Here is a 113471-nt window from a genome sequence, read left to right as displayed (position 1 = left end):
CCTCATGCTAACCAGGCACCGGCCGCGAGGAACGGAGCTCCCGGGAGAGGATTCGAACCCCTACAATCAGGACCAAAACCTGACGTCCTGCCATTAGACGACCCGGGACCGACCAAAAGGGACAATTTTCCACTTGGTACGAGAGCATCTACACCCTACCGCCCCGGCTCCCGATCCTCATCGCTTATCCCCCGCATGATCCTTACGCCCGGCCGGCAGGCGGCGCGACGTCCGGATCCTTCCGCCCGGCACCCGGCGACCGGATCCTCCCGCCCAGGAAGAGCGACCGACGTCCGGATCCTTACGCCTGGTAGGCGGCGACCGGCGTCCGGCCGTTTCGCCCTCCGGACGCGGGGTACCACCCGGACGGCTCCGGTGCCCGCCCCGGGCCGGACCGGCGCCTGGCCGAGGCGCCGGAACCCGGTCGAGCGGGTCCACCCGCACGCCGCGCGTCGCCCTTCCGGCAGCGCCCACAGATCGACCATGAGCAGCGGATCAGTACCGGCGTACGACAGAGTCGGTCGATGACTGACAGCGGAATTTCAGGTTCGCATCCATGGCAGACTACGAGGGCGTAGGTTACGGTGACGTAGGCGTAAGTTACCGATCACCCCCCTACGCTCCAGCGAGGTGCCATGTCGTCCGTCCTGCTCGAACCGCCGGCCTCCGCCGCGAAAAAGGGCCCCAAGCCACTCACCGAAGGCGCCCAGTCCAAGGGCATCCTCTTCGCCCTCTGGTGTTTCGTGACCATCCCCTTCATCGCCCTGCTCGCGGCCGTACCGGTGGCCTGGGGCGGGTGGCTGACCTGGACCGACATCGCGATCACGGCCGTGTGGTACGTGGTGGCCGGACTCGGCATCACCGTCGGTTTCCACCGCTACTTCACGCACGGATCCTTCAAGGCCAAGCGGTGGCTACGCGTCACCCTCGCGGTCGCCGGCTCGCTGGCGATCCAGGGCAGCATCATCCAGTGGGTCGCCGACCACCGCCGGCACCACGCCTTCTCCGACCTCGAGGGCGACCCCCACTCGCCGTGGCGGTTCGGCTCCAGCGTCTGGGGCCTGACCAAGGGGCTGTTCCACGCGCACGTCGGCTGGCTGTTCAACCGGGAGCTCTCCAACCGCGACCGGTTCGCCCCCGACCTGATCGCCGACAAGGACATCAACCGGGTGGACCGGCTCTTCCCGCTGATGGTGACGATCTCGCTGCTCGCCCCGGCGGTTGTCGGTGGCCTGGTCACCTGGTCCTGGCAGGGTGCGCTCACCGCGTTCTTCTGGGCCGGCCTGGTCCGGGTCTCCCTGCTGCACCACATCACCTGGGCGATCAACTCGGTCTGCCACGTCTACGGCGAGCGGCCGTTCGAGATGCGTCAGGGCGACCGGGCGGCGAACTTCTGGCCGCTGGCCATCCTCTCCTTCGGGGAGAGCTGGCACAACCTGCACCACGCGGACCCGACCTGCGCCCGACACGGCGTACTGCGTGGTCAGATCGACATCACCGCCCGGGCGATCTGGCTCTTCGAGAAGGCCGGTGCGGCGTACGACGTACGGTGGCCGAAGCCCGAGCGGATCGCCGCGAAACTAGTCAAAGCGGCCCCGCCGCAGTGACCGCCGCCGCGCCAGGCCATCCTGCCCCGGGCATCTGCCTGGCAGGATGGCCAGGTGACCGAGCGCAGCGAGGGCACCACCCGGGACGACACAGGTCGACGCGGCGGCACCACGGGACGGCAACGGGATGACGCGGTGACAGAGCGCCCCAGCACCGGTCGTGGCGTCACCCGTCGACAACTCCCGGCTCCGACGCCCCCATCCCCCAAAACCGGTTCCCGGGTACGGATGTCCGCGGCACAGCGCCGCGAGCAGCTGATCGCCATCGGGCGGCAGGCCTTCGCCGAACGCGGCTTCGACGCGACCTCGATCGAGGAGGTGGCGGCCCGGGCGAAGGTCTCCAAGCCGGTCGTCTACGAGCACTTCGGCGGCAAAGAGGGCCTCTACGCGGTGGTGGTCGACCGGGAGGTGCGCGCCCTGCTCGACCGGGTCGCCGCCGCGCTCACCGCCGGTCACCCCCGCGAACTGCTGGAACAGGCGGCGTTGGCCCTGCTCGACTACATCGAGGAGGAGACCGACGGGTTCCGGGTGCTGGTCCGGGAGTCCCCGGTCCTCTCCGCCACCGGCACCTTCAGCAGTGTCATGAACGACGTGGCACACCAGGTGGAGCACATCCTGGGCGCCGAGTTCAAGACCCGTGGGTACGACCCGAAGCTCGCCGAGCTCTACTCGCAGTCCCTGGTCGGCATGGTGGCGCTGAGTGGCCGGTGGTGGCTGGAGGTACGCAAGCCCCGCAAGGAGACGGTGGCGGCGCACCTGGTCAACCTGGCCTGGAACGGCCTGTCCCACCTCGAGGCCAAGCCGACCCTGCTGACCCGCCCGACCCGCTGAGTCGACCTCCGCCAACCGGAGAGTTCGCGCGGCTGTGCACGATCGGGAGCCCGGCCGGGTGGGGCCGGGTGCCCCGCGACGGGATCAAGCCTGACCGCCCAGAGCGGGTCGCCCGGCCCACCCCTACCGAGGCAAGGACTCAGCGTCCGGGGCGGGCCGACGTACTGTCCCGGATCTCCTCCTCGACCTCGGCGTGTGCCGGTGGACCGACCTTGTCGTACAGGCCGGTGGCGAGGAACAGCAGGCCGAAGATCAGCGACACGATCACCGTGGACATCGAGAAGTTGAGGATGTTCGACCCGGTCTGCAGCACGCTCATCATCACCAGGCCGGTGAGCAGGAAGACCACACCGGCCGCGAGGTTCATCAGGTGACCGAGGTTGCCCCGGTGGATCGTGCCGAAGAGCACCACCAGCCCGAAGACCACCGACACCAGCGAGAAGGCCAGGTTGGTCCGGAGTCCGAGCACCCAGTGGCTGCCCCGGCTGAAGAGGTCGTCGCCGGCCGTCTCGACCAGCCCGAAGACGCCGAAGGCCAGGATGTAGAGCGCGACGAGCCCGGCGATCGCCCGGTAGACCGGCCGGGCCGGGTGGTTGACCGGAATGTGCGCCACGGCCCCTCCTCAGTGTGAAATGGGCGGCTTCCTCATGGATTGTCGCCCAGGCAGAGGGGGATCACGCGGCGAATGGACATTCACCGCCGACCGGAGCCGGCCGGCGGATCAGCGTCCTCCCGGGTCAGAGCACCAGGCGAGCCTGCTGCCAGGCCTTCTGCTCGTCCTCGGAGCCGACCTTGCCGTACATCGCGGCCAGCAGCAGCACGATGCCGATGACCATGCTGACGATCGACGTCGCCAGGCTGTGGTTGAGGTAGTTCGCGTCGGTGCGCAGGGTGGCCAGGGTGGCGAGACCGAGCGCCATGAAGAGGTAGCCGAACCACTTGTTGGCGAACGCGTCGACGTTGCGGCCGATCACGGTGGCGAGCAGGATCAGCACCCCGAACACCACGGAGAGCAGCGAGTTGCCGAGATTGGTGCCCTGGCCCAGCACCAGGGTGTCATCCTGGGCGAGGAACTCGCCGCCGCTGGTCTCGAGGATGCCGAGGGCGCCGAAAGCCACCAGGTAGAGAGCGGTCAGCCCGGCGATCACCCGGTACACCGGCCGCGCGGGGTGGTTGACGGGGAAGTGCGCCATGGTGTCAGAGCCTCCAACGCCGTACGAGTCAGGGTCGGGGCAGATTCTCCCGTATGCCGTCCGCGCGACGCAGCACACCCCCGACGCCGTGTCGCCGGCAACAGTCGGGGCACCGTTGACCGCCCTGGTCAGCTCTCCGGCACCTGCTCGGCGAGCGCGAGCCACGCCTCCTCGGTCTGCTCCCGCTCGGCCCGAACCGCCCGGAGCTGGCCGTCGAGTTCGGCGACCTTGTTGTAGTCGGTCGCGTACGTGGCGAGCTGGTCGTGCAGCGTCGCCTCGCGCTGCTCCAACTTCCCGATCTGCCGCTCCAGCCGGGTCAGCTCCTTGCGGGCGGCCCGCAGTTCACCACCGGACAACCCGGTGCCGGCCCCGTCCGGCGTCGTCGCCACCGCAGGCGCGCCGCCGACCCGGTCCCGTCCCGCCGCGGCGGCGGCGTGGCCGGGGGCCCGGGCCAGGTACTCCTCGATGCCGCCGGGCAGATGCACCAGCTGCCCGTCGCCGAACATGCCGTACACCACGTCGGTGACCCGTTCGACCAGGTAGCGGTCGTGGCTGGCGACGATCAACGTACCGGGCCAGGAATCGAGCAGGTCCTCCAGCGCGGCCAGGGTGTCGGTGTCCAGGTCGTTCGTCGGTTCGTCGAAGAGCAGCACGTTCGGTTCGGCGGCGAGCAGCCGGAGCAGCTGCAACCGGCGCCGCTCCCCACCGGACAGGTCGGAGACCGGGGTCCAGAGCCGGCGGTCGTCGAAGCCGAACATCTCGGCGAGTTGGGACGCGGCGATCTCCCGGTCGCCGAAGACGACCCGCCGGGCCACCTCCTCGACCGCCTCCAGCACCCGCAGCTCACCGGGGAGTTCGGCAAGTTCCTGGGACAGGTACGCGGTCCGGACCGTGGAACCGACCTTCACCTGCCCCTGGTCCGGTTCCCGGGTACCGGCGAGCAGCCGGAGCAGGGTGGTCTTGCCGGCCCCGTTCGCGCCGACGATCGCGATCCGGTCACCCGGGCCGACCTGCCAGGTCAGATCCGCCAGGATCAGCTTCTCCCCCGCCTTCAGGGTCACGTCGGTCAGGTCGTACACCTGCCGGCCGAGCCGGGCGGTGGCCAGACGCTGCAGCGACACCGAGTCCCGGGGCGGTGGCACGTCCGCGATCAGCGCGTTCGCCGCGTCGATCCGGAACCTCGGCTTCGAGGTCCGGGCCGGCGGGCCCCGGCGCAGCCAGGCGATCTCCTTGCGCAGCAGGTTCTGCCGGCGTGCCTCGGTGGCCGCGGCGACCCGTTCCCGTTCGACGCGGGCCAGCGTCCATGCGGCGAAACCGCCCTCGTAGCTGCGTACCGTCTGGTCGCCGACCTCCCAGGTGGTGGTGCAGACCGCGTCCAGGAACCACCGGTCGTGGGTGACCACCACCAGCGCGCCCCGCTTGCCGACCAGGTGCCGGGCCAGCCAGTCGACCCCGGCCACGTCCAGGTGGTTGGTCGGCTCGTCCAGCACCACCAGGTCGGCGGTCCGGACCAGCAACGCGGCCAGCGCCACCCGGCGCCGCTCGCCGCCGGACATCGGCCCGACCGGCTGGTCCAGACCGAGGTACGGCATGCCGAGCCCGTCGAGGATCGCCCGTACCCCGGCGTCGCCGGCCCACTCGTGCTCGGCGCCGAAGCCCTCGTCCAGCCAGGCGGTGCCGAGCACCACGTCCCGTACGGTGGCGCCGGGATCGAGGGAGAGGGTCTGCGGCAGCCAGGCGACCCGCAGGTCACGCCGGTGCGTCACCCGACCGCTGTCCGGCTCCTCCGTCTTGGTCAACAACCGCAGCAGGGTCGACTTGCCGGCGCCGTTGAGCCCGACGACCCCGATCCGATCCAGGTCCTCGAGGCCGAGGGAGACGTCGGTGAGCAGCTGCCCCGCCGCGCCGTAGCCCTTGGAGACCCGGTCCAGGTTGACGATGTTGGCCATGGGTCAGACCGTAGTCACGGGCGCCGGGCGGCCGTCATCCGGCTCCCGTACCGGTCCGGGCCCCGGGCACCGGCCCGTACGCCGTCCGGGCCGTCCGGCAGGTGCCGGAGGCGCGCAGTTCGTCCGCGATCCGCTCCGCCTCGGCCGCGTCCGGAGCGAGGAAGACGCAGGTCGGGCCGGATCCGGAGACGATGCCGGCGAGCGCGCCGGCCGCCTCGCCGGCCTTCAGCGTCTCGGCCAGGGCGGGGCGCAACGCCAGGGCGGCGGCCTGCAGGTCGTTGCCGAGCGCCCGGCCGAGCCGTGCCGGGTCCCGGCCACGCAGCGCGGCGAGCAGCGCGTCCGCGTTGCGCAGCGGCGGCGGTGCGGCATGCTCGGCCCGGAGCCGGTCCAGTTCGCGGTAGGCGGCCGGGGTGGAGAGGACGCCGTCGGCGATCGCCACCACCCAGTGCCAGGTGACCGGACGGGCCAGGATCGGGCTGATCGTCTCGCCGTGGCCGGTGCCGAGGGCTGTGCCGCCGTACACCAGGAACGGGATGTCGGAGCCGAGCCCGGCGGCGATCCGGGCGAGTTCGTCGCGGGAGAGTTCGGTGCCCCAGAGCGCGTCGCAGGCGACCAGGGTGGCGGCGGCGTCGGCGCTGCCGCCGGCGAGTCCGGCGGTGAGCGGGATCTGCTTGCGCAGGTGCAGCCGGGCGTACGCCGGCACCCCGGCGTACGCGGCCAGCGCCCGGGCCGCCCGGATCACCAGGTTCGTCTCGTCCAGCGCCAGCTCACCGGCACCCTCGCCCTCCATGGTCAGGGTGAGGGTGTCGCCGCGTCGGGCGGTCAGCTCGTCGTAGAGCGAGATCGCCTGGTAGACGGTGTTCAGCTCGTGGAAGCCGTCCGGCCGGAGCGGGCCGACGCCGAGATGCAGATTGATCTTCGCCGGGACGCGTACCCGGACCGGACCGGGCGGCCGCCGCCGTGGCCGCTCGTCCTCGTCGTCGGGGCCCCACGCCTCGGTCACCGGCCGACGCCCCGGACGCTCGGCCGGCCGTCGGACGGCTTCGCCGGCACCAACTCGGCGGCGGACGCGTACCGGTCACCGACGGTGCGGGTCACCGGCCGCCGGCGGAGCGGGTCGGGCGAACACGCACGCGGGGCGGCGGGGTCGACCGGCTGCGCCGTCATTGCCTACACCTCCTCGGGGGACTCGCCGTCAGCCTACTCAACGGCCGAGGACGGGCCCGGAGCCGACGCGGCGATCGCGGCGAACTGGTGGACGGTCAGCGCCTCGCCCCGGGCGCCGGGATCCACCCCGGCGGCGACGATCGCCGCGGCCGCCCGGTCCGGGCCGCCGGCCCAGCCGGCCAACGCGGCCCGCAGCGTCTTGCGGCGCTGCGCGAACGCCGCGTCGACCACCGCGAAGACGCTCTTCCGGGGTACGTCGTCCCGGGGCGGCTCCCGTCGGGTGAAGGCGACCAGGCCGGAGTCGACGTTCGGCACCGGCCAGAAGACGTTCGGCGGTACCCGGCCGGCGGGGCGGGAGTCGGCGTACCAGGCGAGTTTCACCGACGGAATGCCGTAGGTCTTCGAGCCGGGCCCGGCGGTCAACCGGTCGGCGACCTCCTTCTGCACCATCACCAGCCCATGCCGCAGGCTCGGCAGCTCGGCGAGCAGGTGCAGGACGACCGGCACCGCCACGTTGTACGGCAGGTTCGCGACCAGCGCGGTCGGCGCCGGCTCGCCCAGGTCGGCGGCGGTGATCCGCAGCGCGTCGGCGGAATGCACGGTGAGCCGGTCGACACCGCCCGGCCCGGTGTGCCGGGCCGCCGTCTCGGGCAGGGCCCGGGCCAGCGTCGGGTCGATCTCGACGGCGTGCACGTGTCCGACCACCGGCAGCAGCCCGAGGGTGAGCGAGCCGAGGCCCGGCCCCACCTCCAGTGCCACGTCCGCCGGGGTCAGCCCGGCGGCGGTGACGATCCGTCGGACCGTGTTCGGGTCGTGCACGAAGTTCTGGCCGAGCTTCTTCGTCGGCGCGACGCCCAGGCGGGCGGCGAGTTCCCGGATCTCCGCCGGGCCGAGCAGGTCTGCGGCCACGCTGTGACAGCGTACGGGCCACCGGACAGGGGTCAGGCCGCCGGGCCGACCGGAACCGGCGCGCCGGCGAAGTGGCAGGCGGAGACGTGTCCCTCGGCGGCACCGTCGCCGGGCGGGCGGAGCACCGGTTCCTCGCGGCGGCAGACGTCCTGGGCGATCGGGCACCGGGTGTGGAACCGGCAGCCCGCCGGTGGGTCGACCGGGCTGGGCGGGTCACCGGCGAGCACGATCCGCTGACGTCCCCGTTCGCGCGGGTGCCGGACCGGCACCGAGCCGAGCAGCGCCCGGGTGTACGGGTGGGCCGGCTCCTGGTAGACCGTCGCCGCCGGGCCGAGTTCGGCGAGCCGGCCCAGGTACATCACCGCGACCCGGTGCGACACGTGGCGTACCACGCCGAGGTCGTGGGCGATGAAGACGAGGGCGATGCCGAGCCGCTGTTGCAGTTCGGCGAGCAGGTTGACCACCTGCGCCTGTACCGAGACGTCGAGCGCGGAGACCGGCTCGTCACAGACGACCACCCGGGGTTCGGTGGCCAGCGCCCGGGCGATGCCGATCCGCTGTCGCTGCCCGCCGGAGAACTCGTGCGGGAAGCGGCGCATCATGTCCGGCGCCAGTCCGACCATGTCCAGCAGTTCGGCGACCCGGTCCCGGCGGGCGACGGGGCCCCGGACCAGCCGGTGCACGTCGAGCGGTTCGGCGACCACGTCCAGGATCGGCATCCGGGGGTTCAGCGAGGTGACCGGGTCCTGGAAGACCATCTGCACCGCGCGCCGCAGTTCACGCCGTCGGGTGCCCCGGGCGGTGCCGACCTCGGTGCCGGCGTAGCGGACCTGGCCGGCGTCCGGGCGTTCCAGCCCGACCAGCAGCCGGGCCAGGGTGGACTTGCCGCAGCCGGACTCGCCGACCACCCCGAGGGTCTCCCCGGCGGCGACGCTCAGGTCCACCCCGTCCACCGCGTGCACCCGGGACCGGCCGCCGAGACTCCGTCCGGCCCGGTACGACTTGCGGACCCCGGTGGCGACCAGCAGCGGTTCGCCCCGGGTGGGCGTACCGGCGGGGGTCAGCGGGCCGCCGGTGTTCGGACCGGCGGAGGCGGAGAGCGCGGTCGGCCGGTCGGAGGCGGCCGGGTGGTCAGACGGTGGCATCAACGGCCTCCTCGGCGTAGTGGCAGGCGGCGGTCCGACCCGGCGCGGTCAGGGCCCGCCGTTCCGGGCGGGTTGTCGGGCACTGTTCGCCCACCCGGTCGCAGCGCGGGTGGAAGGCACAGCCGGTGGGCAGCGCGAGCAGGTTCGGCGGGCTGCCCGGGATCGGCCGCAGCCGGTCGCCCGGTTGTTCCAGGTCCGGTACGGAACGCAGCAGGGCCGCCGTGTACGGGTGCGCCGGTCCGTCCAGTACCTCGGTCACGGTGCCGGTCTCGACGATCCGGCCGGCGTACATCACGGCGACCCGGTCGGCGATCTCGGCGGCCACCCCGAGGTCGTGGGTGATCAGCAGGACGCCCATGCCGAGTTCGGTGCGCAGCCGGTCGACGAGGTCGAGGATCTGCGCCTGCACGGTGACGTCGAGCGCGGTGGTCGGCTCGTCGGCGATGAGCAGCCGGGGGCCGAGGGCCACCGCCATCGCGATCAGGATCCGCTGGCGCATGCCGCCGGAGAACTGGTGCGGGTAGTCGCGTACCCGGCGGTCCGGGGCCGGGATGCCGACCAGCCGGAGCAATTCGGCGGCCTCGGCCCGGGCGGCCCGGCGGGAGAGCCCGCGATGGATCCGGAACACCTCGCCGAGTTGGTCGCCGATGGAGAGCACGGGGTTGAGCGCGGAGAGCGCGTCCTGGAAGACCAGGGCCATGGTCTCGCCGCGCAGCGCGCGGACCTGGTCCGGGCGCAGGCTGTTCAGGTCGTTTCCGGCGACCCGTACGTCGTCCGCGCGGACGTGTACGCCGGGCCCGTCGAGCAGGCCCATCACGGCACGGGCGGTGACCGACTTGCCGGAGCCGGATTCGCCGAGCAGGGCGAGCACCTCGCCGGCGTTGACGTCGAGGTCGACCCCGCGTACGGCCGGAACCTCGCCACGGCGGCTGGTGAAGGTGACGTCGAGGTTCCGGACCCGGAGTGCGGCGGGCGATCCCGCCTCCGGGGCGTCCTGCCCGGTGGCTGCCGAAGTGGGCACTACACCTCCCGAATTTCCGTGTTGTTTCTCGGCGTAACGATTTCTGGCATCGGATCCCGGATTCCCGCCGGAAGTAGACAACATGTTGACACGCTGCGCCTGATCCTGGCAATCTCTGCACCCACATCGCCGACAATCCACACCCGGAGCCGAGCCCGTGCCGGAATTCGCCGCGCACCCCCGCCCCGGGAACCGAACCGAAGGAGGCACCGGCGTGCTCGACCCGGCCACCGGCTACACCGGATACACGTCCTACAGCTACCTGGAGCCAGGCACCGACTACCGGGAGTTCAAGCTCGCCCCTGAACTCGGCCGGGTGCCCGCGTACCAGGGCCTCTCGCTGACGGACCCCCAGCGGGACCGGGTCAACCGGCTGCTCACCGACCACATCGTGATCTCGCTGCACGACCACCCGTCGGTCTTCCCGGAGAACATCCGGGAGACCGTGGACTACAACCGGACCGCGCGGCACCACACCGGGTACGCCGGGCTGGCCCGCTCCGGCATGACCGCGGTCTTCGACAACATGATGGACGGCACCTGTTGCGTGACCAGCCAGATGGGCTGGAAGTGGACCGACGTCATCGCCGACATCGGCATGCGACTGTCGGACCTCGCCCACCAGGACTACCTCGTCAAGGTCGAGCGGCTGGCCGACATCCACCACGCGCACGAGACCGGTCGGATGGGTCTGGTGGTGGCGACCGAGGCGGCCACCATGATCGAGAACGAGCTGGACCGGCTCGACATGCTCTACGGCTTCGGCGTCCGGCAGATGGGCATCGCCTACAGCGAGGCGAACACCCTGGGCAGCGGGCTCAAGGAGCGCTCGGACGGCGGCCTGACGTACTTCGGCGAGAAGGCCGTACGCCGGATGAACAAGCTCGGCGTCGCGATCGACGTCTCGCACTCCGGCGACCGGACCTCGCTGGACGTCATCGCCGCCTCCACGAAGCCGATCTTCATCACCCACGCCGGGTCCCGGACCGTCTGGCCGACCAACCGGATGAAGCCCGACGAGGTGATCCGGGCCTGCGCGGAACGCGGCGGCGTGATCGGCCTGGAGGCCGCACCGCACACCACCCTCTCGCCGGCACACCCCCGGCACAACCTCGAATCGGTGATGGACCACTTCGTCCACTGCGTCGAACTGGTCGGCATCGACCACGTGGCGTTCGGGCCGGACACCCTCTTCGGCGACCACGTCGGCCTGCACGACACGTTCGCCGCGCACCTGTCCATCGCCGAGGCGCACGGACACGTCGACCACCCTCGGGTGCCGTACGTCGACGGGCTGGAGAACCCGGCCGAGTGCTACTGGAACATCGTCTCCTGGCTGGTCAGCCACGACTACTCGGACGACGAGATCACCAAGGTCCTGGGGGGCAACATTCTGCGCGTCCTTGAGGAGGTCTGGCACTGATGCGTACATTTCGGCGCGCCCTCGCCGTGGCGGTGGGCACGCTCTCGATAGGGCTGGCGGCGACCGCCTGCGCCCCCAGCAACCCCGACGGCAAGTCGGGTGACGGCGGTGGCTCCGCTGACCGGATCACCATCGGCACCACCGCCGACGTGCTCAACTACAACCCGCTGGTCGGCAACAGCCGTACCGACACCTGGGTGACCAACCTGATGTACCCCCGGCTGATGAGCATGGGGATGGACGGCGTACGCCAGCCGTACCTCGCCACGAAGTGGGAGTACGCCGACGGCGGGCGCAAGGCGAAGGTGACCCTGCGGGACGACCTCACCTGGAGTGACGGGGAGAAGGTGACCGCCGACGACGTCGCGTTCACCATCGACGCGGTCGCCAAGGAGAAGATCGGCGTGGTCGCCGGGCTGATCGCGTCGTACCAGAAGGCCACCGTGCTCTCCCCGACGGAGATCGAGTTCCAGCTCTCCCAGCCGGACGGCACCTTCCTGGAGAACGTCGGCTTCTGGATGCCGGTCGTGCCGGAGCACGTCTTCAGCAAGGTCGGCAGCGTGCAGAAGTTCGCCAACGACAAGGACTGGGTGTCGGCCGGGCCGTACAAGCTGACCACCGTCGAGCGTGGCCAGCGGTACGTCCTGCAGCGGGTGGAGAACTTCCCGCTGGTGCCGGGCGGGCCGAAGACCAAGGAGGTCGTCTTCCGGGTCTTCCCGGACGTCAACACCGAGGCCCTCGCGTTGCGCAACGGTGACGTCGACCTGATCGCGAACGCCCTGCCGCCGCCGCTGGCCAAGACCCTGGAGGGCGACAGCAAGATCAAGCTGGTCAGCGTGCCCTCGCTGGGCTGGGCGCACATGCAGTACAACACCAAGCGCAAGCCGCTGGACAGGCTCGAGGTGCGCCAGGCGCTGGCCGCCGCCGTCGACTACGAGTCGATCCGCCGGGTGGCCCTGCAGGGCAAGGCCGTCTCGTCGAACTCCTCGGTGCTCACCCCGACCCTGAAGCAGTGGCAGGACCCGACCGCCAAGGAGTACACACACGACCCGGCGAAGGCGAAGCAACTGCTCACCGGGGCGGGCTTCAAGGATGGCAACGGTGACGGGCTCTTCGACGGGCTCAGCCTGCGGATGATCTACGACCAGGCGGACCCGAACATCTCCAAGTGGGCGCAGCTGGTCCGGGACTCCAGCAAGGAGGCCGGGATCGAGATCAAGCTGGAGGGCCTGGAGCGGAACACGTACGTGGAGAAGTACACCGCCCGGGACTACGACATCTACGCCGGCTCCTGGGCGATCATGGAGAACCCGCCGGCGAACCTGGCCCTGGCGTTCAAGTGCGACGGCTTCATCAACTACGCCAACGCCTGCGACCCCGAACTGGACCGGCTGATCGACCAGGCCCGGTCACAGCTCGACCAGGCCGGCCAGAAGGCCCCGATCCAGCAGGCCGCGAAGATCATCTCCGACAAGGTGTACGACAACGTGCTCTACGTCGAGGAGTTCACCATCGCGCACTCGGCGAAGTGGTCCAACTTCCTGGTCCAGCCGAGTGAACTGCTCTCCATCGTCAACCCCGTCTCGCTGGCCCAGGCCACGGCCGACTGACCTGTTAGGAAGGGCCCCTTCTACAACCGGAACCGATAGGAAGGGGCCCTTCCTTTCACTCCCGGAGGGAGTTATTCATGCCCGCTGGCGCACGGTTCGTCGTACGTCGACTGCTCCGCGGTCTGCTGACCATGTGGTTCGCGGTGACGGTGACGTTCTTCCTGCTCCGGCTCCTGCCCGGGGACCCGGCGCTGGCCGTCGCCGACCCCGGGATGACCGAGGAGCTGCGTGCCGAACTGCTGCACGACTACGGACTGGACCGACCGCTGGCGGTGCAGTACTGGGAGTACCTGGTGCAGCTCGTACACGGCAACCTCGGGGTGTCGTTCCGGCAGAACCAGCCGGTCCGCGACATCCTGCTGGAACGTCTGCCCTGGACCCTGCTGCTGGCCGGCAGCGCGTTGGTGGTCACCGTCGCGCTCGGCATCCCGCTCGGCGTGGTCGCCGCCACCCGGGCCAAGGGCTTCCTGGACCGGCTGATCCAGGTCGGCGGCATCACCGGCCAGTCCCTCTTCATCCCCAGCGTCGGCGTCCTCCTGCTGTACGTCTTCGGCGTCCAGCTCGGCCTGCTGCCGATCGGCGGGGCGATGGACGACGACGTGTACGGGTTGGCCGCGTACGGCAGCATCGCCCTGCACCTGATCCTGCCCTGCCTCTCCCTGGTGCTGGTGCAGCTCGGCTCGTACGTGCTGACCCTGCGCAGCACGCTGATCGACGCCCTCGGCGAGGACTACTGCACGCTGGCCCGGGCCAAGGGACTGCCGAACCGGAAGGTGGTCTGGCGACACGCGTTGCGCAACGCGCTGCTGCCGACCACCACACTGGTCGGGCTGCAACTCGGGTTCCTGGTCGGTGGGGCGGTGCTCACCGAGTCGATCTACGCGTACCCGGGGGTGGGTCGGGCCATCTTCGAGGCGGTCGGCCAGCTCGACTTCCCGGTGCTGCAGGGCGCGTTCCTGATGCTCGCCTTCGCCGTCATCGCCGCCAACCTGCTCACCGACCTCGCCTACGGACTGCTCGACCCGAGGGTGCGGACGTCATGACCGAGCGGAGCGAGGTCATCAGCCAGCTCAGTCAGCCAGGTCATGGCGACGCCGAGCGCAGCGAGGAGACGCCATGACCGAGCGGAGCGAGGTCATCAGCCAGCTCAGTCAGCCAGGTCATGGCGACGCCGAGCGCAGCGAGGAGACGCCATGACGACTGTGATTCCGCCCGAGGCCGCCGGTACGACCCCGACGGCCACCATCGCGCTGCCGCCGTCGGAGTCCGTCGGCCGGCAGACCTGGCAGGCGTTCCGGCGCAACCCGCTCGGCATGGTCAGCGCCGCGATCCTGGTACTGCTCGGCGTGGTCGCGCTCGCCGCGCCGCTGATCGCCGACTACCCCTCCGGGTACGGCGAGGAGGTGCTCGCCGGCCCCGGCGCCGGGCACTGGTTCGGTACCGACGACCTGGGTCGGGACGTCTTCGCCCAGGTGATCTGGGGAACCCGGGTCAGCATCGTGGTCGGGTTGGCGGCCAGCCTGCTGGCGATCGTGATCGGCGTGCTGGTCGGCGTGCTCGCCGCGTACTTCCGTCCCGCCGACCTGCTGCTCGGCATCATCGTCGACGTCTCGCTGTCGCTGCCGGTGCTGCCGCTGATGATCCTGGTCGCCGCGCTGGCCGGGCCGAGCGTACCCACCCTCGTGGTGGTGATCGCGGTGTTCAGCTGGCCCGAGGTGGCCCGGGTGGTCCGCTCCCAGGGACTTGCCGTGGTGCCGATGCCGTACGTCTCCGCGGCGCACGTGATCGGCGGGTCCCACCTGTGGGTGATCCGCAAGCACGTACTGCCTGGGGTCGCCCCGGTGGTCGCCGTCTCGGTGGTGCTGACCACCTCCCGGGCGGTGCTCTCCGAGGCCGGCCTGTCGTTCCTCGGCCTCGGCGACCCGAACAGCTGGTCGTGGGGGACGATCCTGCACCAGGCGCAGCGGTCCGGGTCACTGGCCACCGCCTGGTGGACGACGCTCTTCCCCTCCCTGGCCATCCTGCTGCTGGTGGTGGCCACCACCCTGCTCGCCGTGGCGTACAACGACGCCCGCAACCCCCGGACGAGGTGACCACGCCGGTGCGACTGCCGCCCTCCTTCTTTCCCGCCCTGCTGGACCGGGTCCGCGTCGAGCTCGACGCGGCCGGGTTGGACGCCCTGCTGCTCGACGATCCGCTCGACGTGGCGTACCTGACCGGGTTCTTCCACTTCCCGAACGAGCGTCCGGTGGCCGCGTACCTGCCGGCCGACGGCCCGGTGCTGCTGCTCGTCCCCGACCTGGAGCGGGAGTACGCCGCCGACCAGCGGGCCGCCGCCCAACTGGTGGTGTATCCGGAGTTCCCGGGCGAGCGGAGCCCGTGGCAGGTGCTCGCCGACGCGCTGCCGGTGCTGCCGGTCCGGGCCGGTCACGCGGCCTCCACCTCGGTCGGTCGGGTCGCCGCGCTCGGCACGGCCTTCCCCGGTACCGGGTGGACGGTCAGCGGCATCGTCGGTGAGCTGCGGTTGCGCAAGACGCCGGAGGAGATCGTCCTGCACACCGAGGCGGCTCGGATCGCCGACCTGATGCTGGCCGAGGGGGTCCGGCTGGTCGCCTCGGCACTCGCCGACGGCACCGAACCGCCCACCGAGACGGAACTGGCCGGCCACGTCACGCGGTACGGCGCGGCGACGATGTACGCCGAGCACGACGACGTCGTGGTGGTCCCGATGCTCACCGGCGGCCTGGTGTACGGCGGCCCGAACTCCGCCCAGCCGCACCGGCTGCCCGGTGGGGACCGGCTGCGGATCGGTGAACCGTTCATGTTGTCGCTCGGCTGTGCCGTCGGCGGCCGGTTCGTGGAGAGCGAGCGGACCTTCCTGCTCGGCGAGCCGACCCCCGAGCAGCGCCGTTACTACCAGGTGGTCCGGGAGGCCCAGCAGGTCGGGACCGAGGCACTGCGCCCGGGTACCCGGTGCGTGGACGCCAACCGGGCCTGCCTGGACGTGATCCGGGCGGCCGGTCTCGGCGGGTACCTGCGGCACCGGCAGGGGCACGGGATCGGCCTCGGCTTCCACGAGCCGCCGTGGGTCGCCGACGGCGACGACACCGTGCTGGAGCCGGGCATGGTGCTCTCCAGCGAGCCCGGAGTGTACGTGCCCGGGCACGCCGGCTACCGGATCTCGGACACCGTGCTGGTGACCGCGGACGGACCGCACCGGCTCACCGCCTTCCCCCGGGACCTGACCGACATCGTGATCGGAGTCTGAGCATGTTCGTGGAGATCAACGGCAACCGGCTCAACGTGGAGGTGCTCGGCGACGCGCCGGGAAAGCCCACGATGATCGTCCATCACGGCGCGCCGGGACTGGGCTCGATGGCCGAGCCGCGCGCCTCGTTCGGCGCCTTCGCCGACGAGTACCGGGTGGTGGTCTTCGACGCCCGGGGTTCCGGGATCAGTGAGGGCAACGAGCCGTTCACCCACGAGCAGTGGGCGGCCGACGTGGACGGTCTGCGCGAGTGGGCCGGCGCCGAGCGGATCGTGATGGCCGGCGGCTCGTACGGCGGCTTCATCTCCATGGAGTACGCGATCCGCTATCCCGACCGGGTCGCGGCACTGGTGCTGCGGGACACCGCCGCCGACAACAGCAACCAGGACCTGGCGATCCGCAACGCCCTCGCCTCGGCGCGGGTGGAGATCGACCGGGTCAAACTGGACCGGATCATGTCCGGCCAGGTACGCGACGACGCCGACCTGCGGGACTGCTGGGCCGAGATCCTGCCGCTCTACGACCACGACCTGGACTGGGAGAAGGTCCGGCGGCGGGTCGAACAGACCCCCTACCGGTACGCCACGCACAACTTCGCCTTTGCCGTCAACCAGCCGAACTACGACATCAAGCCTTTGCTGCCCGGCATCTCCTGCCCGACCCTGGTCACCGTGGGCCGACATGACTGGATCACCCCGGTGCCGTGCAGTGAGACGATCGCCGAGCTGATTCCGAACTCCCGACTGGTGGTCTTCGAGCACTCCGGACACTCGCCGCAGACCGAGGAGGCGGAGCTGTTCCAGCGGGTCGTGCGCGAGTTCCTGGCCGGCGTACCGGCACTCAGGGCATGATGCCGGTCGAGATGTACGACCTCGATCCCATCGACCGACGCATCGTCGCCGCTCTCCAGGTCAACGGCCGGGCGAGCTGGACGGACATCGCCCAGCTCACCGGCACCTCGGTGACGACAGTGGCCCGCCGGGCGCAGCAGCTGCTGGCCGACGGGCTGGTCAAGGTGGCCGCCGCCCCGCATCCCGGTGGCGGCCCGGCCGACCTGCTGATCGTCCGGATCCGTTGTGCGGCGGGGAGTCAGCTCCCCGCCGCACAGGCGCTGGCCGCGATGCCGGAGATCCGCTTCGTGGCCGTGGTCACCGGGGTCTACGACCTGGTCGCCGAGGTGCTGGTACCGAAGGGGACCAGCCTGCACAGCGTGCTGCTCAACGGGCTGCAGAGGATCCCCGGCATCGAGAGCAGCGTCGCCGACCTGGAGCTGCACACCTACAAGTCGACCCACGAGTGGAGCCGGCACCTGCTCGGCTCCGAGAGTCAGCTGGTCGCTCCGCCCCCGGTGCACGACTGCCCTCCCGCGCACCTCGACGAGCTGGACGAACGGATCATCGCGGCGCTGCGCGAGGACGGGCGGGCCAGCTTCCAGGCCGTCGCGGGAGGGCTCGGGGTCAGCGAGAGCACCGTCCGGCGCCGGTTCGAGGCGCTGTACCACGCCGGCTGCGTACAGGTGATCACGCTGGTCCCGGCGGCGGCGCTCGGCTTCGAGGCGGAGATCCTCTTCTGGCTCTCGGTGGCGCCGTCCCGGCTCGACGCGGTGGCCCGCGAACTGGCCGCGCTGCGCGGGGTGCGCTACGTCGCCGCCACCCTCGGCCAGGAGTCACTGATGTGCGAGGTGATCCTGCCGACCCACGCCGACGTCTTCGAGTTCACCACCAAGACCCTCGGCGGCATCGACGGCATCCAGGCCTGGACCGCCGGGGTGCAGTTGCTGACCGTCAAGCGGGGCTTCGTGATCACACCCTGGGCGGCCCGGCGGCTCGCCGCCGAGCATGACGGGACCGGTGGGAGCGGCGAGAGGGCCGGGGCCGCGCCGACCGGCCCGGTCGGCGGACCGAGCGGCAACGGCCGCGCCACCCGGAAGAGCCGGCCGGCCCCCTGACCGTCGCCAGCCAGGACCCCCACGCGACGCCGTCGGGAAAGTCCGACAACTACACGTCAGGCCGCCTCTGACGCGAGGACGTCGAGGTAGTGGCGGTTGTACATGATACCCAGCACGTTGCCGAACGGGTCGACCACGGATGCGGTGACAAAACCCTCGCCGTGTGTCGTGATCGGCTGGTACTCCTCGGCGCCCATCGACAGCAGCCGCGCCACCGTGGCGTCGAGGTCGTCGACGTGCCAGTACATGACGGCCCCGCCCGGTTCGGTCGGGACGCCGGACGGCGCCCACCGACGGTCGACGATGCCGAGTTCGGCCTGGTGGTCGCCGATCCGGAACTCGACGTACGCCGGGCGTCCGTCGGGCCCCGGTCGGCTGAAGTACGGCTGCGTGCCGAGGAACTCGGCGTACCACTCCACCGCCGCCGGCACGTCGTCCGCCCAGTAGTTGATCGTGCTGAATCCTCGCAGGCTCACGATGCGCTCCTCCCTGTTGCCGGGCCCCTGTCGTCGGGGCCCTGTTCTCAGGTTCTGTGGCCACGCTATCGACACTTGTGGAACGTACGGTTCCGCAATGGCTGCCAGAATGGCGCAATGTTGGAGACCTCGGTCCGGCTGCTCCGGCTCCTGTCGCTGCTCCAGGTCCGGCGCGACTGGTCCGGCGCAGACCTCGCGAGGCAACTGGGCGTCACCACCCGGACGGTGCGCAACGACGTCGAACGGCTGCGGCTGCTCGGCTACCACGTGCATTCCAGCACCGGCATCACCGGCGGCTACCGGCTCGCGGCCGGTACCGCGATGCCGCCGCTGCTGCTCGACGACGACGAGGTGATGGCGGTGGCGGTGGGCCTACGCGCGGCGGCGGCCGGCACGGTCACCGGGATCGAGGAGACCTCGTTGCGGGCACTGACCAAACTCGAGCAAACCCTGCCGGCCCGGCTCCGGCACCGGCTCGACGTCCTCCGGCAGGCCACGGTCTCGGCGGCGGGCGGCGGCCCCACCGTGGACGCCTCGACGCTCACCACCATCGCCGCCGCATGCCGTGACCATCAGCAGTTGCGCTTCGACTACCAGGGGCATGACGGCGGATCCGGTACCCGTCGGGTGGAGCCGCACCGGCTCGTCTACACCGGTCACCGCTGGTACCTGCTCGGCTGGGACCGCGACCGTGAGGACTGGCGCACGTTCCGGGCCGACCGCATCCGTCCGCGGCTGCCGAGCGGGCCACGTTTCATCCCTCGGGAGCCGCCGGAGGACGCCGCCCGTCACGTCGTACGCGGCACCGGCTCGCTGGCCTGGCGGCATCCGGCCCGGGTCCGCCTGCACGCCTCCGCCGAGGCCGTCGCCGACCGTGTGCCACCGGCGGCCGGCCTGCTGCACCCGGTCGACGGGGAGTCCTGCCTCCTGGAGACCGGCAGCAACTCCCTGCCGAACCTGGTCGGATTCCTCACCGGTCTGGGCGTCGGATTCGAGGTGCTGGACCCACCCGAGCTCCGGACCCTGCTGCGCGAACTCGCCGACCGCTACCGGGCGGCCGCCGGCGACCCGCCGACCCAGCCCGACCCGGCGCCGTGAGGCGAGGCCCGCCGAGCCGGCGCGGTAGGGCGAGGCCGTCGAGCCGGCCAGGGCGGCGACAACGCCCGGCGGTTACCAGGGGCCGAAGACCCGGTCGCCGGTGGCGGAGATCGCCGCGCAGAGTTCGGCCAGGTCCGCGCCGGTCGTCTCGGCCAGCGACCGGACGGTCAACGGGATCAGGTACGACGCGTTCGGCCGGCCCCGGTGCGGCATCGGGGTCAGGTAGGGGGCGTCGGTCTCCACCAGCATCTGGTCGAGCGGCGTCACCCGGGCCGCCTCGCGCAGCGCGGCGGCGTTGCCGAAGCTGACCGTGCCGGCGAAACTCAGCACGTAGCCGCGTCGGACGCACTCGGCGGCGAACTCGGCGTCGCCGGAGAAGCAGTGCAGCACCACCGTCTCCGGAGCACCCTCGTCGTCGAGGACCCGCAGCACGTCGGCGTGGGCGTCCCGGTCGTGGATCATCAACGGCTTGCCGTACCGCTTCGCGATGGCGATGTGCGCGCGGAAGCTGGCCTCCTGGGCGGCCCGGCCCTCGTCACCGGTACGGAAGAAGTCCATCCCGGTCTCGCCGACGCCGCGTACCCGTTCCTCGGCGGCGAGGGCCTCGATCTCCCGCAACGCCTCGTCGAGGTCGGCGAGTCGAGGAGCCTCGTTGGGGTGCAGCGCCACCGTGGCCAGCACCGCCGGCTGCCGCCGGGCCAGCTCGGCACCCCACCGCGACGAGTCGACGTCGACCCCGACCTGGACCAGCCGGTCCACGCCGACCTCGGCGGCGACCGCGACGGCCGCGGCCACCGGGTCGCCGGGCCGCTCCGCCCACGGTGCTGCGGCCGCCTCGGCAAGGGTGATGTCCAGGTGGGTGTGGCTGTCGATCACCGGCTGGGGCAGCGGCTCCGGGACCGGCGGAAACTCCCCCGCCCGCCGGGCCGCCCGCTGCCGGCGGGACTCGGTTGGCTCAGTCATCGCTGCCAGCATCACACATCGGCGAACCGGCCGATGCCACCAGCCCGAAGCGGCGACCACCGGCCGCCCGAACCGGCAGTTTCCCCCCGGAGCCGGCCGACAGCGTCGGTCGGTAACCCACCGTTCACCAATCCGGTACGCCGTGCCCCTACCGTCGGCGCGATGAGCGTGTCGCCGCAGGCCAGTCAGGTGCCGGAGGCACCGGCCGGGTTACGCGTACGGTTCGCCGGTGTGCTCCACCCGGCCGAGGAACTCGCCCGTGGGGCAGCGTACGAGCTGTTCAACACGGAGCCGGCCGACGGGTTCGTCCGCGACCTGCGCCCCACCGCCCGGTACCCGTACCACCGGTTCGTGCACGCCAGCGAGGTCAGCCGGCCGCCCGGCACGGCACCCGACCCGGACAGCCCGCTGACCGCACCGCTGAACCGGGAACTGTCCTGGGCCGGAATCCACGAACTGAGCCAGTCCCCGGCCGCCGTGGCGCACCCGGTGCTGACGGCGGTACGCGACTCGGCACTGGTCCGACGCGGCACCCAGATGGTCAAGGCGCTGTCGGCGCACCAACTCGCCGGTTTCCTGCTCCGCGGCTGGCTGCCGTACGGCTTCTGCTACCGCGAGTACGACGTGGCCCACCTGCGGACCCCGACCCACCAGACGCTGCTGCGTACCGACGGCGAAGCCGGCCGGGCCGTCCCGGATGTCGCCTACCTGCTGCGTTGGCGGGCGATCGACCCGATCGACTACCTGGCGCCGGTCGGTACGGAGCACCAGGGCCTGTCCCGGATCCCGTCGCACGACCGGATCGGCCCGCCGGTGCTCGGCACCGGCTTCGCCCCGAGCGGTCGGCACCTCATCCCCGAGTTCGTCACCCGGGACTTCGCCGACCTGCCACTGCCGGCGAACGCGGCCCTGCTCGCGCACACCTCGGACGGGGACGAGGTGGTGCTCTACACGTACCAGCCGGAGCAGCGCGGCTGGCTGCGGATGGCCGGCCCCCGCTGGCGTCACCTGCTGGCCGGGGTGCCGGGCGTGTCACCCGACCAGGAGTACGTCTCCACCGCCGAGGCGGTCCGGTCCACCGTGCTGATCGGCGGCTACCGGGGGCAGGAGCACGAGGCGGTGGCCGACCCGCCCGGGGAGTTCCGGGTGCTGGCAATGACCCGGGCGGCCCGATACCCGGTGGAGACACTGCTCCGCCGGGCCCGGTACGTCACCTGGCGGGGTGCCCGCTGCCTGGTGCTGCACGAGGAGTCCGGCTGGCTGCGGATCCGGTTGTGCCGTCCCGACCCGGACAACATCGCCACCCTCGGCGCCCAGTGCTACGAGCGTGGCGTCTACGAGGCGTGGGCCCCGTCCGCCGAGGTCACCGACGACCGCCTGCTCGACGTCCCGTACCCGCTCTGACCCCGCCAGGCCGGGCCGGGTCAGTCCGGGCCGGTTTTGACCAGGTGGGAGACCGCCTCGTTGGTGAGGGCGTTCGCGAGGTCACGGAGAAGGGCGAGGACCGCCTCGATCTCCGGAGTGGCCGCCTGCGTGTTCAGGCGGGTGGTGACGAGGAGGTTGGCGTGCCGGAGTTCGTAGACCACCCCGACCCGCGCGGCGTCGAGGCCCTTGAGACGCGGGTAGAGCTCCGGGTCGATCGGCATTACCAGTTGGGAGTAGAGCCCCTCGTCCCACCAACCGCCGACCGACTGAGTCGACACCCCCTGCCGGGACTTCTCGGAACTCCTCAGTGTGTGCACCGCCGACTCGTGGCCCTTCTCGGCCGTCTCATGATCGGGGTACGTCCGGAGCCGGATCGTCCCCTCAGGGTCGAACTCCCCAATCGGGGTCCGGAAGCGGTCGCCGTCGTCGTAGACCCAGAATTCACAACTGAGGTGAGTGTGATTCAGTGCAGTGCCGAATCGGCCCGTCGGGTGGTACGAGGGGCGCGGCTTGAGACCGAAGCGGGTGGCAACCTGGTTCGCCTTCAGACGCTCGCAAAGAGCCGCATCCACCTGTCCATATGTCAGGCTCGGCTCGGGAGTCCTGGTCGGGTCCGGCTCGGGATCGCAGCCCGCGAGCAGGAAGACGGTCACCGCGGCGAGCGCCGCCCACCGTCGGAGTATCGGAGAGCACCGTTGCATGGGCGGGCGCATGTCGATGGTCTTGTTCATCGGGCTGCCGGCATATAGAAGTCGCTGCTGTCCGTGCCATCGACCAGCCGGGGCCGGGACGGCACCAACTGCCCGTCCTCGCCGTCCGGCCTGTGGAGGATGGACTTCATCCGGGCGAGGACGTTCTGCACTTCCCTGTCGAGGGCGACATACTGATCACCCGAGTGATTCTCGATAACCGTAAGCGCCCCGGTCAGCGCAAGTAGCAGCTCCTCGGCGGTGCTTCCGGTCAACACATGTTCCTTCATGGCCGCCTCCCCAAGAGCGGCAGCGGCACCGGCCAGCTCGAGTCCCACTTCCCAGCGGTTGTCCGAGGTGAAGACGGGGACGACCGCCGAGGCAAGAACCAGGACGTTCTTGACCGACTTCTCGCTGTCCGCGGCGGCGTGCTGGGACCGGAGCCTCAACTGCTCCAGGAGCGCCTCGCGGGTGTGGTGCACCACGTTCATCAGACTCTGCTGGGTGGCCTCGACGATCGCACGGGCGCTGGCCAGGCTGCCGGCGAACGCGGAGAGCATCCGCCGATGACTTTCCAGCGTGTGCTGGAACGGGTGGTAGAAGTTGGCGGCGAACTCCTGTGCAGCGTCGCCCTTCCAGTCGCCGAGGCTGTACGTCAGCTTGCCGAAGTCATTCGGGACGTGGTCTTCCAGCCGGTGCAGCGCGTCCCGTACCGGCCAGATCATGTCGTCGAGATAGACGGATCCGGCGGGATGGAGCATGGGAGTGACCATCTCCCTGATCGTCGTCAGGTTGGCACCTGCCCATTCCCGGGCCTCCACCTCGTACTTCCTGATCTGCTGCCAGGCCTCGTCCTCGTTCTGGTCCCGCCAGGACAGACCCGGGCCGCCGCCCTCCGGTAACCTCCAGGCCCGTCGGAACGGGGCCGTCCCGGTGAAGTCCACGACGATGTCGGAATGACCGCTGGTCCCGGCGCTGCCCAATCCCTCGCGGATCACCTCCCACAGGCTGCTCGCCACACTGTCCAGGTAGGTGACGACCTGGTCGATGTAGCGCAGTTCGGTCAGATAGGTGCCGATGTCTGTGAGGTTCTTCTCGAGCAGGTAGTGGTTGAAGGGTATGGAGCCGTAGGCCATCGTTGCTCTCCTTGGCGCCGGGTCAGATGCCGAGGCCCGCGCGGCGGGTCGGATCGACCGGCGGCGGATCGCCGATGGCGGGAGGATTCGGCGGGTCGAGGGCGGGACGCTGGTAGTCGGAGGCGTCGTCGCCGCCCAGGAGCCTGGTGAATTCCCTGACCGCCGCCTCGTCCGTGGCCGTGTACCGCTCGGCTGTCAGGACCAGCGCCGCACCGACCTCCGCCATCCGCAGCGAGGTCTGCCGCAACACCTCGTGCACCTCGTCGCGCAACTCCAGCAGGCTCCGGTGGGCCGCAGTGGGCCCTCGTCCGGGCAGGTTGAACTGCGACTGCATCGGCCCGGTGATCCCGTGTATCCGGGTGGTCTGTTCGGCGTAGTTCCTGGCGAGTTCGGGCAGCAGGTTACGGCCGGCGCGGTAGAGGTCGTAGAGGTTGGCACCGAAGATCTTGCCCGAGCCGACGTTGCCGAGACTGGGATCAGGGCCGCGGTACTCGGGCCGCCAGCCCGGTTCGGTCGCGTCCACCATCTGTCCCCCCCCGAGCGCAGGTGAAACTGCCTCAAGGGTTATACCACGCAGCGCACACACTCCGTCACACCGCGATCTCTCATCTGCCTGTCGGCGTACCGCCCCCCTGGCCCGGAGGGCGGCACGCTATGGGGCCGGTCAGTCGCCGAGTCGGGCGAGCTCCTCGTCCACGATGGACGGGTCGAGCTTGCGGAAGACCGGCTTCGGGGCGGCGAGTGCCCGGCCGGCCTCGACCGGCACCGACTCCCACCGGGCACCGACGGTGTAGTCACCGGTCAGCACCGGGTACGCCGGCCCGCCGTCCAGATCATCGACCTGCACGATCGACGGCATCGGCGCGTGTACGCCCACTCCGCCGAGCAGTTCGTGGATCTTCTGCGCGGAGTGCGGGAGGAACGGGGTGAGCAGCGTGTTGGCGTCGCTGACCACCTGGAGCGCGACGTGCAGGATGGTTCCCATCCGGGGCTTCTCGTCGTCGCTCTTCAGCTTCCACGGCGCCTGGTCGGACAGGTAGCGGTTGGCCTCGGCGACCACCTTCATCGCCTCACCGATCGCCTGCTTCTGCCGGTGCTTCTCGATCAGCCCACCGACCGTGGCGAAGGCCGCCTTCGCGGTGGCGAGCAGTGCCTCGTCCGCCTCGGTGAGCCCGGCCGGGTCGATCGGCGGGATGGCGCCGAAGTTCTTCGCGGCCATCGAGATCGACCGGTTGACCAGATTGCCCCAGCCGGCGACCAGTTCGTCGTTGTTGCGGCGGAGGAACTCCGACCAGGTGAAGTCGGTGTCGTTGCTCTCCGGGCCGGCGACCGCGATGAAGTAGCGCAGCGCGTCGGCGTCGTACCGCTCCAGGAAGTCCCGGACGTAGATCACGACCTGGCGGGAGGAGGAGAACTTCTTGCCCTCCATGGTCAGGAACTCGCTGGAGACCACCTCGGTCGGCAGGTTGAGCCGGCCCAGGTCGCCGGGCTCGCCGCCCCGGTCGCCCTCGCCGTCGTAGCCGAGCAGCAGGGCCGGCCAGATCACCGAGTGGAAGACGATGTTGTCCTTGCCCATGAAGTAGTAGCCGCGGGAGTCCTTGCCCTGGGCGTCCGCCGACCACCAGCGCCGCCACGCCTCCGGGTCGCCGGAGCGCCGGGCCCACTCGATGGAGGCGGAGAGGTAGCCGATCACGGCGTCGAACCAGACGTAGATCCGCTTGTCGGAGCGGTCCCGCCAGCCCTCCAGCGGAATCGGTACGCCCCACTCCAGGTCCCGGGTGATGGCCCGGGGTTGGAGGTCGTCGAGCAGGTTCTTCGAGAAGCGCAGCACGTTCGGTCGCCAACCCTCGCGGCTGTCCAGCCACTTCCCGAGCGCCTGGGCGAAGGCGGGCAGGTCGAGGAAGAAGTGCTCGGTCTCCACGAAGCGTGGCGTCTCACCGTTGATCTTCGACCGGGGGTTGACCAGGTCGACCGGGTCGAGCTGGTTGCCGCAGTTGTCGCACTGGTCGCCCCGGGCGTGCTCGTACCCGCAGATCGGGCAGGTGCCCTCGATGTAGCGGTCGGGCAGGGTCCGGCCGGTCGACGGGGAGATCGCGCCCATGGTGACCTTGGGCACGATGTAGCCGTTGGCGTGCAGCGCCTCGAAGAGTTCCTGCACCACCGCGTAGTGGTTGCGGGTGGTGGTGCGGGTGAAGAGGTCGTAGGAGAGCCCCAGCCCGTGCAGGTCCTCGACGATCACCCGGTTGTAGCGGTCGGCCAGTTCCCGGGGGGTGACCCCCTCCTTGTCGGCCTGCACCTGGATCGGGGTGCCGTGCTCGTCGGTGCCGGAGACCATGAGTACGTCGTGCCCGGCCATCCGCATGTACCGGCTGAACACGTCGGAGGGAACCCCGAAGCCGGAGACGTGGCCGATGTGGCGCGGGCCGTTGGCGTAGGGCCAGGCGACCGCCGCGAGAACGTGACTCATGAAGAGCAAGCGTAGTGACCTCCGCCGGGCCGCCGCGAACCAAGTCGCCGGCACGGTGCCGCGCCGGGGCGTACGGGTACCGCCGCGTCCGGTGCCGGTCGGGAGGAAGTGGCAGATTTCTGACTGAACCACTCCCGACACGCCCCGTGCGCTTTCGCATTCGGAGCGTAGTTCCGGTGTCCAATGGATTGGTGACGGGCAGCTCAGGTGGGCGGCAACCAGCCGAGACACCCCCACCGACAGCCGACCTGGACGGAGTCGCCGACCCGGCGCCACGGTCCGGGCCGGCGACGTCGTCGTCCGGGGAACCGGCCAAGGCCGAACCGGGCCCCGCGCCGTCGCCACGCACCCCGTCCACCGGCCCGCCGGAGGGCGCGGCGGACCCCGAGCCCGGGGACGCCCGCCGCCCCGACGCCGTCCGGGAGTACGAGGCGGCGCCGACCGCCCCGTTCGGGGGCGCCTCGCCGTCCGTCGGCTCGCCCTGGTCGACCGCCCCCGGCACCCTGCCCAACCCGTCGCCGATCGAACCGACCACCGGCGCCCCGCTCGCCATGCTGCCGCAGCGGGCGCCCCGGGCCGGCGGCGTACCACGGAATCCGACGGCCTGGGGCGAGACGCCGACCTCCGCCATCCCGACCGCCCGCACCGGTTCCACCCGCGCCGAGTCCCCGGCCGACGAGGAGGACGACAACGACTTCTGGCTGCCGATCGAGGAGGTGCACTGGGACGGCAGACCGGTGGAGCCGACGCCCCGGACCTGGTACGGCCGACCGAAGAAGCCACCGGCCGAGGCCGGCGCGCCCCGGTCGCCACGGCCGCCCAAGCCACCGCCGAACCCGGTGCTCGGACTCGCCGGAGTGATCCTCTTCTCCCTGGTCGCCAGCTTCTTCGCCTGGGTCAGCGCGGAGCCGTGGTGGCTCGCGATCGGCCACGGCGAACAGGGCACGGTGATCGTGGAGAGCTGCCGGGGCCGGGGGCTCGGCCAGCACTGCCGGGGTGAGTTCGTCGCCGCCGACGGCCGACTCGTCGCCCGGGACGTCCGACTGGTGGGGATGGCGGGCGACCCCGGAAACGTCGGCCTCGAATTCCCGGCCCGGATCGTCGACGGGCGGAGCACCCAGGCGTACGTCGGCTCCGGCACCGGCCTGCTGCACCTGCACTGGTCGCTGGGGCTCGGGGTGGTGCTGATCTGCACCGCCGCGGTCGGCTGGTGCACCGGCGCGCTCCGACTGGCCGAACGCGGCCACCGGCACCGGGCCGCCCTGGTCAGTTACGCCGGACCGGTGCTGCTCACCGCCGGCTTCCTGATCGCCGCCTACTGAACCCGGCTCCCTGATCGCCGCCTACTGAGCCGTGGACCCGGCGCCGGTTGCCGAACCGTCGGCTACCGGGTGGCGGCGGGCGGGTGGACGGCGGCGTACACGTGCCGGCGACGTAGGCCGTACTCGGTGGCGACGGCGGTGATGGCGTCGCGCCGGGACGTACCGGTGGCCTCCAGGTCGGCGACCGCGGCCCGCAGGTCCGCGTCGGCCGGGACCTCCGCGGTGGTCGCCGGGGCACCCGCCACCACCAGGGTGATCTCGCCACGCGGCTCGCCGGCGACGGCCCAGGCCGCCAACTCGCCGAGCGGGCGGCGCAGCACCTCCTCGTACGTCTTGGTCAACTCCCGGCAGAGCGCGGCCGGCCGCTCCGCGCCGAACGTCGCGGCCAGGTCGGCGAGGGCGTCCGCCACCCGGTGCGGCGCCTCGAAGAAGACCAGGGTGCGCTCCTCGGCGGCCAGCGCCCGGAGCCGCGACCGGCGGCCGCCGCCGGAGCGGGGCAGGAAGCCCTCGAAGCAGAACCGGTCGGTGGGCAGGCCGGAGAGGGCGAGCGCGGTGGTGACGGCGCTCGGTCCGGGCGCCACGGTGACCGGGACGCCCGCGTCCAGCGCGGCCCGGACCAGTCGGTAGCCGGGGTCGGAGACGCTCGGCATCCCGGCGTCGGTGACCAGCGCCACCAGCGCGCCGCCGAGGACCGCCTCGACAAGCTCCGGAGTACGCCGTTCCTCGTTGCCCTCGAAGTACGAGACGATCCGGCCGCCGATGCTGATGTCGAGGTCACGCGCCAGCCGGATGAGCCGGCGGGTGTCCTCGGCGGCCACCACGTCGGCCCGGGCGAGGGTGTCCCGCAGCCGGGCCGAGGCGTCACCGGGGTTGCCGAGAGGCGCCCCGAGCAGGATCAGCCGCCCACCATCGGGCAAATTTCCCACGAACCGACTCCTTCATCGATACATGTCATCGCACATGACGAGCGTCGTGCCCCAATTCACACCATGGCAGCCTACGATCACTGGGTGACTCTGGCGTCGACAGCGCAGACGGGGATCCCGGGGCAGGCCGGGACGGCAGCGGCCCCGGTGGTCGAGGTGACCCCGCTCGACCCGGGTGGCGGGCCGGCGACGAGTGCCCGCCCCGCCCGCCCGCTCCCCGGGGTGCCCGCGATCATCCGGCGCCGGTTGGCGCCGCTGGAGACCCGGCTCGACCCGTGGTCCTGGCTGGCCACCGGGGTGGTCGTGCTGATCGCCGGCATCCTGCGGCTGGTCGGGCTGAGCGAGCCCAAGGGCAAGATCTTCGACGAGATCTACTACGCCACCGAGGCACACGAGCTGCTCCAGCGCGGCATCGAGTGGGACGAGCAGACCAACAGCGCCGCATACGTCGTACACCCGCCGCTCGGCAAGTGGATGATCGGGCTCGGCGAGCAGATCTGGGGCTACAACGAGCTCGGCTGGCGGTTCGCGGCGGCGATCGTCGGCACCCTGTCCGTACTGCTGCTGGTGCGGATCGCCCGGCGGATGTTCCGGTCGACCGTGCTCGGCTGCACCGCCGGGCTGCTGCTCGCGTTGGACGGCTACCACCTGGTGCTGTCCCGGACCGCGCTGCTCGACATCTTCCTCAGCTTCTTCATCCTGGCCGCCTTCGGCGCTCTGGTGCTGGACCGGGACGCCCGGCGCGGGCGCTGGCTGCGCGCCATCGAGTCCGGGCTCGACCCGAGCCGGCCCGGGCGGGCCAACCGGCCCGCGTTCCGGTTCGCCGACTCGATCCCGTGGTGGCGGCTGCTCGCCGGGGTCCTGCTCGGCTGCGCGATCGGGGTGAAGTGGAGCGGGCTCTACTTCGTGCCGGCGTTCGCCCTGCTGGTGATCTTCTGGGAGGTCGGCGCCCGCCGCTCCGCCGGGGTACGCCGACCCTGGCGGGACACCTTCCTCGACGAGAGTGGCTGGCTGGTCCTGGCCGGGGTGCTGATGGCCGGCGCCTACCTGGCCACCTGGTCCGGCTGGTTCGTCAGCGACAACGGCTACTTCCGGAACTGGCTCGCCGAGACCGGCCAGTCCAGCCCGCCGATCCTCGGCGACCTGATGAACCTGGCCCACTACCACAAGGAAGCGTTCAAGTTCCACGCCCAGCTCGACGACACCCACGTCTACCAGTCCTGGCCCTGGCAGTGGCTGCTGCTCGGCCGTCCGGTCGCCTTCCACTGGTCCGACCAGGGCGCCTGCGGCGCGGCGAGCTGCGCCTCCGAGATCCTGCTGCTGGGCACCCCGCTGCTCTGGTGGTCGTTCCTGCCGGCGCTCGCCGCGACCCTCTGGCTCGGGTTCGCCCGCCGGGACTGGCGGGCCGGGGCGATCCTGCTGATCGTGGCTGCCGGCTGGCTGCCCTGGTTCTACTTCGCGCTGGACAACCGGACGATGTTCTCGTTCTACCTCGCCCCGATCGTGCCGTTCCTGGTCCTCGCGGTGACCTACGTGCTGGGGGCGATCATCGGACCGGCCCGGGCCCCGGTGGCCGCCGGTCGCGCGTCGGCCGGGGCGGCGGAGGGTGATCAGGCCGCCGGGCCGGACCCCGGCGCCGACGACAACGGGCGGGCGGGCGACCGGCGCATGATCGGCGCGATCGTCGCCGGGACGTACGTCCTGCTGGTCGCGATCTGCTTCGCGTACTTCTATCCGATCTTCGTCGGGCAGGTCATCCCGTACGCGGAGTGGTCCGCCCGGATGTGGCTCGGCAACCGCTGGATCTGAGCCCCGGCGGCGGGGACGCGGCGGACCGTTGGTGAGTGGCGGGAGGCGGCGACGGCACAGGTCCACGGGACCGGGAGGTGCCGCTCGCCGAACCGCCGGGCGCTGTTCACAGCGGACCGCCGTGAGCTGGGCGGAAGGGGCCCGGAAAGCAGGGCGCGCCCCGATCGCCTGCCACGGGGGAAGCGGGCGATTGGGGCGCGCACCAAGGAGCTTAACCACCATGGATCACCCGCACAACGGGTGGTGTTAAGTCAGATTTCCGACGGACGCACCGCCTACCGTATGGGATATATGGGGCGCACTGCCCGGACGGGCATCAGCCCCCCGGGCCACCGGAGCGCCGGTCACCGACCTCCCCGCGTACCGCCCCGTTCGGCCTCACATTTCCGGGCCCGGTCCGACGGATCGTCGGCATGGTTACAAATCTGTTGCCGTCACCGCTGATCGATATGCCCGTTTGACGGCGTAGAACGGGCGGTGAGCCGCCGCCATCGGTGCCGGTGACCTCTCCCCGCGTTGCCCGCGGACGCCCCACACCACCTACCCGCGGGACCTTCCCCCTCGCAACCCGGAGGAGAGCCCATGTCCGATCTGGTCGAGCGGGTGGTCCCCCCACCCGTACCACCCGCACCCTCGCCGGCGCAGCGGCCGGCACCGCAGGACCGCCGTCGGGCGCGCCAGCTCCCGGTCGAACCGGAGTGGTACAAGCGAGCGGTCTTCTACGAGATGTTCGTGCAGTCGTGTTACGACGCCAGCGGAGACGGCCACGGCGACCTGCCGGGCCTCACCTCCAAACTGGACTACCTGAAGTGGCTCGGCGTCGACTGCCTCTGGCTGCCCCCGTTCTACGACTCACCGCGCCGCGACGGCGGCTACGACATCCGCGACTACCTGCGGATCTCCACCGAGTACGGGTCGCTGGACGACTTCGTCACGCTGGTCGACGAGGCACACGCCCGGGGCATCCGCGTGATCACCGACCTCGTGCTGAACCACACCTCGGACGCCCACGAGTGGTTCCAGCGCTCCCGGCAGGACCCGACCGGTCCGTACGGCGACTTCTACGTCTGGCGCGACACCGACACCGGGTACGCCGACGTGCCGATCGTCTTCTGCGACACCGAACCGTCCAACTGGACCTTCGACCCGGTCCGTCAGCAGTTCTACTGGCACCGGTTCTTCGCCCACCAGCCCGACCTGAACTACGACAACCCGGCGGTCCAGGAGACCATGCTCGACGTCGTACGGTTCTGGCTGGAGCTGGGGATCGACGGCTTCCGCCTGGACGCGATCACCTACCTGTACGAACGTGAGGGCACCGACTGCGCGAACCTGCCGGAGACGCACGCCTACCTGAAGCGGCTGCGCAAGATGGTCGACGACGAGTACCCGGGGCGGGTGCTGCTCGCCGAGGCGAACCTGTGGCCGACCGAGCTGGTCGACTACTACGGCGACCCGGGCGTCGGCGGCGACGAGTGCCACATGGCGTTCCATTTCCCGGTGATGCCCCGGATCTTCATGGCGGTCCGCCGCGAGTCCCGGTACCCGATCTCGGAGATCATCGCCCAGACCCCGCAGATCCCGGCCGGCTGCCAGTGGGGCACCTTCCTGCGCAACCACGACGAGCTGACCCTGGAGATGGTCACCGACGAGGAACGCGACTACCTCTACAACGAGTACGCCAAGGACCCCCGGATGCGGGTGAACGTCGGTATCCGCCGTCGGCTGGCACCGCTGGTGAACAACGACCGGAACCAGATCGAGCTGTTCACCTCGCTGCTGCTGTCGCTGCCCGGGTCACCGGTGCTCTACTACGGCGACGAGATCGGGATGGGGGACAACGTCTGGCTCGGCGACCGCAACAGCGTCCGTACCCCGATGCAGTGGTCCCCGGACCGCAACGGCGGCTTCTCCAAGGCCGACCCCGGCGCGCTCTACCTGCCGGTCAACCAGGGGCCGGTGTACGGCTACCAGGCGGTCAACGTGGAACGGCAGATGGAGCAGCCGGCGTCCCTGCTGCAGTGGACCCGACAGATGATCGAGGTACGGAAGCGGCACCCCGCGTTGGCGCTCGGCTCGTTCCGTGACCTCGGCGGAAAGAACCCGGCCGTGCTGGCGTTCCTGCGTGAGTACGACGGCACCGGCGAGGAACGGGACGGCGCCGAGGTGGTGCTCTGCGTACACAACCTGTCCGCCCGCCCCCAGCCCGGGCAGATCGCGCTGGGCAGCCGGTTCATCGGCCACCAACCGGTGGAACTGACCGGCCAGACCTCGTTCCCGCCGGTCAGCGCCCGGCCGTACCAGCTCACCCTGCCCGGCTACGGCTCGTTCTGGTTCCGGCTGACCGCGAAGGTCCCGAAGGCACCGAGGCCGCGCGGCAGCGCGGAGTCGCGGCGACGTCGGGCCCACGACACCGGCCTGCTCCCCACCGGCTGACGCACCCGCCCCGGCTCCCGACGAACCCCCGGGTGGATGTGCCCGCCTCCTGTGCGGCGGTACCACCCGGGGCAGGTCCGCGCCCTGCCCGCCGCCCTTCTCGCGGGAACCCGCCGTCGGCCGGACCCGGTACGCTGCCGCCGGCGGCGTACGGGAGGCGGGTTCGATCGATGACCGGTGGCAGGGGACGGGCAGCGGTCAACGCCGAGCAGGTGCCCGAGAGCTGGGCGGCGATCGAGGAGTGGCTCGGCGCGCACGCGTCCGGGACGTACGCGTCGCTGCGGCCACCGGCCGACCCGGCGGCGGTCGAGGCGGCCCAGCGGACGATCGGGGTGACCTTCCCGGACGCCCTGCTCGCCTCACTGGCCCGACACGACGGGACCGACGACGGGCCGGACGCGTTCACCCTCGCCGGGAGGTACCAACTGATGCGGGTGGAGGAGATACCCGACCGGTGGCGGATGACGACCGACGCCCTCGACCTGTCCAGCGACGCCGACGCGGAACGGGAGGACGAGGACAACGGGCTGCTCGGCTGGTACTGGCATCCGCGATGGGTGCCGTTCGGCAAGACCAACTCGGTGGACATGCTGGTGGTGGACTGCCGACCCGGTGAGTCGTACGGGGCGGTCGGCATCCATCTGAAGGGCGACGGCACCCACTTCGGAGACTGGGCCTCGGTGGCCGACCTGTTGGCGGACATCGCCGACGGACTGCACCGGGACCGACCGGTCCGGCACTGGCATCCGGCGACCGACGGCGTACGGCTGCACTGGGAACTGGTCCGGGAGCAGCATCCGGCTCCTCGCTCCCTGCTCGACCTGGCCGCCGAGGCGCGTGAGTCCGGAACTCCCGCCCCACCGACGGTACGGCCGGCGATGCGTCGCCTGCAGCACCTGTTCCCGCCGGCTGCCGAGGCCGGCCGGTTCGGTGGGTACGACCATTTCGGGCTCACCTTCGTCGCGGACGTCGACGAGGCCGAGCTGCTGCGTCGGTTCGGCGCCGACCCGTCCGACGCCGCGCCCCGGAGCCGGGAGCAGGCCCGGGAACTGCGGGACTCCTGGATCGGAGGATTCCTTCCGGTGCTCCGGGTCGGCCGGGTCGACGGCTGGGCGTTCGCCGTCGAGGAGCAGCACGCCCCCGAGGGCGTACGGCCGGAGGTGCTGCGCCGGCTCTCCGCCGGCACCCGGGCGGTGGCGCTGTGGCACAGCGGCAACAGCACCCGGTTCACCCTGGTCGCGGACGGCACGGTGGTCACCGGGTACGACACCCTCCGGCCGGAACGCCGCCACGGCCGTGAACCGGACCTGTTCCTGTCGGCGCTGCGGGACGCCGGACTGGTGCCCCTGGACACCTCCCGCTACCCGGACGAGGACGTCCCGGCCGTGCTGGAGGTGCTCCAGGCCGAACTCGGCATCGAGTTCGACGGTGACCTGCTCCGCCCGGCGCTGTCCAGCGCCCAGTTCCTGCCGGCACTGCCCGGGCCGCCCAGCGGCGGTGCCTTCCCGGCCCAGGCCGAGCCGACCGTGCTGGCCCGGTTGACCCACGCCGACGAGGCGCGGCTGCGGGCCGCCCTGCTCGCCCAGGCGCGCCGCCTCGCCGCCGAGACCGGCCTCGACGGCTACCCGGAGCTGGTCGAGGCCCTGGACCGGGCGGCCGCCGGTGAGCACCTTCCCTCGGGGGTCGACGACAACTCGCCACTCGGGCTGCGGGTCCGTCGGATCGCCGCCGAGGCACACGCCGCGTACGCCACGATGCGGGTCGACGCGGAGGGTCCGCGGTACACCGAGGCGGAACGACGGGCGTGGCTGCGGCGACGCCAGGCGGCCGAGGCGATCGTCGGCCTGTTCGGGCCGGCGCCGCTGCGGATCTCCGGCACGCACCTGTTGCAGAGCCGCCTGCATCCGGCCTGGCGGGAGCAGTTCATCGCCGACCTCGGCCCGGTGGACGTACCGGACGGCGCGGTCGAGGACCTGATCGCGGCGGAGCGGCGGGCGCCCGGACCGGCGCCGGACCTGGTACTGGTCGTGCGGCGTCCGCACCGGCGGCGACCGTCACCGGCCCCGGCGCCGCGGCCGGTGATCGGGACGGACGGAAAGGTGCACCTGTCCGGGGAGTGGCCCGCCTGACCGGGACCATCCTCGGCAGGTGGTGACCGGGCTCGGAATCGTCTCCCGCCACACCCCGGGGCCCGGCTCCCCGCACGGTGCTGTCGCCACCCTTCCACCGCACACGACGGCGGACCGGGCGGACGACCACACCATGGTTCGCATGTGCGGAAATCGCCGGGGTCGATCAGAATGGCGGCGCCCGAACCGGACCACCACTGGCGAGAGGTGCAGGCGTTGACAGCTGGACAGGTACGCCCGAACGAGACGACGGTGCCGCTGCTGCCCTGTGTGTCGGCGGAACGGACCCTGGAGTTCTATCAGGCGCTCGGTTTCACGGTCACCTGGAAACAGACCCGGCCGTACCTGTATCTCGCGTTCCGGTGGAGCGGTTTCGAGTTGCATTTCGGCGACGCGCCGAAAGAGCTGGATCCGGCTGGAGAACACTCGAACGGCTGCCTGGTCATGGTCGACTCGGTCGCGCCGTACCACGCCGCGCTGACCGCTGCGATGCGTCAGGCGTACGGCAGGGTCCTGGTCAAGGGACAGCCCCGGCTGACCCGTTACCGGCCGGGTGCGACCCGGTTCACCCTGGTCGACCCGTCGGGCAACTCGATCGTTTTCATCCAGCGGGACGAGCCGGAGGAACTCGAGTACGGCGGTGCGAAACAGTTGGTGGGCATCGCCAGGGCGCTCGACAACGCCCGGATCTTCCGCGAGTTCAAGGAGGACGACCGGGCGGCGGTCCGGACTCTCCGCTCCGCGCTGCGTCGCCACGGTGACCAGGCGCCGGCCGTGGAGCGGGCGTTGGCGTACGCGACGCTGGTCGAGCTCGCGGTGGCGTTGGAGGAGCCGGAGCAGGCGGCGGAGTGGTCCACGGCGCTGCGGGCGATCGAGCTGACCGAGGAGGAGCGGCGGCGGGTCGACCACGAGGTGGCGAACGCGACGAATCTGCGCCGCTGGCTCGCCGCCGACCCGCCGGATCAGCAGGGTTGACCGCGCCGCCGGGCCGGGCCGTGATCTGGTCGCCGGCCGGACAGGTGTCGCCGGGTCCACGAGGGCGAGGAACCGCTCAGGCCGCCGAGGTCGTCGCCGCGTCCCGGACCGCCGCCCCGACGGTGGCGCCGTGCACGGCCGCGACGTCCAGCAGCGCGGACAGTTCACCCACCCGGGCGTCGTCGCCCAGGTCGCGGAAGATGTCCCGGGCCTCGGTCAGGGCCGACCGGGCGGCGCTCGCGTCCGTGCCGAGGTGGGCCCGCCCCAGGTTGGTCAGCGCCGCGGCCTGGAAGGAGAGCCAACCCCGGGTACGCCAGATCGCCACCGACTCCTCCAGGTGGGCGACCGCCCGCGCCGGGCGCCCCTCGACGAGTTCGATCTCACCCCGCAGGCCGAGGGCCTCGGCGACGTGGTGCCGCATGCTGTGCCGCCGGCCGATCGCGAGGGACGCCTCGGCCGCCGACCGGGCACGCCGGTCTCCGCGCACCAGGTACAACCGGGCCAACGCGAGCAGGGTCAACGCCTCCGTGTAGGTGTCCCGATGGGTACGACAGATCGCCAGCGACCTGTCCAGGGCCTGCTGACTCGCCTGGTACTCGCCGAGTTCACGCTGGCCGATCCCGACGAACTGCAGCACGGTCGCCTCGCACCGGGGATTGCCCAGCGCCCGGGCCTGCCGCAGCGCGCCGGACAGGTGCCGGACACCGGTGCCGAAGTCACGCCGCTCGGCGTGCGCCATCGCCAGGGCGAGATGGGCGCGGACCTGCCCGCCGGGGTGTGCCGAATCCTCCGCCCACCGCAGCGCCAACCTGGCCGACTCGACCGCACCGACCTGGTCCCCCATCGCCGCCCGGGCCCACGCGTGCAGCACCGAGGCGTCGGACATGCCGGCGCGGTGACCCAACCGGGTGAACATCTCCAGGAGCCGGGACGCCTCCCGGTGCAGGACGGCGGTCGCCGCCGCACCGTCCTGCCCCTCCATCGCCCAGGTGCTGACGTCGATCAGGCCCCGGAGCATCACCGCCTCGCCGAGCAGGTTGCCCCGCTCCCGGCAGAGCGTCATCACCTCGGTGTTCGTCGCAGCCCAGTCGGCGTACATGCCCCGGACGTCGAAGTACTTCTCCAGGCATCCGGCGAGGCCGAAGGCCGCCTCGTCCAGATCCAGGCGACAGGCCTGCCGGATCAACGCGAGCAGCACCGCCCGTTCGGCCTCGAACCACCGGGTCGGGTCGGCTCGCAGGGCATACAGCTCCGACCAGTCGACGCCGGGCCGGGGCAGCGCACCGTGGATCGGGGCGTAGCAGGGACCCGGCACCCCGGACGCCATTTCCTCCGCCACGGCCAGCCAACCCCCGAGGCCCCGCAGCAGTACGTCACCCGGACGGTCGGTGAGCCGGTGCGTCTCGGCCTCCCGCCGCCCGAACAGCCGTACCAGGTCGTGGAACCGGTACCGGAGCTGCCCGGCCGGGTCCGGGCCGGCGATCGTCAGCAGTTGGGCGTCGACCAGCGCCTCCAGCTGGTCCGTCACCTCGTCGACCGAACATCCCACCAGCAGCGCCGCCATCCAGGACGGGAAGTCGGGTGCGTCGAAGAGGCTCAGCCGCCGGAACAGCCGACGGCTCTGCTCGTCCAGCCCGTGGTAGCTCAGCCCGATCGACGCCCGTACCGCGAGGTCGCCGGTGGCCAGCCGGTCCAGCCGGCGACGCTCGTCGCCGAGCAGTGCCGCCAGCCGGGCGATCGGCCAGCCGGGACGGCCGGCCAGCCGTCCGCCGGCGATCCGTACCGCCAGCGGCAGGTGCCCGCAGAGCCGGGCGATTCCGGTCGCCTGGGCCGGCTCACCGGCGACCCGGCCGGGCCCGATGATCCGGGCCAGCATCGCGACCGCCTCGTCGTCGGTCAGCACCGCCAGGTCGACCCGGAGCCCGCTCGGCAGGCTGGTCAGCGGTGTCCGACTGGTGACCAGGACCGCGCAGGAGGCGGTACCGGGCAGCAGTGGCCTGACCTGCTCCACCGACGCGGCGTTGTCGAGCAGCACCAGTACCCGTCGACCGGCCAGCCGGGTGCGGTACAGCTCGGTCCGCTCCACCGGGTCCGCCGGTACGGCCCGCCCCGGTACGCCGACGGCGCGCAGGAACCGGGCGAGCACCTCGGCGGGGTCCAGCGGTGCCGCCTCCGCGCCTCGGAGGTTGACGTAGAGCTGACCGTCCGGGAACTCGTTCCGTACCTGCTGCCCCACGTGTACGGCGAGGGTCGTCTTGCCGGCGCCGCCCATGCCGGAGATGGCGCCGACGGTCAACGCCGTCCGTTGCCCGCTGTCGCTGTCGGTCAGCAGCTCACGCAGGGCGGACACCGGCGACAGCCGTCCGGTGAAGTCCGGGATGTCGGGGGGCAGCATCGCCGGGACCACCCAGTCGTCACCGGGCCCGACCGGTGCGGTCGATCCCGGCCCGGTCGCTCCGTGGAGCGCCGGCTCGGTCGGCCCGTCGGGTCCCGAACCGGTCGGCCGGGTCGGTCCCGGTGTCTCGGCCGCCGGCCCGTTACCCACCGATCGGTCGTCCGCTGATCGGTTTTGCGCTGATCGGTTCTCCGCTGACCCGGGCGCCGTCGGTCCGGAGACGGCGGGGCCCTGCGTCGTCGGCCCGTGGCCGACCGGGAGGTGGGTCCTGCCTTCCCGACCGGGAGGTACGTCGAGCAGCCCGCCCGCCACCGCGTCCCGGACCTGGACCCAGCGCCCCACGGACGACTCGTCCAGGCCACAGACCTGGCCGAAGATCGCGACCACCTCACGGCGCGGCAGGCTCGACCGGCCCAGAACCGACGCGAAGGTACTCGCCGGCAGGGTGCTGCCCAGTGCGTGCGCCCGTGCCGCGATCTGCCGGTACGTCAGCCCCGACCAGAGCCGGAGCCGCCGGAGCCCGGCGACAAACTCGAGTGCGGTGGTGATGCCGTCCGGTCGTGGCGGACTGATGCCGACCTGGGACACGTCTCCTCCCTCGCCGAACCTCCTCGGTCGTCTCGCCGATCCGGTAGGCCGGGCCCCGCCGGGCCGCACGCACCGCCGGTCGCTCTCGATACGCCCGCAACCTCTTGATACCGAGCGCATCCGAGGAAGGGAAGGAAAACTACACGGGCACTTCCGCCCGGACCGCGCTTCTGACAGCCTGACATCCACTGTCACCTATACGCCAGGAGCGTCCATGTCGCTGCGCCGCCGTACGGCCCACGTCCTCGCCGCCGCCACCATCCCCCTGGTCACCGCCCTGACGGTCAGCCTGGTCGCCGCCCCCGCGCAGGCCGCCGCCACCACCTACACCGCGCTCGGCGACTCGTACGCCTCCGGCACCGGAACCCGGGAGTACTACTCGGACAGTGGCTCGTGCCAGCGGTCCCGGCACTCATACCCGGTCCTCACCGCGGCCCGGCTCGGCGCCACCCTCACCTTCCCGGCCTGCGCCGGGGCGACGGTCTCCGGTGTCCTGAACAATCAGCTCGGCAGCCTGAGTTCGGCGACGAACCACGTCACGGTCACGGTCGGCGGCAACGACATCGGCTGGTCGTCGGTGATCGTGCAGTGTGCGCTCCCCTGGCCGACCACCTGCTGGTCCCAGATCGACAGTGCGGAGAACCAGATCCGCAACACCCTGCCGGGCCGGTTGGACCAGCTCTACTCCCGGATCCGGACCCTGGCGCCGAACGCCCGGGTCGTGGTGGTCGGCTACCCGAGGCTGTTCAACGGCGAGGAGTGCAACATCATCGCCCGGATCTCCCCCGGCGAACAGACCGAACTGAACGCCGCCGCGGATCTGCTCGCGACGACTATCCGGGCCCGGGCCACCGCGCACGGCTTCACCTTCGTCGACGCCCGAGGCCCGTTCACCGGCCACGCGGTCTGCGACGACGTGGAATGGCTCAACGGCACCTCGAACCCGATCGGCGAGTCGTACCACCCGAACCGGGCCGGGCACGTCGGCTACACCGGCGTGGTGGAACCCGCCCTGCGTACCGCCGCCGCTGCCGCCACCGAAAGGTCCTGACCGGACGATCGCCACGCGGGGTCGGCGACCCCGCGTGGCACCGGCCGGGATCGGGCCGGCGACGGCAGACGTCGCGTCCCCGGGAGGACGGTCGGGATGAGCGTCCAGTATGGACATCACCGCTCTGAGTGGGAAATGTCACCCAGAAATCCATGACCCCGGATCTTGGTTATACGGTCCGTTTCGGTATGGTGATCCATCAGTGGCGGCCGGACCCGCAGCACCGTTGCGGCCACACGGAGACTGGACGTGCGAGCCGGAGGGAGCGAGGCCGGTAACCGATGCCAGGTTCAGCCCGGGGCTGGCGTGACGTAGACGCCGCGGCCCTGGTGACCTTGCAGGACGCCGCGTTCCTGTAGCCGGGCGAGCGCCTGCCGCACCGTGGGTGCGGAGCAGCGGTACCGCTCGGTCAATTGGCTGATGGACGGCAACTGGTCGCCCGGTCGAAGTTCACCTTTTTCGATCTTGTCTTCGATTTCCCGCATGATCCTGCGGTAGACGGGCACGACAGGTACAGGCATGGTGCTCCCCTTGCGTAGGCAAGCACATCTGATCATGGCCTGACCTGGCTTTACAAGCCTACCTAGTAAGCGGCGTTGACTTGGATTGCTTGGCAATCTAGGTTCTTGGCGAGGCACGGGGGCCTTCCTTGCGTAGGCACCAAGGCCGCCCCCCACAGACGCCTCCCTCCCTGCCCCCGTGGTGCCCGACAGCCCGCGACTGCCATCCGCCGGAGGAGTCGGAGCCACGGCGGCAGGGAGGCTTTTCGCGACAGGAAGGCTCCTCGTTTCCCCCGCAACACCTCCATGTCCGTCCCACGTCATGCGCAACTTGGCTTACCAAGCTTTCCAAGTTTTCCAAGTGAGGATAACTATGCCCACACCGACGATCACTCGGCGCAGCCTTCTGCTCGGTACCGCCGCAGCCACCGCCACGGCGCTGACGGCGTGCGACAGCGAAGGAGGTGGCGACGAGGCCGGTAAAGCAGCGACGGAGAAGGTCACCATCCTGACCGGAGCCGGCTTCCAGGGCCGGGAGGCGCCGATCTTCGTCGCCCGTCAGAAGGGCTGGTTCGCCGAGGCGGGCCTCGACGTCCAGGTGCTCCCGGGCAAGGGCACCACGGAAAACCTGAAGAATCTGGCCGGCGGTCAGGCCACCTTCGCCACCCTCGACGTCAGCGGCGCGATCATCGAGTACACCCGACCTGGCGGGATCCGGAACTTCACCCTGACCTCGGTGCTGCACCAGCGGAATCTCGCGTGCTTCGTCGCGCTCGAACGAAGCGGCATCAAGACGCCGAGCGACCTCGCCGGCAAGACGATCTCCTACATCCCCGGCGGCATCAACCAGCTCCTCTTCCCCACGTACGCGAAGCTCGCCAACTTCGACGCCTCGAAGATCAAGTGGGTCAACGCCGCTCCGCCACAGCACCCGGCCCTCCTGATCGAACGGAAGGTCGACGCGATCAGCCAGTTCGTGCCCGCTGTCGAGTCGGTCCAGGCGCTCGCCCGGCAGCCCCTCGTCACCCTGCCGTTCACCGACTACCTCACCGACCTGCACGGCTCCGCCGTCGGGGTGAGCGCTGACACCGCACGGAACAAGCCCGACGTCGTACGCCGGTTCAACACCGCCCTCCTGCGCGGGCTGGCCTACTCGATCGAACACCCCGACGAGTCCGGCCAGATCTACGCCAGCCAGAAGGAGACGCAGGGCCAAAAGGTCGAATCCGCGGTCGCCGAGCTCAAGGGCATGGCCGGCTACGTCCAGGGCATCGCCAGCACCCCCGTCGGACAGTTCGACCTGGGCCGCATCGCCCGCAACATCGCCATCCTGCAGGGCGCGGGCGCGATCCCGACCAGCATCCAGCCCACCGACATCGTCTCGCCCGACCTCATCGGGTAGAGACCCGACGACGTCATGGCACTTCACGGGGATCGCCCCACCGTCGGCCACCGCCGCATACCACTGTCCGTCGTCGTACCGCCCGTACTGGGCGTCGCCGGATTCGTCGCGGCCTGGTGGGCGGCGGTGGTGGCCCTGCAGATCCCGTCCTACATCGTCCCGGCCCCGCCGGCGGTGTTTTCCGTGTTCACCCGGATGCCCGGCTACCTTCTGGAGAACGCGTGGGTCACCCTCGGCGAGGCCCTCGCCGGATTCGGCCTCGCCATCGTCACCGCGGTCCTGGTCGGCGCGACCCTCGCCGCGTCCCGCAACGTCGAACGCGCGCTCTATCCGATGCTGCTGATGCTCAGCGCCATCCCGAAACCGGCGCTGGCGCCGCTGCTGGCCACGATCGGTGGCTTCGGCCAGGGTCCGAAGATCGTCCTCGTCTGGCTGATGTGCTTCTTTCCGGTCACGCTGGCGACCTCGACCGGGTTGACCTCCACCCCGACCGACCTCGCCGAACTCGCCCGCACCCTCAACGCGTCACGCTGGACGACGTTCGTCAAGATCCGACTGCCCTCGGCGCTGCCGCACATCTTCGTCGGCCTCAAGACCGCGCTGCCGCTCGCCGTCATCGGTGCCGTGGTCGCCGAACTGTTCAACGCCCTGGCCGGGCTCGGCTTCGTGATCCAGAACGCCGGCACCGACGCGGCCCAGGCGTTCGCGGCGGTGGCACTGCTCGGCGTCATCAGCCTCAGCCTGTTCTACCTCCTGGGCACGGTCGAACGCCGGGTCGCGCCCTGGATCCGTCACACCACCGCCTGACATCCCCCAAGGAGAGATCGTGACGACGACGTACGTCTTCGAGGACGCCGAGACCGAGGCGGACGCCATGCTCCGCCACCTGGCCGGCATGTACGACCCGTTCAGCACCCGGCGGCTCGCCTCGGCCGGGATCGCCCGGGACGCCCGCGCCCTGGTCATCGCCGTCGGAGCCAGCAGCATCGCGAGCACCATCGCCGACCTCGCGCCCGACGGAGAGGTGATCGCCACCGACATCGACCCGCAGCACAGTCCCGCCGACCCCCGGGTGGAACTGCGGCAGCACGACATCGTCACCGACCCGCTGCCCGGCACCTTCGACCTCATCCACGTACGACTGCTGCTGGGACACCTGCCGCAGCGGCTCACCGTGCTGGGCAAGCTCGCCGAGGCGGTACGCCCGGGTGGCGTACTGCTGGTGGAGGAGTTCGAGGGCAGCTGGAGCAGCAGTGTGCTCGCCGCGCCCGACCCCGACGAGGCGGACCGGCTCTTCGGCGCGTACCACGACGCCTTCCAGGCGGCGCTGCGTGGCTCCGGCAACGACCTGACCTGGAGCCGGCGGGTGCACGGCGCGCTGCTCGACCTCGGCCTGGAGGCGGAAACCGAGGGTTTCACCAGCACCTGGGCCGGCGGTACGCACGGCTGTCTGCTGCCCCGCGCCACCGCTGGCGCGATCCGGGAGAAGCTCGTCCGAGCGGGCATGGCGCCGACGGACATCGACGCGTTCCGGGACCTGCTCCTCGATCCCCGACTGCGGGTCAAGGGCAACCTGGCCCTGTCCACCCTCGCTCGTCGGCCCGTCTGACCCGACCGCATCGTCGTGGACGCCATCGACCGTCGGTGGCGCCCAAGACGACGCGGACCTGAGCCGACGCGGCCTCGGCATCCGTCGCCCCCCGGGTGACGGATGCCGTACTGGGTCTGATGCGCACGACGACCGACAGTCCGACGAACCGGGAACGGTCCCGGGAAGGATCTCGGTCACCGACGTAAATGGTTAACTGGGAGCCATGCTGGTCGGTGCGCACGAGGTCGAGGTGTTCGAGGGGGCCAGGGCGCGGTTGGAGGCGATCGCGTACCGCCTGCTGGGCTCGGCGAGCGATGCCGAGGATGCGGTGCAGGACACGTTCCTGCGCTGGCATTCCGCCGACCGGGCACTCATCGAGACGCCCGAAGCGTGGCTGACCAAGGTGCTCACCAATATCTGCCTCAACCGGCTCACTTCGGCGCGGGCCAGGCGAGAGACCTATGTGGGCCAGTGGCTCCCTGAGCCGGTCTTCGCCGGGGACTGGATGCTCGGCCCGTCCGACACCGTCGAGCAGCGTGAATCGGTCTCGATCGCGATGCTCACACTGATGGAGCGGCTCTCGGCCAAGGAGCGCGTCGTGTACGTGCTGCGCGAAGCGTTCGGATACTCGCACGGCGAGATCGCCGAGGTGCTCGACCTCACCGAGTCGAACTGTCAGCAGGTCTACCGGCGGGCCAAGCAGCACCTGGCCGACGACCGGCGCCGGGTGGCGGTCGATGCGGCCGCGGCTCGCAAGATCGTCGAGGAGTTCCTCGCCGCGGCACTCAGCGGCAGGACCGACTCGCTGGTGAGGATGCTGACCGACGACGTGATCAGCATCGGCGACGGTGGCGGCGTGGTCTTCTCGGTGCCTCAGCCGATCACCGGTGCCCTGCGGGTGGCGAGGTTCCTTCGCACGCTGTTCAAGCCCAGCGAGGCCAAGTGGGAGATGATCGGCGGCCGCCCCGACCTGTTCGCCTCGGTCGCCAATGGCGTACCCGCGCTGGTGATGGTGGTCGGTGACCGGGTCGTCGGAGTTTTCTCGCTGGACGTGACCGCCGACGGCATCGCCGCTGTCCACGCCCAGGCGAACCCCGGCAAGCTCACACGCGCGACCCGCCAGTGGGCCGTGTCCGAACACGGGGAGCCACTCGCCGACGACTGGTGACCCGGGTCACGTCCCACTGCTGTCAGGTTTCGCGCCGCCATCCGGTTCAGGAAGCAAACACCGACCGGACAGGAGCGAAACCATGAAGCACCGGATCGTCGTCCTCGGGGCCGGATATGCCGGAGCCAGCGCCGCCGGGCGCCTGGCCAAGCGGCTGCACCCCGCCGACACCGAGATCACCCTCGTCAACGCCGATCCCGAGTTCGTCGAGCGCGTCCGCATGCACCAGCTGGCGACCGGCCAGGACCTGAAGCCCCGCCCGCTGACCGACGTCTTCGCGGGCACCGGCGTGCAGGTACGGCTTGCGCAGGTCACGGGGGTTGACGCCGAACGCAGGACCGTCGGCATAGTCTCCGCCGGCGGTCCCGGCGAGATCGCTTACGACACGCTCGTCTACGCCCTCGGCAGTACCGCTGCCGACTGCGGCCTCCCCGGCGTCGCCGAGCATGCCCACCACATCGCCGGCAAGCAGGCCGCGCTGCGGCTGCGTGACCGTCTGGCCGACCTCGCCGCGGGCGAAACCGTGCTTGTCGTCGGTGGCGGCCTCACCGGCATCGAAGCCGTCACCGAGATCGCCGAAGCGCGGCCGGACCTTGCGGTCTCCCTCGCCGCCCGCGGCCGCCTCGGCGACTGGCTGAGTGAGAAGGCCCAGAGCCACCTGCGCAAGGCCTTCGAGCAGCTCGGCATCATCGTGCACGAGCACACCGACATCGCGGGCGTCGAGCCGGCCGGCATCGTCACCACCAACGGCCGAGTGATCCCGGCCCGGGTGACCGTCTGGGCGGCAGGCTTCGCCGTCCATCCCATCGCTGCGGCGACGACCCTGGAGGTTTCCGCGACAGGACAGATCGTCGTCGACGAGACCATGCGGTCGGTCTCGCACCCCGACGTCTACGCCGTCGGTGATGCCGCGCTCGCACCGGGCGTCAGCGGCAGACCACTGCGGATGTCCTGCGCCTCCGGAGTTCCCTCGGCCCACCTGGCGGCCGACGTCATCGCCGCTCGTCTGACCGGACGCCGGATACCTCCGAACAAGATCGGCTACACCGGCCAGTGCATCAGCCTCGGCCGCCGTGACGCGGTCGTGCAGTGGGTGACCCCGGACGACCAGCCCAAACCGTCCGCACTCACCGGCAGGACGGCCGCACGCGTCAAGGAGATGATCTGCAAGACCGCGGCCTGGAGCATCTCGCACCCGACCTGGATGCTCCCGACCCGCCGCCGCCACGCGATCCCGGCCGAAGCGCCCTCCACGATCACCGCGTGAACACCCGCCACCGGCACGGGCGTCCTCGATCACATTGGCCAGATCCGTGAAACGAGCACAGAGGAACGACCATCATGATGCTGATCACCGGCGCCAACGGCGTCGTGGGACGTCAGGTGATGAACCTGCTCCTGCACGAGGGCGGCCCGATCCCGTCGCGGATCACCGTGCATCGGGTGCTGATCCGGCACGGCCTGGTCGACCCAACACCTCGTCGGCGTCGGCGGGAGGACTACCGGCGGTGGGAACGTGGCCGGCCGATGGAGCTGTGGCAGATGGACATCGTCGGCGGCATCCGGCTCGCTGATGGTGGTGAGGCGAAGGTCGTCACCGGCGTCGACGACCACTCCCGGTTCTGCGTCATTGCCGCCGTGGTCCGCCGGGCCACCGGCCGGGCCGTGTGTCTCGCCTTCGCCGAGGCCCTGCAACGGTTCGGGGTGCCCGAGGAGGTGCTGACGGACAACGGCAAGCCGTTCACCGCCCGGTTCGGCCGCGGTGGCGGCGAGGTGATGTTCGACCGGATCTGCCGGGAGAACGGCATCAGCCACCGGCTGACCAAGCCCCGCTCACCAACCACCACGGGCAAGGTCGAGCGATTCCACCAGACCCTGCAACGCGAACTCCTCGACGACGTCGAGGTCTGGGCCAACCCGGAGGAAGCCCAAGCCGCCATCGACGGGTTCCGGCACGAATACAACACCGAACGACCCCACCAATCCCTGGCGATGGCGTTCCCCGTCGACCGGTTCGCCCCCTCACCGGCGGACGAGCACCTGCCGCCGCGACTTCCACCTGCGCTGACCGCCACCATCCCGGCACCGCGCCAGCCGCTGTCGGTGGCGCCGGCATCCGCACCATCCACCGATCAGAACACGCCCTCAGCACCGACCATGGCCGTCGTCGACGACGTTGGCCTGGCCGTGGAGGTCACCCGCCTCGTTCCCGCCTCGGGCAACCTCACCGTCTGCGGGCAGCAGTTCTGGCTCAGCCCCACCCGCGCCGGGCTCCCGGTGACCCTCTGGGCCGACACCACCGTCGTCCACCTGCTCATCGACGGCGTCCGACTCAAGACCGTCCCGTCCCGACTCACCCCCCGACCACCTGCGGCAGCTCCTCGCCGACGACGGTCAACCCGCCGGGCCACCACCTACCCCGGCATCCGAATCCATGCGGGTGGAACGCCGCGTCAGCTGCCGAGGATCCCTGGTCATCGCCGGTCAACGCATCCACGTCGGCATCGCCCACGCCGGAACAACCCTCACCGTCGAAGCCGCTGGCACCACCTTCCGCGTCTACGACGCCGACCAACTGATCACCGAGGTCGCTCAATCCACCACCAAGGCCGTCGCTAGATTCAAAGCCCGTAAACCAGAGCCTCCACGACGAGCAGCCGTCCCGCTCGCCCGCCCAGCGCAAGGAGTAGCAGCCCCGTGAGCTTTCACATGCACCTGCGGGCCACGGCCTCCAACGAAATCCCAGAGGACTTCTCGTCACTGGAAGACTTCATGTTGGCCGCCTGGGAGGCACACCCGGAAGAGTATGCAGCCGGCATCGCCGATTCCATTGAGAAGGACTTCGTCCAGGTCGACGGGCTCTACACCATGGGCACGAATCAGGATGACACCACGAATGCCACCAATACGCTGCCGATCTTCGGTGGCCGCCAGATCTACAGAACCCCGGCGAGGGACGAACGGCCTTTCGTCATCCTCGACTCCGCCGAAACGCGGGACGCGGCACACTTCCTCCGGACCGTCTCCTTCGAGGAACGCTGGCAGATCGCCGGAGCGAAACTCTCCAAGCCGTACGTCGACTGGGAGGACAAGAACGTGGCCAGGAACATCTACCTCGGCCACCACAACGCCCTACGCACCTTCTACGAGCGGGCCGCGCAAGCCGGACACGCGGTGATCAAAGCCTTCTGGTACTAGACGCCGTCAGGCAACGTGGCCCGGAGCAGGTAGCCGCCCACTGGGCAGCTGGCCTACTCTTGAGCAAGATCGTCTAGTCGGACGTGTCACGGACGTCCCGAGACTGATGTGTCACGCAGGTCCTGAGACCCGACATCCCAAATGTGCTTACTGTCGGGCTCCACTTGACGCGTTACGGATTCCCGCGCGACAATCCGCCGCTGTTACAGCGAGCTCCTCAGCAAGGACGCCAGGCGGACTTGACAATCCATCCGACGCACGCGGTCAGCGGGAGGAGCGTGCATCTGACCACAAAAACGAGCGTCTGTGCAGTGAGCGGACGCTGTGTCAGTGGGGGAACTCCGAAATCGGCGATACTGCCGATGTTAGGGCGCACCGCCCCCCGGCTGGACATGCCGACCGAGCTTCGCACCACACGCCCACCGGGCGGCATGTTCAGCCCGCCGCCCCGACGGCCCGTCGCAGACGATTCGCAGCGGCTGATGTTCGTCCTGGATCAGCAGTGGATGCGCACGTGCAACAGCATCGCCTCGGGTAGCAGCTCCATCAGATAGAGATCCGTGAAATGTCGGTAGTCACGGCGAAGTCGTAGGTTGTCGAGCTGGCCAGCAAGGCCCGGTGCGCTGCCGCCCATTAGATCGGGGTCGAGCCACTCACCTGAGAGCGTCAGCAGGCCGTCGGTCGCCAACGCCTCGCGAGCGCGCAGAGCCATAAAATCGACCCGAGCCAAGCCGAACGAGACGACGGGATCGTCACCCCAATTTCGGATCCGCTGAAACGGTGCGGCGGTAAAGCCGTATCTGTTCGCCACGGCCGCGAGGAGCGGCTGCGAGTGATAGGCCTGCCATGCCTCGCGCCCGAAGTAATCGTGGGGTTCCGCCGAACTCTCAACGAAGTGGATGAGAGGGCGCGCCGGTGGAAAGGTGGCCGCCATCTGCTGCCACTCGTCCCACTCCCGACCGGCCGCCTCGGCGGCCGCAGTGCGGACAACTCCCAGATCGAGCAGCGCCCGCGGCCCACCGTCGCAAAAACCCGGGCCCGTGTCCGTGGACGAGTCGCCGCGCACCAACCGCAGATCGTTCTCATACCCGCGAATGACGGGGATCCCCGCGGGCGAACAGATCCGGTAGCGGTCCCACCGCCCACCCCACTCATCGTCCGGGTCCTGCGGGGCATCCCGGTCGTACGGCCGCATCGCCGCGGCTAGGGCGACGTCGATCTCGCGACGGTCCACGGGATCGAGGCACACCGTAATGATCTCCCAAGCCATACTGCTTCCCCTACGCCTGAGAACCCGCCGACGGGCAGGTGCCGTCATCGTCCGACGTCCTGGATTGATCATCGAACATGCCGCCGACCCTACTGGTCGTGACAGCGGCGGCAGCCGCCAGCTATGCCGTTACGCAACGGGTACGAGCCTTTGGCGCACTCAACTCGCACAGACTGGCGCACTGAAGCAGTGGCGGTCCCGCCGTACCGGCCCCCGGGCCTTCAAGGTTGGCCGCCACCTGCGTTACGACCCGGTCGACGTCCGGGCCTGGCTCGCCGACCAGGGAGAGTGACCATGGCCGTGGATGACCTGTGGTACCTCAGCAAACGCGGCCCCAACGGCGAGCGGGTGAAGTCGAAGCGCTACGGTCGAGGGAAGCGCTGGCGCTGCCGGTATGAGGACGCGACCGGGCACACTCGTACGCGCTTCTTCGAACGCAAGGCAGATGCCGACGCGTGGGACAAGAAGGCCAGCAACGGCACGGCCGAGGAAACCCAGACGGACCAGGGTGAACGGCGTACCACCTTCCACGACTACGCGGAACGGTGGCGATTGTCCCGCCAGATCGGGCAGGCACTCGATTACCGGCGACACACCGAATCCCGGTACGCCACCACCACTATCCGCACTTCGGCGACCGGCCGATCCGCGCTATCAACGTCACGGACGTTCTGGAGTGGATCGCCAAGCTACTGAACAACAACGTGGCTCAGTCATCGGTCAAGACGTACTTCGACCTACTCAACAACATCATGAATTCCGCCGTGGCGGACAAGGTGATCCCCGACAACCCCTGCAAGTCAATTCGGCTCTTCGCGATCCTGCGCGGCTTCTCCCGTGCACCAAAGCGGGTCCCGACCGATGACGACGTGCTCGCCCTGGTCGACGTGGTGCCAGACGAATATCAGGCCGCTATCTGGGCCGGTGCGGGTGAGGGAATGCGACTCGGGGAAGTCCTCGGGCTGGAGGACAGCACCCGGTGCATCGACCCGGCCCGCCGGGAACTTCACGTGGTTCAGCAACTGCGGTTCCACAAGGCCAGCTACGGCGGCTTCTACCTCGCCCCGCCCAAGGCCGGCTCGGTCGGCGATGTCGACCTGGACGACCACGTGGCGGCGGTCTTCGCCGATCACGTCCGCAAGTACCCGCCCGTCCTGGTCAAGCTGCCCGACATCACCACCGGCACGCCCGACCCGGGCAAGGAGCCCCGGCGACGGCTAGTGCCGCTGCTGTTCACCGACGGCCAGGGCCGGCCAATCCACGACCAACGGTGGTCCGACATGTGGCAGGGCCCAAGAAAGATCGTCGGCGCAACATCATCAGCACGGCACTCCGCGACGCGAGCACCAGGCGCCGCACGGCCGCGAAGGCCCAGGCTCATCGCTGATTTGTACCGGATATGTACCCGGCGACCTTGGGACCAGCGTTTCCGCTGGTCAACCGTGTTACTGGTGGAGCTGAGGGGATTTGAACCCCTGACCCCCTCGATGCGAACGAGGTGCGCTACCGGTCTGCGCCACAGCCCCTTGCCGATCCGCGCCCAGCCGTTTCCGGAGAGGCGAACCGGCGACAAGGCTAACAGGTCACCCCCGGCACTCGCGAACCAGCCCCCACGGGCGAGCCGCGTCCGCCCTCGCACCCACCGCGTCCCGCGCATCGCAGGCGTTAGGAAGGGGCCCTTCCTCTACCAGAAGCGATAACAGGGGGCCCTTCCTTACAGCTCGTAGGGGCGTCCGCGCAGACCACCCGCCCGGCGGTACGAGACGGAGCCGCCCGGGCGCCCCGTACCGCCGGCCGCCCGGTCGGCGGCACCACCTGTCCGGCCGGCACCGCCGCTGGCCGCCCGGGGCAGGTCGGCGATCTGGTCGAGGCCGAGGGCGGCGCGGCGGACCAGTTCCCGCTGGGCGGCGAGCCGGCGCTGCGCCTCCCGCCGGGCCTGGGCCCGCCGGGCCTGAGCCCGCCGGACCTCGGCCTGCCGGACGGCGAGCCAGGCCGCCTCCCGGGCCTCGGCCCGTCGCCGCCGCTGGTCGGCGATGGCCCGGCCACGCAGGTGTACGAGGTACACGGCGAGCAGGGTCGCGGTGACCGAGAAGCTGATCCAGAAGCCGGAGCTGACCAGGACCACTCCGACCAACTCGACGAGGTTGAGCAGGAGCAGGGCGGCCAGCACCCGACGTCGTCGGTAGATCGCCGGGGTGTGTCGACGGAGCGGCGGCCGACGGCGGCTCCGTCCGGTGACGCGAGGCACCAGCCGCAGTCCGGCGGCCCGCCGGGTCGGGGCGGGCGGCGCGGAGACCGGCGAGTCGTCGCTACGTACCGTGACTATCCGGGTACGTGGCGGCTTGACCGGTTCCCGACCGGGGACACTGCGACGGCGTCGACGGCGCTGGAGCACCCGCGCCGTCGACTGCGCCCGCTCCGCCGCCAGCCGCTCCGTGGCGTCGTACCGACGGACCAGTGCCGGCGCGAGGGCGAGCAGTCCGGCGGCGGCGAGGACGGCGAGGAGCACCGAGGCCGGCACCCTCATCCCTCCCGTCACACCCAGCTTGGGCAACCGTCGGGGTGGACCGCAGGATCCCGGCGACGGTGGATCGCACGGCGACGTGCGGATTACCGACCGCGAAGATCATGCGGGTTCGTCCGACGTTGCCGCACGTCCCAGTTACCCCAGGTTAAGCGGGCAGACCAGGAAAATCGTGCGGCGCGCCGACCGGCCGGTGACACAGAGGATCAACAGCGCGGCGTCGGACGGTCTCAGGGCGCGACGGTACGCGTACGGTGCCAGCGGGCCAGCAGACCGCCGTCGGCGACAACGTCCTCACTGGTCAGCGCGTACCCGATGTGGTCGCGCCAGGCCCCGTCGATGTGCATGTAACGCGGGTGGTACGCCTCCTCGCGGAAGCCCAGCTTCTCCACCACCCGACGGGACGGCCCGTTCTCCGGCCGGATGTTGACCTCGATCCGGTGCAGTCCACCGGGCCCGAAGGCGTGGTCGACGAGAAGCGCCATCGCGGTGGGGATCACGCCCCGTCCGGCCACCCGGGCGTCGACCCAGTAGCCGACGTACCCCGAGCAGAACGCCCGGCGCACGATGTTGCCCAGGTTGACGTGTCCGACCAGCCGTTCCCGGCCGTGCTCGCGCAGACAGACCGCGAACGGCATGCCGTGGCCCTGGCGTGCCTGACGGCGGTGGTCACGGTAGACGTAACGGAACGCGGCCGGCGAGTTGAGGTCTTCCCAGCGGCCGGGCGGCGACGACTCCCAGGGGGCCAGCCAGGCCCGGTTGGTGCAGCGCACCTCCGACCAGGCGGCCGCGTCCGAGCGACGGTACGGCCGCAGCAGCACCGGGCCGTCCTGCAACACGACCGGCCAGCCCGGCGTCACGCTGAAGTTCATCGACGCCGGTCCAGCAGCAGCACGTCCACCGTGGAGCCGGCCGCCGCGCTGGTCACCCGTTCGCCGAGCACCACCAGTCCGTTCGCCTCGGCCAGCCCGGAGAGCGTGTACGGCCCACCGCGCAACGGCTGCACCGTGTAGCCGCCGCCGCGCCGCTCGGCCACATGCGCCGGACGGAACTCGCGCAGCCCGGCAGGCGAGCTGACCGTCTCCAGCAGATGTGCCCGCACGCTGGGCCGGAACACCGGCTCGGCGCCGGCCAGCAGTTGGATGGCCGGACGGGCCAGCACCTCGAATCCGATCAACGCCGCTCCGGGCTCACCGGGTAGACACACCACCGGCACCTCCTCGGCCCCGACCGTACCGAATCCGAGAGAGCTTCCGGGATAGAGGGCGACCTCCTTGAAACTGACCGGGCTGGCCCGGCCACCGTCCCGCCGGGACAGTACCCGTCGGATCATGTCGCCGGGCCCGGCGCCGGTGCCGCCGGTGGTGATGATCAGGTCGGCGCGCAGCGTCTGGTCCTCCAGCAGCCCACGCAGGCCCTCCGGGTCGTCGTCGCAGATCCCGACCCGGTACGCCAGCGCACCCACCTCGGCCGCCGCCGCGGTGAGCGCGTGCGAGTTGACGTCCACCACCTGGCCCGGCTGACTGCCCCGGCCCACGTCGACCAGCTCGTCGCCGGTCGCCACGATCACCACCCGGGGGCTGGGCCGGACCACCACGTGCCCGATCCCGGTCGCGGCGAAGACCGCGACCAGGGCCGGGGAGATGTACGAGCCGGCCCTGGCCAGCAGCGTGCCGGCGGGCAGCTCCTCCCCGGCCCGGCGCAGCCCGTAGCCGCGCTTCGGGACCCGGAAGATCTCCACCGCCGCCATGCCCTGGTCGGTCCACTCCACCGGCACCACCACGTCGGCCGCGATCGGCAGCGGCGACCCGGCCGCCACCGAGAAGCAGGCCCCCGGGGTCAGCCGGACCGGCCGCCAGCTCGCCGCGCCGAGGTCCCCGACCACGTTGAGGCGTACCGGGCGGGGGTCGCCGAGCCGGGCCGGACCGTAGCCGCCACCGACGGCGGTACGGCCCGCACCGGAGATGTCCTCCCAGCGGGCCGCGTAGCCGTCGATGGCCGCCTGGTCGAAGGCGGGATAGGCGTGCGGCGCCACCACGTCCTCGGCGAGGACGTTGCCGTACGCCTGGGTCAGGTCGAGGTCGAGCGGGGGAAGCGCCCGCAACCTGCGCAGCACGCTGCCCAGGTAGTCGGCGAGCGGCGTCAGCTCGTTGGCGGCCGCCTCGGCGTCGGCCGTGGCTGTCACACCGTCACCTCACCGCGGCGGATCATGTCCGGCGGGCGGCGTCGGAGGCGACGAACTCGCCCAGCCACCGCCGGAACTCCGCACCGATGTCGTCGCGCTCACTGGCCAACTGCACCACCGTCTGGAGATAGCCGAGGGGCATGCCGGTGTCGTACCGGGTGCCCCGGTAGACGATGGCGTGCACCGGGACCCCCTCCTTCAGCAGCAGCCCCATCGCGTCGGTCAGCTGGATCTCGCCGCCGCTGCCCTTCTCGGTGCGGCGGATCGCCTCGAAGATGCTGCCGGGCAGGACGTACCGGCCGAGTACCGCCAGGTTGCTCGGGGCGTCCTCCGGCTTCGGCTTCTCCACCAGGCCGGTCACCTCGACCACCTCGCCGAGGTCGGTCAGCGCCGGGTCGGCCGGCGCCACCGAGGCGATGCCGTACCGCTTGGTGTCCTCCGGCGGCACCTCGAAGAAGGCGAGCACGATGCCGCCGGTACGGGCCTGCAGGTCGATCATCGCCGGTAGCAGCGGCTCGGAGAGGTTGACGAACTCGTCACCGAGCAGCACCGCGAACGGCTGGTCGCCGACGTGTGACTCGGCGAACCCGACCGCGTGGCCGAGGCCGAGCTGCTCCGGCTGCCGGGTGGTGTGGATGGCGGCCAGTTCGCTGGTACGTCGTACCGCGTCCAACAGCTCCGGCTTCTCCGCCAGTCGGGTCTCCAGATCCGGTCGACGGTCGAAGTGGTCCACCATCGCCGTCTTGCCGCGGCCCGTGATCAGCAGGACGTCGGTGAGCCCGGCCTGGGCCGCCTCCTCGACGATGTACTGCAGCACGGGACGGTCGACCACCGGTAGGAGTTCCTTGGGCACCGCCTTGGTGGCGGGCAGGAACCGGGTGGCCAGGCCGGCGGCCGGGATGACCGCCTTCGCCGCCCGTCGTCCGGCCGTCGACGTGGAAGGGTTCGCTGGGGTAGCTGCGTGCTCCGGCATGTCGCGAGACTATCGGCCACGGCCCTGGCGTGGCGGTTGTGGCCCGGATAACGCGCCGTCGGTGCCGCCATCCGGCTTCTGGGCAGGCCGAAGTCCCGCCCACGGCAGCCCGTCGTCGGGGGTGGTCGCGCCGGGGCGTACCGGCATCTCCTCGACGATGGCGGACCCGCCGGTCGGCGCCGTCCGGTAGGTGTCCCGGCCGGCCGCCTTGGCCGCGTAGAGCGCCTCGTCCGCGGCGGCCAGCAGGTGCGGCCCGGTGGTGGCGTGGTCCGGGTAGACCGCGACCCCGATCGAGACGGTGACCGAGACGAGTGCCCGGACCGGGGCGAACGCGCCGGACCGGGGCCGGATGGTGATCGGCTGCTCCCGGACCGCCGCGCCGAGCCGCTCGGCCACCGTCGCCGCGCCCCGGGCGTCCGTCTCGGGCAGCAGTACGACAAACTCCTCGCCGCCCTGCCGGAAGGCGAGGTCGACCTCCCGCATCGCACCCCGGATCCGCTGGGCGAACTCGGCCAACACCACGTCCCCGGCCGCGTGCCCGTAGGTGTCGTTCACCTCCTTGAAGCGGTCCAGGTCCAGGGCGAGTACGCCGAGCCGGCGGCCGAACCGGCTGGCCCGTTCGATCTCCCGGCGGACAGACTCCTTGAGGTACCGGTAGTTCCACAGTCCGGTGAGCGGGTCGGTGAGGGACAGTCGTTGCGCCTCCTCGTGCACCCGTACGTTGTCCACCGCGACCGCGGCGTGGCTGGCGAACGAGCGCAGGGTGGCGACGTCGGTGTCGTCGAACTCGTCCGCGCCGAGCCGGTCGTAGAGGGCGAGTACGCCGATCGTGGCCGGTTCGACGCCACCGCCGGAGGGGTTGTCGGCTCGCAGTGCGGCGGTGGCCGGGTCCGTCCGGCCCACGCCGTCCCGGACCGGGACGCTGAACGGGACGGCGACATATGTCCGGCACCGCGGCTCGTACGGGTACAGCGGCGGGCCGTCCCGGTCCAGCCGGCCCTGTCGGGGCTGTCCGCTGGCCGCGACGGTGCCGAGCAGTCCCTGGCCGAGCGGGATCCGGAGTACGCCCGGAGCCGTCGTTCCGGTCACCTGCCCGGTACCGGCATCGGCACCGGCGCTCCGGGTCGCCGCCACGTCCTGAGCCGCCACGTCCTGAGCGCCGCTGCCGCCCTGGGCCCCACTGCCGCCCCGAGCTTCCGCGTCCCGGACCGGCCCGCCCTGAATCCCACTACCGCCCTGGGCCCCGCCGTCGCCACGAGCCCCGCTGTCGTCCTGGGTCTCCGCGTCGTTGATCCGGTCGTCCCGGACGGTGCCGGCCGGAGTCCGGAACGGCAGCTGCCCGTCGAGCCCTTCGGCGGCCCGGCTGACCAGGTCACCGCCGGCCGGATCCAGGAGCAACACGACGCCGGCCCGGGCTCCGGTGGTGGCCATCGCGGTCCGCAGGATCACCTGGAAGATCCGCTGCAGGTCGTGGGTGCTGGCCAGGGTGTCGCCGAGCACGGTCAACTGGTCGCGCAACTGGTGCCGGCTGATGGTCAACGCGCGCAGGTACGACTGGGTCTCCCGGGTCATCCGGTTGAAACTGTCGGCGAGCCGGCCCACCTCGTCCGGTGCCCGGACCGGTACCCGGGCCGCCAGGTCCCCCTCGGCGACCCGGTCGGCGGCCCAGGCGAGTTCGGCCAGGGGACGGGTGGTCGATCTCGCCAGTCGCCAGGCGGAGAGGACCGCGAAGACCCCGGCGACGAGTACCACCGCGCCGAGGAACGCGTACCGGACAGCCGGCGGGTCACGGGGCACCGACAGCACGAGCGGCAGGGGCTGGCCGGGCGACGGTCCGACCCGGCGTACGTACCGGCCGCCCTCGGTACGCACGATCGTGTCGCCGGAGATCTGCCGGGCGGCCGCGAGCACCCCGGCCCGGGCACCCGTCGACTCGGTGCTCTGTGACTCGGCCCCCGTCCCGCCGACGGGGTCGGCGCCCACCTCCGGTTCGAGGACCTCGCCCACGCCGACCGAGCCGGCGCTCGACCCGGCGGTGGACGGCGACCCGGTGGACGACGCCCCAGGCGACGCTGGCGATCCGGGCGACGCGGGCGACGACGCCCCGGGCGAAGACGGCGATCCGGTCGACGGGGTCGACGGCGATCCGGTCGGTGCTCCGGCCGCCGGTTGTGCGCTGGTCGGGCCGGTCCGCCGTGGCAGCAGGGTCACAGCGGCTCCGCTGGTCGCCGCGAGCCGTCGGACGAAGGCGGCGTCGAGCACCTGGCCGGCCCAGACCGCGCCGACCACGTCTCCGGACCGGCTCCGCATCTCGACCCGGGCCGCGAGCGCGTGCGGCGCGCTGTCCGGGTTGACCGGGCCGGTGCAGGAGGTCCATGGCCGGGACGGCGCGTTCGGAGTCACGAAGGTGGCGACGCCACCCGGGTTTGTGATCATCACGGCACCGGCCAGGCCACGGTCGGCCATCTGCAGGGCCGCACCGGACCGGCTCGCCGGATCACCGAACAACGCGACCGCGCCCGCCGTGGCGTGCAACTGTTGGCAGAGGGCGTTGATCGAGGTACGGACGGTCGCGGCGGCCAGATTGAGCCGCTCCTCGGCCTGGTGCCGGCTCACCGAAGCGGTGGTACCGGCCACGAAGAGTGCCCCGAGCAGCACCGGCCCGAGCACAATCGCGAGGAACGCGGTGGTCAACCGTCCGCGCAGCGTCACTCGTCCCCCCGGAAGCTCCGCACCCGATGCTGCGATGCTGACCCAACCGAAGTGATTAACCGGTGTCGCCGCAGGAGTGTTACGTGCCGGATTTTTCGGATGAGGTCGGCCGGGCCAAGGTCGAGGTGCGCGCCCGGCTGCTCGCCCGCCGTCGGGCCCTGTCGCCCGCCGCCCGGCAGGCCGCCGCCGGGCGGCTCCAGGCCGCGCTGGTCGCGCTGGTCCGACGGGTACGCCCCGAGCGGGTCACCGGGTACGTACCGGTGGGTAACGAGCCTGGCGGGCCGGGGTTGCCCGAGGTGCTGGCCGCAGCGCTCGGGACGACGGGTCAACTCCTGCTGCCGGTACTCCGCCCCGACCTGGACCTGGACTGGGCCCCGTACGACGGGCCGGGTTCCCTGGTCGCCGCCGGGCGGGGGTTGTGGGAACCACGGACCGGGCGGCTCGGTCCGGGCGCCGTCGCCGAGGCGGACCTGGTCCTGGTGCCGGCGCTGGCCGTCGACCGGGCCGGGGTACGGCTGGGCCGGGGTGGCGGGTCGTACGACCGGGCGCTGGCCCGGGTCGACGGGCCGGTCCTGACGGTGGCTCTGCTCCACGACGGGGAGTTGCTCGACACCGTGCCGAACGATCCGCACGATCGTCCGGTACGGGCGGTGATCACCCCGACCGGAGGGGTTCGGAGGCTGCCGTCCGGTTGAACGTCGACCCCGCCACTTCGGCTGGACGAAAGTGGGTAGGATGCCGCACCATTGGCACTCGGATACGACGAGTGCCAACAGGCTTGCAAGATCCGGAGGGGACAGTGCCCACCTACCAGTACGCTTGCACCGAGTGCGGCCACCAGCTCGAAGCGGTGCAGTCCTTCACCGACGAGCCGCTGACCGAGTGCCCGGCGTGCGAGGGTCGGCTGCGCAAGTTGTTCAACTCGGTCGGAATCGTCTTCAAGGGCTCCGGCTTCTACCGGACCGACTCGCGGAGCAACGGTTCGGACAGCAGCACCACCGCCAAGCCGGAGACCACCAAGAGCGCGTCCGGTTCGTCCGGCTCCGCCGACACTGGTTCGAGCACCAGCAGCGGTACGTCCGGCTCGGCCAACGGCAGTGGCAGCGGCAGCGGGTCCGGCACCACGTCCGGCGGGTCCGGATCCGGGAACAAGTCGACGACCGCCTCCGCGAGCAGCGCGGCCTGACCTGCCCGTACCGCCCACGGAGTTATCCACAGGCCCTCGGGTTATCCACAGGTCGCCGTTTTCCGGCCGTTGGCTGCACCGGCTGCTGCCTAGCGTGCAACCCATCGGACGACGCCCATCGGTGCCGGCGTCGCCGCCCGAGAAAGGCACGCCATGGCGTTCGACCGTACGCACACCGAGGGCGACGCCAGCCTGCACCCGAGTCGCTGGCCACCCCGGCTGACCGGCGGTTCCACACTCCGCTGGGTGCTTGCCGCCGTCCTGCTGCTGCTCGCGTTCGGCGTGCTCCAGCTACGCCAGCCGACCTGCGTCGCCCCGGAGCCGACCGGGGTGCTCGGCCTACCCGGCCCGGGACCGTCCGGCACGGCGGGATCGCCCGACGACCCGTCCGGCACGGCACGGCCACCCGGCGGCAGGGCGGGGCCCGGTGCGGCAGCAGACGGACAGTCTCGGCGTGACACGGCGCCGGACGGGCCCGATCCGGCCCTGCCGGTGCCGGCCGGGACGGTCGGAGTTCCGATCCGACTCGCCGAGCCGGCCGCGCTGGTCGTGGCCCGGCCAGGAGTCCGGGTCGACCTGCTGGCCGTGCCCGAGCCCGCACGGGCGGCGGGAAAGCCGCTGCTGGTGGCCGGCCGGGCCCTGGTGCTCGACGTGCTGGGCCCGGAGGAGGGCGCGCTCTACCTGGCGCTCCGGCCGGAACAGGCGCGACGGGCGGTCGCGATGCCCGGCACGACCCGATTCTCGATCATCGTGCAGCCGTGACAGGCCCGGCACGCCGACCACCGGTCGTCCCCCGGGCGACCGACCCTCTCCCCCGGTCGCCACCGGACCACCGGCCACCGACCGGACCACCGGCGCCCCGGTGGTACCGGGAGGCCGCCAGACCGACCGTGCTGGGCATTGCCGAAACCGGAGCTGGGTCGGACCGGAACAGGAGCCGGGTCGGACCAGGGCAGGAGGCGACTCAGTCCCAGTGCGGCGGACGCTCGGCGAGCAGCCGGTCGTCGTTGGAGACCGCCCGTTCACCCCAGCCCCGGTCGGTGTCGTCCACGGTCTGGTCGGGCAGCACCCGGTAGTCGTCGGTGAGGTCGACCAACCGGTCGTCATCCCTGGTCGCGCTCGTCGCAGCCGGTTCGTCCGTCCTGTGCACGCAAAAAGCGTACCCGTCGGCCACACCCGGCTGCCGGCCCGAGGTCATCGAGGTTGGTAGCGTCGGACAGCGTGACGACGCCCAGCGGTGACTCCGCCGATGACGCCTTCTGGCGTCGGCCCACCGGTCCACCCGCCGACCCGCCACGACCGCCGGTCGAGCCTGCGGGCGGAGCCGGACCCCGGTACGCCGGACCGCCGCCGAGCAGCATGCCGCCGCCCGAATGGCAGCCGGCCCTGCACGTACAGCCCTCGCCGCCACGGGCGCTGCCGGCGCAGGACCTACCCGCCCTCGACACCGCCGAGAGCAACGCCCGGACACTGACCTACGGCATCGGCATGGTCGGCGGCGCGGTGGTACTCGTGCTGATGTGCCTGCTCTGTTCCCGCGTCCTGTTCTGAGCGCCGAACCGCCCCCGACGCGGCGGGGGCGGCTGTGACAGATCCGGCGGAGCGGCGGACATCCGGTGGAGCGGCTACAGAACGCCCTCCCACACCGCCTGCGCGCCGCTGTCCCCGGTCAGGTAGACGTACCAGACGTTGACCACGGCGAGCACCACGACGATCGCGCCGAGCACCGGCCCCAGCCACCGCGGGACGGAGCCGCCCCGACCGGGCCGGGTCAACACGAGCAGCACCAGAACGACCACCGCGAGACCGACGCTCCACCAGAGCGTCTGGTCCCCGTACGCCTGGTGTTCGTCGATCTGCTGGATGATTTCCTCTGGGTAGTTCTTGGCGACCAACACCTCCCGCAGTTCCTCACCGGACAGCTTGGCGAGAAGAGCCGCCACGGGCGCGGCCACCGCCAGCAGAGCCGCCGCCCAGTCGAGCCGGCCACGGAACCGGGGCAGTACGGCGTACGCCGTACCCACCAGCGCCAGCAGTGGCACGAACACCACTGCGGCGTGGACCAGTAGTACATGCGCGGGCAGGCCCATGACTTCCCTGAGCACACTGCCTCCTCTTTGACGGCTCGGATTCGCCGGACCACCCCGGTACGGCGGAGTCGATCACGTTGCCCGATCTACTCCGGTACACGAGACAGGAGTCCGGACGGTTCACTCCGGTTCCACCGGCACCGACCCGAGCCCGGATCCCGGCAGAGCCTGCACCCCCGATCCCGGTTCCCGGCGGGTCGGAGGTGATCCTGCTGGTGTGTTGACCACCACGATCGTCTTGTACTTGCCTTGTTGCCACCCCATCCACGTGCTGTCATAGATGGATGACTGGCGAGGAACTGCTTCGGTCGAGGGGCCTTCGGGTCACCCGGCCGCGTCTCGCCGTACTGGAGGTGCTGGCCGGTGGCGGCCACCTGGAGGTGGAGGAGATCGCCCAACAGGTACGGGAGCGCCTCGCCTCCGTCTCCACACAGGCGGTCTACGACGTGCTCGGCGCGTTGTCCCGGGCCGGGCTCTCCCGACGGATCGAGCCCGCCGGATCCCCCGCCCGGTACGAGGCACGGGTCGGCGACAACCACCACCACGTCGTCTGCCGGGGCTGCGGCGAGATCGCCGACGTCGACTGCGCGATCGGCTCGGCCCCCTGCCTCGACCCGGTGACCGCGTACGGCTTCGAGGTGGACGAGGCGGAAGTCACCTACTGGGGCCTGTGCCCGAATTGCCAACAGCGGCGGGCCACCGACACCTGACCAGCGGCCCGACGCCCCGGCGGTCAGTCCTGGGCGGCCGGACCCTCCTGGGGAGGCAGCAGGGCGCGTTCCACGGCTGACCATGCGTCCCGGGCCGGCGCCTCAACCCCGGCCGGGCAGGTACGCCGGTAGTCACACCACCCACACAGGGTGCTGGGCGAGACCGGAAACGCCTCGTCCGGGTCGGTGCCGTCGGCAACCGCCCGCTCGGCGGCCATGATGTCCCGGGCGGTCTCCTCGGCCCGGGTCACCTGGCGGGCGAGCGACTCCACGGTGTGCTCGTGGGCGGCGACCGTGGCAGACGGCAGGTGGTGCAGTTCCACCCGGCGGCACGGCTGGCGGAAGACCCGTTCGGCGGCGTACGCGTAGAGGGCGAGCGCCTGGGAGCCGCGGGCGTCGTCGGTGTCCAGCCCGGTCCGGCCCGTCTTGTAGTCCACGATCACCAGCTGCGGACCGTCGGGACCCGGACGTGAGTCGATCCGGTCGGCCCGGCCGTTGAACGCCAGGACGCCGGTCTTGACCGCCACCACCCGCTCCACGCCCACCGGGTCGACGTCCGGGTCGAGCGTCTCCACGTAGGACTCCAACCACTCCAGCGCCCGACGGAACACCGCCCGCTCCTGCGCCTCGTCGCGGTAGCCCTCCCGGACCCAGGTCCCCTTCAACAGGGTCGGCAGCGTCTCCGGACGGCGGCGGTCGGCGGGCAGTGCGTACCAGTTGCGCAGTGTCGTGTGCACGCTCGCGCCGAGCGAGTTGTGCGCCCACGGCGGCCCCTTCGGCGGCGCCGGACGGTCGACGTACGCGTAGCGGTACCGCCGGGGACAGTCCGTGAAGGAGGCGAGCTTGCTGGGTGTGCAGACGAAGAGTCGCTCGGGCATGCCGTCGAAGCCCAACTGCTCCGGCTCACCAGCACGGGGCCGAGGGGTCTCACGTGACCGGGGACTCCGGTTGCCCGATGATGATGGCCTTCGCACGGCCCCGATCCTGCCATGTCCCACCGACACCGGTCAGTGCGGAACGGCCTCCCGACACCAGGAAGCGAGAAACGCCCCGACCCGGATCGGTACGGAAGGAGTCCGCGCAGCGCGAGCCGCCCCGGGCCACCCGGTCCAGCCGCCCGGCAAACTCAGCCTGGCCAGCTGAGGCCAGCTCGGTCGGCCAGTTCAGGACGCGAGACGGTGGGCGTCCACGAACGCGATCACCGCGTCGGCGATCAACTGCACCGCGATCGCGGCCAGCAGCAGGCCGGCGATCCGGGTGAGCACCTCGATCCCCGCCGGCCGGAGCACCTTCACCACGATCCCGGAGAAGCGCAGGATCACCCAGACCGCCGCCATCACCAGCACGATGCCGACCCCGATGGACAGGAAGTCCGGCACCCCCTCGGCCTCCTGGACGAAGAGCATGGTGGCGACGATCGCGCCGGGACCGGCCAGCAGCGGCGTACCCAGCGGCACCAGTGCGACGTTGGAGGTGGTCTGTTGGTCGGGGCCACCGGTCTTTCCGGTGAGCAGTTCCAGCGCCACCAGGAGCAGGAGCAGGCCGCCGGCGCCCTGCAGCGCCGGCAGGTCGACGTGCAGGTAGTCCAGCAGTGTCTGCCCGGCCACCGCGAACACCACGATCACGCCGAGGCCGAGCGCCACCGCCTGCCAGGCGGCGCGTACGCGTTCCCGGTGCGGCATCTGACCGGTCAGCGCGACGAAGATCGGGACCATGCCCGGCGGGTCGGTGATCACCAGCAGGGTCACCAGGACCTCGCCGAGCAGCTTCAGGTTCACGCGCTCACGGTAGCCGTGACACGATCACCGTTCTGGCAGGTCAGCCGGCCTGGTGAGCGGGGCCACGCCGCTGGCCGTCGCCACGATCCGCTCGTACGCCTCAACCCCGGTCGTGTACGCGCCGAGCCGGACGGTCTTGTGCGTGCCGTGGAAGTCGGAGGAACCGGTGACGAACATCCCGAGTTCCCCGGCGAGGGCCCGTACCGCCTCCCGCTCGGCCGGCGAGTGGTCCTCGTGGTCGGCTTCCAGCCCGGCGAGACCGACCCCGGCCAACTCCACGATCAGCGAATCCGGCACGATCCGCCCCCGCCGGCTGGCCCGGGAGTGGGCCAGCACCGGTACCCCACCGGCCTGGCGGACGAGCCGGACCGCACGGAACACGTCGATGTCGTCCTTGGGTAGCCGGTAACGCTCGCCCAACCACTGCGGCGCGAACGCCTCGGCGGTGCTGTTGACCAGGCCGGCCCGGATCAGTGCCGCCGCGATGTGCGGCCGACCGACGGTGCCGCCACCGGCGTGCGCCAGGATCTCCGGCCAGCTCACGTCGATGCCGTCGGCACGGAGAAGTCCGACGATCCGTTCTCCGCGTACCTCCCGGGCCGCCCGGACCCGGGTCAGCTCGGCGACCAGGTCCGGAGAGTCCGGGTCGAAGAGGTAGCCGAGCAGGTGCAGCGGGATCGACGGCTCGGTGCCGGACCACCGGCAGGAGAGTTCGGCGCCGCGGATCAGGGTGAGGCCCGGCGGCAGTGCCCGGCCCGCCGGTCCCCAGCCCGCCGTGGTGTCGTGGTCGGTGATGGCCAGCACGTCGAGCCCGGCGGTCCGGGCGGCGCGGACCAGTTCCGCCGGGCTCAGGGTGCCGTCGCTGGCGGTCGAGTGCGTGTGCAGGTCGATCCGGGGTACGCCGTCCGGCGGCGCCGACCGGACCGGCCGGGTCGGGTTCGGGTCGGCAGGCGGTGTCAGTTCGGCAGGCGTCTGCTCAGCGGGCGTCACGGCCCGAGGCTACTGCCCGGTCGGCCCGGCCATCAGCCTCGGTACGAGCTGCCAGCTCTCGTTGACGCCCTCCGGCAGCGGCATGGTCTGCTCGGTGCCGTCGGTGGCGCAGCGGACGACGCTCTGGTCGTTGCCGGTCACCACCGTGCGGGAGTCCGCCCAGACCGGATCGACAAGGGCGTCGCCCGGGCAGTCGACGGCCACCGTCCGGCCGTCGAGGGCCTTGCCGACGTCGATGACGGAGACCTCGGTCCCCCGCCGTGCGGCGAGCCACGCGCCGTCAGGTGCCATCCCGTCGCCGGAGACCTCCAGGCCGGCACCGGACGGCGACCCCGCCGGCCCGAATTCGCAGGCACCCCCGCCGCTCGGCGCCAGCCGGCCGGCGGTCGCGGTCAGCCTGGCCAGACAGTGCGTGCTGTTGTCCTTGCCGGCGACGAGTCCGAGCAGATCGTTGCCGCGCACCCCGTAGATCGCCGTGACCTCGGCGTTCGGCGCCGGCGGCACGGGCTCGGCCAGGTCGACGACGGCGTAGCCACGTCCGCCCTCGGAGATCACCGCGCGGTCGCCGGTGAGCGCGACCGGCCAGCTTCCGGCCGGCACTGGTACGTCTCCCAGCACCGCCATCCCGTTCGAGGTGAGCTTGGCGAGATAGAGCGTCGCGCCGAGTTGGAAGGCGAACCGCTCGCCGTCGGCGCTGAGCACCCACCGGCCGTGCTCGCCGCTCAACGAGAGCGAGGATCCGTCGGTACGGAGGAAGCGGACCTTGTCCACTCCGGCGTACACCCAGCCGGCCGGCACCCGATAGACCCGGGTCACCTCGCCGACCCCGCTCAGCGGGAGCCGCCGCCCGTCGGTGGTCCAGAGCTGGTCGCCGCTGCGGATGTCGAGCCCGATCCCGGTGTCCACGCCCGGGGCCGTCGTCGTCTCGACCGGTGCGCTGAGGTCGGGTTCGATGCCGTCGGCGTTGAACCCGGCCACGCTGGTGGCACCCCGGTCGCCGGTCAGCCAGCCGCCGCCCAGTGACATCACCCCACCGACGACGAGCACCAGGGCGGCCGATACGGCGATCAGCGAGGCGGCGGCCCGCCGCCGCCGGGCGACCCGGCCGTGCCGGATCACCCGAGAGGCGACGTCGTCGGCGACCGGCGGCGTCTCGACCCGGGCGGTGAGCATCTGACGTAGCGAGTCTTCCAACATGATCGTCACGCTTCCGCTCCGAGCGCGGGAACGGAGGACGCCGGCACGGTGAACGCGGCGGCCGCCCGTCGGGTCCCGGTCTGGCGCGGCTGGGGCACCGCGGACTCGCCGCCCGGCCGGCCACCGCCGGACGGAAGCGGCACCGCGGGCTCTCCGGCCGCCGGCATCCCCGCCGGTGTCCCGGACCCGGCGGTCGCCGGCATTCCGGGCCGGACAGCCACCGGCGTGCCGGTCCGCGCGGTCGCCGGCGTCGCGGTCAGACCTGACGACGGCGTCGGGTGAGCGGTCTCGCCGACGGTTCGGAGACCCGGGGCGGTGGGCAGTCCGGCGCTGGCCGGGTCGACCATCCGGTCGGCTTCGGCGCCGAGCCGGCGGCGCAGCGTGTTGAGTGCCCGGGAGGTCTGGCTCTTCACCGTGCCGGGCGAGATGTTGAGCATGGCGGCGGTCTGGGCCTCGGAGAGATCCTCGTAGAACCGCAGCACCAGGACCGCCCGCTGGCGTACCGGCAGTGCCTGGAGGTGTCGCCACAACCGGTCGCGTTCGAGCTGGGTCTCGATCTGGTCGGGCGCGGGTCGCTCGGGCAGGATCTCCGTCGGCCGCTCACCGTGCCACCGCCGCCGCCACCAACTGGTCGCGGTGTTGATCAGGACCCGTCGCGCGTACGGCTCGACGGCCTCGATCTCACCGAGCCGCCGCCAGGCCAGGTACGTCTTGGTCAGCGCGGTTTGCAGCAGGTCCTCTGCCGTGGCCCAGTCCCCGGCCAGCAGGTACGCGGTGCGAAGCAGGGCCGCCGAGCGTGCCGCGACGAACTCCCGGAACTCCTCGTCCATCGAGTGCCTCGGCGCCACCTGTCGCCTCCCCCCGCCGTGTGACGGAAAGGCTGCCATAGCCAGCCGGTCAGGTCTATCGCGCGAATAGGTGCGATTCCATTCGAGGTTTGGACAGAATCCGATGTTCCGGGACAGAAGTCCACCGCGCCGGTGGGCAAGGTCACGCCCCGTCGTCGGCCTTGGCCTCCTCGGCCTCCTTGCCCAACCGCGCCTCGACAGCCTGCGGCTCGTACATCTCCTCGACCACGCGCAGGTAGAGCTCGTTCGGGTTGGGCAGGTACTTGATCTCCCGAAGCGCCTGCTCCTGACCGGCGGACTCCAGCACGAACGTGCCGTAGTTGAGCGCCCGACCGAGCGGGGACTGCTCGTATTTCATATCTGTCACGCGCAGCAGCGGCATCATCGCGACCCGCCGGGTGATGATGCCATTGACCACCATCACCCGCTTATTGGTCAGGATGAAGCGGTCGAAATACCAGTCGGCCACCTTCCAGGCCACCCAGCCCATGATCGCGAGCCAGACCAGGACGGAGAGCGTGGTCAGGGTGCCGCCACCCTCACCCGCCAGCCAGCCGGCGAGGTAGCCCAGCACGAAGGTGGCCAGGAGGCCGACCAGCAGCGGAGTGGCCAGCGAGATCTTGTGCCGCTTCCACTCGCCGCGGTACCGCTCGGTGGGGAAGAGGTAGCGGGCGACCAGCGCCGTCGGCTCGTCCTCCAGCGGCAGCACCCGGCGCGGGCCGAGGGGCATCCCGGAGGCGTCGACGCGGAGGCCGGCCAACTCCTCCTCGGAGATCTCCGGACCGTCGTCCGGGTCCCGGACCCAACCACGGGTGCCGGCCCGACGCTCCTCGCCGTATCCCATGCCGTCCGGGTAGCCGGGATCGTCCGCATAGGACGGTCCGGCGGAGTAGCCCGGCCCGGGGCCGAACTCGGGCCCGTCATCGGGTCGGACCCGGGGGATCGGCTCGGTGTCCCGCTCACGGCGGCGACGCTCGGCGTCGTCCTCGGGCTCAGGGGGTTCACCCGACGGATTGCCCATGGGCGGCTAGGCGACGAGGTCGGTGAAGAAGTCGCCGAAGCCCTGGGCGACGTCCAGGATGCTGCTCCCCAGCGACTTGAAGACGTCGGCGGCGGAGTTCGGCTGGTAGGCGATGAAGAAGATCAGGAAGGCGATACCGCCCCAGGTGAAGACCTTTTTAAGCATGGCGGGCCATCCCTCCGTGCGGTACCGGGCTGCGAACCGCGGCAAAACCCAGAGTATCAGTCGGCTGTCCTACGGTGAATACACCGCGTACGCTCTCCGCCTCGGCGCGGTCGGCCATTTCAGACCCTCCCGTGCAGGTAGGGGGACGGAGCACCGTACACAAGCTCAGATGGTGTCCACTCGGCAAGGTCGTGGAGGACCACGTCTTCCGCGAGGAGGTAACCTGCGCTTGCCGGCCAGGTTATCGCATAGAGCCAGATCCCCCGAGCTTCGCCGGCGTAGGCGCTCCGGTCTGTCGGAGATTTGACTGCCCACAGTGGAGTCGGGTGTCCGCCGGCGGTGACCTTGGCAGGTGCGACCCGCTCCGCGTGCCCGGGTCCCGCCTCGGTCAGCGCGTCGGTGAGCTCGGGGCCGGGATCGATGCCGGTGGTGCCGGCGAGCCGGGCGCCCAGCCCGACGCCGGGCTCCTCGGCCACCAGCACCAGGTCGGCCGGCCCGCCGCCGAGTGGGCTCGGCCCACTGCAGGCCACCGCCGTCGCCCGTACCCCGCTCCGGTCGTCGCCCGCCCAACCGACCCCGGTGATGGTCCACGCCGACGGGAGCGGCCACGGGCACCAGAGCGGTACCGGAGGGGTCGACGGGTCCGCCCGGTCGACACGGTCCACGAGGCCCGGCACCCGGTCCACGGTCGGGTCGGCCACGGGGTCCGCGATGATCCGCTCCACCGTGCTGGCCACGATCTCCGGCCCGATGTGCTCCGCCACGTGCAGCGGGGCGACCGGACCGCAGTGCGGACAGCGCCAGGCGGAGTGCATGAGGCCGGGCGGTCGGACTTGACCGCCGCAACGTGGACAGCTCACCGCAACACCCACGAGAACTACAGTCGTCGTACCAGTGCCCCCGAGTCAAGCGAACCGGCTCTTTTGGCCCATCTCCGTACGCCGGGGACGTCTCTGGGCGCGGAGGCGGAGGAGGCGCGCGGTCGTCGTCGAAGCCGGCGGATCATCCCGGCTGGTCCGGCGGCGGGCCGCCGTACGCCCGGATCCAGGCGTGCATGGCGATCCCGCTGGCCACCCCGGCGTTGATCGACCGGGTCGAGCCGTACTGGGCGATGGAGAGGATCTGTGCGCAGGCCGCCCGGGCCGGCGCGGAGAGCCCCGGCCCCTCCTGCCCGAAGATCAGTACGCACCGACGGGGCAGGACGACGCTCTCCAGCGGCCGGGACCCGGGCAGGTTGTCGATCCCGACCACCGACAGTTCGTGTCCGGCGGTCCAGTCGAGGAACGCCTCGATCGTCTCGTGGTGGCGTACGTGCTGGTACCGGTCGGTCACCATGGCGCCACGCCGGTTCCACCGGCGCCGGCCGACCACGTGCACCTCGGCGGCGAGGAAGGCGTTCGCGTTGCGGACCACCGTGCCGATGTTGAAGTCGTGCTGCCAGTTCTCGATCGCCACGTGGAAGTCGTGTCGTCGGAGGTCGAGGTCGGCGACGATCGCCTCCCGCCGCCAGTACCGGTAGCGGTCGACCACGTTGCGGCGGTCGCCGTACGCCAGCAGTTCCGGGTCGTACCGGGGGTCGGTGGGTGGCTCGCCGGGCCAGGGGCCCACCCCGACCTCAAGCTCCACCTCGACACCCTCCACGGTCTGCAGAGGGTACGGGCCGCCGTCCGGTCGGCCGATCGCAGGTCCGGACCCTCTCCCCCGGCCCGATCCCTGCTCCGCGGGTCGGTCCCCGGCGGGCAGCGGGTCAACCGGTCGGGCGTAAGCCCAGCGCCTCACCGAGCCGGTCCAGCAACTCGCGCTGCTCGGGTTCGACCGGGTCGCCGAACGGCCGGGGTCGGCCGTCGGGGCCGGCGGCCCGGCACACCCGTGCCGCGACGGACTGCACCCACTGCCGGTACGCGGCGGAGTCCGCCGGGTCAGCGTGCCGGGCCAGTGTCGCGACCACCGTCCGGCAGGATCGGAGCAGTTCCCGCAGCCCTCCGTCGGCGTGGTGGGCACGCACCGGGGCGGAGTGCCCGTCGTCGGACTCCGCGTAGATGGCGGCGACCACCGCACGGACGAGTTCGCTGTCGAAGGCCCGACCGGCGGCGATGCCGTCCAGTCCCGCCAGGCCCTCGGCGACGGTCCGGGCCGGGTTGCGCGGACTGGTCGACGAGGCCGCCACGATCACCCGGCCGGGCAGACGGATGAGCAGCCGCCATTCCTCCGGGGAGTAGGCGGCCGTGGCGGCCAGCCGGGCGTCGCGCGTGGTGCCGCCGGCGGGTTCTGGAGCTGTGGCGCCGGCCGGGTCCGGGGATCCGGTGTGACTCATCGCGGCCTCCCGGAGTCAGCATATGCGGCTCTCGTGGGAAGGGTCCCGTTCTGCCCGGAAAGTTCCATCGGTGGGTCCACCGCGTTCCGGCGACCGCCACCGGCGGTCGCCGCGCCTGCCGCGGGTTCACGATCGGCCGACCCGCGCCACCCGGAGGCGGTGCGTTAGTCAGCGTTAAGGGAACTGGGGGATTCAAAACAACCCCGGACGCAATGAGCGGCGGGGCCCTCCCCGGCGCCCGCCGCCCACGCTCTGATGGGAAAGATTCTGCCCGATCACACCCGTCCCGCAGAAGAGTCCGGAAGGAGATCGGGCTCACAGTTATCTTTTTGTAACGTTACCGAACGTGAGGATCCGTACGCGACCAGCCATCCCATATGTCACCTGTTTCCGCTTGCCAAGCCGCAAATTTCCCGATCACAACCGGACTGGCCAGCGGATCAGCTGGAAACGCTCCCATAACTGGCGGTGATGGGACTGTGTCGTCGATGTTTCACCCCCGCCTGGCATCGCCGAGGGATCCGCGTCGATGCCCGCCGCGACGTGACGCGCCCCACGATGACCGTTTCAACCCCCGGTGACAGGGAATTCACGGAGGATGGAACGAGTTCCCCCAGGAGCAAGTTCAATTGCGGTGATCGGAGTGATCAATGGCGACCGTTGAGCTGACCACAGCCAACTTCGACGAGGTGACCGAGCAGCCGGGCATCGTGTTGGTCGACTTCTGGGCCGACTGGTGCGGTCCGTGCAAGCGGTTCGCCCCGATCTACGAGCGCTCCTCGGAGAAACACGAGGACGTGGTCTTCGGCAAGGTCGACACCGAGGCGCAGCAGGACCTGGCCGTCCGGTACGGCATCCAGTCCATCCCCACGATCATGGCGGTCCGCGACGGCGTGGTCGTCTTCGCCCAGCCGGGGATGCTGCCCGAGTCGGCGCTGGAGTCGCTGATCGAGCAGGTCCAGGCGTTGGACATGGAGGACGTCCGCAAGCAGTTGGCGGACCACGAGCACAGCCACTGACCTGACCTGACCGGGCGGCCCGCCGCCCGCACCAGATCTGTCGCGCCGGCCGGATCCCGACCTCGGGGTCCGGCCGGCGGTGTCTGACCCCCGGCTCCGGCCGGACCCCCCTCTGGAGGCAGGACACCGGCGCCGATCCGGGACGTACGGAACCGGCCGGAGCGCGTAGGGTCTCGTGGCGATGGACGCGTTGACGAGGCGGGGCCGTACCCTGCGGGTCGGCATCACCACCCTGGTCGGTGCCGTCCTGCTGGCCGGCACCCTCTGGGGGCAGGACGACCACTTCCCGTTCGGGCCGTTCCGGATGTACGCCGGATCCAACCCACCGAACGACCCCGCCCCGGACACCCGGGTCGAGGGGGTCGACCGCACCGGCTCGGTGATCGCGCTGGACCAGGCCAACACCGGGATCCGCCGGGCGGAGATCGAGGGCCAGCAGAGCCGCTACGTCGCCGACCCCACCCTGTTGCGGCAGGTCGCCGACGCGTACACGGACCGGCACCCGGGATCGCCCGAACTGGTCGAGGTCCGCATCGTGATCCGTTGGTACGGCGTCCGGAACGGCCAGCCGACCGGGACGTACGTCGACGAGACGACGGTCAGCTGGCGGGCGTCATGACGTACCGGACGTTGCCGGCCGCGATCTCGCGGTGGCTGACCGAGCCGGTGCCGCGGGGTCGGATCGCCGCCTTCCGCACCCTCGTCTACCTCTTCGTCGCCGCCGACCTGGTGATCTTCACCCCGTGGGTACGTCACAAGACCGACATCCCCGGCGAGCTGTACCAACCGCTCCTGGTCGGCCGGCTGCTCCCGCTGCCCACTCCGAACCCGCTGCTGGTCGAGGTCATCTTCTGGGCACTGCTGCTGCTCTCCCTCGCCGCCGCGACCGGGCGCGCGCCCAGGGCCCTCGGCTGGCCGGTCTTCCTGCTCTACTTCGAGTGGATGATCATCGCGATGAGCTACGGGAAGGTCGACCACGACCGGTTCGCCTTCCTGGTCGCCCTCGCCGTACTGCCCACCGCCGGTCGGGCCCGGCACGGCGACGGGGAACGGACCGAGGCTGGCGGCTGGGCGCTGCGGGTCACCCAGATCGCCGTGGTCTGCACGTACTTCCTGGCCGCCTGGGCCAAGCTGCGGTTCGGCGGCATCGAGTGGCTGACCAGTTCGGTGCTGGCCAGGGCGATCATCCGGCGGGGCACCGAGCTGGCCGACCTGATCGCCCAGGTGCCCTACCTGTTGATCGCCGCCCAGTTCGGCATCATCGCGTTCGAGCTGCTCAGCCCGCTCGTTTTTGTCGTCTCAGCCCGCTGGCGCCAGGCGGTGGTCGCCTTCTTCTACTCGTTCCACCTGGTCACCTTCGCCACCATCACGATCTCGTTCGCCCCGCACCTGGTGGCGATGACCAGCTTCCTCGAACTGGAGCGGCTCCGTCCGATCGACCGGCTCGTCCGGTGGCGGGCCCGGCGGTCAGGCGGCGACGCCGGGCCAAACCGAATCGGCGAGCCGCGGCCCGCCGGGCCAAACCGAATCGGCGAGCCGCAGCCTGTGGCACCGTCCGTCGAGGCCGCCGACCCGCCCGGCACCGTCGGTTCGCCCGCCAACTCCGGCGGAATCGGCGGCCCGGCCGTCCCGCCGGAAGCCCCGCCGGTTCAGCCCTCGCCGGCCGTGCCGTAGAGCCGGTCCCGGGTCGCCTGGGGCAGCGCGCAGGCGGCGGTACCGCCGGGGAGCCGGTGCCGGTTGCGGGCCACCCAGCGGTACGTCGGCCAGGCCACCGCCCGGACCGGCGGCAGCCGCAGTGCCGCGCCCAGCGCCCGCCAGCCCGGCCGGCTCGTACCGAGCAGTCTCGCGATCGCGTCCGGCCCGGCCGCGCGTACGCCGTCGGTGCCGACCCACCAGACCGCCTCGTCGCACTGCTCGACGGTCAGCCCGAGTTCCTTGAGGTCGGCGAACTGCCAGGGCAGCACCCGGACTCCGGTCGGGATCCGCCGGTCGATGAAGTCCGCGCACTTGCTGCAGAAGGCGCAGTCGCCGTCGTACACGAAGGTGGCTCGGTCCATGGGACCATCCTCCTCCGTCCGGAGGTCGCCGGCTAATCCACGTGGGCCAGGTAACCGGCCAGGGTCCGCGCCAGGATCTCGGTGCCCGGTCGGGCCCAGAGCCCGGCGTGGAAGACCTCCACCTCGATCGGCCCGGTGTAGCCGGCCGCCTCGACCGCGTCCCGGAACCGACGCAGTTCGACGCAGCCCTCGCCGGGCAGCCCCCGACCCAGCAGCACACCCTCGGGCAGCGGCGTGATCCAGTCGGCGACCTGGAAACAGGCGATCCGGTCCTCCCGACCGGCCCGGGCGATCTGCGCCCAGACCTGGTCGTCCCACCAGAGGTGGTACGTGTCCACCACCACCCCGACCACGTCGGCCGGGTACGGCGCGGCCAGGTCCAACGCCTGGCCCAGGCTCGCCACCACACACCGGTCCGAGCAGAACATCGGATGCAGCGGCTCGATCGCCAGCCGTACCCCGGCGGCGCGGGCGTGCGGCACCAGTGCCCCGATCGCCTCACCGACGTGTGCCCGGGCGGCGTCCAGGTCCCGGCTGCCCTCGGGCAGTCCGCCCGAGACCAGTACCAGCACCGGTGCCCCGAGGACCGCCGCCTCGTCGATGGCGCGCCGGTTCTCGTCGTACCAGTCGGGGGTGTTGAAGAAACCACCCCGGCACAGTGAGGTGACCGCGAGCCCGGCGTCGCGGACCAGTTCCGCGGTCTTGTCCAGGCCGTACGCGTTGGTCTCCTCCCGCCAGAGGCCGAGCTGGCCGACCCCGGCCTCGACGCAACCGGCGACGAGTTCGGGGATCGGCCAGTACTTGGCGGTCGCCTGGTTGAAGGAGAAGCGGTCCGGCGCCGTCACGCCGACTCGCCTTCCGTCCGCAGCTCGGGGATCTCGACGCGCCGGCCCTCGCGGGCGGAGGTCAGACCGAGCTCGGCCAGCTGAACCCCGCGCGCGCCGGCCCAGAGGTCCCAGCTGTACGGCTCGTCGAGGACCACGTGCCGCAGGAACAGCTCCCACTGGGCCTTGAAACCGTTGTCGAACTCGGCGTTGTCCGGGACCACCTGCCACTGTGACCGGAAGTCCTCGGTCGCCGGCAGGTCGGGATTCCAGACCGGCTTCGGGGTGCTGGCCCGGTGCTGGATCCGGCAGTTGCGCAGCCCGGCGACGGCGCTGCCCTCGGTACCGTCCACCTGGAACTCCACCAACTCGTCCCGGTAGACCCGGACCGACCAGGAGGAGTTGATCTGGGCCACGATCCGGCCGTCCTGGCCGGGGCGCTCGATCTCGAAGATGCCGTACGCGGCGTCGTCGGCGGTGGCGTCGTAGCGCTCGCCGGCCTCGTCCCAGCGCTGCGGGATGTGCGTGGTGACGTGCGCGCTGACCGAGGCGACCCGGCCGAAGATCTGCTCCAGCACGTAGTGCCAGTGCGGGAACATGTCGACGGTGATGCCGCCGCCGTCGGCGGCCCGGTAGTTCCAGGACGGCCGCTGGGCCTCCTGCCAGTCGCCCTCGAAGACCCAGTAGCCGAACTCGCCGCGCACCGAGAGGATCCTGCCGAAGAATCCGCCCTTCACCAGCCGGTCGAGCTTGCGCAGACCGGGCAGGAAGAGCTTGTCCTGGACCACGCCGTGCTTGATGCCGGCAGCGTCGGCGAGCCGGGCCAGCTCGACCGCGCCGTTGAGGTCCTCGGCGGTCGGCTTCTCTGTGTAGATGTGCTTGCCGGCCTCGATCGCCAGCTTCAGCGCCTTCTCCCGCTGGGCGGTCACCTGGGCGTCGAAGTAGATCTGCACGTCCGGCCGGGCCAGCGCGGCGGCCAGGTCGGTGGTCCACTCGGTCAGACCGTGCCGGTCGGCGATCTCCCGCAGCTTCGTCTCGCTCCGGCCGACCAGCACCGGTTCGGGCCAGAGCCGGGTGCCGTCGGGCAGCGGCAGCCCGCCCTGCTCGCGGAGGGCGAGCAGGGACCGGACCAGATGCTGTCGGTAGCCCATCCGGCCGGTCACCCCGTTGAGCACGATGCCGATCGTCGTACGGGCCATACGTCGCCTCCTCAGGCTGGCTGATCCGCGCCGCTCGCCGAGCCGGGTGGGACGGGTGGGTGGGGGCCGGCGGGCGCGGTGGTCGTAGCGCGGAAGTTCCGGTGCCCGAGCGGGCCGGTAAGCGCTTTCCTGCGTACGCTACCGAGCGTCCTCCGGTTCGGGCAAGGGGCCACGGATCACGTCGCTGCCGAAAGACCGGTGCGGGACCGCGCTATCCTCACCTGCAACCCGGTCACCGGATGCGCGGGAAAGGGACTGGAGTCCATGGCCACACTGGCGGATGTCGCACGGCGAGCCGGCGTGTCCCCCGCCACCGCGTCCCGGATCATCAACGGCAGCCCCAAGCCGGTCACCGAGGCGTTGCGCGAACGGGTGCTCGCCGCCGTCGAGGAACTCCAGTACGTGCCGAACGCGCACGCCCAGCAACTGGCCCGCAACCACCGCAGCGCGGTCGGCGTCATCGTGCACGACGTCTCCGACCCGTACTTCTCGGAGATCACCCGGGGGCTGCAGCGGGTCGCCACCGAACACGGCCGCCTCGTCATCATCTGCAACACCTACCGCGACCCCGACCGGGAGCTGGAGTACGTCGAACTGCTCCGGGCCAACCAGGCCGCCGCGATCATCCTCGCCGGCTCCGGGTACCACGACGAGGAGTTCACCCGCACCCTCGACGCGAAACTGCGGGTCTACCAGGCCACCGGCGGTCACGTCGCGGTGATCGGCCGGCACGAGCACAGCGGTCACGCCGTCATCCCGGCCAACGAGGCGGGTGGGCACCTGGTCGGCACCGAACTGTTCGGGCTCGGCCACACCCGGATCGGCGTCGTCGCCGGCCCCCGCCACCTCACCACCACCACGGACCGGCTCGCCGGGCTGCGCCGGGCCGCCCGGGAACACGGCCGGAAACTCTCCACCCGGCAGATCGTCTACGGCGACTTCGACCGGGCCGGCGGGGCCAACGCCACCGCCGCGCTGCTCGACGCCGAGCCGGAGATCACCGCCATCGCGGCGTTGAACGACTCGATGGCGATCGGCGCCCTGGCCGTACTGCGGGAGCGGGGCATCGAGGTGCCGGGGCGGATCAGCGTGATCGGCTTCGACGACATGCCGATCGCCCAGGACGTCACCCCCGCGCTCACCACCGTCCGGTTGCCGTTGGCCGACATGGGCGCCCGGGCGATGACCCTGGCCCTGCAGCCGCCGGAACCGTTGAACACCCCGCAGATCGAACACGTCAGCGCCGTACTGGTGCGTCGGGAGAGCAGCGCCGGACCTCCCCCGGCTCTCGGCTGAGAACGTACGCCGCACCGGGTGGGTGGGTCGGCGCGTGTCGCGGTTGCGCGGCTCGTCGTACATGTGTTCGAATACTGGCCATGCGCTGGGAAAACCTGTCATCGGCTCCCCACGATGACGCGGTGGCCCCGCCGGGGGCGGCGCCAGTGGCAGGGGCGGTGCCGTCAGCCCTGCCACTGGCGCTGCCCGGCGCCGTCACCCGCACCTTCGACACTCCCGGCTTCGCCGGCATGACCTTCCACGAGATACGCGCCAAGTCGATCATCAACCGGGTGCCGGGCACCTCCCGGGTGCCGTTCGAGTGGACCGTCAACCCCTACCGGGGCTGCAGCCACGCCTGTGTCTACTGCCTCGCCGGCGACACCCTGATCCTGCTCTCCGACGGTCGCACCCGCCCCCTGGCCGAGCTGCGGGTCGGCGACGAGATCTACGGCACCGTCGCCCAGGGCAACCACCGGCGCTACGTCCGTACCGAGGTGCTGGCGCACTGGTCGACGGTGAAACCGGCCTACCGGATCGTCCTGGCCGACGGCACCGAATTGACCGCCAGCGGCGACCACCGGTTCCTCACCCCGCGCGGCTGGAAACACGTCACCGGCGCGCCGCCGGGCGAGCCACCCCGTCCCTACCTGGCGATCACCGACAGTCTCGTCGGCACCGGCCGGTCCGGTGCCGACGCCGCCCCGGCCGGAGCCGGCGACCGGCTCGACGGCACGGTCCTCAGCGACCGGACGGCGCTGCGGATCCGCCGGATCGAGCCGCTCGGGCAGGAGCTGACGCTCTACGACATCACCACCGGCACCGGCGACTTCATCGCCAACGGCGTGGTCAGCCACAACTGCTTCGCCCGCAACACCCACACCTACCTCGACCTCGACCCCGGCCGCGACTTCGACAGCCAGGTGATCGTCAAGGTCAACGCCGGCGAGTTGGTCCGCCGCGAGCTGGCGGCGCCGAAGTGGCGGGGCGGGCACATCGCGATGGGCACCAACGTGGACTGCTACCAGCGGGCCGAGGGCCGGTACCAGCTGATGCCGCAGATCCTGGCCGCGCTGCGGGACTTCGCCAACCCGTTCTCGATCCTGACCAAGGGCACCCTGATCCTGCGGGACCTGCCGTTGCTCCGGCAGGCGGCGGAGGTGACCCAGGTCGGTCTCTCCGTCTCGGTCGGTTTTGTCGACGAACGGATCTGGCGGTCCGTGGAGCCGGGCACCCCGAGCCCGCGACGCAGGTTGGACGTCGTACGGCGACTGACCGACGCCGGCTTCGCGGTGGGCGTACTGATGGCACCGATCCTGCCCGGGCTGACCGACACCGACGACGCGATCGGCTCGACGGTGGCCGCGATCGCCGAGGCCGGGGCGGCGAGCGTGACACCGCTGCCCCTGCACCTGCGCCCCGGAGCACGACAGTGGTACGCCGCCTGGCTGGCCCGGGAGTTCCCGCGACTCGTGCCGCGCTACCGGGAACTGTTCGGCAACGGCTCCTACCTGCCGCAGGAGTACCAGCGGGAGGTGACGGCCCGGGTCCGGATCGCCGCCCGACGGCACGGTCTGCACCGCCCCGAGCCGGGCGAGGCCCGTCAGGTGCCGCCGAGACCCGCTCCGGCGCCCGTCGCCGAGCAGCTCAGCCTGCTCTGACCACACCCGACCTGATCCGACCAGCGAATCAGCGTGCTCCGAGTACGCTGCCGGCCGAGGCCGAGTACGCCTCCCGGGCGTCGAGCAGTTCCTCCCAGTGCTCCTCCGCCCATCCTCCCAGTGCTCCTCCGCCCAGTTGCAGAGCGCCGCCATCGGTCCTCGCAACAGGCTCAGGCCCAGCGAGGTGAGCGCGTACTCGGTGTGCCGGACCGGCCCCGGCCGGACGGTGCGGCTGATCAGGCCGTCGCGTTCGAGGCCCCGCAGCGACCCGGTGAGCACCTTCGCGGTGATGCCGCGCAGCGGAACCCTCAGTTCGGAGAAGCGGCGGGGGCCGCCTTCGAGACAACGGAGGACCATCCCGGCCCACTTGTCCCCGGTCCGGAGCGGCACCAGGCCGGACGGGCAGAGCGGGTCGAACATGTCCGGGCGCAGCGGCTGCTGAGACATGGTGTCACGGTAGCCGGTATCCGAACGGTAACCACCGACGTGGATACCGTCGGCGACCGGTCGGGCAACCGGGCCCGGCCGGTGACCGGAGGGTTGTCGGATGAGCAGGATCGTGGTCTTCGGTGCGGGTGGTCGCGGTGGGCGGGCCGCCGTCGAGGAGGCACTCCGGCGGGGGCATCGGGTCACCGCCGTCGTACGGGACCCGGGCCGGCACCCGGACCTGACAACCGGGGACGTACGGGTCGTCGCCGGCGACGTCACGAGCGCCGACGACGTCGCGCGGATCGCCGCCGGGCACGATGCCGTGATCAGCAGCGTCTACGACCCCGCTGTCGCGCCCGACGTCTTCTTCACCGCCGCCGCACGGGCCCTGCTGACCGGGCTGGCCCGGGCCGGGGTGCCCCGGCTGCTGGTGGTGGGGCTGGCCTCGGTGCTGCCGAACGCCGACGGAACGCCCCTGATGGACACGCCCGGGTACCCGCAGGAGTACCGCTCCTTCTTTCTCGGGCACGCCGCCGGAATGGACGTGCTCGTCGCCGCCGACGGGACGGACTGGCTGGTGGTGAGTCCGGCCGGTGACTTCGACCACGGCGGCACCCGGACCGGGCGGTACCGTACGGCACCGGCCGAGGCGACCAGCCGGATCTCATACGCCGACTTCGCGATCGCCCTGCTGGACGAGATCGAGACCCCGACCCGGCACCGTACGCACGTCGGTGTCGAGGAGGGCTGACGGAGCTACAGTCGCGGGGTGCGTGACGCTCAACAGATCCTGGCCGACGCTCAGGTGATCGCCGTCGTCGGTGCCTCCCGCGACCCGTCGAAGCCGGCACACAGCGTGCCGCTGCAGATGCAGCGGCACGGCTGGCGGATCATCCCGGTGAACCCGCAGGCGGACGAGCTCTTCGGGGAGAAGGTCTACCGCTCGCTGGCCGAGATCCCGCACCCGGTCGACCTGGTCGACGTGTTCCGCCCCGCCGAGGACGCGGTCCAGGTGGTGCGGGACGCGGTCGCGATCGGCGCACCGGCGGTCTGGCTGCAGCTCGGCATCGTCTCGGCGGAGGCCCGGCGGATCGCCGAGGAGGCCGGCGTCGACTACGTCGAGGACCGCTGCCTGGTGGTGGAACGGGCCATCGGCGGCCTCTCCCGCCGCGCCTGAGCCGGCACCGCTCGCCACTGCGCCGGCCGCCGCTCATCGCCGAGCCCGTCGCCCGCCCGCCGTTTCCGCTGGTCGCGCTTTCAGCGACACGGGACGGACTATCTCGGCAATCCCGGAGAAAAGGGAGCATCGGGCGGTAGCGTCTCTGGGCGAGGAGGGCAAACTGATGAGCTACCCAGGCCCCGGCGAGCCCCAGGACCCCGAGGAGTCCGCGCGACCGCCGGGACAGTCCTCGGGTCAGCCGGGCGGGCAGCCCGGCCCGCAGGACCAGCCCGGCGAACAGCACCAACCGGGCCCGCCCGGCGGCTACGGCCAGCCCGGCTACCACGGCGACCCTGGCCAGTACGGCGACGCCGGCCGGTACGACCAGCCCGGCGGCTACGGCCAACCCGGGCAGTACGGCCAACCCGGCGGCTACGGCCAGCAGGGCCAGTACAACCAGTACGACCAGTACGGCCAACAGGGCGGCTACGGACAGCCCGGCCAGTACGGCCAACAGGGCGGCTACGGACAGCCCGGCCAGTACGGCGAGTCACGCGGCGTCAACGTACTCGCCATCCTGTCGCTGGTCTTCGCGTTCGTCTTCGCGCCCGCCGGCATCGTGCTCGGACACCTGGCCCGCCGCCAGCTCGCCCGCAGCGGCGAGCAGGGCGGCCAGCTGGCGCTCTGGGGTCTGATCCTCAGCTACGTCTTCACCGCGCTGTACGTGATCCTGTGCTGCGGGTGGCTCGCGCTCGGCCTCTGGGCCGGGTCGGACGGCAACGGCGGAACCTACTAGGGCGGAGCGGCGCCGGGCGGCCGCCCGGCGCTCCGACCTGCCGGCTGTCTAGCGGAACTCCGCCTCGCGCACGCTGTTGCCCCCGTCCACCACCAGCATCTGTCCGGTGATGTACGACGCGGCCGGCGAGCAGAGGAAGGCGATCGCGGCGGCCACCTCGTCCGGCGTACCCGGCCGGCCGACCGGGGTGTCGAGCCCCTGCTTCAGCTCGGCCATCGTGGACGCCGCGGTGTAGATCTTGCCGGGAGCCACCGCGTTCACCGTCACCCCGTCGGCGATCATCTCCAGGGCCAACGCCCGGGTCAGCCCGACCACGCCGGCCTTCGCCGCCGCGTACGCCGCCTCGGTCGGTAGGGCGTTGACCGGGCCGGCGGTGGCGGCCAGGTTGACGATCCGACCCCACCCACGCTCGGACATCCCACTGATGAACGCCCGGCTGCACAGGAACGCGGTGGTCAGGTTCCGTTCGATCTCCCGGTGCCACTCGTCGTAGCTCAACTGGACAACCGGCCGGAGCACCTCCGGGCTGGCCCGACTCGCCAGGCCCGCGTTGTTGACCAGCACCTCGACCTCGCCGAGTTGCTCCACGACCGCATCCGCGAGCGCGCCGACCTCCGCCTCGTCGGTCAGGTCGGCGACGAATCCGATGGCACCCAGTTCGGCCGCCCGCTCGTGGATGCGACGGGTCGTCGAGACGATCGCCACCCGGGCACCCAACCCGCAGAGTCGCCGGGCGGTCGCGTACCCGATCCCGTCCGGGCTGCCGGCACCGGTGACCAGCGCGACCTTGCCGTCCAGCCGCATCGTCACCGGCTCGTCCTCGCCGGCCGGCAGTCCGGACCCGTTGTCGATGCTCTCCGAGACGCTGCTCTGCGGACCGGTACGGGTACGACGGGCCAACGCGGGACGCGTGGCGCCTCGGCGCGGACGGTTGCCCGCCCTGTCACCTGCGCGCGCTTCGAATACCATGCCCGCGATCCTGCCCCGTCCGGACGATACGGGCAATGCCGCACCGCCGACCGGGACCACCGGGTTGGCGGGCGACGACTACCCTGGCGACGCATCTCGCGTGGACGGAGTGAGCATCCCAGATGAGCGACCCTCAGCCGAGCAACTATCCCAGCGATCCCTCCTGGCAGGCGCCATCCCCGGCTGGCTATCCGGACCCGCCCCAGACGCCCACGTACCAGCAGTTCGAGCAACCGGGCCAGGCCACCGAGCCGGTTTCGCCGGTGACCTATCCGACAAGCGGTGATCCGGCGACCGCCGTCATGCCGCCCGGTGCCGTCCACTACCCGGTGCCCGGGTACCCGGCTCCCCCCGGCTACCCGGTGCCCGGCTACCCGTTCGTCGCCGCGCCCGCCACCAACGGAATGGCGATCGCCGCGCTGGTGGTCAGCATCGTCGGCATGTTGGGCATCTGCGCGTACGGCCTGGGTGGCTACCTCGGCATCGTCGGCGCCATCCTCGGCCACGTCTCGCGCAAGCAGATCCGGGAACGGGGCGAGGGCGGGGACGGACTCGCGATGGCCGGCCTGATCGTCGGCTGGATCGCCGGCGGCATCGCGGTGCTCGCCACCATCGGTTTCATCATCCTCGGCATCGTGGTGGCCAACCAGGACTCCGGCTCCAATTACTGAACCCCCTCATCAGCAGGAGACAGCGTGACTTCGCCCAACCCCGCCGATCCCACCAGCGGCGCCACCCCGGGAGCGTACGGAGAACCCACCTCCACGCCCTACGGCGAGCCCACCAGTGGCGCCGCCCCGGGGGCGTACGGCAATCCCGGCGCCGCCCCCGCGCCGTACGGTGCGGTGAACCCGACGCCCGCCTGGGCACCGGGCTACCCGCCGCCGTACGCGGGGCCCAGGCCGACCAACGGCATGGCGATCGCCTCCCTGGTCACCGGAATCGTGGCCCTGTTCAGCTGTTCACTGCTCGGCGGCGTCGCCGTCTACCTGGCCAAGCGGGCGCGTGAGGAAATCCGGACGAAGGGCGAGGAGGGCGAAGGTCTCGCCACCGCCGGTCTGGTCATCGGCTGGATCGGTGTCGGGCTCGGCGTGCTGACCCTCGTGTTCCTGCTCCTCTACTTCGGTGTCGTCGGATACGCGATCTTCTCCAGCACCAACACCTGAGCTGATCCCCGCCGGGCTGACCAGGACTGCCGCAGTCCTGGTCAGCCGGCGGGACCGGCAGTGGCCGCGCGGGCACGCCAGCGGCGTACCCGGCGGAACAGCAACCAGCCGACCAGCCCGAGGCCGCTGGTGACCAGGCCGCGCCACCACCACGGCCACGGTCCCCGGTCGGGGTCGCCCGGGTCACCGATCCGCAGATCCGGCAGCAGTCCTCCGGCGAACCACAGGTCGTTGACCCGCGCCGTTCTGCCGACGCCCTGACCGACCCGGGCGAGGGTACGCGTCGTGCCGTCCAGCGACTGTCGCACGATCTCGTAGTCCTCCGCCTCCACCCCGAGCAGCACCGCGTCCGACGACGTCCAGCCGAGCAGCGTGGTCCGGTGCGGCGTGCCGGCCCCCGCCGCCGGCAGCGGGGTGGGCGTCCCGGTCGTCCCGCCGGTGGCGTCGAGCAGGGCCAGTGCCCCGTGCGTCACCTCAAGCCGCTGTACGACCAGCCACCGACCGTCCGGCGACCAGGCGGCGTTGCTGTTGAGGTGGTAGCCCTCCGGCATGGTCAGGGTCCGCTGCCGGGTACCTGTCAGGTCGAGGATGTCGATCCTGCCGGCTTCCGTCGGCACGGCGAGCAGGGCACCGTCGGGCGAGACCGCGACCCTGTCGAACATGTCCGCCTTACGGACCCCCGGGAGTGGACTCACCTGCCCGTTGCCCACGTCGAGAATCACCAGCCGGGCGTCCGTCGACGACTCCTCCCCCCACGGCTGGTCACGAAGCTCGACCACCAGACGGGTTCCGTCCGGAGTCCAACTGAGCGGAAACGCGGCGGCGGGCGGGTCGAGCAGGAGTTCCCCAACCCGACCGGTCCCGAGGTCGACCAGGTCGAGGTGGTCGGTGACCCGGGCCGAGTCGGCGACCGCGACGCGACCACCGTCGGGGCTGAGCAGGGACTCGGCGGCGTGCCATTCGCCGTCCGGACCGGTGACACCCCGGTCCTCCGCCAGGTCGAGCCGGCGGTACGTCCGCCCGTCGGCACCGAGTACCAGCACCTGACTGGTGCCGAGCCGGGTACCGAGCGATCCCTGCCGGTAGAGCGCCACCGCCGGCCCGGGCGGGGACGTCGACACCGGGGCGGTGAGCAGCGACATCCCGGCGAACCGGGACGGCAGGATCGGGGCGTCCCCGGCGGCCGGAACGGAGTCCGCCCCGCCCAGACCCGGTACGCGCAGGCCGAGGCCGGGAGCCACGGTGGCCGAACCGAGCACGGTGAGCACCGCGAGCGCGGCGAGCACCGGCCCGGACCACCGGCTCGACATGAACCGGACCGGCCAGCCGCCCAGCGCCAGCCGCCGCCAGCCGCCCGCCCGCTGTCGATCACCAGCGGTACGGCGGGTGGCCGGGTCGCGCCGCCCCGCCCGGGCCCACAGTTCCTCGGCGGGCGGCGGTACGACGGTCAGCCCGTCCGCGACACCGCGCAGTCCCTCGCCGATCCGACGTTCGAGGTCAGTCGTCATTGAGCTGCTCCTGGAGGACGGCGAGGGATCGGTGCAGCAGCGACTTCACGGTGCCCGGTCGGCAGTTCAGCGCGGCGGCGATCTCGTCGATCGGCAGGTCGAGGTAGTAGCGGAGGAAAACCACGGAGCGCTGCCGTGGTTTCAGCCGGGCGAGCGCCGCCCGTACGGCGGTGGTGGTGCCGTCCGGCGGGGGCAGTGCCGACGCGGTCCACCGGGCGCTGTCACCGTGCCGGCGTTCCAGGATCCGACGCCGCAGCCACGAGTGGCACCGCGACACGACGGCCCGGCGCAGGTACGCCACGGGTTGCCGGACGTCGTCGCGACGACGCAACCATTCGATGAAGACGTCCTGCACCAGGTCCTCGGCGACGGTCCGGCTGCCGATCGTCACATAGGCCAGCCGGACCAGCGGGACGTAGTGCGCGGCGTACACCGCGTCGAAGGTCGGCTCCACCGGCGCCGAGGTCTGCACCAACACATGGTGAAGGCGCGCCGGTCAGGCGTTTCGTTGCACCGTCTCCGGCGTTGTCGGGTCGAACGTGGGAAGGCCGGCATCGGAGCCGGTCGGACTCGGGTCAGGGGCGGGCGGGCCCGGATCGGCCCGGACCCGGGTCAGGCGCGGACGGACCGACCTCCGACACGACCGGACCCAGGTCGGGCGCGGACGGACCGACCCCGGCCGGGCTGGGAGCCGGTTCCGGCACCGTGCGGCCGGCTTCGGAGGCGGCGCGGCGGGCGGCACGGGCCTCGGCGTGCAGCACGACGGCGACCCCGGCCAGCAGCAGCACCAGGCCGGGAAGCGCCGCGGCCCGGGGCACCTGTTCCAACCACAGCCAGGCGATCAACGCGGCGCCGGGCGTCTCCAGCAGGATGAGCACGCTGATCGTGGTCGCCGAGATCCGCCGCAACGCGTAGTTGAACATCGAGTGGCCGAGCAGTTGGGCGCCCGCCACCAGGCCCAGCACGGCGAGCCAGGTCGGCCCGTCGAAGCCGGTCAGTCGTACGCCGCCGACCAGACACACCACCAGCAGTACCAGGGAACACGTGCCGTAGCAGATGGTGGTGTACGTGATGGTGCTGGTGGTCCTGCGGGCCCGCTCGCCGAGTGCGGTGTACACCGCCGCCGCCATGCCGCCGCAGATGGCGAGCACGTCACCGAGGACCGCCTCGGCCGAGCCGACACTCAGGTCCGCCCCCACCGCCCAGACCGCGCCGAGCACCGCCACCCCGATGCCGACCCATCCGCCGACCGGCAGCCGCCTGCCCTGGCCCAGGGCGATCAACCCCTGCCAGACCGGCTGGGTCATCACCAGGGCGGTGGAGGTGGCCACCGCGGTCAGTTGGGCGCTCGGCATCCAGGTCGCGAAGTGCACGGCGAGGGCGAGACCGGCGAGTACGCAGAAACCGGCCTCGCGCCGCCCGGCTCCGCGCATCAGGGCGCGGAACTCGTGCCGACGGCGGACCAGCGCGAACGGCCCGAGCACACCGACGGAGAGGATGTTGCGCCAGAAGGCGACCGCCAGCGCGGGAGCGGCGGCGAACGCGATCAGCGGCGCGGAGGACGAAACCGCGACCACCGCGATCGCGACGGCGGCGACGCTGAGCATGTCGACCGGGTTTCGGGGCGGTGGAGCAGCGGGAGGCACGGAAAAATCCTCACATGTCACGGCGGGCCACTATCTGATCAACAAAGCGTTACCATCGACCGATCTCGCTCCGACAACCCCCGGTCCGGAGGCCTGCTCCCCCATGCCCACACACCGGTCCCGCCTGCCCGCGTACCGGGCGGTGCTCTTCGACTTCTTCGGCACCCTCACCTGCGCGATCCGACGCGGCGAGCAGCACGCCGAGGTCGCCGCGCTGCTCGGCTGCCGGCCCGAGATCCTGGCCGACGTCCTCGACGCGTCCTTCTATCCGCGGGCCAGTGGCGCGTTCGGCGACGCCACGGCCACCCTACGCTGGCTCTGTCAGAAGGCCGGCGGACGACCGGACCAGGCTGACCTCCCCGCTGCGGTCGCCGCCCGGGTCGAGGCGGTACGGGCCGACACCCGGCTCCGCCCTGAGGCGGTACCGGTGCTCCAGGCCGTACGTCGCCGGGGGCTGCTGACCGCCCTGGTCACCGACTGCACCCACGAGTTGCCCGCCTTCCTGCCGGAACTGCCGGTCGCCCCACTGCTCGACGTACGGGTCTGTTCGGTGCAGGTCGGTGCCTGCAAGCCCGATCCGGCGATCTACCTGGCCGCCTGCCAGCGGCTCGGCGTCGCCCCCGCGCAGTGCCTGTACGTCGGCGACGGCGGCAGCCAGGAGCTGACCGGGGCCGCCCGGACCGGAATGACCGCGATCCGGCTGGCGGCGCCCGATCTCGACCGCCATCTCGTCTTCAACGACGACATCGGATGGCAGGGCCCGACCCTCAGCTCGCTGGCCGAGCTGCCGGGCCTGCTGGACAGGCTCACCGCGCGCCCGGCGCTGCTCACACCGACCTGACGCACCGCCGGACCGGGTGCCGGGATGTCCGCCGGGTACCGCGTCGCGCCCCGGTGCGGCAGGATGCGGGATGTGACAGACAGTGGTGCCGAGCACGCCGGACCGCCGCTGGTCGCGGAGGCGATCAAGAAGGCCGCCGTGGCCTGGGTGGCGGTCGAGGGCCGTTCCCCGGTCGCGCTGTGGTGCATGCCGCTCGACGACGCCCTGTACGTCGTCACCGGTCCCGGTGAGCAGGCCGCTCCGGGCCTTGCCGACGCCGCCACGGCCGAGGTGACGATTCGCGGTGACCACGGTGGCCGGATCGTCACCTGGCCCGCCGAGGTGACCCGGTTGGCGCCGGAGGGCGAGCAGTGGACGACGGTGGCGCCCCAGTTGGCCGCCAAGCGGCTCAACGCCTCCGGCAGCCCCGCCGAGTTGGCGGAACGCTGGGCGGCGGCCGGATGCGCGGTCAGTCGGCTGGCCCCGAGCGGGGCACCGTCGGCGGCCGGCGGCACCCTGCCGGACGACTCCCTCGCCGCGCCGCCCCGGGAGACCCCGGCCGTCCGGCGGGCCGCCCGGCCGTTCCGGCTGCACCGGGTACGCCGCCGCTGAGACCCGGCCCACGACCGAGACCGGCGCCACACAGGCGAAGACGGCACGCCGGGGCCGAGACCGGCGCCACGCCGCCGAACGCGCTGCCGGGACGGCCACCGAGACCGACGCCACACAGCCGAACGCCGCGCGCCTCAAGGGGCTAGGCGCGCGGCGGGCTGCACCGATCGTCGCACCGTCCGGCCACGGCGTCTACGGCCGAACCGGCTATTCACCTACCCATGGCGGACACCCGATCTGCCCGCCGTGCCGCATCTTTCCGCTCACCGTCGCCGTCCGCTCCGGTCGGCCGGGCGGCCAGACGACGTAGCATTGCGACATGTCTGCTCCCGCCGTACCCGGTCCCCAGGCTGCCGCGTCCGTACCTGGCCAGGACGCCCGGTCCACGAGTGCCGTCGAGGAGGCGGTGCAGGCCGCGCTGGCCACCGTCGACGATCCGGAGATCCGCCGACCGATCACCGACCTCGGCATGGTGCGCTCCGCCACGGTCGGCGCCGACGGCGTCGTACGGGTCGAGTTGCTGCTGACGGTCGCCGGTTGTCCGCTGCGGGACAAGCTGCGTACCGACATCACCGCCGCGGTCGCCGCTGTCCCCGGAGTGACCGGAGTCGAGATCGACTTCGGGGTGATGAGCCCGGAGCAGCGCCAGGCACTGCAGGCCCGACTCCGGGGCGGCACGGCCACCCAGGAACCCGTGATCCCGTTCGCCCAGCCGGGGACCCGGACCCGGGTCTACGCCATCGCCAGCGGCAAGGGCGGGGTCGGCAAGTCCAGCGTCACCGTCAACCTGGCCGCCGCGCTCGCCGCCAAGGGCCTCTCGGTGGGCGTCGTGGACGCGGACATCTACGGCCACTCCGTACCCCGGATGCTCGGCGTCGACGGCCGGCCGACCCGGGTCGAAGACATGATCATGCCGCCCCAGTCGCACGGAGTGAAGGTGATCTCGATCGGCATGTTCACCGACGGGAACGCCGCGGTCGTCTGGCGCGGCCCGATGCTGCACCGGGCGCTGCAGCAGTTCCTCGCCGACGTCTACTGGGGCGACCTGGACGTACTCCTGCTCGACCTGCCGCCGGGCACCGGCGACGTGGCCATCTCCGTGGCCCAGCTGCTGCCGAACGCGGAGATCCTGGTGGTGACCACCCCGCAGACCGCGGCCGCCGAGGTGGCCGAGCGGGCCGGCGCCATCGCCCTGCAGACCCACCAGCGCCTGATCGGCGTGGTGGAGAACATGTCGTGGCTGGAGCTGCCGGACGGCAGTCGGATGGAGGTCTTCGGCGCCGGTGGTGGCGCGACGGTCGCCGAGTCGCTCACCAAGGTCATCGGCGCCCAGGTGCCGCTGCTGGGCCAGGTCCCGCTGGACACCCGGGTCCGCGAGGCGGGTGACGCCGGCACGCCGGTCGTGCTGGCCGAGCCGGAGTCGCCGGCCGCCCGGGCGCTGTCCGCGATCGCCGACCGTCTCGCGGTCCGGCGTGAGTCGCTGGTCGGCAAGCCCCTCAGCCTCCGGCCCGCCGGCCGCTGACCGGCGGCCGGCCGGTCAGGGTCAGGTGGCGTCGAGGTCGAAGTTGCGGCGCTGCTGCGGTGCCGAGGACACCTCGGCACCGGTGGACGTCGAGGTCGGGCCGCCGCCACCGGTCGCCCGGATGTCGGCCGCCGAGGCGACGTCGTCGATCTCACGGTGCACGTCGGTGAGGTCGGAGCGGAGCTTCTCGTAGGCGCCCTGCAGCGGCTTCCGGATCGCCTGCTCGTCTTCCTCACTGAGCAGGTGCTTGCGGATGAAGGCCTTCGGGTGCAGGTCCTCGAGCTGGATGTCGGTACCCAGTTCCCGGCTCAGGTCGCCGGTGGCGTTCTGGGCCATGTTCCGCAGGCTGCGCAACATCCGCAGTCCATCGCTGATCACGTTCGGCAGTCGGTCGCCGAAGATCAACAAGGCGACCAGCAGCAGTGCACCGATCTCCCACCAGTTCAGGTTCTCGAACACGGACGCCTCCTCATGCGGACCAGGGCAAGAGTACGCACGGCGACGCCCTCAACGGGAGGGGGAGGCGGTGAACAGCAGGCGGCAGCAGGTGCGATCGCCCTGTCCACCGCCGCGCAACCACCACCGGTGCCGGCTACTTGGCGTCCGCGGCGAGGGTCACCGAGGCACCCTGGCGCTCCGAGCCGCGGCGGTACTCGACACTGACCACCGAACCCGGCGCGTACTTGCGGACCAGCGCGATCAGGTCGCTCGGCTCCTCCAGCGGCTTCCCGTCGAGTTTGAGCACCACGTCACCGGCGCGCAGACCGGCCTCGGCGGCCGGACCACCCGGATCGACCGAGGAGATCCGTACGCCGCCCGTACCGCCTGTCCGGGCGCCACCGACCTGTGCGCCGATCACCGTACGACGGGCCTTGCCGGTGTCGATGATCTCCTGGGCCAGCCGCTTGGCCTGGTTGATCGGGATGGCGAACGCCAGCCCCACGTTGCCGGCGGTCTCCTCGTCGGCCGCCGGGGTCTGGATCACCGAGTTGACTCCGATGACCCGCCCGCCCCCGTCCACCAACGGTCCGCCCGAGTTGCCCCGGTTCACCGCCGCGTCGGTCTGGATCGCCGCGTAGTAGCGCACCTGTCCGCCGGGCTCGCCGTTGCGGAACGTCCGGTCCAGGGCGCTGACGATGCCGGCGGTGACCGTGTTCGCCAACGACAGCGGCGTACCGAAGGCAAGCACCGGGTCGCCGACCGCGATCGCGTCGGAGTCACCGAACTCGACCGGCGTCAAACCGGTCCGGGACACCTTGATCACCGCGATGTCCGACTCGGGGTCCTTGCCGACCACCTCGGCCGGAGCGGTGGAGCCGTCGTTGAAGACGACGGTCGCGGAGTCGGCACCCGCGCCGACGACATGGTCGTTGGTGATCACGTAGCCGTCCTGGGTCACCACGAATCCGGAGCCGAGGCCCACTCCACCGCTGCCGCTCACCCGTACCGTGACGACACTCGGCAGCACCCGCTCGGCGACGCCGGCCACCGAGTCCGGCGGCCGTTGCGCGGTGGCCGGCGGCTCGGCGCCGGTGGACCCCAGCGCGGTCGTCCCGCCCGCGCCGCCACGCACCGCGAACGCGTAGCCGAGCGAGCCGCCGAGCGCACCGGCCAGCATCGCGGTGACCAGCGACACCAGGAAGAACGGCGCGAGTCCGCGACGCGGCGCGGCGTCCGGGTCGGTGACCGGTTCGGGCGCGGCCCCGCCGGCCGACGCGGCCGAGGCCTGCACCACCACCGCCGTCGGGGTTCCCGGGTTGCGCCACGGGTCGTGCAACGCGTCCGACCACCACGGTGACGTTGCCGGATCCGGCGCGCCGGTGGGCACCGCCCGCGCGCCGACTGTCGGGCTCGACGACGGTGGGGCGTACCCCGGCGTCGCGGTCCCATCGGGCTGGCGCCAGTTCCAGCCGTCCGTCACGTTCGATGCCTCCCAGTCCGTCCCGGCCCGGACACCGCAGAGCGCGGGCGACCGCCTCCGGCCGCAGCGTCCGGGTTCCGCATCCAGGATCGCACGGATGGCTGAATACCGGTCATCGGTTCTCCGGGCCGTGCGGCCCCGGCGGCACGCCCCTGCCGATCACGTACCACGACCTCTTAGGCTCATACCCGCGACCAGCCCGCCCGGTCGCCGCCGTGCCCCCGATTCCCGCCCCGCCGCGCCAGCCACGCCCGACCGACACCGCGCCGATCCGCCGCACCGATCGCACCGCCGCCCAGCGCCCCGCTGCCGCCCGCGACACCAACACCCCGCCCCGCTTCCGCCCGGAGGTGCCCCATCGCCACGGTCGCCCGGTCAGTCAGCACGATGACCTCTCAAGCACTCCAGTTCGCCGAGGCGTACGTCGCCGAGGATCTTGTCCTGCGCACCGCGCGCAGCCTGGCCATCGAGGTCGGGCTCGACGCGGTCACCCCCGGAGTCGGCGCCACGCTGCGGCTGCTGGCCGCCGCCGGCAGCGCGCGGGCGGTGGTGGAGATCGGTACCGGCACCGGGGTGAGCGGACTCTGGCTGCTGCGCGGCATGCGCGCCGACGGCATCCTGACCACGATCGACGTGGAGACCGAACACCAGCGGATCGCCCGCCGGATCTTCCAGGAGGCGGGTTTCCCGTCCGGGCGTACCCGGATCATCACCGGGCGGGCGCTGGACGTGCTGCCCCGGCTCGCCGACGGCGCCTACGACCTGATCTTCGTGGACTCGGAGGTGGCCGAGTACAGCGCCTGCGTCGACGCCGCGCTACGGCTGCTGCGGCCCGGCGGCATGCTCGTACTGCACGGCGCGCTCGCCGCCGGGCGGATCGGCGACCCGGCGGCCCGCGACGTGGAGACGGTGACCGTACGGGAGGTGGTCAAGGCGATCCGCGAGTCGGAGGAGTGGACGCCGGCCCTGCTGCCCACCGGGGAGGGCCTGCTGGTCGCGGTGAAACGCTGAGCGGCGGCCGGGCAGCCGTCGGCCCCGGTCAGTCGGCCTGCTCGGCCAACCAGCGCAACAGCGTACGGACGCCCCAGCCGGTGGCGCCCTTGACCAGCTCGGCGTCGTGGCCGTCCGCCCAGGACGGCGCCGACATGTCCACGTGCACCCAGCGGTCGCGCAGTTCCCCGGTGAACTCCCGGAGGAACAGCGCGGCGGTCACCGAACCGGCACCCTGGTTCGGTGAGCTGTGCAGGTCGGCGATCTCGCTGCCCAGGTGTTCGGTGTAGTCCGCCGTCAGCGGCATCCGCCAGGCCCGCTCACCCGCGGCACCGGCGGCCGACAGCACCGCCTCCGCCAGCTCGTTGTTCTCGCTGTAGAGCGCGGCCGTACGCTTGCCGAGCGCGACCGAGTTCGCCCCGGTGAGGGTCGCCAGGTCGACGAGGAGGTCCGGCGCGAGCCGCTCCACCGCGTACGCCATGGCGTCGGCGAGGACCAGTCGGCCCTCGGCGTCGGTGTTGGTGCTCTCGCTGGTGACCCCGCCGTAGTGCCGGATCACGTCACCGGGCCGGTACGCCGCACCGCTGACCATGTTCTCGGCGAGCGGCGCCAGCGCGGTCACCCGGATCGGCAGGTTCAGTGCGGCGGCGCCGAGCGTCGCCGCCACCACGGCGGCCGCGCCACCCATGTCCTTGCGCATCAGCTTCATGCCCTCGCGCGGCTTGATCACGATGCCGCCGGTGTCGAAGGTGATGCCCTTGCCGACCAGGACGACGTGCCGCCGAGGGTCCGTCGGCCGCCAGCTCAGCTCGACCAGCCGCGGTCCCCGGGGCGATCCGCCGCCGACCGCGAGGAGGCCGCCGAAACCCTCGGCCGCGAGCCGGTCCGGTTCCCGTACCTCGACGGTCAGCCCGGGACGGCCGGCGGCGGTCGTGACCACCTGCTCGGCGAACCAGGCCGGGCTCTTGACCGAGGAGGGCATGTTGGTCAGGTCCCGGGCGAACCAGGTCGACTCAGCGACAACCCGGGCGGTCTCCAGCGCCGCCCGGTGACGCTCCGGGTCGGCGACCGCGAGGATCACCTCGACGAGTCCGGAGGCGCCGTCGCCGACGTCCTCCCGACCGGCTGCGGCGTCGGTCGTCCCGTTCCGGTCCGCCGGCGCCCGGAACCGGTACGACGCGAGCCACAGCCCTTCGGCGAGTCCGCGTACGGCGTCCGGATCAGCATCGACCGGAATCGCTAAAGTGATCGAACTCTCACGTGTGGCATTCCGGGCGAGGGCCGCTCCGGCGGAACGCCAACCGGCCTCGTCGCCGTCGCCGACGCCCACCAGGAACAGCCGGCCCGGGCTGAGCGACGGTCGGATCGACCGGTGCACGGCGCCGGCGCGACCGGGACGGTCGAGGTACGGGAGCAGCGCCGTCGCCTCGGCGGCCAGCTCGGCGGTCAGCGCCGGCCCGGTCGACCCGAACAGGCTCGCCGTCGCCGGACCGTCCGCCGCCTGGTCAGCCCCGGCCGCTCCCTGGTCAAGCCCGCCCGCTCCCTGGTCAGCCCCGCCCGCGGCGGTTCCACCCGCCGACGCCTGACCGGCACCGGTCGGGCTGTCGACCAGCCGGACGGGCAGGGCCAGGGCGTCGCCCCCGCCAGGTTCGACTTCCAGACGGATCGACAGCACGCCGACGTACCCCCAAGACGATGATGGATGGACCGTGCCGCCGGGCCCGGTGGTGACCGGTACGCCCGACATCACGACCCTGGGCCACCGGCGGTGCCGGTGGCCCAGGGTTTGATGAACTTCCCCGGGTGTCACGTGCCGCCCGGAGGGGTTGTCGTTCGCTCAGCCGGCGGCGGCCTTCAGCGCGTCACCGAGCGCGTTGGCCTCGTCGGGAGTCATCTCGACGACGAGCCGGCCACCACCCTCCAGCGGAACCCGCATGACGATGCCCCGGCCCTCCTTGGTGACTTCCAGCGGACCGTCGCCCGTCCGCGGCTTCATCGCCGCCATCTCGTCTCCCCTCAGACCTTCACCAGGGTCGGTGGGTTGCCCCACATCCTTGTCGCCAGCATCACCGCGCTCAAGGCCCGCGGTGCCGACCAACGATTTTCCCTGATGAACACCGCCGGACCCAAACCGAACCGGCACTGATGTAACAGCATCTAGCTTATCTTGAGAAGGGGTGTCACAATGTGCGGTCATGCAGGCACGGTCGGCACTCTTCGACCTGTATGGGGACTACCTCCGGTCCCGGGGTGGTCGGGCGCCAGTCTCCGCCCTGGTCAAACTACTCTCCCCGCTCGGTATCGCCGCGCCCGCGGTCCGTACCGCGGTTTCCCGGATGGTCCGACAGGGCTGGTTGCACCCGCTCCGACTCACCTCCGGACCGGGATATCTACTGACCCCGAGGGCGGCGCGCCGGCTCGACGACGCCGCCGCACGGATCTACCGGACGACCAAGATCGGCTGGGACGGCCGCTTCGACCTGCTCGTCCTGGAGGCACCGACCAACCGCCGCGAACGGCAACGTCTCGCCGCCCACCTCGCCTACCTCGGCTACGGCCGACTCGACGAGCAGAGCTGGGTCGCCACCCGGGCCGGCGAGGACGTCGACGGCCTGCTCACCGAGGCCGGTGTGCGGTACGAACGGTTCACCGCCGCGCACGCGGCCGGCACCCCGGGCGCGATGGCGGTGGTCCGTCGGGCCTGGAACCTCGACGAGATCGCGAACGCCTACCAGCAGTTCGTCGCCCGGCAGCGCCCACTGCTCGCCGCGGTGACGGTCCGCAGCGGCGACCAGGAGGCGTACGCCGCCCGGTTCCGGCTCGTGCACGCATGGCGTACCTTCCTCTTCCGGGACCCGCAACTGCCCCCCGCCCTGCTGCCCGAGCGGTGGCCGGGGACCAGCGCGGCGGCGTTCTTCGACCGGCACGCGGCCCGACTCCGCCCGGCCGCCGATCGATTCGTCGAGCAGTGCCTCGACGGCGCCAACCGGGTCGCCCGACAGAAGGGTGCACGCACGTGACCGACTCGCTGCTCGTCGACCGCGCCGATGCCGTGGTGACGCTGACGCTCAACCGCCCGGACGCGATGAACGCGCTGGACGTGCCGCTGAAGGAGGCGTTGCGCGAGAAGCTCGCCGAGTTGGAGCACGACAGGTCCTGTCGCGCGGTGGTGCTCGCCGGTGCCGGCACGGCCTTCTGCGCCGGCCAGGACCTGCGGGAACACGCCTCGACGCTGGAGGCCGGCAACCCCGACCCGCTGGACACCGTACGGACGCACTACAACCCGATCGCGGCCCGACTGGCCAGCCTCCCCAAGCCGGTGATCGCGGCGGTGCACGGCATGGCCGCCGGCGCGGGCGCCTCGTTGGCCTTCCTCGCCGACTTCCGGATCGGCGGGCCACGGACCAGTTTCCTGCTGGCCTTCGCCAGGGTCGGACTGGCCGCCGACACCGGCGCCTCCTGGTCGCTGCCCCGGCTCGTCGGCCACGCCAAGGCGGTCGAGCTGCTGATGCTCGCCGAGCCGGTACCGGCCGAGGAGGCGCACCGGCTCGGCCTGCTGACCCGGCTGGTCGACGACGAGCAGGTGCTCGACACCGCCCAGGAGCTGGCCGCCCGACTCGCGGCCGGCCCGACGGTGGCGTACGGGGCGATCAAGCGTCAGCTCTCGATCGGCGACGCCAGCACCCTCTCGGAGGCGCTGGCGGCGGAGGCCACCGCGCAGACCATCTGCGGGAGGACCGCGGACCACCGGGCCGCCACCGCCGCGTTCGTGGCGAAGCGCCGGCCGACCTTCGACGGGCGGTAGTCCGGAGGCGGCACCGGCTGTCGGCTATCCGACAGTCGGCCGGCGGGATCCGGTCGCGCCCGAAACCGCTCCGGCAGCCGGCCGGAACCGCCTCAGTCGTCCTCCTCCGGGTCCTGGTTCGCCTCAACGCCGAGCACGTACGCCCGCATCGCGAGTTCGTCGTCGGCCGGCGAAACGAAGGTGGGCAGTTCCCGGGGCCCCAGCTCCCGCAGGTAGGACCAGAACACCCGGACCGCCTCCGCCGACGAGGCCGCCTCGATCGGCATGTGCAGGCTGACCAGCCAGTCCCGTCGACCCGGGGTCGGCCCGACCCGCCCGGCCAGCTCGCGGTAGAGCGCCGGGTCGATCGGGGTGACCGGGCCGTCGAGGGTGAGCCGGTCGGCCGGGACCGGCGCGTCGAACACCTGACGGGTGTACGTCACCGCGAGCGCGGTCGTCTCCACCGGACCCGACTGCGGGTCGTCCGGATCCCGCTCACCGACACCGTCGGTGCTCACCACCCGGCCGAGTGCGACGACCAGCGGCGGCTCCTCGTCGCGTACCACCAGGACCGGGTCACCGGGACCGGGGCGGGAGCCACCGTTCAGTCCGGTCAACTCCAGGGTGTCGTGGTGGAAGAGTCGCTCGGTCTCGTACCGCTCGCCGGGGATGACAACCGCCCAGGCCCCGACACTCCGCCCGCTCACACCCGCTCCCTGCGCCGCACGCTCATTCCGTTATCCCATCACGGCCACGGCCGGCGGCTTCACGTGGCAGCCGTCGAGATGGTCGTCGACCATCCCGGTGGCCTGCATCAGCGCGTACGCGGTGGTGGGGCCGACGAACCGGAAACCCCGCCGCTTGAGCGCCTTGGCCATCGCGGTCGACTCGGGGGTCACCGCGGGCACCTCGGCGGCGGACCGGGGCCGCGCCGGCCGTGCGGTGGGCGCGAAGGACCAGAGCAGGGTCGCCAACCCGTCCGGCAGCTCCAGGGCGGCCCGGGCGTTGGCGACGGCGGCTTCGATCTTGGCCCGGTTCCGGACGATCCCCGCGTCGGCCAGCAACCGGGCCACGTCGGGCTCGCCGTACCCGGCGACGGTCGCCAGGTCGAAGTCGGCGAAGGCGGCCCGGAACGCCGGCCGTTTGCGGAGGATGGTCAGCCAGGAGAGCCCGGACTGGAACGCCTCCAGGGTCAGCCGTTCGTAGAGTTCGCCGTCGCCGTGCAGCGGCCGACCCCACTCCTCGTCGTGGTAGGTCGCGTAGTCCGGGGTGCTCGCGCCCCAACCACACCGGCCCAGGCCGTCCGCGCCGATCACCAGATCTGTCACGTGGTCAACGGTAGCCAGCCGGACTCCCGGCGGCCCGTCACGGCAGCCGGCCCCGTTCCACCAGTCGGGCGAACCGCTTCAACGCCTGGGTGAGGCCGACCTTCGACCCCGGCCAGAGCACCGGCCAGGCGACCCGGCCGGCGGCACCACCCGGCAGGTGGAACCACTCGTGCCAGACCACCTGGGTACGGTCCCGGTCCATCTGGGTGCAGCGCAGCACACCCGGGCCGCGCAGCAGCCGACCGCAGTGCACCACCCGCACCTCGTACGGCGGGTCGAACCGGATCACCCGCATCTCGTCGCGGAGCACCGCCGGCCCGACCGTGGTGACCGCCTCCACCAGGCTGCCCTCACCGCCGTCGCCCTCGACCAGTCGGACCCGGGTGAACGGGATCCACTCGCCCTGCCGCTCCCAGGCGGTCAGCGCGGCGAAGACCCGGGGCGCCGGGGCGGCGACGATGACCGTCGCGGTGACCTCGCCAGCACCGGGCCGGGCCACCGCGGCGAACTCGTCGCCTCCCGCGTCGGGGCCCTCAGGACCGGTACGCCCGTCGGCGCTCACGCCCGCTCCGGACGTCCCACCGGTCCGTCCGCCTCCGCCGCCGCACCGCTCACCACCGGCCCCTCCGCCCGCACCGCCGCACCACTCTCCACCGGCCCGTCCGTCCCCGTCGGCCGGTCGTCCTCGCCCTTGGCCGTACCCGGACGGATCCGCTCGGTCGGCGCCGCCAGATCACCGTCCTCGGCCTCGATCACCGATCCCCCGGGCCGCACCGGCCGGGTCGGCCCCGCCAACTCCTCGTCCCCACGCACCGACTCCGCCGGCTCACCCGCGCGTACCCGCTGGGTCGGCTCCGCCACCTCGTCCTCGTCCACCCGGCCGTTCTCGGGGTGGTCGTCGCCGGCCCCGCCAGCGCCGGTCCGGCCCGGCTGCTCGACCTCGGTGACGGACGGGTCGGGCCCGGAGAACGTCCCCACGGCGTCGGACGGTCCGTTCGGCGCCGGACCGGTCGCGTCAGACGGTCCGTTCGGCGCCGGACCGGTCGAGGCAGGGGCGCCGACGCCAGCACCCGTACCGGTCGGCGGCACGAACGGGTTGGCAGCGGTCGACTCCTCGGCGACGCCCCCACCCGCCGGGACGAGCGCCGCCTCCCGGGCCCGCCGCAACCCGTCGGCCTCGCTCATCCGCCCCTCGCGCAGCGCGGTGACCTCGGCCTGGAGGACGCCGATCAACTCGTCCTTGTAACCGATGTCGTACGCCGCCCGGCGCAGTGCCTGGTCGACCTGGACCATCCGGTACCCCCGCAGCGCGGTGTCGAAGCGGACCGCGCCGACGTCGGACTCCTGGAGCGGCCGGTTTCCGGGCAGCGGCACCGCCCGGCCGTCCGGTTCCGCATCGGCGAGTCCCGCGTCGGAGCCGGTCACCAGCACCGTCACACCGAAGACCACCGCCGCGACGGTCAACGCCACGACCAAGAGGAGCAGTACCTGACCCATCCGCCGATCGTGGCATGACTACGCGGCCCGGGCGACCCCGCCACCCCGCTCATTCTTCGACAGTCGTCACCGTGCGAACCGGTCCGCCGCCGGGCACACCGCCCACCCGGCATCCGACCAGCACCGCCGACTACCGTCACCAGGGCAGCGGACCAACCGTGGGAGTGTGGTGGATGGCGGACGTGCTCAGGCTCGGACGACGCAGTTTCGGGCCCGGGGACCTCGTCGTGATGGCGATCGTGAACCGTACGCCCGACTCGTTCTTCGACCGGGGCGCCACGTTCGCGGCGGACACCGCACTGCGCGCCGTCGAGCGGGCGGTCGCCGAGGGCGCCGAGATCATCGACATCGGCGGGGTCAAGGCGGGTCCCGGGGACGAGGTCGACGTGGCGGAGGAGATCCGTCGTACGGTGGAGATCATCGCCGCCGTCCGGGCCGCCTTCCCCGACGTGGTCATCTCGATCGACACCTGGCGGGCACCGGTCGCCGTGGAGGCGATCGCCGCTGGCGCGGACCTGCTCAACGACACCTGGTCGGGCGCGGACCCGACACTCGCCGAGGTCGCCGCGGCCACCGGGGTCGGGCTGCTCTGCTCGCACGCCGGTGGGCTGACCCCCCGAACCCGTCCCCACCGGGCGGCCTTCGACGACGTGGTGGCCGACGTGGTCGCGACGGTCACCGGGCTCGCCGACCGGGCGGTCCGGCTCGGGGTACGCCCCGACGGCATCCTGATCGACCCCGCGCACGACTTCGGCAAGAACACCTGGCACTCGCTGGAGGTCACCCGACGCCTGACCGAGCTGGTCGAGACCGGCTGGCCGGTGCTGGTGGCCCTCTCCAACAAGGACTTCATCGGGGAGACCCTCGACCTGCCGGTCGGAGAGCGTCTGGAGGGCACCCTGGCGGCGACCGCCGTCTCCGCCTGGCTCGGGGCCCGGGTCTTCCGGGCCCACCAGGTCCGGCCGACCCGACGGGTGCTGGACATGGTCGCCTCGGTCCGGGGCGACCGACCACCCACGGTGACCCGCCGCGGCCTCGCCTGACCAACCCGACAAGCCACCCGGCGCCGCCGCAGCCCGACGGACCACAGGTCACGGCTGGAACCGGGTGACCCGACCCAGCCCGACCTGACCAGCCCCACGGACCAGGCGTCACGGCTGGAACCCGGTGACCCGACCCAGCCCGACCTGACCAGCCCCACGGACCAGGCGTCACGGCTGGAACCCGGTGACCCGACCCAGCCCGACCTGACCAGCCCCACGGACCAGGCGTCACGGCTGGGGCCGGGTGACCCGCGACGGGATCAAGCCTGACCGCCCAGAGCGGGGCACCCGGCCCCAGCCCCAGCCCAGAACGGCCCAGCCCCAGAACGGCCCGGCTACCGGGTCCAACGGAGGATGTTCTTGCGCCAGGCGTAGAGGATGCCGAGGGCGAGCACGCCGACGAAGATCGCCATCTCGACCACGGTCGTCACGCCGAACCCTGGCCGGTCGAACACCACCGCCCAGGGGAAGAGGAAGACCGCCTCGACCGCGAAGAGCACGTACAGGTAGGCGTAGACGTAGTAGCGGATCTGCATCTGCGCCCAGTCGCTGCCGACCGGGTCGAGGCCGCATTCGTAACTGGCCCGTTTTCCGGGTGGGTCGGCGGGCCGTGACGGGCGGAGCAGCCGGTTGGCGGAGAACGCCCCGACGAAGACCAGCACGCTGGCGAGCAGCAACAGCCCCAGCGTCGCGTACGACCCCAGGTATCCGGTCACGTCGGTAGCCTACCGGCCGGTCTGGGACCCGTACCGCGTGGCAATCCTCTTCTGTCCGGTTTCCGCCTGACAGAATCCGCCGTCACGTGTTCGGTGATCTGGATTACCACGTGCCATTCGGGGAGGGACGAATGCGTGCCAATGCCCCCAGGACCGTGTCCCAACCGCCGGACCTTGGGTCAGGATCAGGTAACGATCGACGTAGGCTCAGGTGGTAGGACTGGAGCGGGTCCGGCCCCCACCACCGCCAACCCGCGACCGGCGCTCAAGGAGGACGCGTGACCGAGCAAGGCGAGGTCACCCCGGAGCTCAGCCCGCCCGACCGGGCCGAGCGAAACGAGGTGTGACAGTGAGCAAGCAGGTCCGGCAACTGGACCGGGTCGTCATCCGGTTCGCCGGTGACTCCGGCGACGGTATGCAGCTCACCGGGGACCGATTCACGTCGGAGACCGCCCAGCTGGGCAACGACATCTCGACGCTGCCCAACTTCCCCGCCGAGATCCGTGCCCCCGCCGGCACCCTGCCCGGGGTGTCGAGTTTCCAGGTGCACTTCGCGGACTACGACATCCTCACCCCGGGCGACGCGCCCAACGTCCTGGTCGCGATGAACCCGGCCGCGCTCAAGGCCAACCTGACCGACCTGCCGCGCGGTGCCGACATCATCGTCAACACCGACGAGTTCAGCCGACGCAACCTCGCCAAGGTCGGCTACCAGGCCAATCCGCTCGAGGACGGCTCGCTGGACGGCTACGCGCTGCACCCGGTCGCGTTGACCTCGATGACCGTACGCGCCCTGGCCGAGTACGACGTCTCGAAGAAGGACGCCGAGCGGGCGAAGAACATGTTCGCGCTCGGTCTGCTCTCCTGGATGTACTCCCGGCCGTACGAGTCGACGATCCGCTTCCTGGAGCGCAAGTTCGCGGCCCGGCCGGAGCTGGTCGCGGCGAACACCGCCGCCTTCAAGGCCGGCTGGAACTTCGGCGAGACCACCGAGGACTTCGCGGTCCGGTACGAGGTCAAGCCGGCCAAGATGCCGCCGGGGACGTACCGCAACATCACCGGCAACGCGGCGCTGTCGCTCGGCCTCGTCGCCGCCGGGGTCCGGTCCGGACTGCCGGTCTTCCTCGGCGCGTACCCGATCACCCCGGCCTCGGACATCCTGCACGAGCTGAGCAAGCACAAGCGGTTCGGTGTCACCACCGTGCAGGCCGAGGACGAGATCGCGGCGATCGGCGCGGCACTCGGCGCGTCGTACGGTGGCGCGCTCGGCGTCACCACCACCTCGGGTCCCGGTGTCGCCCTCAAGGGTGAGACCATCTCGCTGGCCGTGGCGTTGGAGTTGCCGCTGGTCATCGTCGACGTGCAGCGGGCCGGCCCGTCCACCGGTATGCCGACCAAGACCGAGCAGGCCGACCTGAACATGGCGCTGTTCGGCCGGCACGGTGAGGCACCGGTCGCGGTGATCGCGCCACGTTCGCCGTCCGACTGCTTCTACGCCGCCCTGGAGGCGGCCCGGATCGCGCTGACCCACCGCACGCCGGTGATCCTGCTGTCCGACAACTACGTGGCGAACGGTTCCGAGCCCTGGCTGCTGCCGGAGGTCGACTCCCTGCCCGACCTGCGGGTGGAGTTCGCCGACGCGCCGAACGGCGAGGACGGCACGACGTTCCTGCCGTACCTGCGCGACCCGGAGACGTTGGCCCGGCCGTGGGCGATCCCCGGCACGCCGGGGCTGGAGCACCGGATCGGCGGTCTGGAGAAGGCCGACAAGACCGGCGACATCTCGTACGACCCGGCGAACCACGACTTCATGGTGCGGACCCGGGCGGCCCGGATCGAAGCGGTCAGGGTGCCGGACGTCGAGGTGGAGGACCCGGACGGCGAGGCCCGGGTACTGGTGCTCGGGTGGGGTTCGACGTACGGGCCGATCGGTGCCGCCTGCCGTGGGCTGCGGCAGCGCGGGCTGCACGTCGCCCAGGCGCACCTGCGGCACCTGGCGCCGCTGCCGGCGAACCTCGGTGAGGTGCTGGCCCGTTACGAGCGGGTGGTGATCCCCGAGATGAACCTCGGCCAGCTCGCCCACGTGATCCGGGCCCGTTACCTGGTCGACGCGATCAGCTACAACCAGGTCCGGGGCCTGCCGTTCACCGCCACCGAGCTGGAGACCATGCTGGAAGAGGTCGTGAAGAATGCCTGAGCCCGTCGCTGTCAAGCTCACCGCCAAGGACTTCAAGTCCGACCAGGAGGTGCGCTGGTGCCCCGGCTGCGGTGACTACGCGATCCTGGCCGCGGTGCAGTCGTTCATGCCTGAGCTGCAGATTCCCCGGGAGCGGATCGTCTTCGTCTCCGGCATCGGCTGCTCGTCGCGGTTCCCGTACTACATGAACACGTACGGGCTGCACTCGATCCACGGTCGGGCGCCGGCGATCGCGACCGGCCTGTCGGTCTCCCGGCCGGACCTGTCGGTCTGGGTGGTGACCGGTGACGGTGACGCGCTGTCGATCGGCGGCAACCACCTGATCCACGCCCTGCGCCGGAACGTCAACCTGAAGATCCTGCTCTTCAACAACCGGATCTACGGGCTGACCAAGGGCCAGTACTCGCCCACCTCGGAGGTCGGCAAGGTCACCAAGTCGACTCCGGTGGGTTCGGCGGACTCGCCGTTCAATCCGCTGTCGTTGGCGTTGGGCGCGGAGGCGAGCTTCGTGGCCCGCACCATCGACTCGGACCGCAAGCACCTGCAGTCGGTGCTGCGCGCCGCCGCCGAGCACCAGGGTTCGGCGTTCGTGGAGATCTACCAGAACTGCAACATCTTCAACGACGGCGCCTTCGACGCGTTGAAGGAGCCGGCGACCCGGGACGACTACCTGATCCGGTTGGAGCACGGTCAGCCGATCACGTTCGGCTCCGAGGGGCAGTTCTGCGTGGTGCACCCGCCGGGCGGGTTCGGCCTGGAGGTACGCCGTACCGCGGACGTACCGGCGGCGGAGATCGTGGTGCACGACGCGACGGTGGCCGAGCCGGCGTACGCCTTCGCGCTGTCCCGGCTGCCGGGCTTCGCGCTGCGCAACACCCCGATCGGGATCTTCCGCAACGTCGAACGCCCCACCTACGACAGCGTGGTGCAGGGGCAGTTGGAATCGGCCCGGGCGAAGGCCACCGGCACTCCGGACGAGCAGCTCGCCGGGCTGCTCAACAGTGGTGACACCTGGACGATCCTGTAGTCCGGTGCCGATCAGCGTCCACCCGTACGACGTCGGCCGGCTCGTCACCCTCGGTGGCGGGCCGGCCGGTCCGACGGCGGTGCACGGCCGGACGATGCCGGCGCGGGCCGGCCGGACCGGTCCGTCGGCGGTGTGGGACACCGGGATCGGCGTTCCGAAGTGACCTGCGCAGGGGAGGCATAGGTGTCCCCGCGCTCTGAGCGGACCAATCGTGAGCTGCGCCGGACGTCGCAGGAACGGATCCTGGCCGCCGCGTTGGAGGTCTTCGCCGAACAGGGCTACGAGAACGCGACGATCTCGCAGATCACCGAGCGGGCCGGGGTGTCCCGCGGTCTGATCTCCTATTACTTCGCCACGAAGCAGGAGCTGCTGCGGGCGATTCTCGCCCGGTGGTTGGACGGCATGCTGACCATGTTGGACGACCTGGCGGTGGACGGTCCTCCGGACGAGCTGCTGGCGGCCGTCATCGACCGTGCGCTGGTCGGGGCGAGCAACCAGCTCGGCACCCAGCGGCTGGTGCTCTGCCTGATGCTGCAACCCGGCACCCGTCCGGTGTACGCGCAGGTCGAACGGGACCGGGCGGACGCGATGCGGGCCTTCGAGGACCGGCTCCGGGACATCTTCGAGGCCCGGGGGGCGGTCGATCCGGCGGTGGAGGAGGCGCTGCTGCGCAGTGTCCTCGAAGGCGTGCTGTTCAAGCTCGCCGTGTACGAGAGCGGTTATCCGCTGGCCGCGGTCCGGGCCCGCCTCTACGCCCTGTACGACCTCGGGGCGCCCACCCCGCTGCCGTTGCCGGCGGACGCCTTCGGTGAGTCCGGCCGGTTACGGGCACCGCTGGACTGACCGGCCCCTCCCGGCGGCGGCCTTCGGCACCGGGAGCTGACGCCGGGCAGTGACGGCGTGGCGTCCGGCGAGCGGGGTCCGACAGGGCATTGACATCGCCTGATCTTGGTTTCTACGCTGGTGGCCTATGTACTGGATGGCCGTCCAGTCAATGGTTCTTCCAAGGGGAGGACAGCACCCTCATGCCAAGAAGATGGGGCGTACCCCGTCCGCCAGCGGACACCGCCCGACGACCCGCCCGATCCCGCCGAGCCCGGGCCGCCGTCCTGGCGGTCGCGGCCGGCCTGGTCGGCACGCTGATCGTCGCCTCGCCCGGGCTCGCCATACCGCCGACACCGGACGTGCCGATCGGCGAGGAACCACCGCCTCCACCGCCCACCCGACCGGCCCTGATACCGGCCCCCGGCACCCTGGAGAAACTGGCCGAACTCGCCGAGCAGGTGGCCTGTCCGAGTGGCAACGGGCCGGTCGCGCCCTGGCAGGGCACCGCCGGAGTGACGCCGCGGCCGCAGCAGCGGGTGGTCCGGATCGTCATCGTCGGCGACTCGTACATGTCCGGCGAGGGCGCCGGTGACTACCTGAACAAGCGCGGCGTCATTCCACCGCCGTACGTCCGCGGACCCGTCAACACCGCGCCGTTGCCGGCGCCCGGCTACACCCAGGAGGACTACAACGCGGACTGGCGGCACCGGTCCCGGCACGCCGCCGCCCTGCTCGCGATCGACGAACTGCGCAAGGCGAACCCGGACGTGGTCTTCGACGTCGTCTTCAACGCCTCCTCCGGTGCGGAGACCAAGCACTTCTGGACCGCCCAGTCGGACGAGGGCCGCAACAACCCGCCCCAGAACGCCGGCATCAACAACCAGACGAACCTGGTGGTCGTCGGGATGGGCGGCAACGACGCCGGCTTCGGTCCACTGGTCGAGCACGCCCTGCGCCACAACGACCAGGCGGGCCTGCAGAGCCTGGCGGCCCAGCGGACGGCGTTGCTGAACCCACGGACCGACGACGTCGAGTGGGCGGACGCCAACTCGGCCCAGCCGGCCAGCCTGGTCTCCCGCTACATCAAGATGGTCCGGGCCATCCACACCCAGGGTCCGAACACCCGGGTCATGATGGTCACCTATCCCCAGGGGCTGACCCGGCGGGACATCGCCGACGGGGTCATGGGCGTGTTGCTGGCGGGCTACGAGTACGAGGTACTGGTCAAGCTCGCCCCGCAGATCTCGGACGCGATCCGCCGGGCCCAGCAGATTCTGACCAGCAAGGGCGTCCAGGTCGACCTGCTCGACATCCGCAACGCGTTCGCCGGGCACACGCTCGGCACCGACGACCCCTGGGTCAACGGGCTGGTCTACCAGACGGGGAGCGGGTCGCTGTTCAACAGGCTGCAGGAGACGGCGCATCCGAACCGCAGAGGCACCCAGGCGCTCTCCGCGCACTACGCCAAGATGATCGCGACCGAACTCGGCGTACGGCCACCGCCGACCGGGGCCCGCCCCAACGGCGGCGTCACCCAGCCCTGCCGGCCCGGTCTGCCACCACCCTCGACCGGCGGCGGTGGCAGCGGCAGTGGCGGTGGGGGCTCCGGCAGTGGCGGCGGCGGCTCCGGCGGCGGCGGAAGCCCCGGCACCCCGCCGGGTGGCGGTCCCCCTCCCGGCGGCGGGGACTACCCCGGCCCGGGCGTACCCCCGCCGGGCGGTGACGACGGCGACTCCGGGGACAACGGCTGGGGCGACATCGACCCGATCGCCCCGACCGACCCGCAGGATCCGTACATCCCGGACGGGCTGGAGGGGCCGTTCCCGACGCTCCCCACCAATCCCAACTACGGGAACGGCGGTGAGCCCCCGATGGACGCACCGCTGCCGGACGCGAACGTCAACTACGGACCCGGCTGGAAGAACTGAGTGTGTCGAGGCGGCGTCCGGCTCCGGCCGGGCGCCGCCTCCCGCTCTCCGGGGACCGCCCGGCCGCCGCCCCGGTTCGGCGCGGCCGAGGCCCGGTGCGTACCCATCGGCGCGTCAGCGGCCCGGGTCGGAGCTGCTCCCGTTACGGGCCCGGTCGTCGCGGACGTACACCAGCATGTCGCCGGTCTCGATCGCGGTCGCCGCCTGGTCGGCGAGCGACACCACCTTGCCGCGCCGGACCAGCGCGATGACCAGCGCCTGCAACTGTCGCGGCGAGACACCGACCTCGTCCCGGGTGGCCGAGCGCATGGCCAGCGCCATGCCCTGGCCGGGCGTCAGCAGGTCCTCGACCACGTCGATCAGCGGCGGGGCCGAGGTGGAGACGCCCAGCAGGCGTCCGGCGGTCGCCGAGGAGACGATGACGTGGTGGGCACCGCTCTGTCGCAGCAGCGGCGCGTTCTCCGCCTCCCGGGCGGCGGCGATGATCCGGACCTGTCCGGCGGTGAGCTGCCGTACGGTGAGGGTCACCAGCACCGAGACCTCGTCGCTGTCGGTCGCGATGATGACCGACTTCGCGCCCTTGACGTGGGCCTCGTTGAGCACCGCCGACCGGGTCGCGTTTCCCTCCACCACGACCAGACCGGCCGAGGTGGCCTGCCGGACCGCCGCCGGGTTGCGTTCGACGACGATGATCCGCTGCTTGTCGAAGCCCGTCTCGAGCAGGGCGGAGATGGCGCTGCGGCCCTTGGTGCCATAGCCGCAGATGATGACGTGGTCCTTCACGGTCCTCCTCCACCGCGTCAAGCGGAGGTTGGTGCGGTACTGCTCGGTCAGGACTTCCAGGGTGGTGCCGACCAGGATGATCAGGAAGAGCACCCGGGCCGGCGTGACCACCAGTACGTTGATCAGCCGGGCGCTCTGGTCCACCGGGGTGATGTCGCCGTATCCGGTGGTGGAGAGCGACACCACCGTGTAGTAGAAGCAGTCGAGCAGGGTCAGCCCGTCTTCGTTGACGTCGCGGTAGCCGTCCCGGTCGAGGTAGACCACGGCGACGATCAACAGTACGAGCCCGATCGCCGCGAACAGCCGCCGGCTCAACGCCCGCAGCGGCCCCTGGGATATGGCGGGAAAATGGATCACTGCCTACCCCGCCTCATCGCGTCCCCCCGCCCGCACGCCCACAACATAGCCCGGATCATCGCACCGGTCGCCCCGTCGTACCGGATCGGGCTGAGCGATTGTGCTGCGGCTTGCGCCGGTTGCGGTGCATCGGGGGCAAATTTTGATTAGATAGATTGCGCTGGGTACGGCCGGATATGCAGGCTGTCACCTCAGATGCGGTCACCCCGCGATCGATATTCCCCGCGCCCGCCCATCTCCCATGCCCGCTGGAGGTGCCGTGACCACGCTGCCCGCCGTTCCCGACCTGGCCCCGGGAACCATACTTGAGCTGCACAAAGAGGACTGGCGGTACGGTGGCCGCCCGCTGCGGCTACGGGTCGGGGAGGTACGACACGACCTCTCGCACTACTACCGGGACGAGTGGATCTGGCTCGTCGGCGACGATCTCGACGAGAGCGGTGCGTCGCAGGGGCGGATCGAGGCTCTGGTGAAGGTCACGGCTCTGGCGGCCCGGGTCGACTGATCCACCGACGGTGATCGGGCTGGCGGGCGGCGATCACCGGACGGCATCACCAGGCAGCGATCACCGGGCACGGGTCGTTCGAGGGTTGCGCGCGGCGCGCCGGGTGTGAAAATTTCCTTCCAGCGACAGAAGGCCGTTGGTACAAACCGCCGACGGTCGGTCCGCCGCACCTCACCCCCGAGACGGATCCCACCGAAGGGACCACCCCATGAAGCCATATCGGCTCAGGGCCACCGGGCTGGCCGTAGCACTGCTCGGTTCGCTCGTCGCCGCCCTCCCCGGGAACGCCGCCGCCTCCCCCGCCAGCACCACCCCGGCGTCCGACACCAGCCCGGCGACCATCGCGGGCACCGACTGCCCGACGAACCCGGCCACGCCCAAGCGCCAGTTCCGGGCGATGTGGATCGCCAGCGTGGTCAACATCGACTGGCCGACGAAGGCGTCGCACACCGCACCGGACCGGGTCGCGGCCCAGAAGGCGGAGTACACCGGCTGGCTCGACCTGGCCCAGCGACTCCACCACAACGCGGTGGTGGTGCAGGTCCGGCCGACCGCCGACGCCTTCTGGCCGTCGCCGTACGAGCCGTGGTCGGAGTACCTGACCGGGGTACGCGGCCAGGATCCCGGCTGGGACCCGTTGGCGTACCTGGTGGACGAGGCGCACAAGCGGAACCTCGAGTTCCACGCCTGGTTCAACCCGTACCGGATCTCCATGCCGGACGGTGCCGGTGCGGACGTCGGCAAGCTGGCCCCCGGGCACCCGGTCCGCGAGCACCCGGACTGGGCCGTCGCCTACCCGGTCAACGCCGCCGGCTCCCGGCTCTACTACAACCCGGGCATTCCCGAGGTACGTCAGTTCGTGCAGACCGCGATGATGGACGCGGTCACCCGGTACGACATCGACGGGGTGCACTTCGACGACTACTTCTACCCCTATCCGGTGGCCGGGCAGGACTTCGCCGACCAGGCCACCTTCGAGCGGTACGGTGCCGGCTTCGCCAGCAGGGCGGACTGGCGGCGGCACAACATCGACCTGCTGGTCCAGGAGATGGGTCAGCGGATCAAGGCGGCCAAGCCGTGGGTGAAGTTCGGGGTGAGCCCGTTCGGCATCTGGCGGAACAGGGCGGCGGACCCGCTCGGCTCGGACACCAACGGCACCCAGTCGTACGACGCCAACTTCGCCGACACCCGGAAGTGGGTGAAGGAGGAGTGGATCGACTACATCGTGCCGCAGGTCTACTGGAACATCGGCCTCGCGGTGGCCGACTACGCCAAGCTCGTACCGTGGTGGGCTGACGTGGTGGCCGGCACCGACGTGCAGCTCTACATCGGACAGGCCGACTACAAGATCGGCGACCCGGCGCAGCCGGCGGCGTGGCAGGACCCGGCGGAGATGTCCCGGCACCTGACGCTCAACCGGGAGCACCCGGAGGTCGCCGGAAACGTGCACTTCAGCGCGGTACAGGTGCGCGCCAACCGGCTCGGTGCCACCGATCTCTACGCCGCCGAGCACTACTCCCGGCCGGCGCTGGTGCCGACCATGACCCACCTGAGGGCGAAGCCGCTGATGTTCCCGGTGCTGACCGGGGCGACGCGGCAGGCCGAGGGGGTGGCGTTGCGGTGGCGGCAGCCGGTCGACGGGGTCGGGCCGTTCGGCGAGGCCACGTCGTACGCGGTCTACCGGTTCGACGGGCTCAGCCTGCCCGGCGAGTGCGGCTTCGCCGACGCGGGTCAGCTGATCGCCACGGTCCGGGCCACCGGCGGCGCGGTGCAGTCGTACCTGGACGGGACGGCCGAGCCGGGACGGCGCTACAGCTACTACGTGACCGCGGTGGACCGGCTGGCCAACGAGAGCCGCCCCAGCCCGCCGCAGTTCGTGCTCCGCTGACCCGCCCTCCTGCGGGCGGGGACCCCGGCGCTCCCCGGCGGCGGTCTCCGAACCGTCTCCCCGGCGGTGGACGACCACCGTCGGGGAGACGCCGGCGGTGGACGACCACCGTCAGGGAGGCCCGGCGCCGGGCCTCCCGGGTGACACCGCCCCATCCGGGTTGCACAGCACAACGTTCTGTACGTCAACCCATCTTATGATCAATATATCGCCTGCTAGGGTCGAAACATGTCCGCCGCCGAACCCTGCGACCTGCCGGCCGACCGCAGCCGAGGTTCGAACTTCGGCTGGTCCCTCGGCATGGTGCTGCGACGCTGGACCGAGTACGTCGAGGAGACCCTGAAGGACCTGCCCCACGGCAGCCGCGGCTACCACATCCTGGCCGTGGTCGTACACGAAGAGGTGCCGACCCAGGGTGCCCTGGCGTCCCGCCTGGTGATCGACCGCAGTGTCCTCACGTACGTCATCGACGACCTGGAGAACGCCGGACTGATCGAGCGGCGGTTGGACCCGCGCGACCGGCGCGCCCGGCGGATCGTCGCCACCGAGCACGGCCGGCGGGTGCTCGCCGACGCCGAACGGCGGGTCGCCCACGCCGAGGACCACGTCCTGGGCGGGTTGCCCGAAGAGCAGCGGGCCGCCTTCCGCGACTTCGCCGAACGCGCCGCCGAGGCGATCCACGCCTCGGCGCCCGGCACGGATCCGTGCGCCGCGGTGACCGACGTCCTCCCCCCGACCGACTGACAACGTCGCGCCCGCTCCCCCGTCAGCCGTTCCCGGCACCGCTGTCCGCCCCGCCGGCCTGCGGGGTGGCAGGTGCCGGCGGGATGGGGAAGTTGCGGTTGAAGACGTTGTCCGGGTCGTACGTCGCCTTGACGGCGCGCAACCGGCTGAGGGTGGGCTCGGGAAAGGCGTCCAGCAGCCGCTCGGGAGCGGTGTCGGACTCGAAGCTGAGGTACATGCCGTCGAGGTGCCCGTACAGGTCGGCCCAGTGCTTGTCCAGTTGGGGCCGACGCTCCGCGACGGTGGCGGCGAGCACCGAGAAGTTCTGGTCCCGGTGCGGGTAGGCGGTCGCGTCGCGGGCGATGTCGTTCACCGCGCCGCCGACGGAACGGAACTGCATGATCATCACGTCACCGGAACGGATCATGCCGGCCATGACGTCCGCCGCCGCCTCGGTGATGTGGTGCAGCAGCCCGCTGTGGCTGTCCGACAGCCCCTGGCCCCGGTGCTGGTTCCCGGGCGGCGCCACGATCGCCGCGTACGGTGCGAGCTGGGCCTGCTGGTCGAGGACCGGTCCGATCTCCAGGAACGGGGTCAGCGCGGACTGCGCCGCCTCGACGTCGTCACCGGCGTGAACGAGGGTGACCTGGGCCGTCGGCGGATTGCCGCGCCGGCCGGGGAACAGGGAGAGGAAGCTGGTGACCTCCCGTGGCGCGTCCTCGACGAGCCGACCCCAACGCCGCAGTACCCCGGCGGTGTCGGTCGCGTCGACGACGAGGCGGGCGAAGACGACGTTGTCGACCTCGTCCGCCTCCAGTTCGAGGGCGGTGACGACGCCGAAGTTGCCGCCGGCGCCCCGGATCGCCCAGAACAACTCGGGGTGGTGCTGCCCGTCGACGCGGAGCAGACTGCCGTCCGCGGTGACGATCTCGGCGGCGACGACGTGGTCGATGGTCAGGCCGTACCTGCGGACCAGGTAGCCGATGCCGGCGGTGGTGGCGAGGCCACCCACACCCACGTCGCCGTAGTCGCCGGAGCTCATGGCCAGGCCGTACGGGGCGAGGGCCTGGGCGACGTGGCCCCAGCGGGCTCCCGGCTCCAGGCGGATCCGGCGGCTGGCCCGGTCGAGCACCTCGACCCTGTTCATCGCGGACATGTCGATGACGATCCCGCCGTCGTTCGTCGACCGGCCGCTGATGCCGTGCCCGCCGCTGCGTACCGAGAGCGGGACGTCCTGCGTCCGTGCGTAGGTCACGGCGTCGGCCACCTCGGCGGCGTTCTGCGGGCGGATCACCAGGGCCGGTGAGCCCGGCCAGCTGTGGCTGTGCCGCACCCGTTCGTACTCCCGGTCGCCGGGTTCGACGGTCCGGGTCGCCAGTGACGCGGGCAGGGCGTCGTAGTCGACGCCGGGCCGGCGCTCGGCCAGGGTGACCGCCGACCGGACGGGTCCGGTGGCGGTCCCGCTCCCCCGACGCTCCCTGGCGACGGCCTTCCGCAGGGCGGGCGCGATCTCCTGCCCGAAGGTCTGGATGAGGCGTGGGTCGTCGCGGCCGATCAGGAAGGCGCTGAACCCCTCCTCCAGCACCATCGGGAGGAGCTGCTCGACCCACTGCTCGGGCGGTCCCTGCAGGAAGCCGCGGCCGTCCGCCGACAGGTCCACCTGGAACAGGTTGAGCAGCCGGCGGATCCGCCGGGGGTCGCGTCCGGCCTCGACCGCCGCCTCGTCGATGAGCCGGTTGGCGGTGACCCGGTCCGGAGACCGGAGATACTCCAGGGTCGGCAGCCAGCCGTCGGCGGTCTGGCCGGTCAGTGCGAGCATGCGGGGCTGGTAGGCGCCGAGCCAGATGTTGATGTCGTGCGCCGGCGCCGGGCCACGCCGCATACCCGGAACCGGGTAGTACCGTCCCTCCCGCCGCAGCGGTCCGGAGGCGGTCTCGTCCCAGACACCGCGCAGGATGTCGATCGCCTCGCGCAGCGCCGCGACGCCCTGTCCCGGGCTCAGCCGACGGCCGCCCATGCCCTCGACGCCGGCCCAGAACGCGCCCGCGCCGAGCCCGAGTTCGAACCGGCCGTGGGACAGCCGGTCCAGGCTCGCCGCCGCCCGGGCCAGTACGGCCGGCGGGCGCAGCGGCAGGTTCAGCACGTTCGCCGAGACCCGCAGCCGCTCCGTACGGGCGGCGACCCAGCTCAGCAGCGTCCAGGTGTCCAGGAACCCGGGGTTGTACGGATGGTCCTGGAAGGTGGCGAGGTCCAGGCCCGCCGCCTCGGTCAGCTCAGCCAGCGCCACCACCCGGTCGGGGTCGTTGGCGTCCGGCGTGAGGAACGTCCCGAACAGGAGTTCGTGGCCGTAGTCGGGCATCGCTTTCACTCCACACTCATTGTTGATCAACATTTGATCTGTCGGGCCAATGTTTTGTTGAACAACACATATCGGCCCGGGGTCATTCCCCCCGGGCCCCAGGCGGGGTGTACGCGGGACCGACGGGACACCGGTGCGGCTGGCGACGGCACGACGGGGCACCGGTTGGCCGCGACGGCACAGCGGCGGCAGCGGGCGGCCGCAGCGGCACGGCGGGCGACCAGGTGGGCCACAGCAGCGCGGCGAAGGCAGCGGGTGGGCCGGCGGCCGCCCGGGGCGCGATGCCACCGGCAGCCTGGGCGCATTCGCCTGTTTTCACGCCTGTCAACGAAAATAAAGGTCGGGTAGAGATCGGCGGGCGACGATTCCCCGAGACTGTTGCCACCTAGATCACCTAGCCGGTGACAGCTCCGTCCCGCTCCAGGCACCCCCACGAGGGCTGCCCCTGCAACCGGAGGTACCCCCATGTCCCGTCGCCTGCTCACCGCGTTGGCGGCCAGCGCGTTCGCCGTACTCGCGGTCCTCGGCACCGCCTCACCCGCCGCCGCCGTCACCCAGCAGGAGAAGCTCGCCGTTCTGTCCAGCTGGACCCAGACCAGCGCCAGCAGCTACAACGCCTGGAACTCGGCCCGGACCAACCAGGCCCCCTGGGCCGAGTACGGCTTCAACTGGACCACCGACTACTGCTCGTCGAGCCCGGACAACCCCCTCGGGTTCACCTTCGAACTCTCCTGCTACCGGCACGACTTCGGCTACCGCAACTACAAGGCGGTGAGCCAGTTCGAGGCCAACAAGGACCGGCTGGACAGCGCCTTCTACGAGGACCTGAAGCGGGTCTGCGGGACGTACAACGTGTTTGTCCGGCCGGCCTGCCTCAGCCTGGCGTGGACGTACTACCAGGCGGTACGGGCGTTCGGCTCGCTGGTCATCAGCGACGCGGACCTGGAGCGGGCCGCGAAGCTGAAGGCCGACGGTGAGCGGCGCGCCGCCGCGGCGGCCGCCGCGAACCGCTGAACGACCGCACTGCCGCGGTCCCCTCAGGACGTGACACGGCTCGCCGAGGTCACATCCTGGCGGGGCGAGACATCCCGGTCGGGGGGGGCGCCGGCCCCCCCCCGCCCCCCCCCCGCGCCCCGCCCCCCCCCCCCCCCCCCCCCCCC

109 protein-coding genes, 2 tRNA genes and 5 pseudogenes (1 of these 116 running past the window's edge) are annotated in these 113471 nt (G+C 71.6%); 57 read left to right on the top strand and 59 right to left on the bottom strand.

Going from position 1 to position 113471, the window contains the following annotated elements; translation table 11 throughout:
• Both glmU and V1633_RS13690 read right to left on the bottom strand, forming a co-directional pair.
• A protein-coding gene (gene glmU / locus V1633_RS13695; RefSeq protein WP_331214657.1) for a bifunctional UDP-N-acetylglucosamine diphosphorylase/glucosamine-1-phosphate N-acetyltransferase GlmU crosses the window boundary here: on the bottom strand, positions 1-6 show its 5' end (the start). The gene continues 1551 nt to the left of window position 1, outside the view; the window shows 6 of its 1557 coding nt (coding positions 1-6); its start codon is at positions 4-6; its stop codon lies beyond the left edge, outside the window.
• 31 nt (positions 7-37) lie between these two features.
• Positions 38-108: transfer RNA gene (locus V1633_RS13690), tRNA-Gln, on the bottom strand.
• A gap of 527 nt (positions 109-635) precedes the next feature.
• Between V1633_RS13690 and V1633_RS13685 the strand changes: the two genes are divergently transcribed.
• Both V1633_RS13685 and V1633_RS13680 read left to right on the top strand, forming a co-directional pair.
• Positions 636-1607, top strand: coding sequence for an acyl-CoA desaturase (locus V1633_RS13685; protein ID WP_331214656.1), 972 nt, complete (start codon positions 636-638; stop codon positions 1605-1607).
• Positions 1608-1835: 228 nt separating this feature from the next.
• Positions 1836-2438 carry a TetR/AcrR family transcriptional regulator gene (locus tag V1633_RS13680; protein WP_331214759.1) on the top strand — a complete coding sequence of 201 codons (603 nt, stop codon included), beginning with the start codon at positions 1836-1838 and terminating at the stop codon, positions 2436-2438.
• Positions 2439-2577: 139 nt separating this feature from the next.
• Here the strand turns inward: V1633_RS13680 and V1633_RS13675 are convergent, their stop codons facing one another.
• From V1633_RS13675 to V1633_RS13640, 8 genes are all read right to left on the bottom strand, one after another.
• The gene (locus V1633_RS13675) at positions 2578-3051 is read right to left on the bottom strand and encodes a DUF4383 domain-containing protein (RefSeq protein WP_331214655.1); all 474 of its coding nucleotides are present in this window, start codon (positions 3049-3051) and stop codon (positions 2578-2580) included.
• A 124-nt stretch (positions 3052-3175) separates the two neighbouring features.
• On the bottom strand, positions 3176-3631 hold the full coding sequence (locus V1633_RS13670; RefSeq protein ID WP_331214654.1) for a DUF4383 domain-containing protein: 456 nt from the start codon (positions 3629-3631) through the stop codon (positions 3176-3178).
• A gap of 128 nt (positions 3632-3759) precedes the next feature.
• On the bottom strand, positions 3760-5580 hold the full coding sequence (locus tag V1633_RS13665; protein WP_331214653.1) for an ABC-F family ATP-binding cassette domain-containing protein: 1821 nt from the start codon (positions 5578-5580) through the stop codon (positions 3760-3762).
• Positions 5581-5614: 34 nt separating this feature from the next.
• Entirely contained in the window at positions 5615-6583 is a 969-nt protein-coding gene (locus V1633_RS13660; protein ID WP_331214652.1) for a 4-(cytidine 5'-diphospho)-2-C-methyl-D-erythritol kinase, read from the bottom strand.
• Complete coding sequence (locus V1633_RS13655) at positions 6580-6747, bottom strand: hypothetical protein (protein WP_331214651.1); 168 nt, start codon at positions 6745-6747, stop codon at positions 6580-6582. Before V1633_RS13655 ends, V1633_RS13660 begins: the two co-directional genes overlap by 4 nt.
• A 33-nt stretch (positions 6748-6780) precedes the next feature.
• Complete coding sequence (gene rsmA, locus V1633_RS13650; RefSeq protein ID WP_331214650.1) at positions 6781-7656, bottom strand: 16S rRNA (adenine(1518)-N(6)/adenine(1519)-N(6))-dimethyltransferase RsmA; 876 nt, start codon at positions 7654-7656, stop codon at positions 6781-6783.
• Positions 7657-7688: 32 nt separating this feature from the next.
• Positions 7689-8720: an ABC transporter ATP-binding protein gene (locus tag V1633_RS13645; RefSeq protein ID WP_407952015.1), complete on the bottom strand. Its 1032-nt coding sequence runs from the start codon at positions 8718-8720 to the stop codon at positions 7689-7691.
• 67 nt (positions 8721-8787) lie between these two features.
• Positions 8788-9822, bottom strand: a complete 1035-nt coding sequence (locus tag V1633_RS13640) for an ABC transporter ATP-binding protein (protein ID WP_331214648.1) — start codon at positions 9820-9822, stop codon at positions 8788-8790.
• Between the two features lie 214 nt (positions 9823-10036).
• On the opposite strand from V1633_RS13640, the gene V1633_RS13635 reads away from it, so the two are divergent.
• The 7 genes from V1633_RS13635 (at position 10037) to V1633_RS13605 (ending at position 18071) form a co-directional block, all read left to right on the top strand.
• Positions 10037-11245, top strand: coding sequence for a dipeptidase (locus V1633_RS13635; protein ID WP_331214647.1), 1209 nt, complete (start codon positions 10037-10039; stop codon positions 11243-11245).
• Positions 11245-12855, top strand: coding sequence for an ABC transporter substrate-binding protein (locus V1633_RS13630; protein ID WP_331214646.1), 1611 nt, complete (start codon positions 11245-11247; stop codon positions 12853-12855). The genes V1633_RS13635 and V1633_RS13630 overlap by 1 nt, the downstream gene beginning before the upstream one ends.
• A 77-nt stretch (positions 12856-12932) precedes the next feature.
• A complete protein-coding gene (locus V1633_RS13625) occupies positions 12933-13898 on the top strand; it encodes an ABC transporter permease (protein WP_331214645.1) in 966 nt (321 codons plus the stop codon).
• Between the two features lie 150 nt (positions 13899-14048).
• Entirely contained in the window at positions 14049-14948 is a 900-nt protein-coding gene (locus V1633_RS13620; RefSeq protein ID WP_331214644.1) for an ABC transporter permease, read from the top strand.
• Between the two features lie 8 nt (positions 14949-14956).
• Positions 14957-16123 carry a M24 family metallopeptidase gene (locus tag V1633_RS13615; protein WP_331214643.1) on the top strand — a complete coding sequence of 389 codons (1167 nt, stop codon included), beginning with the start codon at positions 14957-14959 and terminating at the stop codon, positions 16121-16123.
• A gap of 2 nt (positions 16124-16125) precedes the next feature.
• Positions 16126-16974 carry an alpha/beta fold hydrolase gene (locus V1633_RS13610; RefSeq protein ID WP_331214642.1) on the top strand — a complete coding sequence of 283 codons (849 nt, stop codon included), beginning with the start codon at positions 16126-16128 and terminating at the stop codon, positions 16972-16974.
• Positions 16971-18071 (top strand): Lrp/AsnC family transcriptional regulator, encoded by a 1101-nt coding sequence (locus tag V1633_RS13605; RefSeq protein WP_331214641.1) that lies wholly within the window; start codon positions 16971-16973, stop codon positions 18069-18071. Before V1633_RS13610 ends, V1633_RS13605 begins: the two co-directional genes overlap by 4 nt.
• A 56-nt stretch (positions 18072-18127) precedes the next feature.
• Here the strand turns inward: V1633_RS13605 and V1633_RS13600 are convergent, their stop codons facing one another.
• Entirely contained in the window at positions 18128-18547 is a 420-nt protein-coding gene (locus V1633_RS13600; protein WP_331214640.1) for a VOC family protein, read from the bottom strand.
• 117 nt (positions 18548-18664) lie between these two features.
• Between V1633_RS13600 and V1633_RS13595 the strand changes: the two genes are divergently transcribed.
• Positions 18665-19645: a helix-turn-helix transcriptional regulator gene (locus V1633_RS13595; RefSeq protein ID WP_331214639.1), complete on the top strand. Its 981-nt coding sequence runs from the start codon at positions 18665-18667 to the stop codon at positions 19643-19645.
• Positions 19646-19717: 72 nt separating this feature from the next.
• Here V1633_RS13595 and V1633_RS13590 read toward each other — a convergent pair whose 3' ends face one another.
• On the bottom strand, positions 19718-20620 hold the full coding sequence (locus V1633_RS13590) for a TatD family hydrolase (RefSeq protein WP_331214638.1): 903 nt from the start codon (positions 20618-20620) through the stop codon (positions 19718-19720).
• A 150-nt stretch (positions 20621-20770) separates the two neighbouring features.
• Here V1633_RS13590 and V1633_RS13585 point away from each other — a divergent pair, with 150 nt between their 5' ends.
• A complete protein-coding gene (locus tag V1633_RS13585) occupies positions 20771-22012 on the top strand; it encodes a hypothetical protein (RefSeq protein ID WP_331214637.1) in 1242 nt (413 codons plus the stop codon).
• Between the two features lie 20 nt (positions 22013-22032).
• Here V1633_RS13585 and V1633_RS13580 read toward each other — a convergent pair whose 3' ends face one another.
• The 4 genes from V1633_RS13580 to metG form a co-directional block, all read right to left on the bottom strand.
• On the bottom strand, positions 22033-22764 hold the full coding sequence (locus V1633_RS13580) for a hypothetical protein (protein ID WP_331214636.1): 732 nt from the start codon (positions 22762-22764) through the stop codon (positions 22033-22035).
• Positions 22761-23858, bottom strand: a complete 1098-nt coding sequence (locus V1633_RS13575) for a hypothetical protein (RefSeq protein WP_331214635.1) — start codon at positions 23856-23858, stop codon at positions 22761-22763. Before V1633_RS13575 ends, V1633_RS13580 begins: the two co-directional genes overlap by 4 nt.
• Positions 23859-23880: 22 nt before the next feature.
• Positions 23881-24384 carry a hypothetical protein gene (locus tag V1633_RS13570; RefSeq protein WP_331214634.1) on the bottom strand — a complete coding sequence of 168 codons (504 nt, stop codon included), beginning with the start codon at positions 24382-24384 and terminating at the stop codon, positions 23881-23883.
• Between the two features lie 138 nt (positions 24385-24522).
• Positions 24523-26325 (bottom strand): methionine--tRNA ligase, encoded by a 1803-nt coding sequence (gene metG, locus V1633_RS13565; protein WP_331214633.1) that lies wholly within the window; start codon positions 26323-26325, stop codon positions 24523-24525.
• 191 nt (positions 26326-26516) lie between these two features.
• Here metG and V1633_RS13560 point away from each other — a divergent pair, with 191 nt between their 5' ends.
• A complete protein-coding gene (locus V1633_RS13560) occupies positions 26517-27647 on the top strand; it encodes a hypothetical protein (RefSeq protein WP_331214632.1) in 1131 nt (376 codons plus the stop codon).
• A 62-nt stretch (positions 27648-27709) separates the two neighbouring features.
• Here V1633_RS13560 and rsmI read toward each other — a convergent pair whose 3' ends face one another.
• Complete coding sequence (rsmI, locus tag V1633_RS13555; RefSeq protein ID WP_407952014.1) at positions 27710-28564, bottom strand: 16S rRNA (cytidine(1402)-2'-O)-methyltransferase; 855 nt, start codon at positions 28562-28564, stop codon at positions 27710-27712.
• Between the two features lie 72 nt (positions 28565-28636).
• Between rsmI and V1633_RS13550 the strand changes: the two genes are divergently transcribed.
• The 4 genes from V1633_RS13550 (at position 28637) to V1633_RS13535 (ending at position 35922) form a co-directional block, all read left to right on the top strand.
• On the top strand, positions 28637-30382 hold the full coding sequence (locus V1633_RS13550) for a dolichyl-phosphate-mannose--protein mannosyltransferase (protein WP_331214630.1): 1746 nt from the start codon (positions 28637-28639) through the stop codon (positions 30380-30382).
• Between the two features lie 582 nt (positions 30383-30964).
• Entirely contained in the window at positions 30965-32818 is a 1854-nt protein-coding gene (gene treS, locus V1633_RS13545) for a maltose alpha-D-glucosyltransferase (RefSeq protein ID WP_331214629.1), read from the top strand.
• A gap of 170 nt (positions 32819-32988) precedes the next feature.
• Complete coding sequence (locus V1633_RS13540) at positions 32989-34947, top strand: DUF6461 domain-containing protein (protein ID WP_331214628.1); 1959 nt, start codon at positions 32989-32991, stop codon at positions 34945-34947.
• Positions 34948-35163: 216 nt separating this feature from the next.
• The gene (locus tag V1633_RS13535) at positions 35164-35922 is read left to right on the top strand and encodes a VOC family protein (RefSeq protein ID WP_331214627.1); all 759 of its coding nucleotides are present in this window, start codon (positions 35164-35166) and stop codon (positions 35920-35922) included.
• A gap of 76 nt (positions 35923-35998) precedes the next feature.
• On the opposite strand, the gene V1633_RS13530 is transcribed toward V1633_RS13535, so the two are convergent.
• On the bottom strand, positions 35999-38905 hold the full coding sequence (locus V1633_RS13530) for an ATP-binding protein (protein ID WP_331214626.1): 2907 nt from the start codon (positions 38903-38905) through the stop codon (positions 35999-36001).
• Between the two features lie 214 nt (positions 38906-39119).
• On the opposite strand from V1633_RS13530, the gene V1633_RS13525 reads away from it, so the two are divergent.
• On the top strand, positions 39120-39956 hold the full coding sequence (locus tag V1633_RS13525; RefSeq protein ID WP_331214625.1) for an SGNH/GDSL hydrolase family protein: 837 nt from the start codon (positions 39120-39122) through the stop codon (positions 39954-39956).
• Between the two features lie 290 nt (positions 39957-40246).
• Here V1633_RS13525 and V1633_RS13520 read toward each other — a convergent pair whose 3' ends face one another.
• Positions 40247-40477 carry a winged helix-turn-helix domain-containing protein gene (locus tag V1633_RS13520; RefSeq protein ID WP_331214624.1) on the bottom strand — a complete coding sequence of 77 codons (231 nt, stop codon included), beginning with the start codon at positions 40475-40477 and terminating at the stop codon, positions 40247-40249.
• A 352-nt stretch (positions 40478-40829) separates the two neighbouring features.
• On the opposite strand from V1633_RS13520, the gene V1633_RS13515 reads away from it, so the two are divergent.
• The 7 genes and pseudogenes from V1633_RS13515 (at position 40830) to V1633_RS13485 (ending at position 47815) form a co-directional block, all read left to right on the top strand.
• Positions 40830-41858 (top strand): ABC transporter substrate-binding protein, encoded by a 1029-nt coding sequence (locus tag V1633_RS13515; RefSeq protein ID WP_331214623.1) that lies wholly within the window; start codon positions 40830-40832, stop codon positions 41856-41858.
• Positions 41859-41873: 15 nt separating this feature from the next.
• Entirely contained in the window at positions 41874-42665 is a 792-nt protein-coding gene (locus V1633_RS13510) for an ABC transporter permease (protein ID WP_331214622.1), read from the top strand.
• A gap of 19 nt (positions 42666-42684) precedes the next feature.
• Complete coding sequence (locus tag V1633_RS13505; RefSeq protein ID WP_331214621.1) at positions 42685-43467, top strand: methyltransferase; 783 nt, start codon at positions 42685-42687, stop codon at positions 43465-43467.
• Between the two features lie 205 nt (positions 43468-43672).
• A complete protein-coding gene (gene sigJ, locus V1633_RS13500; protein ID WP_331214620.1) occupies positions 43673-44617 on the top strand; it encodes an RNA polymerase sigma factor SigJ in 945 nt (314 codons plus the stop codon).
• A gap of 82 nt (positions 44618-44699) precedes the next feature.
• The gene (locus V1633_RS13495) at positions 44700-45884 is read left to right on the top strand and encodes an NAD(P)/FAD-dependent oxidoreductase (RefSeq protein ID WP_331214619.1); all 1185 of its coding nucleotides are present in this window, start codon (positions 44700-44702) and stop codon (positions 45882-45884) included.
• A gap of 143 nt (positions 45885-46027) precedes the next feature.
• Positions 46028-47318 (top strand): annotated as a pseudogene (locus V1633_RS13490) (DDE-type integrase/transposase/recombinase); the annotation flags it as partial.
• Positions 47315-47815 (top strand): DUF1877 family protein, encoded by a 501-nt coding sequence (locus V1633_RS13485; protein WP_331214617.1) that lies wholly within the window; start codon positions 47315-47317, stop codon positions 47813-47815. The pseudogene V1633_RS13490 and the gene V1633_RS13485, both read left to right, overlap by 4 nt.
• 496 nt (positions 47816-48311) lie before the next feature.
• On the opposite strand, the gene V1633_RS13480 is transcribed toward V1633_RS13485, so the two are convergent.
• Positions 48312-49085, bottom strand: a complete 774-nt coding sequence (locus V1633_RS13480) for a hypothetical protein (protein ID WP_331214616.1) — start codon at positions 49083-49085, stop codon at positions 48312-48314.
• A gap of 175 nt (positions 49086-49260) precedes the next feature.
• Between V1633_RS13480 and V1633_RS13475 the strand changes: the two are divergent.
• Positions 49261-49377: pseudogene (locus tag V1633_RS13475) on the top strand (excisionase); the annotation flags it as partial.
• Positions 49378-49379: 2 nt separating this feature from the next.
• On the top strand, positions 49380-49781 hold the full coding sequence (locus tag V1633_RS13470; RefSeq protein WP_331214615.1) for a hypothetical protein: 402 nt from the start codon (positions 49380-49382) through the stop codon (positions 49779-49781).
• Between the two features lie 104 nt (positions 49782-49885).
• Here V1633_RS13470 and V1633_RS13465 read toward each other — a convergent pair whose 3' ends face one another.
• The 7 genes from V1633_RS13465 to V1633_RS13435 form a co-directional block, all read right to left on the bottom strand.
• The gene (locus V1633_RS13465) at positions 49886-50218 is read right to left on the bottom strand and encodes a hypothetical protein (protein ID WP_331214614.1); all 333 of its coding nucleotides are present in this window, start codon (positions 50216-50218) and stop codon (positions 49886-49888) included.
• A gap of 316 nt (positions 50219-50534) precedes the next feature.
• Positions 50535-50611 (bottom strand) — tRNA-Ala (locus V1633_RS13460).
• 188 nt (positions 50612-50799) lie between these two features.
• Positions 50800-51612 carry a divisome protein SepX/GlpR gene (sepX, locus tag V1633_RS13455; protein WP_331214613.1) on the bottom strand — a complete coding sequence of 271 codons (813 nt, stop codon included), beginning with the start codon at positions 51610-51612 and terminating at the stop codon, positions 50800-50802.
• 227 nt (positions 51613-51839) lie between these two features.
• The gene (locus V1633_RS13450; RefSeq protein ID WP_331214612.1) at positions 51840-52481 is read right to left on the bottom strand and encodes a GNAT family N-acetyltransferase; all 642 of its coding nucleotides are present in this window, start codon (positions 52479-52481) and stop codon (positions 51840-51842) included.
• Entirely contained in the window at positions 52478-53794 is a 1317-nt protein-coding gene (locus tag V1633_RS13445; protein WP_331214611.1) for a molybdopterin molybdotransferase MoeA, read from the bottom strand. The genes V1633_RS13450 and V1633_RS13445 overlap by 4 nt, the downstream gene beginning before the upstream one ends.
• A 22-nt stretch (positions 53795-53816) precedes the next feature.
• Entirely contained in the window at positions 53817-54767 is a 951-nt protein-coding gene (locus V1633_RS13440) for a UTP--glucose-1-phosphate uridylyltransferase (protein ID WP_331214610.1), read from the bottom strand.
• A gap of 9 nt (positions 54768-54776) precedes the next feature.
• Positions 54777-57479, bottom strand: a complete 2703-nt coding sequence (locus V1633_RS13435) for a diguanylate cyclase (protein WP_407952010.1) — start codon at positions 57477-57479, stop codon at positions 54777-54779.
• Between the two features lie 83 nt (positions 57480-57562).
• Between V1633_RS13435 and V1633_RS13430 the strand changes: the two genes are divergently transcribed.
• The 3 genes from V1633_RS13430 to V1633_RS13420 all read left to right on the top strand — a co-directional run bounded on the left by V1633_RS13430 (position 57563) and on the right by V1633_RS13420 (position 59427).
• The gene (locus V1633_RS13430) at positions 57563-58174 is read left to right on the top strand and encodes a 5-formyltetrahydrofolate cyclo-ligase (protein WP_331214609.1); all 612 of its coding nucleotides are present in this window, start codon (positions 57563-57565) and stop codon (positions 58172-58174) included.
• A 104-nt stretch (positions 58175-58278) separates the two neighbouring features.
• The gene (locus V1633_RS13425) at positions 58279-58665 is read left to right on the top strand and encodes an FmdB family zinc ribbon protein (protein ID WP_331214608.1); all 387 of its coding nucleotides are present in this window, start codon (positions 58279-58281) and stop codon (positions 58663-58665) included.
• Positions 58666-58818: 153 nt separating this feature from the next.
• Positions 58819-59427, top strand: a complete 609-nt coding sequence (locus V1633_RS13420; RefSeq protein WP_331214607.1) for a flagellar biosynthesis protein FlgA — start codon at positions 58819-58821, stop codon at positions 59425-59427.
• Positions 59428-59629: 202 nt separating this feature from the next.
• Here the strand turns inward: V1633_RS13420 and V1633_RS13415 are convergent, their stop codons facing one another.
• The gene (locus V1633_RS13415; RefSeq protein WP_331214606.1) at positions 59630-59815 is read right to left on the bottom strand and encodes a hypothetical protein; all 186 of its coding nucleotides are present in this window, start codon (positions 59813-59815) and stop codon (positions 59630-59632) included.
• A 71-nt stretch (positions 59816-59886) separates the two neighbouring features.
• Between V1633_RS13415 and V1633_RS13410 the strand changes: the two genes are divergently transcribed.
• Entirely contained in the window at positions 59887-60216 is a 330-nt protein-coding gene (locus V1633_RS13410; protein WP_331214605.1) for a translation initiation factor 2, read from the top strand.
• A gap of 74 nt (positions 60217-60290) precedes the next feature.
• On the opposite strand, the gene V1633_RS13405 is transcribed toward V1633_RS13410, so the two are convergent.
• Entirely contained in the window at positions 60291-60770 is a 480-nt protein-coding gene (locus tag V1633_RS13405) for a DUF2231 domain-containing protein (RefSeq protein WP_331214604.1), read from the bottom strand.
• 269 nt (positions 60771-61039) lie between these two features.
• Here V1633_RS13405 and V1633_RS13400 point away from each other — a divergent pair, with 269 nt between their 5' ends.
• A complete protein-coding gene (locus V1633_RS13400) occupies positions 61040-61465 on the top strand; it encodes a Fur family transcriptional regulator (RefSeq protein WP_331214603.1) in 426 nt (141 codons plus the stop codon).
• Positions 61466-61488: 23 nt separating this feature from the next.
• Here the strand turns inward: V1633_RS13400 and V1633_RS13395 are convergent, their stop codons facing one another.
• The 10 genes from V1633_RS13395 to V1633_RS13350 all read right to left on the bottom strand — a co-directional run bounded on the left by V1633_RS13395 (position 61489) and on the right by V1633_RS13350 (position 69778).
• A complete protein-coding gene (locus V1633_RS13395; protein ID WP_331214602.1) occupies positions 61489-62343 on the bottom strand; it encodes a RecB family exonuclease in 855 nt (284 codons plus the stop codon).
• 285 nt (positions 62344-62628) lie between these two features.
• Entirely contained in the window at positions 62629-63243 is a 615-nt protein-coding gene (locus V1633_RS13390) for a MarC family protein (protein ID WP_331214601.1), read from the bottom strand.
• A 24-nt stretch (positions 63244-63267) separates the two neighbouring features.
• Positions 63268-64134, bottom strand: coding sequence for a PHP domain-containing protein (locus V1633_RS13385; protein WP_331214757.1), 867 nt, complete (start codon positions 64132-64134; stop codon positions 63268-63270).
• A gap of 108 nt (positions 64135-64242) precedes the next feature.
• Entirely contained in the window at positions 64243-65439 is a 1197-nt protein-coding gene (locus tag V1633_RS13380) for a hypothetical protein (protein ID WP_331214600.1), read from the bottom strand.
• Positions 65436-66278 carry a SigE family RNA polymerase sigma factor gene (locus V1633_RS13375; protein ID WP_331214599.1) on the bottom strand — a complete coding sequence of 281 codons (843 nt, stop codon included), beginning with the start codon at positions 66276-66278 and terminating at the stop codon, positions 65436-65438. Before V1633_RS13375 ends, V1633_RS13380 begins: the two co-directional genes overlap by 4 nt.
• Before the next feature lie 142 nt (positions 66279-66420).
• Positions 66421-67299, bottom strand: coding sequence for a PH domain-containing protein (locus V1633_RS13370; protein ID WP_331214598.1), 879 nt, complete (start codon positions 67297-67299; stop codon positions 66421-66423).
• Positions 67300-67305: 6 nt separating this feature from the next.
• Positions 67306-67464 carry a hypothetical protein gene (locus V1633_RS13365; RefSeq protein WP_331214597.1) on the bottom strand — a complete coding sequence of 53 codons (159 nt, stop codon included), beginning with the start codon at positions 67462-67464 and terminating at the stop codon, positions 67306-67308.
• A gap of 119 nt (positions 67465-67583) precedes the next feature.
• Positions 67584-68279 carry a DUF6758 family protein gene (locus V1633_RS13360; protein WP_407952009.1) on the bottom strand — a complete coding sequence of 232 codons (696 nt, stop codon included), beginning with the start codon at positions 68277-68279 and terminating at the stop codon, positions 67584-67586.
• 187 nt (positions 68280-68466) lie between these two features.
• Positions 68467-69105, bottom strand: coding sequence for a TrmH family RNA methyltransferase (locus tag V1633_RS13355; RefSeq protein ID WP_331214595.1), 639 nt, complete (start codon positions 69103-69105; stop codon positions 68467-68469).
• 106 nt (positions 69106-69211) lie between these two features.
• Complete coding sequence (locus V1633_RS13350) at positions 69212-69778, bottom strand: hypothetical protein (RefSeq protein WP_331214594.1); 567 nt, start codon at positions 69776-69778, stop codon at positions 69212-69214.
• A gap of 650 nt (positions 69779-70428) precedes the next feature.
• Between V1633_RS13350 and trxA the strand changes: the two genes are divergently transcribed.
• From trxA to V1633_RS13335, 3 genes are all read left to right on the top strand, one after another.
• On the top strand, positions 70429-70797 hold the full coding sequence (trxA, locus tag V1633_RS13345) for a thioredoxin (protein ID WP_331214593.1): 369 nt from the start codon (positions 70429-70431) through the stop codon (positions 70795-70797).
• 181 nt (positions 70798-70978) lie between these two features.
• Complete coding sequence (locus tag V1633_RS13340; RefSeq protein WP_331214592.1) at positions 70979-71416, top strand: hypothetical protein; 438 nt, start codon at positions 70979-70981, stop codon at positions 71414-71416.
• Entirely contained in the window at positions 71413-72471 is a 1059-nt protein-coding gene (locus V1633_RS13335; RefSeq protein ID WP_331214591.1) for an MFS transporter permease, read from the top strand. Before V1633_RS13340 ends, V1633_RS13335 begins: the two co-directional genes overlap by 4 nt.
• Here the strand turns inward: V1633_RS13335 and V1633_RS13330 are convergent.
• The 3 genes from V1633_RS13330 to V1633_RS13320 are packed head-to-tail and all read right to left on the bottom strand — an operon-like array spanning position 72447 to position 74877.
• The gene (locus tag V1633_RS13330) at positions 72447-72854 is read right to left on the bottom strand and encodes a thiol-disulfide oxidoreductase DCC family protein (RefSeq protein ID WP_331214590.1); all 408 of its coding nucleotides are present in this window, start codon (positions 72852-72854) and stop codon (positions 72447-72449) included. The two genes, V1633_RS13335 and V1633_RS13330, sit on opposite strands and share 25 nt — an antisense overlap.
• A gap of 32 nt (positions 72855-72886) precedes the next feature.
• Positions 72887-73699, bottom strand: coding sequence for a sugar phosphate isomerase/epimerase family protein (locus V1633_RS13325; protein ID WP_331214589.1), 813 nt, complete (start codon positions 73697-73699; stop codon positions 72887-72889).
• The gene (locus V1633_RS13320) at positions 73696-74877 is read right to left on the bottom strand and encodes a Gfo/Idh/MocA family protein (RefSeq protein WP_331214588.1); all 1182 of its coding nucleotides are present in this window, start codon (positions 74875-74877) and stop codon (positions 73696-73698) included. The genes V1633_RS13325 and V1633_RS13320 overlap by 4 nt, the downstream gene beginning before the upstream one ends.
• Positions 74878-75141: 264 nt before the next feature.
• Here V1633_RS13320 and V1633_RS13315 point away from each other — a divergent pair, with 264 nt between their 5' ends.
• Together V1633_RS13315 and V1633_RS13310 are read left to right on the top strand one after the other, a co-directional pair.
• Positions 75142-76173 carry a LacI family DNA-binding transcriptional regulator gene (locus V1633_RS13315; RefSeq protein ID WP_331214587.1) on the top strand — a complete coding sequence of 344 codons (1032 nt, stop codon included), beginning with the start codon at positions 75142-75144 and terminating at the stop codon, positions 76171-76173.
• 80 nt (positions 76174-76253) lie between these two features.
• Positions 76254-77813 carry an Rv2578c family radical SAM protein gene (locus V1633_RS13310; protein ID WP_331214586.1) on the top strand — a complete coding sequence of 520 codons (1560 nt, stop codon included), beginning with the start codon at positions 76254-76256 and terminating at the stop codon, positions 77811-77813.
• A 174-nt stretch (positions 77814-77987) separates the two neighbouring features.
• Here V1633_RS13310 and V1633_RS13305 read toward each other — a convergent pair.
• Positions 77988-78170, bottom strand: a pseudogene (locus V1633_RS13305) (winged helix-turn-helix transcriptional regulator); the annotation flags it as partial.
• A 190-nt stretch (positions 78171-78360) separates the two neighbouring features.
• Here V1633_RS13305 and V1633_RS13300 point away from each other — a divergent pair.
• The 3 genes from V1633_RS13300 (at position 78361) to V1633_RS13290 (ending at position 80197) form a co-directional block, all read left to right on the top strand.
• Positions 78361-78993, top strand: a complete 633-nt coding sequence (locus tag V1633_RS13300; protein WP_331214585.1) for an NAD(P)-dependent oxidoreductase — start codon at positions 78361-78363, stop codon at positions 78991-78993.
• Between the two features lie 18 nt (positions 78994-79011).
• Positions 79012-79419: a CoA-binding protein gene (locus V1633_RS13295; protein WP_331214584.1), complete on the top strand. Its 408-nt coding sequence runs from the start codon at positions 79012-79014 to the stop codon at positions 79417-79419.
• Positions 79420-79585: 166 nt separating this feature from the next.
• Positions 79586-80197 carry a DUF4190 domain-containing protein gene (locus V1633_RS13290; protein WP_331214583.1) on the top strand — a complete coding sequence of 204 codons (612 nt, stop codon included), beginning with the start codon at positions 79586-79588 and terminating at the stop codon, positions 80195-80197.
• A 48-nt stretch (positions 80198-80245) separates the two neighbouring features.
• Here V1633_RS13290 and V1633_RS13285 read toward each other — a convergent pair whose 3' ends face one another.
• On the bottom strand, positions 80246-81097 hold the full coding sequence (locus V1633_RS13285; protein ID WP_407952013.1) for an SDR family NAD(P)-dependent oxidoreductase: 852 nt from the start codon (positions 81095-81097) through the stop codon (positions 80246-80248).
• 191 nt (positions 81098-81288) lie between these two features.
• Here V1633_RS13285 and V1633_RS13280 point away from each other — a divergent pair, with 191 nt between their 5' ends.
• Both V1633_RS13280 and V1633_RS13275 read left to right on the top strand, forming a co-directional pair.
• Positions 81289-81837: a DUF4190 domain-containing protein gene (locus tag V1633_RS13280; protein WP_331214581.1), complete on the top strand. Its 549-nt coding sequence runs from the start codon at positions 81289-81291 to the stop codon at positions 81835-81837.
• Between the two features lie 24 nt (positions 81838-81861).
• Positions 81862-82332, top strand: a complete 471-nt coding sequence (locus V1633_RS13275; RefSeq protein ID WP_331214580.1) for a DUF4190 domain-containing protein — start codon at positions 81862-81864, stop codon at positions 82330-82332.
• Between the two features lie 41 nt (positions 82333-82373).
• Here the strand turns inward: V1633_RS13275 and V1633_RS13270 are convergent, their stop codons facing one another.
• From V1633_RS13270 to V1633_RS13260, 3 genes and pseudogenes are all read right to left on the bottom strand, one after another.
• Positions 82374-83840 (bottom strand): WD40 repeat domain-containing protein, encoded by a 1467-nt coding sequence (locus V1633_RS13270; protein ID WP_331214579.1) that lies wholly within the window; start codon positions 83838-83840, stop codon positions 82374-82376.
• A complete protein-coding gene (locus V1633_RS13265; protein ID WP_331214578.1) occupies positions 83830-84312 on the bottom strand; it encodes an RNA polymerase sigma factor in 483 nt (160 codons plus the stop codon). The genes V1633_RS13270 and V1633_RS13265 overlap by 11 nt, the downstream gene beginning before the upstream one ends.
• A 259-nt stretch (positions 84313-84571) precedes the next feature.
• Positions 84572-85447: pseudogene (locus tag V1633_RS13260) on the bottom strand (DMT family transporter); the annotation flags it as partial.
• A 163-nt stretch (positions 85448-85610) separates the two neighbouring features.
• Between V1633_RS13260 and V1633_RS13255 the strand changes: the two are divergent.
• The 3 genes from V1633_RS13255 (at position 85611) to V1633_RS13245 (ending at position 88440) form a co-directional block, all read left to right on the top strand.
• Positions 85611-86327, top strand: a complete 717-nt coding sequence (locus V1633_RS13255; RefSeq protein ID WP_331214756.1) for an HAD family hydrolase — start codon at positions 85611-85613, stop codon at positions 86325-86327.
• 63 nt (positions 86328-86390) lie between these two features.
• On the top strand, positions 86391-86918 hold the full coding sequence (locus V1633_RS13250; protein WP_331214577.1) for a hypothetical protein: 528 nt from the start codon (positions 86391-86393) through the stop codon (positions 86916-86918).
• 319 nt (positions 86919-87237) lie between these two features.
• Positions 87238-88440 (top strand): Mrp/NBP35 family ATP-binding protein, encoded by a 1203-nt coding sequence (locus tag V1633_RS13245; RefSeq protein ID WP_331214576.1) that lies wholly within the window; start codon positions 87238-87240, stop codon positions 88438-88440.
• A gap of 21 nt (positions 88441-88461) precedes the next feature.
• Here V1633_RS13245 and V1633_RS13240 read toward each other — a convergent pair whose 3' ends face one another.
• Positions 88462-88899: a Sec-independent protein translocase family protein gene (locus tag V1633_RS13240; RefSeq protein WP_331214575.1), complete on the bottom strand. Its 438-nt coding sequence runs from the start codon at positions 88897-88899 to the stop codon at positions 88462-88464.
• A gap of 133 nt (positions 88900-89032) precedes the next feature.
• Positions 89033-90361, bottom strand: coding sequence for a S1C family serine protease (locus V1633_RS13235; RefSeq protein ID WP_407952008.1), 1329 nt, complete (start codon positions 90359-90361; stop codon positions 89033-89035).
• A 387-nt stretch (positions 90362-90748) separates the two neighbouring features.
• Here V1633_RS13235 and V1633_RS13230 point away from each other — a divergent pair, with 387 nt between their 5' ends.
• Entirely contained in the window at positions 90749-91372 is a 624-nt protein-coding gene (locus tag V1633_RS13230) for an O-methyltransferase (RefSeq protein ID WP_331214574.1), read from the top strand.
• Between the two features lie 28 nt (positions 91373-91400).
• Here the strand turns inward: V1633_RS13230 and V1633_RS13225 are convergent, their stop codons facing one another.
• Both V1633_RS13225 and V1633_RS13220 read right to left on the bottom strand, forming a co-directional pair.
• Positions 91401-92825, bottom strand: coding sequence for a leucyl aminopeptidase (locus V1633_RS13225; RefSeq protein WP_407952012.1), 1425 nt, complete (start codon positions 92823-92825; stop codon positions 91401-91403).
• Between the two features lie 363 nt (positions 92826-93188).
• Positions 93189-93356, bottom strand: a complete 168-nt coding sequence (locus V1633_RS13220; protein WP_007455245.1) for a DUF3117 domain-containing protein — start codon at positions 93354-93356, stop codon at positions 93189-93191.
• Between the two features lie 190 nt (positions 93357-93546).
• On the opposite strand from V1633_RS13220, the gene V1633_RS13215 reads away from it, so the two are divergent.
• Complete coding sequence (locus V1633_RS13215) at positions 93547-94371, top strand: PaaX family transcriptional regulator (RefSeq protein WP_331214572.1); 825 nt, start codon at positions 93547-93549, stop codon at positions 94369-94371.
• Positions 94368-95156 (top strand): enoyl-CoA hydratase-related protein, encoded by a 789-nt coding sequence (locus V1633_RS13210; protein ID WP_331214571.1) that lies wholly within the window; start codon positions 94368-94370, stop codon positions 95154-95156. The genes V1633_RS13215 and V1633_RS13210 overlap by 4 nt, the downstream gene beginning before the upstream one ends.
• Before the next feature lie 92 nt (positions 95157-95248).
• On the opposite strand, the gene V1633_RS13205 is transcribed toward V1633_RS13210, so the two are convergent.
• The 5 genes and pseudogenes from V1633_RS13205 to V1633_RS36965 form a co-directional block, all read right to left on the bottom strand.
• The gene (locus V1633_RS13205) at positions 95249-95842 is read right to left on the bottom strand and encodes a hypothetical protein (RefSeq protein WP_331214570.1); all 594 of its coding nucleotides are present in this window, start codon (positions 95840-95842) and stop codon (positions 95249-95251) included.
• 30 nt (positions 95843-95872) lie between these two features.
• Positions 95873-96463, bottom strand: coding sequence for a DNA-3-methyladenine glycosylase I (locus V1633_RS13200; protein WP_331214569.1), 591 nt, complete (start codon positions 96461-96463; stop codon positions 95873-95875).
• A gap of 37 nt (positions 96464-96500) precedes the next feature.
• Complete coding sequence (locus V1633_RS13195) at positions 96501-97025, bottom strand: SRPBCC family protein (RefSeq protein ID WP_407952007.1); 525 nt, start codon at positions 97023-97025, stop codon at positions 96501-96503.
• On the bottom strand, positions 97022-97219 hold the full coding sequence (locus V1633_RS36970) for a hypothetical protein (protein WP_407952006.1): 198 nt from the start codon (positions 97217-97219) through the stop codon (positions 97022-97024). The genes V1633_RS13195 and V1633_RS36970 overlap by 4 nt, the downstream gene beginning before the upstream one ends.
• Positions 97220-97401: 182 nt before the next feature.
• A pseudogene (locus V1633_RS36965) lies at positions 97402-97960 on the bottom strand (DivIVA domain-containing protein); the annotation flags it as partial.
• A gap of 173 nt (positions 97961-98133) precedes the next feature.
• On the opposite strand from V1633_RS36965, the gene folP reads away from it, so the two are divergent.
• Positions 98134-99003: a dihydropteroate synthase gene (gene folP, locus V1633_RS13185; RefSeq protein WP_331214753.1), complete on the top strand. Its 870-nt coding sequence runs from the start codon at positions 98134-98136 to the stop codon at positions 99001-99003.
• Positions 99004-99338: 335 nt separating this feature from the next.
• On the opposite strand, the gene V1633_RS13180 is transcribed toward folP, so the two are convergent.
• The gene (locus V1633_RS13180; protein WP_331214568.1) at positions 99339-99719 is read right to left on the bottom strand and encodes an NADH-quinone oxidoreductase subunit A; all 381 of its coding nucleotides are present in this window, start codon (positions 99717-99719) and stop codon (positions 99339-99341) included.
• A gap of 349 nt (positions 99720-100068) precedes the next feature.
• Here V1633_RS13180 and V1633_RS13175 point away from each other — a divergent pair, with 349 nt between their 5' ends.
• The 5 genes from V1633_RS13175 to V1633_RS13155 all read left to right on the top strand — a co-directional run bounded on the left by V1633_RS13175 (position 100069) and on the right by V1633_RS13155 (position 105696).
• Positions 100069-101916 (top strand): 2-oxoacid:acceptor oxidoreductase subunit alpha, encoded by a 1848-nt coding sequence (locus tag V1633_RS13175; protein WP_331214567.1) that lies wholly within the window; start codon positions 100069-100071, stop codon positions 101914-101916.
• Positions 101909-102943 carry a 2-oxoacid:ferredoxin oxidoreductase subunit beta gene (locus tag V1633_RS13170; protein ID WP_331214566.1) on the top strand — a complete coding sequence of 345 codons (1035 nt, stop codon included), beginning with the start codon at positions 101909-101911 and terminating at the stop codon, positions 102941-102943. Before V1633_RS13175 ends, V1633_RS13170 begins: the two co-directional genes overlap by 8 nt.
• A gap of 4 nt (positions 102944-102947) precedes the next feature.
• A complete protein-coding gene (locus V1633_RS13165) occupies positions 102948-103106 on the top strand; it encodes a hypothetical protein (protein WP_331214565.1) in 159 nt (52 codons plus the stop codon).
• Between the two features lie 20 nt (positions 103107-103126).
• Positions 103127-103786, top strand: coding sequence for a TetR/AcrR family transcriptional regulator (locus V1633_RS13160; RefSeq protein ID WP_331214564.1), 660 nt, complete (start codon positions 103127-103129; stop codon positions 103784-103786).
• 182 nt (positions 103787-103968) lie between these two features.
• Positions 103969-105696 (top strand): SGNH/GDSL hydrolase family protein, encoded by a 1728-nt coding sequence (locus tag V1633_RS13155; protein ID WP_331214563.1) that lies wholly within the window; start codon positions 103969-103971, stop codon positions 105694-105696.
• Between the two features lie 114 nt (positions 105697-105810).
• On the opposite strand, the gene V1633_RS13150 is transcribed toward V1633_RS13155, so the two are convergent.
• On the bottom strand, positions 105811-106836 hold the full coding sequence (locus V1633_RS13150; RefSeq protein WP_331214562.1) for a potassium channel family protein: 1026 nt from the start codon (positions 106834-106836) through the stop codon (positions 105811-105813).
• 259 nt (positions 106837-107095) lie between these two features.
• On the opposite strand from V1633_RS13150, the gene V1633_RS13145 reads away from it, so the two are divergent.
• The 3 genes from V1633_RS13145 to V1633_RS13135 all read left to right on the top strand — a co-directional run bounded on the left by V1633_RS13145 (position 107096) and on the right by V1633_RS13135 (position 109973).
• The gene (locus V1633_RS13145) at positions 107096-107341 is read left to right on the top strand and encodes a hypothetical protein (protein WP_331214561.1); all 246 of its coding nucleotides are present in this window, start codon (positions 107096-107098) and stop codon (positions 107339-107341) included.
• 208 nt (positions 107342-107549) lie between these two features.
• Positions 107550-109229, top strand: coding sequence for a glycoside hydrolase family 10 protein (locus V1633_RS13140; protein ID WP_331214560.1), 1680 nt, complete (start codon positions 107550-107552; stop codon positions 109227-109229).
• A 228-nt stretch (positions 109230-109457) separates the two neighbouring features.
• Entirely contained in the window at positions 109458-109973 is a 516-nt protein-coding gene (locus tag V1633_RS13135; RefSeq protein ID WP_331214559.1) for a MarR family winged helix-turn-helix transcriptional regulator, read from the top strand.
• Between the two features lie 22 nt (positions 109974-109995).
• Here the strand turns inward: V1633_RS13135 and V1633_RS13130 are convergent, their stop codons facing one another.
• A complete protein-coding gene (locus V1633_RS13130; RefSeq protein WP_331214752.1) occupies positions 109996-112311 on the bottom strand; it encodes an LLM class flavin-dependent oxidoreductase in 2316 nt (771 codons plus the stop codon).
• Between the two features lie 465 nt (positions 112312-112776).
• Between V1633_RS13130 and V1633_RS13125 the strand changes: the two genes are divergently transcribed.
• On the top strand, positions 112777-113325 hold the full coding sequence (locus tag V1633_RS13125; protein WP_331214558.1) for a phospholipase: 549 nt from the start codon (positions 112777-112779) through the stop codon (positions 113323-113325).
• Positions 113326-113471: the final 146 nt, after the last annotated feature.

Source organism: Plantactinospora sonchi (assembly GCF_036422035.1).
In the GTDB taxonomy this organism is placed as follows: domain Bacteria; phylum Actinomycetota; class Actinomycetes; order Mycobacteriales; family Micromonosporaceae; genus Plantactinospora; species Plantactinospora sonchi.
The sequence above is the reverse complement of the archived record's forward strand: the minus strand, read 5'-3'. Positions and strand labels throughout refer to the sequence as shown.

Excerpts from the sequence above, each read along its gene's own strand:
- V1633_RS13685 (WP_331214656.1), top strand. The coding sequence starts at position 636 with ATGTCGTCCGTCCTGCTCGAACCGCCGGCCTCCGCCGCGAAAAAGGGC.
- V1633_RS13680 (WP_331214759.1), top strand. The coding sequence starts at position 1,836 with ATGTCCGCGGCACAGCGCCGCGAGCAGCTGATCGCCATCGGGCGGCAG.
- V1633_RS13670 (WP_331214654.1), bottom strand. The coding sequence starts at position 3,631 with ATGGCGCACTTCCCCGTCAACCACCCCGCGCGGCCGGTGTACCGGGTG.
- V1633_RS13665 (WP_331214653.1), bottom strand. The coding sequence starts at position 5,580 with ATGGCCAACATCGTCAACCTGGACCGGGTCTCCAAGGGCTACGGCGCG.
- V1633_RS13655 (WP_331214651.1), bottom strand. The coding sequence starts at position 6,747 with ATGACGGCGCAGCCGGTCGACCCCGCCGCCCCGCGTGCGTGTTCGCCC.
- V1633_RS13630 (WP_331214646.1), top strand. The coding sequence starts at position 11,245 with ATGCGTACATTTCGGCGCGCCCTCGCCGTGGCGGTGGGCACGCTCTCG.
- V1633_RS13625 (WP_331214645.1), top strand. The coding sequence starts at position 12,933 with ATGCCCGCTGGCGCACGGTTCGTCGTACGTCGACTGCTCCGCGGTCTG.
- V1633_RS13620 (WP_331214644.1), top strand. The coding sequence starts at position 14,049 with ATGACGACTGTGATTCCGCCCGAGGCCGCCGGTACGACCCCGACGGCC.
- V1633_RS13610 (WP_331214642.1), top strand. The coding sequence starts at position 16,126 with ATGTTCGTGGAGATCAACGGCAACCGGCTCAACGTGGAGGTGCTCGGC.
- V1633_RS13605 (WP_331214641.1), top strand. The coding sequence starts at position 16,971 with ATGATGCCGGTCGAGATGTACGACCTCGATCCCATCGACCGACGCATC.
- V1633_RS13595 (WP_331214639.1), top strand. The coding sequence starts at position 18,665 with ATGTTGGAGACCTCGGTCCGGCTGCTCCGGCTCCTGTCGCTGCTCCAG.
- V1633_RS13590 (WP_331214638.1), bottom strand. The coding sequence starts at position 20,620 with ATGCTGGCAGCGATGACTGAGCCAACCGAGTCCCGCCGGCAGCGGGCG.
- V1633_RS13585 (WP_331214637.1), top strand. The coding sequence starts at position 20,771 with ATGAGCGTGTCGCCGCAGGCCAGTCAGGTGCCGGAGGCACCGGCCGGG.
- V1633_RS13580 (WP_331214636.1), bottom strand. The coding sequence starts at position 22,764 with ATGAACAAGACCATCGACATGCGCCCGCCCATGCAACGGTGCTCTCCG.
- V1633_RS13575 (WP_331214635.1), bottom strand. The coding sequence starts at position 23,858 with ATGGCCTACGGCTCCATACCCTTCAACCACTACCTGCTCGAGAAGAAC.
- V1633_RS13570 (WP_331214634.1), bottom strand. The coding sequence starts at position 24,384 with ATGGTGGACGCGACCGAACCGGGCTGGCGGCCCGAGTACCGCGGCCCT.
- metG (WP_331214633.1), bottom strand. The coding sequence starts at position 26,325 with ATGAGTCACGTTCTCGCGGCGGTCGCCTGGCCCTACGCCAACGGCCCG.
- V1633_RS13550 (WP_331214630.1), top strand. The coding sequence starts at position 28,637 with ATGGCAGCCTACGATCACTGGGTGACTCTGGCGTCGACAGCGCAGACG.
- treS (WP_331214629.1), top strand. The coding sequence starts at position 30,965 with ATGTCCGATCTGGTCGAGCGGGTGGTCCCCCCACCCGTACCACCCGCA.
- V1633_RS13540 (WP_331214628.1), top strand. The coding sequence starts at position 32,989 with ATGACCGGTGGCAGGGGACGGGCAGCGGTCAACGCCGAGCAGGTGCCC.
- V1633_RS13525 (WP_331214625.1), top strand. The coding sequence starts at position 39,120 with ATGTCGCTGCGCCGCCGTACGGCCCACGTCCTCGCCGCCGCCACCATC.
- V1633_RS13520 (WP_331214624.1), bottom strand. The coding sequence starts at position 40,477 with ATGCCTGTACCTGTCGTGCCCGTCTACCGCAGGATCATGCGGGAAATC.
- V1633_RS13515 (WP_331214623.1), top strand. The coding sequence starts at position 40,830 with ATGCCCACACCGACGATCACTCGGCGCAGCCTTCTGCTCGGTACCGCC.
- V1633_RS13510 (WP_331214622.1), top strand. The coding sequence starts at position 41,874 with ATGGCACTTCACGGGGATCGCCCCACCGTCGGCCACCGCCGCATACCA.
- sigJ (WP_331214620.1), top strand. The coding sequence starts at position 43,673 with ATGCTGGTCGGTGCGCACGAGGTCGAGGTGTTCGAGGGGGCCAGGGCG.
- V1633_RS13495 (WP_331214619.1), top strand. The coding sequence starts at position 44,700 with ATGAAGCACCGGATCGTCGTCCTCGGGGCCGGATATGCCGGAGCCAGC.
- V1633_RS13480 (WP_331214616.1), bottom strand. The coding sequence starts at position 49,085 with ATGGCTTGGGAGATCATTACGGTGTGCCTCGATCCCGTGGACCGTCGC.
- V1633_RS13470 (WP_331214615.1), top strand. The coding sequence starts at position 49,380 with ATGGCCGTGGATGACCTGTGGTACCTCAGCAAACGCGGCCCCAACGGC.
- sepX (WP_331214613.1), bottom strand. The coding sequence starts at position 51,612 with ATGAGGGTGCCGGCCTCGGTGCTCCTCGCCGTCCTCGCCGCCGCCGGA.
- V1633_RS13450 (WP_331214612.1), bottom strand. The coding sequence starts at position 52,481 with ATGAACTTCAGCGTGACGCCGGGCTGGCCGGTCGTGTTGCAGGACGGC.
- V1633_RS13440 (WP_331214610.1), bottom strand. The coding sequence starts at position 54,767 with ATGCCGGAGCACGCAGCTACCCCAGCGAACCCTTCCACGTCGACGGCC.
- V1633_RS13420 (WP_331214607.1), top strand. The coding sequence starts at position 58,819 with ATGGCGTTCGACCGTACGCACACCGAGGGCGACGCCAGCCTGCACCCG.
- V1633_RS13400 (WP_331214603.1), top strand. The coding sequence starts at position 61,040 with ATGACTGGCGAGGAACTGCTTCGGTCGAGGGGCCTTCGGGTCACCCGG.
- V1633_RS13395 (WP_331214602.1), bottom strand. The coding sequence starts at position 62,343 with ATGCCCGAGCGACTCTTCGTCTGCACACCCAGCAAGCTCGCCTCCTTC.
- V1633_RS13370 (WP_331214598.1), bottom strand. The coding sequence starts at position 67,299 with ATGGGCAATCCGTCGGGTGAACCCCCTGAGCCCGAGGACGACGCCGAG.
- V1633_RS13365 (WP_331214597.1), bottom strand. The coding sequence starts at position 67,464 with ATGCTTAAAAAGGTCTTCACCTGGGGCGGTATCGCCTTCCTGATCTTC.
- V1633_RS13360 (WP_407952009.1), bottom strand. The coding sequence starts at position 68,279 with ATGCACTCCGCCTGGCGCTGTCCGCACTGCGGTCCGGTCGCCCCGCTG.
- V1633_RS13350 (WP_331214594.1), bottom strand. The coding sequence starts at position 69,778 with ATGAGTCACACCGGATCCCCGGACCCGGCCGGCGCCACAGCTCCAGAA.
- trxA (WP_331214593.1), top strand. The coding sequence starts at position 70,429 with ATGGCGACCGTTGAGCTGACCACAGCCAACTTCGACGAGGTGACCGAG.
- V1633_RS13340 (WP_331214592.1), top strand. The coding sequence starts at position 70,979 with ATGGACGCGTTGACGAGGCGGGGCCGTACCCTGCGGGTCGGCATCACC.
- V1633_RS13335 (WP_331214591.1), top strand. The coding sequence starts at position 71,413 with ATGACGTACCGGACGTTGCCGGCCGCGATCTCGCGGTGGCTGACCGAG.
- V1633_RS13330 (WP_331214590.1), bottom strand. The coding sequence starts at position 72,854 with ATGGACCGAGCCACCTTCGTGTACGACGGCGACTGCGCCTTCTGCAGC.
- V1633_RS13320 (WP_331214588.1), bottom strand. The coding sequence starts at position 74,877 with ATGGCCCGTACGACGATCGGCATCGTGCTCAACGGGGTGACCGGCCGG.
- V1633_RS13315 (WP_331214587.1), top strand. The coding sequence starts at position 75,142 with ATGGCCACACTGGCGGATGTCGCACGGCGAGCCGGCGTGTCCCCCGCC.
- V1633_RS13310 (WP_331214586.1), top strand. The coding sequence starts at position 76,254 with ATGCGCTGGGAAAACCTGTCATCGGCTCCCCACGATGACGCGGTGGCC.
- V1633_RS13300 (WP_331214585.1), top strand. The coding sequence starts at position 78,361 with ATGAGCAGGATCGTGGTCTTCGGTGCGGGTGGTCGCGGTGGGCGGGCC.
- V1633_RS13290 (WP_331214583.1), top strand. The coding sequence starts at position 79,586 with ATGAGCTACCCAGGCCCCGGCGAGCCCCAGGACCCCGAGGAGTCCGCG.
- V1633_RS13280 (WP_331214581.1), top strand. The coding sequence starts at position 81,289 with ATGAGCGACCCTCAGCCGAGCAACTATCCCAGCGATCCCTCCTGGCAG.
- V1633_RS13270 (WP_331214579.1), bottom strand. The coding sequence starts at position 83,840 with ATGACGACTGACCTCGAACGTCGGATCGGCGAGGGACTGCGCGGTGTC.
- V1633_RS13250 (WP_331214577.1), top strand. The coding sequence starts at position 86,391 with ATGCGGGATGTGACAGACAGTGGTGCCGAGCACGCCGGACCGCCGCTG.
- V1633_RS13245 (WP_331214576.1), top strand. The coding sequence starts at position 87,238 with ATGTCTGCTCCCGCCGTACCCGGTCCCCAGGCTGCCGCGTCCGTACCT.
- V1633_RS13230 (WP_331214574.1), top strand. The coding sequence starts at position 90,749 with ATGACCTCTCAAGCACTCCAGTTCGCCGAGGCGTACGTCGCCGAGGAT.
- V1633_RS13220 (WP_007455245.1), bottom strand. The coding sequence starts at position 93,356 with ATGGCGGCGATGAAGCCGCGGACGGGCGACGGTCCGCTGGAAGTCACC.
- V1633_RS13215 (WP_331214572.1), top strand. The coding sequence starts at position 93,547 with ATGCAGGCACGGTCGGCACTCTTCGACCTGTATGGGGACTACCTCCGG.
- folP (WP_331214753.1), top strand. The coding sequence starts at position 98,134 with ATGGCGGACGTGCTCAGGCTCGGACGACGCAGTTTCGGGCCCGGGGAC.
- V1633_RS13170 (WP_331214566.1), top strand. The coding sequence starts at position 101,909 with ATGCCTGAGCCCGTCGCTGTCAAGCTCACCGCCAAGGACTTCAAGTCC.
- V1633_RS13155 (WP_331214563.1), top strand. The coding sequence starts at position 103,969 with ATGCCAAGAAGATGGGGCGTACCCCGTCCGCCAGCGGACACCGCCCGA.
- V1633_RS13140 (WP_331214560.1), top strand. The coding sequence starts at position 107,550 with ATGAAGCCATATCGGCTCAGGGCCACCGGGCTGGCCGTAGCACTGCTC.
- V1633_RS13135 (WP_331214559.1), top strand. The coding sequence starts at position 109,458 with ATGTCCGCCGCCGAACCCTGCGACCTGCCGGCCGACCGCAGCCGAGGT.
- V1633_RS13130 (WP_331214752.1), bottom strand. The coding sequence starts at position 112,311 with ATGCCCGACTACGGCCACGAACTCCTGTTCGGGACGTTCCTCACGCCG.
- V1633_RS13125 (WP_331214558.1), top strand. The coding sequence starts at position 112,777 with ATGTCCCGTCGCCTGCTCACCGCGTTGGCGGCCAGCGCGTTCGCCGTA.